Annotated in this window: 94 protein-coding genes, 2 pseudogenes and 1 riboswitch (2 of these 97 cut by a window edge); of the genes and pseudogenes, 26 read left to right on the top strand and 70 right to left on the bottom strand. The window is 35.8% G+C overall.

Annotated elements, in window-relative coordinates; genetic code table 11:
* From CGC52_RS06135 to CGC52_RS06125, 3 genes are all read left to right on the top strand, one after another.
* Window positions 1-381, top strand: partial view of a TIGR02117 family protein gene (locus tag CGC52_RS06135; RefSeq protein ID WP_095893760.1) — the 3' portion only. Its footprint begins 300 nt before the window's first position; the window shows 381 of its 681 coding nt (coding positions 301-681); the start codon falls outside the window, past its left edge; it ends in the stop codon at window positions 379-381.
* Window positions 382-490: 109 nt separating this feature from the next.
* Complete coding sequence (locus CGC52_RS06130) at window positions 491-3085, top strand: DNA gyrase/topoisomerase IV subunit A (protein ID WP_095893759.1); 2595 nt, start codon at window positions 491-493, stop codon at window positions 3083-3085.
* Window positions 3086-3319: 234 nt separating this feature from the next.
* Complete coding sequence (locus CGC52_RS06125) at window positions 3320-4750, top strand: arylsulfatase (protein ID WP_042347374.1); 1431 nt, start codon at window positions 3320-3322, stop codon at window positions 4748-4750.
* 24 nt (window positions 4751-4774) lie between these two features.
* Here CGC52_RS06125 and CGC52_RS06120 read toward each other — a convergent pair whose 3' ends face one another.
* Together CGC52_RS06120 and CGC52_RS06115 are read right to left on the bottom strand one after the other, a co-directional pair.
* Window positions 4775-5569 (bottom strand): hypothetical protein, encoded by a 795-nt coding sequence (locus CGC52_RS06120; protein WP_095893758.1) that lies wholly within the window; start codon window positions 5567-5569, stop codon window positions 4775-4777.
* A gap of 24 nt (window positions 5570-5593) precedes the next feature.
* On the bottom strand, window positions 5594-6088 hold the full coding sequence (locus CGC52_RS06115; protein ID WP_042005451.1) for an RNA polymerase sigma factor: 495 nt from the start codon (window positions 6086-6088) through the stop codon (window positions 5594-5596).
* Window positions 6089-6267: 179 nt separating this feature from the next.
* Window positions 6268-6360: riboswitch (TPP riboswitch) on the top strand.
* A 97-nt stretch (window positions 6361-6457) separates the two neighbouring features.
* On the opposite strand from CGC52_RS06115, the gene CGC52_RS06110 reads away from it, so the two are divergent.
* Both CGC52_RS06110 and CGC52_RS06105 read left to right on the top strand, forming a co-directional pair.
* Complete coding sequence (locus tag CGC52_RS06110) at window positions 6458-8629, top strand: TonB-dependent receptor (RefSeq protein WP_095893757.1); 2172 nt, start codon at window positions 6458-6460, stop codon at window positions 8627-8629.
* Between the two features lie 161 nt (window positions 8630-8790).
* Window positions 8791-10104, top strand: a complete 1314-nt coding sequence (locus tag CGC52_RS06105; protein ID WP_095893756.1) for a serine hydrolase — start codon at window positions 8791-8793, stop codon at window positions 10102-10104.
* A gap of 68 nt (window positions 10105-10172) precedes the next feature.
* On the opposite strand, the gene CGC52_RS06100 is transcribed toward CGC52_RS06105, so the two are convergent.
* Window positions 10173-10604 (bottom strand): hypothetical protein, encoded by a 432-nt coding sequence (locus CGC52_RS06100; RefSeq protein WP_042005449.1) that lies wholly within the window; start codon window positions 10602-10604, stop codon window positions 10173-10175.
* Window positions 10605-10887: 283 nt separating this feature from the next.
* Between CGC52_RS06100 and CGC52_RS11345 the strand changes: the two genes are divergently transcribed.
* Together CGC52_RS11345 and CGC52_RS06090 are read left to right on the top strand one after the other, a co-directional pair.
* Window positions 10888-12228 carry a restriction endonuclease subunit S gene (locus CGC52_RS11345; protein ID WP_369800755.1) on the top strand — a complete coding sequence of 447 codons (1341 nt, stop codon included), beginning with the start codon at window positions 10888-10890 and terminating at the stop codon, window positions 12226-12228.
* A 72-nt stretch (window positions 12229-12300) separates the two neighbouring features.
* Complete coding sequence (locus CGC52_RS06090) at window positions 12301-13104, top strand: tyrosine-type recombinase/integrase (RefSeq protein ID WP_095893754.1); 804 nt, start codon at window positions 12301-12303, stop codon at window positions 13102-13104.
* A gap of 49 nt (window positions 13105-13153) precedes the next feature.
* On the opposite strand, the gene CGC52_RS11415 is transcribed toward CGC52_RS06090, so the two are convergent.
* Window positions 13154-13369: a restriction endonuclease subunit S gene (locus tag CGC52_RS11415; protein WP_369800754.1), complete on the bottom strand. Its 216-nt coding sequence runs from the start codon at window positions 13367-13369 to the stop codon at window positions 13154-13156.
* 54 nt (window positions 13370-13423) lie between these two features.
* Here CGC52_RS11415 and CGC52_RS06080 point away from each other — a divergent pair, with 54 nt between their 5' ends.
* Window positions 13424-14674, top strand: a complete 1251-nt coding sequence (locus CGC52_RS06080; protein ID WP_095893404.1) for an IS4 family transposase — start codon at window positions 13424-13426, stop codon at window positions 14672-14674.
* Here the strand turns inward: CGC52_RS06080 and CGC52_RS06075 are convergent.
* From CGC52_RS06075 to CGC52_RS06040, 8 genes are all read right to left on the bottom strand, one after another.
* On the bottom strand, window positions 14566-16062 hold the full coding sequence (locus CGC52_RS06075; RefSeq protein WP_095893752.1) for a restriction endonuclease subunit S: 1497 nt from the start codon (window positions 16060-16062) through the stop codon (window positions 14566-14568). The genes CGC52_RS06080 and CGC52_RS06075 overlap by 109 nt on opposite strands.
* Window positions 16063-16125: 63 nt before the next feature.
* Window positions 16126-17541 carry a type I restriction-modification system subunit M gene (locus tag CGC52_RS06070; RefSeq protein WP_095893751.1) on the bottom strand — a complete coding sequence of 472 codons (1416 nt, stop codon included), beginning with the start codon at window positions 17539-17541 and terminating at the stop codon, window positions 16126-16128.
* Window positions 17542-17641: 100 nt separating this feature from the next.
* Entirely contained in the window at window positions 17642-18085 is a 444-nt protein-coding gene (locus tag CGC52_RS06065; RefSeq protein WP_095893750.1) for a hypothetical protein, read from the bottom strand.
* Window positions 18085-18873, bottom strand: coding sequence for a hypothetical protein (locus CGC52_RS06060; RefSeq protein ID WP_095893749.1), 789 nt, complete (start codon window positions 18871-18873; stop codon window positions 18085-18087). The genes CGC52_RS06065 and CGC52_RS06060 overlap by 1 nt, the downstream gene beginning before the upstream one ends.
* 90 nt (window positions 18874-18963) lie before the next feature.
* Entirely contained in the window at window positions 18964-19320 is a 357-nt protein-coding gene (locus CGC52_RS06055; protein ID WP_095893748.1) for a four helix bundle protein, read from the bottom strand.
* Window positions 19321-19354: 34 nt separating this feature from the next.
* Window positions 19355-22612: a type I restriction-modification system endonuclease gene (hsdR, locus tag CGC52_RS06050; protein ID WP_095893747.1), complete on the bottom strand. Its 3258-nt coding sequence runs from the start codon at window positions 22610-22612 to the stop codon at window positions 19355-19357.
* Window positions 22613-22972: 360 nt separating this feature from the next.
* Window positions 22973-24148 (bottom strand): hypothetical protein, encoded by a 1176-nt coding sequence (locus CGC52_RS06045; RefSeq protein ID WP_095893746.1) that lies wholly within the window; start codon window positions 24146-24148, stop codon window positions 22973-22975.
* Between the two features lie 107 nt (window positions 24149-24255).
* Window positions 24256-26940, bottom strand: coding sequence for a TonB-dependent receptor (locus CGC52_RS06040; protein ID WP_095893745.1), 2685 nt, complete (start codon window positions 26938-26940; stop codon window positions 24256-24258).
* Between the two features lie 380 nt (window positions 26941-27320).
* On the opposite strand from CGC52_RS06040, the gene CGC52_RS06035 reads away from it, so the two are divergent.
* Both CGC52_RS06035 and CGC52_RS06030 read left to right on the top strand, forming a co-directional pair.
* A complete protein-coding gene (locus CGC52_RS06035) occupies window positions 27321-27692 on the top strand; it encodes a hypothetical protein (RefSeq protein ID WP_095893744.1) in 372 nt (123 codons plus the stop codon).
* A 156-nt stretch (window positions 27693-27848) separates the two neighbouring features.
* A complete protein-coding gene (locus CGC52_RS06030; protein WP_095893743.1) occupies window positions 27849-28535 on the top strand; it encodes a transporter in 687 nt (228 codons plus the stop codon).
* 102 nt (window positions 28536-28637) lie between these two features.
* Here the strand turns inward: CGC52_RS06030 and CGC52_RS06025 are convergent, their stop codons facing one another.
* Window positions 28638-30122 (bottom strand): cellulose synthase family protein, encoded by a 1485-nt coding sequence (locus CGC52_RS06025; protein WP_095893742.1) that lies wholly within the window; start codon window positions 30120-30122, stop codon window positions 28638-28640.
* A gap of 188 nt (window positions 30123-30310) precedes the next feature.
* Here CGC52_RS06025 and CGC52_RS06020 point away from each other — a divergent pair, with 188 nt between their 5' ends.
* The 5 genes from CGC52_RS06020 to CGC52_RS06000 all read left to right on the top strand — a co-directional run bounded on the left by CGC52_RS06020 (window position 30311) and on the right by CGC52_RS06000 (window position 35054).
* Window positions 30311-30784 carry a lipocalin family protein gene (locus tag CGC52_RS06020; protein ID WP_042005743.1) on the top strand — a complete coding sequence of 158 codons (474 nt, stop codon included), beginning with the start codon at window positions 30311-30313 and terminating at the stop codon, window positions 30782-30784.
* Window positions 30785-30813: 29 nt separating this feature from the next.
* Complete coding sequence (locus tag CGC52_RS06015; RefSeq protein WP_042005741.1) at window positions 30814-31494, top strand: OmpA family protein; 681 nt, start codon at window positions 30814-30816, stop codon at window positions 31492-31494.
* 180 nt (window positions 31495-31674) lie between these two features.
* The gene (folK, locus tag CGC52_RS06010) at window positions 31675-32808 is read left to right on the top strand and encodes a 2-amino-4-hydroxy-6-hydroxymethyldihydropteridine diphosphokinase (protein ID WP_095893741.1); all 1134 of its coding nucleotides are present in this window, start codon (window positions 31675-31677) and stop codon (window positions 32806-32808) included.
* 128 nt (window positions 32809-32936) lie between these two features.
* Entirely contained in the window at window positions 32937-33632 is a 696-nt protein-coding gene (locus CGC52_RS06005) for a uroporphyrinogen-III synthase (RefSeq protein WP_095893740.1), read from the top strand.
* A gap of 441 nt (window positions 33633-34073) precedes the next feature.
* Window positions 34074-35054 (top strand): UDP-glucuronic acid decarboxylase family protein, encoded by a 981-nt coding sequence (locus tag CGC52_RS06000; RefSeq protein WP_095893739.1) that lies wholly within the window; start codon window positions 34074-34076, stop codon window positions 35052-35054.
* A 68-nt stretch (window positions 35055-35122) separates the two neighbouring features.
* Here CGC52_RS06000 and CGC52_RS05995 read toward each other — a convergent pair whose 3' ends face one another.
* The 40 genes and pseudogenes from CGC52_RS05995 to CGC52_RS05805 all read right to left on the bottom strand — a co-directional run bounded on the left by CGC52_RS05995 (window position 35123) and on the right by CGC52_RS05805 (window position 75298).
* Window positions 35123-37012, bottom strand: coding sequence for a site-specific DNA-methyltransferase (locus tag CGC52_RS05995; RefSeq protein ID WP_095893738.1), 1890 nt, complete (start codon window positions 37010-37012; stop codon window positions 35123-35125).
* Window positions 37009-37833, bottom strand: coding sequence for a Bro-N domain-containing protein (locus CGC52_RS05990; RefSeq protein WP_042347462.1), 825 nt, complete (start codon window positions 37831-37833; stop codon window positions 37009-37011). The genes CGC52_RS05995 and CGC52_RS05990 overlap by 4 nt, the downstream gene beginning before the upstream one ends.
* A gap of 28 nt (window positions 37834-37861) precedes the next feature.
* Window positions 37862-38860, bottom strand: a complete 999-nt coding sequence (locus CGC52_RS05985) for a virulence RhuM family protein (RefSeq protein WP_095893737.1) — start codon at window positions 38858-38860, stop codon at window positions 37862-37864.
* Window positions 38861-38902: 42 nt separating this feature from the next.
* Window positions 38903-41857: a DEAD/DEAH box helicase family protein gene (locus CGC52_RS05980; RefSeq protein WP_095894477.1), complete on the bottom strand. Its 2955-nt coding sequence runs from the start codon at window positions 41855-41857 to the stop codon at window positions 38903-38905.
* A 288-nt stretch (window positions 41858-42145) separates the two neighbouring features.
* On the bottom strand, window positions 42146-42847 hold the full coding sequence (locus CGC52_RS05975) for a DUF6261 family protein (protein WP_095893736.1): 702 nt from the start codon (window positions 42845-42847) through the stop codon (window positions 42146-42148).
* A gap of 257 nt (window positions 42848-43104) precedes the next feature.
* Window positions 43105-43596, bottom strand: a pseudogene (locus tag CGC52_RS05970) (restriction endonuclease subunit S); the annotation flags it as partial.
* Window positions 43597-43618: 22 nt separating this feature from the next.
* Window positions 43619-44779, bottom strand: a complete 1161-nt coding sequence (locus tag CGC52_RS05965) for a restriction endonuclease subunit S (RefSeq protein WP_198540553.1) — start codon at window positions 44777-44779, stop codon at window positions 43619-43621.
* A complete protein-coding gene (locus CGC52_RS05960) occupies window positions 44763-46694 on the bottom strand; it encodes a class I SAM-dependent DNA methyltransferase (RefSeq protein ID WP_095893733.1) in 1932 nt (643 codons plus the stop codon). Before CGC52_RS05960 ends, CGC52_RS05965 begins: the two co-directional genes overlap by 17 nt.
* Before the next feature lie 73 nt (window positions 46695-46767).
* Window positions 46768-49626, bottom strand: coding sequence for a leucine--tRNA ligase (gene leuS, locus CGC52_RS05955; RefSeq protein WP_095893732.1), 2859 nt, complete (start codon window positions 49624-49626; stop codon window positions 46768-46770).
* Window positions 49627-49737: 111 nt separating this feature from the next.
* Complete coding sequence (locus CGC52_RS11220; protein WP_157909110.1) at window positions 49738-49881, bottom strand: hypothetical protein; 144 nt, start codon at window positions 49879-49881, stop codon at window positions 49738-49740.
* 70 nt (window positions 49882-49951) lie between these two features.
* Window positions 49952-50731 carry a hypothetical protein gene (locus tag CGC52_RS05950; RefSeq protein ID WP_232751797.1) on the bottom strand — a complete coding sequence of 260 codons (780 nt, stop codon included), beginning with the start codon at window positions 50729-50731 and terminating at the stop codon, window positions 49952-49954.
* A 155-nt stretch (window positions 50732-50886) separates the two neighbouring features.
* Entirely contained in the window at window positions 50887-51711 is an 825-nt protein-coding gene (locus tag CGC52_RS05945) for an RHS repeat protein (RefSeq protein ID WP_095893730.1), read from the bottom strand.
* Between the two features lie 26 nt (window positions 51712-51737).
* Window positions 51738-52964, bottom strand: coding sequence for a hypothetical protein (locus tag CGC52_RS05940; protein ID WP_095893729.1), 1227 nt, complete (start codon window positions 52962-52964; stop codon window positions 51738-51740).
* A gap of 12 nt (window positions 52965-52976) precedes the next feature.
* On the bottom strand, window positions 52977-53408 hold the full coding sequence (locus CGC52_RS05935) for a hypothetical protein (RefSeq protein WP_095893728.1): 432 nt from the start codon (window positions 53406-53408) through the stop codon (window positions 52977-52979).
* A 116-nt stretch (window positions 53409-53524) separates the two neighbouring features.
* Window positions 53525-54766 (bottom strand): FtsW/RodA/SpoVE family cell cycle protein, encoded by a 1242-nt coding sequence (locus CGC52_RS05930; RefSeq protein WP_095893727.1) that lies wholly within the window; start codon window positions 54764-54766, stop codon window positions 53525-53527.
* A 10-nt stretch (window positions 54767-54776) separates the two neighbouring features.
* Entirely contained in the window at window positions 54777-56111 is a 1335-nt protein-coding gene (gene murD / locus CGC52_RS05925; RefSeq protein WP_095893726.1) for a UDP-N-acetylmuramoyl-L-alanine--D-glutamate ligase, read from the bottom strand.
* A 54-nt stretch (window positions 56112-56165) separates the two neighbouring features.
* Window positions 56166-56711: a hypothetical protein gene (locus CGC52_RS05920; protein ID WP_188111507.1), complete on the bottom strand. Its 546-nt coding sequence runs from the start codon at window positions 56709-56711 to the stop codon at window positions 56166-56168.
* A gap of 32 nt (window positions 56712-56743) precedes the next feature.
* Complete coding sequence (locus tag CGC52_RS05915) at window positions 56744-57757, bottom strand: Fic family protein (RefSeq protein WP_095893725.1); 1014 nt, start codon at window positions 57755-57757, stop codon at window positions 56744-56746.
* Between the two features lie 54 nt (window positions 57758-57811).
* Complete coding sequence (gene mraY / locus CGC52_RS05910) at window positions 57812-59026, bottom strand: phospho-N-acetylmuramoyl-pentapeptide-transferase (protein ID WP_095893724.1); 1215 nt, start codon at window positions 59024-59026, stop codon at window positions 57812-57814.
* 107 nt (window positions 59027-59133) lie between these two features.
* Window positions 59134-59682, bottom strand: coding sequence for a transposase (locus tag CGC52_RS05905; RefSeq protein WP_095893723.1), 549 nt, complete (start codon window positions 59680-59682; stop codon window positions 59134-59136).
* Window positions 59683-59727: 45 nt separating this feature from the next.
* A complete protein-coding gene (locus tag CGC52_RS05900) occupies window positions 59728-60273 on the bottom strand; it encodes a GNAT family N-acetyltransferase (RefSeq protein ID WP_095893722.1) in 546 nt (181 codons plus the stop codon).
* 21 nt (window positions 60274-60294) lie between these two features.
* Window positions 60295-61020 (bottom strand): CPBP family intramembrane glutamic endopeptidase, encoded by a 726-nt coding sequence (locus tag CGC52_RS05895; RefSeq protein WP_095893721.1) that lies wholly within the window; start codon window positions 61018-61020, stop codon window positions 60295-60297.
* 121 nt (window positions 61021-61141) lie between these two features.
* The gene (locus CGC52_RS05890; protein ID WP_095893720.1) at window positions 61142-62593 is read right to left on the bottom strand and encodes a UDP-N-acetylmuramoyl-L-alanyl-D-glutamate--2,6-diaminopimelate ligase; all 1452 of its coding nucleotides are present in this window, start codon (window positions 62591-62593) and stop codon (window positions 61142-61144) included.
* A 20-nt stretch (window positions 62594-62613) separates the two neighbouring features.
* Complete coding sequence (locus tag CGC52_RS05885; RefSeq protein ID WP_095893719.1) at window positions 62614-63105, bottom strand: putative immunity protein; 492 nt, start codon at window positions 63103-63105, stop codon at window positions 62614-62616.
* Between the two features lie 56 nt (window positions 63106-63161).
* Window positions 63162-63707 (bottom strand): DUF1697 domain-containing protein, encoded by a 546-nt coding sequence (locus CGC52_RS05880; RefSeq protein WP_095893718.1) that lies wholly within the window; start codon window positions 63705-63707, stop codon window positions 63162-63164.
* A gap of 96 nt (window positions 63708-63803) precedes the next feature.
* Window positions 63804-64619, bottom strand: a complete 816-nt coding sequence (locus tag CGC52_RS05875; protein WP_095894475.1) for a DNA alkylation repair protein — start codon at window positions 64617-64619, stop codon at window positions 63804-63806.
* Between the two features lie 107 nt (window positions 64620-64726).
* On the bottom strand, window positions 64727-65173 hold the full coding sequence (locus CGC52_RS05870) for a GyrI-like domain-containing protein (RefSeq protein ID WP_095893717.1): 447 nt from the start codon (window positions 65171-65173) through the stop codon (window positions 64727-64729).
* 18 nt (window positions 65174-65191) lie between these two features.
* Window positions 65192-65758: a hypothetical protein gene (locus tag CGC52_RS05865; RefSeq protein ID WP_095893716.1), complete on the bottom strand. Its 567-nt coding sequence runs from the start codon at window positions 65756-65758 to the stop codon at window positions 65192-65194.
* An 18-nt stretch (window positions 65759-65776) separates the two neighbouring features.
* Window positions 65777-66130 (bottom strand): VOC family protein, encoded by a 354-nt coding sequence (locus tag CGC52_RS05860; RefSeq protein ID WP_002664576.1) that lies wholly within the window; start codon window positions 66128-66130, stop codon window positions 65777-65779.
* A 197-nt stretch (window positions 66131-66327) separates the two neighbouring features.
* Window positions 66328-66714 carry an HU family DNA-binding protein gene (locus CGC52_RS05855; RefSeq protein ID WP_002664579.1) on the bottom strand — a complete coding sequence of 129 codons (387 nt, stop codon included), beginning with the start codon at window positions 66712-66714 and terminating at the stop codon, window positions 66328-66330.
* A gap of 128 nt (window positions 66715-66842) precedes the next feature.
* Window positions 66843-67367, bottom strand: coding sequence for an alpha/beta hydrolase (locus CGC52_RS05850; protein ID WP_095893715.1), 525 nt, complete (start codon window positions 67365-67367; stop codon window positions 66843-66845).
* Window positions 67364-67528, bottom strand: coding sequence for a YdeI/OmpD-associated family protein (locus CGC52_RS11410; RefSeq protein WP_369800753.1), 165 nt, complete (start codon window positions 67526-67528; stop codon window positions 67364-67366). The genes CGC52_RS05850 and CGC52_RS11410 overlap by 4 nt, the downstream gene beginning before the upstream one ends.
* Before the next feature lie 67 nt (window positions 67529-67595).
* The gene (locus tag CGC52_RS11340) at window positions 67596-68243 is read right to left on the bottom strand and encodes a transposase (protein WP_095894474.1); all 648 of its coding nucleotides are present in this window, start codon (window positions 68241-68243) and stop codon (window positions 67596-67598) included.
* A 117-nt stretch (window positions 68244-68360) separates the two neighbouring features.
* A complete protein-coding gene (locus CGC52_RS05835; protein WP_095893713.1) occupies window positions 68361-69281 on the bottom strand; it encodes a hypothetical protein in 921 nt (306 codons plus the stop codon).
* Between the two features lies 1 nt (window position 69282).
* A complete protein-coding gene (locus CGC52_RS05830) occupies window positions 69283-69597 on the bottom strand; it encodes a DUF4298 domain-containing protein (protein WP_095893712.1) in 315 nt (104 codons plus the stop codon).
* Between the two features lie 265 nt (window positions 69598-69862).
* Complete coding sequence (locus CGC52_RS05825) at window positions 69863-71401, bottom strand: sulfatase-like hydrolase/transferase (protein ID WP_095893711.1); 1539 nt, start codon at window positions 71399-71401, stop codon at window positions 69863-69865.
* 17 nt (window positions 71402-71418) lie between these two features.
* Entirely contained in the window at window positions 71419-73437 is a 2019-nt protein-coding gene (locus CGC52_RS05820) for a penicillin-binding protein (RefSeq protein ID WP_232751796.1), read from the bottom strand.
* Between the two features lie 168 nt (window positions 73438-73605).
* Window positions 73606-73935: an FtsL-like putative cell division protein gene (locus CGC52_RS05815; RefSeq protein ID WP_042010365.1), complete on the bottom strand. Its 330-nt coding sequence runs from the start codon at window positions 73933-73935 to the stop codon at window positions 73606-73608.
* 6 nt (window positions 73936-73941) lie between these two features.
* A complete protein-coding gene (gene rsmH / locus CGC52_RS05810) occupies window positions 73942-74850 on the bottom strand; it encodes a 16S rRNA (cytosine(1402)-N(4))-methyltransferase RsmH (protein ID WP_042010363.1) in 909 nt (302 codons plus the stop codon).
* Window positions 74837-75298 carry a division/cell wall cluster transcriptional repressor MraZ gene (locus tag CGC52_RS05805; RefSeq protein WP_042010407.1) on the bottom strand — a complete coding sequence of 154 codons (462 nt, stop codon included), beginning with the start codon at window positions 75296-75298 and terminating at the stop codon, window positions 74837-74839. The genes rsmH and CGC52_RS05805 overlap by 14 nt, the downstream gene beginning before the upstream one ends.
* 2281 nt (window positions 75299-77579) lie before the next feature.
* Here CGC52_RS05805 and CGC52_RS05800 point away from each other — a divergent pair.
* On the top strand, window positions 77580-78419 hold the full coding sequence (locus tag CGC52_RS05800; protein WP_042346525.1) for a class I SAM-dependent methyltransferase: 840 nt from the start codon (window positions 77580-77582) through the stop codon (window positions 78417-78419).
* A gap of 674 nt (window positions 78420-79093) precedes the next feature.
* Here the strand turns inward: CGC52_RS05800 and CGC52_RS05795 are convergent.
* The 5 genes from CGC52_RS05795 to CGC52_RS05770 form a co-directional block, all read right to left on the bottom strand.
* On the bottom strand, window positions 79094-79780 hold the full coding sequence (locus CGC52_RS05795; protein ID WP_042005761.1) for a LysE family translocator: 687 nt from the start codon (window positions 79778-79780) through the stop codon (window positions 79094-79096).
* Window positions 79781-80266: 486 nt separating this feature from the next.
* Window positions 80267-81778, bottom strand: a complete 1512-nt coding sequence (locus CGC52_RS05785) for a PH domain-containing protein (protein ID WP_095893709.1) — start codon at window positions 81776-81778, stop codon at window positions 80267-80269.
* Window positions 81759-82271 carry a PH domain-containing protein gene (locus CGC52_RS05780; RefSeq protein WP_095893708.1) on the bottom strand — a complete coding sequence of 171 codons (513 nt, stop codon included), beginning with the start codon at window positions 82269-82271 and terminating at the stop codon, window positions 81759-81761. The genes CGC52_RS05785 and CGC52_RS05780 overlap by 20 nt, the downstream gene beginning before the upstream one ends.
* 87 nt (window positions 82272-82358) lie before the next feature.
* Window positions 82359-84548 carry a ribonuclease R gene (gene rnr / locus CGC52_RS05775; RefSeq protein ID WP_095893707.1) on the bottom strand — a complete coding sequence of 730 codons (2190 nt, stop codon included), beginning with the start codon at window positions 84546-84548 and terminating at the stop codon, window positions 82359-82361.
* 637 nt (window positions 84549-85185) lie between these two features.
* Window positions 85186-85809: a hypothetical protein gene (locus CGC52_RS05770; protein WP_232751795.1), complete on the bottom strand. Its 624-nt coding sequence runs from the start codon at window positions 85807-85809 to the stop codon at window positions 85186-85188.
* 620 nt (window positions 85810-86429) lie between these two features.
* Between CGC52_RS05770 and CGC52_RS11400 the strand changes: the two genes are divergently transcribed.
* Window positions 86430-88130: a leucine-rich repeat protein gene (locus tag CGC52_RS11400; protein ID WP_095893706.1), complete on the top strand. Its 1701-nt coding sequence runs from the start codon at window positions 86430-86432 to the stop codon at window positions 88128-88130.
* Between the two features lie 63 nt (window positions 88131-88193).
* On the opposite strand, the gene CGC52_RS05760 is transcribed toward CGC52_RS11400, so the two are convergent.
* Together CGC52_RS05760 and CGC52_RS05755 are read right to left on the bottom strand one after the other, a co-directional pair.
* Window positions 88194-90494 carry a glycoside hydrolase family 65 protein gene (locus CGC52_RS05760; protein WP_095893705.1) on the bottom strand — a complete coding sequence of 767 codons (2301 nt, stop codon included), beginning with the start codon at window positions 90492-90494 and terminating at the stop codon, window positions 88194-88196.
* A 110-nt stretch (window positions 90495-90604) separates the two neighbouring features.
* Window positions 90605-91087: a GNAT family N-acetyltransferase gene (locus CGC52_RS05755; protein WP_172913907.1), complete on the bottom strand. Its 483-nt coding sequence runs from the start codon at window positions 91085-91087 to the stop codon at window positions 90605-90607.
* A gap of 181 nt (window positions 91088-91268) precedes the next feature.
* On the opposite strand from CGC52_RS05755, the gene CGC52_RS05750 reads away from it, so the two are divergent.
* On the top strand, window positions 91269-92519 hold the full coding sequence (locus CGC52_RS05750) for an IS4 family transposase (protein ID WP_095893404.1): 1251 nt from the start codon (window positions 91269-91271) through the stop codon (window positions 92517-92519).
* A gap of 281 nt (window positions 92520-92800) precedes the next feature.
* Here the strand turns inward: CGC52_RS05750 and pgmB are convergent, their stop codons facing one another.
* The 6 genes and pseudogenes from pgmB to CGC52_RS05720 form a co-directional block, all read right to left on the bottom strand.
* Complete coding sequence (pgmB, locus tag CGC52_RS05745; protein WP_095893704.1) at window positions 92801-93427, bottom strand: beta-phosphoglucomutase; 627 nt, start codon at window positions 93425-93427, stop codon at window positions 92801-92803.
* Between the two features lie 148 nt (window positions 93428-93575).
* Window positions 93576-95069 carry an MFS transporter gene (locus tag CGC52_RS05740; RefSeq protein WP_041913695.1) on the bottom strand — a complete coding sequence of 498 codons (1494 nt, stop codon included), beginning with the start codon at window positions 95067-95069 and terminating at the stop codon, window positions 93576-93578.
* 699 nt (window positions 95070-95768) lie between these two features.
* On the bottom strand, window positions 95769-96683 hold the full coding sequence (locus tag CGC52_RS05735) for a hypothetical protein (RefSeq protein WP_095893703.1): 915 nt from the start codon (window positions 96681-96683) through the stop codon (window positions 95769-95771).
* A 5-nt stretch (window positions 96684-96688) separates the two neighbouring features.
* Entirely contained in the window at window positions 96689-97531 is an 843-nt protein-coding gene (locus CGC52_RS05730; protein WP_095893702.1) for a hypothetical protein, read from the bottom strand.
* 21 nt (window positions 97532-97552) lie between these two features.
* Complete coding sequence (locus CGC52_RS05725; RefSeq protein WP_095893701.1) at window positions 97553-98956, bottom strand: TlpA disulfide reductase family protein; 1404 nt, start codon at window positions 98954-98956, stop codon at window positions 97553-97555.
* A gap of 49 nt (window positions 98957-99005) precedes the next feature.
* Window positions 99006-99832: pseudogene (locus CGC52_RS05720) on the bottom strand (IS1595 family transposase).
* 395 nt (window positions 99833-100227) lie between these two features.
* Between CGC52_RS05720 and CGC52_RS05715 the strand changes: the two are divergent.
* The 3 genes from CGC52_RS05715 to CGC52_RS05705 are packed head-to-tail and all read left to right on the top strand — an operon-like array spanning window position 100228 to window position 105774.
* Complete coding sequence (locus CGC52_RS05715; RefSeq protein WP_095893700.1) at window positions 100228-103140, top strand: TonB-dependent receptor; 2913 nt, start codon at window positions 100228-100230, stop codon at window positions 103138-103140.
* A 30-nt stretch (window positions 103141-103170) separates the two neighbouring features.
* Window positions 103171-104751 (top strand): RagB/SusD family nutrient uptake outer membrane protein, encoded by a 1581-nt coding sequence (locus tag CGC52_RS05710; RefSeq protein WP_095893699.1) that lies wholly within the window; start codon window positions 103171-103173, stop codon window positions 104749-104751.
* 18 nt (window positions 104752-104769) lie between these two features.
* Window positions 104770-105774 (top strand): SusE domain-containing protein, encoded by a 1005-nt coding sequence (locus CGC52_RS05705; RefSeq protein ID WP_095894471.1) that lies wholly within the window; start codon window positions 104770-104772, stop codon window positions 105772-105774.
* Window positions 105775-105874: 100 nt separating this feature from the next.
* On the opposite strand, the gene CGC52_RS05700 is transcribed toward CGC52_RS05705, so the two are convergent.
* Entirely contained in the window at window positions 105875-106120 is a 246-nt protein-coding gene (locus CGC52_RS05700) for a hypothetical protein (RefSeq protein ID WP_095893698.1), read from the bottom strand.
* Between the two features lie 131 nt (window positions 106121-106251).
* Here CGC52_RS05700 and CGC52_RS05695 point away from each other — a divergent pair, with 131 nt between their 5' ends.
* The 4 genes from CGC52_RS05695 (at window position 106252) to CGC52_RS05680 (ending at window position 111438) form a co-directional block, all read left to right on the top strand.
* A complete protein-coding gene (locus CGC52_RS05695; protein WP_232745154.1) occupies window positions 106252-106929 on the top strand; it encodes a DUF6261 family protein in 678 nt (225 codons plus the stop codon).
* A gap of 202 nt (window positions 106930-107131) precedes the next feature.
* Entirely contained in the window at window positions 107132-108544 is a 1413-nt protein-coding gene (locus tag CGC52_RS05690; protein ID WP_095893696.1) for an alpha-amylase, read from the top strand.
* Between the two features lie 205 nt (window positions 108545-108749).
* A complete protein-coding gene (locus CGC52_RS05685; protein WP_013998321.1) occupies window positions 108750-109112 on the top strand; it encodes a four helix bundle protein in 363 nt (120 codons plus the stop codon).
* A gap of 217 nt (window positions 109113-109329) precedes the next feature.
* A complete protein-coding gene (locus CGC52_RS05680; protein ID WP_095893695.1) occupies window positions 109330-111438 on the top strand; it encodes a glycoside hydrolase family 97 protein in 2109 nt (702 codons plus the stop codon).
* Window positions 111439-111747: 309 nt separating this feature from the next.
* Here CGC52_RS05680 and recA read toward each other — a convergent pair whose 3' ends face one another.
* The 3 genes from recA to dut form a co-directional block, all read right to left on the bottom strand.
* The gene (recA, locus tag CGC52_RS05675; protein WP_042009445.1) at window positions 111748-112890 is read right to left on the bottom strand and encodes a recombinase RecA; all 1143 of its coding nucleotides are present in this window, start codon (window positions 112888-112890) and stop codon (window positions 111748-111750) included.
* A 184-nt stretch (window positions 112891-113074) separates the two neighbouring features.
* The gene (locus CGC52_RS05670) at window positions 113075-113851 is read right to left on the bottom strand and encodes a DUF4292 domain-containing protein (RefSeq protein WP_095893694.1); all 777 of its coding nucleotides are present in this window, start codon (window positions 113849-113851) and stop codon (window positions 113075-113077) included.
* Between the two features lie 6 nt (window positions 113852-113857).
* Entirely contained in the window at window positions 113858-114292 is a 435-nt protein-coding gene (gene dut, locus CGC52_RS05665) for a dUTP diphosphatase (RefSeq protein WP_042344032.1), read from the bottom strand.
* Between the two features lie 243 nt (window positions 114293-114535).
* On the opposite strand from dut, the gene CGC52_RS05660 reads away from it, so the two are divergent.
* A protein-coding gene (locus tag CGC52_RS05660; RefSeq protein ID WP_095893693.1) for a SusC/RagA family TonB-linked outer membrane protein crosses the window boundary here: on the top strand, window positions 114536-115343 show its start. The gene runs 2318 nt beyond the window's last position; only the first 808 of its 3126 coding nucleotides appear in the window; its start codon is at window positions 114536-114538; the stop codon falls past the right edge of the window.

The raw sequence follows: 115343 nt of genomic DNA, 5'->3' as shown, positions 1-115343 counted from the left end.
ACCCCCACTTGGGCAGACCTAAAAATTTCTACTGCTCTAAAAGCTGCTTTCTGGCTGAGTGAGTCTGCTATGCATTGTACTTTTTACGACAAAATTATAGAAAACGAAGATTGTAAAAAAATAATGCTCACCGAACAACAATATCAGGATTTGGTGAACTTTATCCAAAATCAGTTCGACCAAGACGAAAAAGGCAATTTTATTTTTATTAAAACTGATGCGGTCTATGGAGAAAATGATGCCTTTTACGATGCTAAGGGAAAGTATAACCTCACTCGAACTTGTAATACTTGGGTAAATGATGGACTAAAAGTAGCGGGACAAAAAGCAGCCCTATGGACTCCAACGGATACAGGTATTTTTAGGCATTATAAAGAATAAAAAAAGCCTCACAAAAGAAACTACAAAAATCACTCGTTGAGACTTTCGACTGAAAAATATTTTCTATATTTGCGGACATTGAATTTCTATTCATAACTCTATTTATCGTATGGAAGAGAACACACCACAAGAGCAACCCTCAGGCGAGAGTATCATTAAAGTTACAGGAATGTACCAAAACTGGTTTTTGGACTATGCATCGTACGTTATTCTGGAACGTGCCGTCCCTGTTATTGAAGATGGATTCAAACCTGTTCAACGACGTATTATGCACTCTCTCAAAGAATTGGAAGACGGAAGATACAACAAAGTTGCTAACGTTGTGGGACATACGATGCAGTATCATCCGCATGGAGACGCGAGTATTTCCGATGCCATTGTACAAATTGGACAAAAAGATTTACTCATCGATATGCAAGGAAACTGGGGAAACATTCTTACGGGTGACCGTGCAGCAGCCTCCCGTTATATTGAGGCTCGACTCTCGAAATTCGCTTTAGATGTGGTGTTTAGCCCTAAGGTAACACAGTGGCAAATGAGCTATGACGGACGCAAGAAAGAACCCGTACACCTACCCGTAAAATTTCCGCTACTCTTGGCTCAAGGCACAGAAGGGATTGCAGTGGGATTATCAACCAAAATATTACCTCATAACTTTGTGGAATTGCTCGACGCATCAATCGCTCATCTGAAAGGAAAACCTTTTGAGTTATACCCTGATTTTCCTACGGCAGGAGTAATGGATGCAAGCAACTACAACGATGGACAACGTGGCGGACGCATTCGTGTACGAGCTAAAATATCGCAAGTGGATAAAAGTACGCTCCGCATTACCGAAATCCCGTTTTCAACTACCACCGATTCACTTATCGAATCCATACTGAAAGCCAATGAAAAAGGAAAAATAAAAATCAAAAAAGTAGAAGATAATACCGCTGAAAATGTAGATATTATAATACATTTACCTTCAGGAATATCGCCCGATAAAACCATTGATGCTCTCTATGCTTTTACGGCTTGTGAAACTTCAATTGCTCCACTGGCATGTATCATTGAGAACAATACGCCTCTTTTTCTGACCGTATCGGAAATACTAAGGCGATCTACAGATAACACGGTACAGCTGCTCAAAAGTGAATTGGAATACGACTTGGCCGAATTAGAAGAAAAACAACACTTCTCTACTTTGGAAAAGATATTTATTCGCGAAGAAATGTATATTGACTTTAAATTGTACTCGGAAAGAGAAACTCTTTACCAATACTTACGCGATCGCTTTGAGCCTTTCAAAGAACAACTTATCAAAGAAATTACGGACGAACATCTGCAGCGCTTAACGCAAATCCCGATGATTCGTATCACCAAGTTCGACACTTTCAAGGCAGATGAAAATTTGCTCAAAATTGAAGCCGATATCGAAGAGATAAAAAATCACTTAGCAAACCTAATTGATTATGCCATAAATCATTTCAAACGCTTGAAAGAGACCTACGGAAAAGGCAAAGAACGCAAAACTGAAATACGTCCGTTTGACAATATCGAGGCTACAAAAGTGGTAGTGAGGAACATCAAATTATATGTCAATAAAGGAGAAGGTTTTGTGGGTACATCACTCAAAAAAGATGAATATATCGGCGATTGTAGTGATATTGACGATGTGATCGTCTTCACCGAGAGTGGAATGATGAAAGTGGTAAAAGTCAGCGAGAAAACGTATATCGAGAAAAACATCATCCATGCAGCTGTTTTTAAAAAAGATGACAAACGTACCATCTACAACGTTATCTATAAGGACGGACATACCGGTTTTTCTTACATCAAACGCTTTAACGTCACGGGAATTATCCGCGACAAAGAATACGAACTGATACCGAAACATAAAGACTCAAAAATACTGTATTTCACCCCTAATCCAAATGGAGAAGCCGAAGTAGTAACCATTAATTTACGCCAAGTAGGAAGCATTCGTAAATTAAAATGGGACGTGGATTTTGCCGATACCATTATAAAAGGACGCGGAGTCAAAGGTAATTTAGTGTCAAAATTTGCTATTAAGCGCATTGAACTTAAAGAAAAAGGCGTTTCGACTCTCAAACCTCGAAAAATTTGGTTTGACGATATCGTAAAACGCTTAAATACAGACGAAAGAGGAAATCTACTCGGTGCATTCAAAGGCGACGATCGATTGTTATTGATCACGAAAGACGGTAGTGTAAAAACTGTAATTCCAGACTTAAATTTACACTTCGAGAACAATATCTTAATCATGGAAAAGTGGATTCCTCAAAAGCCTATTTCTGTGATTTATTATGACGGCGAGAAAGAACGTTATTACGTAAAACGTTTTGTCATTGAGAACGAAAACAAAGAAGAACTTGTGATTACAGAACATCCAAAGTCACAGCTATTGTTCGTTTCATCGGATTGGAGACCAATGGCAGAAGTAGTTTTTGCCAAAGAAAAAGGAAAACCCGAGAAGGAGAATCTAATAGTAAATCTGGAAGAATTCATATCTATAAAAGGCATAAAAGCCCTTGGTAATCAGCTTTCTACTGAAAAAGTAAAAGAAATAATAACCATAGAATCGCTCCCTCCACACCAGGAGAACGAAATGGAAGAAAACTTGGAAGAGGAACTTGGCGATGACGAAATCACTGACTCATCCGATGAATCGGATGGGCTACAAACCGAATTGGAATTCTAATAAACTTAATTGATATGCTGACTTTTCCTCTTGAAATGTTCTTCATAAAGTCGTACCTTCGTGGTTTGAACTTAACTTAAGAGTTATGACATCCGTAAGGATATATAGATATCGAATATCGGTTAGAAATGCCAAGAACACAACTTCTCGAAACATGTAGTTGATAATTTTGTGATTTCTAAATTGTCTTCTGAGTTAAAAATCCGTATGAATGAAATTTTAATAATCAATTTTATGAAACAAATTTTTAGTTTTTTACTGCTTCTGTGTGCTATTCCAGCAGTGGCACAAATGGAGAAGAAACCAAACATTATCTTCATTTTGGCAGATGATTTGGGCTATGGCGACACCGAGCCTTACGGACAGCAAATCATCAAAACGCCACATCTGAACAAATTGGCGGAGGAAGGTATGAAGTTCACGCAATTCTATGCTGGTGCATCTGTGTGCGCTCCCTCCAGAGCATCAATTATTACTGGCGAAACTACAGGGGTAACACATATTCGTGGAAACAAAGAAGTTTCAGAACCCATTGATGGTCAAGCTCCTATTCCCGAAAACTCACGCTCCATAGGCAAAATACTAAAATCAGCGGGTTACAACACGGCTATTTTCGGAAAATGGGGATTAGGTACGGTAGCCTCAACAGGAAACCCACTCTTACATGGTTTTGATACTTTTTTCGGATATAATTCCCAGCTTCGAGCCCATCGCCGATTCCCTCCTTTTTTGTGGCAGGACAACGAACGTTATTACCTTACTGAAAATGGAAATTACGAACATCAAATCGTTTATTCTGAAGATGTTATACATGAAAAGGCACTAGACTACTTAGAAAAACAATCCTCTGAGAAACCTTTCTTTGCAATGCTTGCCTACACCTTGCCACATGCCGAACTCGTAGTGCCACAGGACAGCATCTTAGAGTCTTACTCACATCTTCCTGAAAAGCCATACAAAGGAATTGATTACAACGGTGAGAAAACAATTATTGGAGGATATATGAGCCAACCTAAAGCTCATGCTACACATGCCGCTATGGTCTCTCGCTTGGATAAGTATCTGGGAGATGTTCGTAAACTACTGAAACGTAAAAACTTAGATGATAACACAATAATCATTTTTGCCAGTGACAATGGAGCTCATTTTGAAGGTGGTGCCGACCCTGATTTTTTCAAATCATCAGGTATTTTGCGAGGTTTAAAACGTGATCTATATGAAGGTGGCATACGCACTCCATTTATTGTTTATTGGAAAGGGAAAGTTAAACAACAGACTACGAGCAACTTTGTGGGAGCTTTTTGGGATTTGATGCCTACCTTTGCGGATATTGCAGGGGTTCCATATACTAAAACTGGAAGTGAAGTTTCGATTTTGCCAACCTTATTAGGAAAGGATAAAAAACAAAAGCAACATAAATATCTCTACTGGGAATTTCACGAACTTGGTGGGCGACAAGCTGTTCGTTATGGAAAATGGAAAGGCGTCCGTTTGAATGTGAATAAAGACAAAAATGGTTCTATTGAACTGTACGATCTTGAAAAAGACCCTTCAGAGAAAAATAACATTGCTAAGAATCATCCAAGGATAGTAAAAAAAATAGCTAAAATGATGGAACAAGCTCACCAACGCTCAGCATTGTTCCCATTTGCTTGGGAAAAATAATTATATGAGAGATGCTTGGTGGGACTATCCTTCCCACCAGGCTACTGCAAAACCAATAATAAAACCTACGCAAAAGCTCGCGATAAATAAGGCTAACAAGATTAGCGATACCCAAAGGATACCATTAATTATTTTCCCCGCCTTACCAAATTTTTTTTCGAAATACCCCCTGCTCAATGTGTACCAAATATAACTTATTTCGGAATTCAATGAGTCTCTACCGAATTGAAATTCATCATTTTCATCGCTCATTGAGGTTACTAAATCTGAAATTTCAACAATGTATTTTCCGTACATTTCCTTGAGCCACATTTTTCCAATAATATACAATGCTATAACAAAAACAACCATACAACAAGCTACCAACATCAGATGAGGGATATTACCATTTAAAAATGTAGGACTCATTGCCCAATAAAAACAGAAAGCTATCGGGATAGAGGAAATGTAGTACGATTTGTACAATTCCGTGTTTAAAACCAATTCATATCTGAGGTTCAATAAATTGTGATACGTACTGAAGCTCTGAGTGTTGATTCTTTTGTAAAGCGAATAAAACTTACGGAAATAGTAGGCTGTAATTAATATTAAAATAAGATACAATCCGCCAAAAACGAACAATTGTTCTGAGGTTTCACAGAAGAAGAGTAATCCTGCAACTACGACTAATGTGAATACGGAAAACCAAAATTCTTTTTCCATATTAGCTCGGATTTTCTCCAAAGGTGTACGCAATTGTTGTTGTTTTTCAATAGAAATTTCAGGAGTTTGACTTACTTTTTCTTCGCTCCAAAGGTTTTTAATGTTTTCAATATTCATTTTTAAAAGGTGTTAGATATTTAATTAAGATTTATTGACCAATTCGGTAAGTTTAGCCTTAGCTCGGTTGAGTTTCACACGGACATTTCCTTCAGAAATCCCCAGTTGCATTGCTATTTCTCTGCCAGAATAATCTTCTAAGTAATAGAAAATAAGAGCTTTATCAATTGGATTTAGTTTTTGTATAGCTTCATACAATTGTTTTATTTGTTGTTCTTTTTCAGAGGAATCTTCCTCAACAATTTTGATTTGTTCCCAATTTTCGTGATTGGAAATAAATCCTCGTTTTTTTTCTGATTTCAAAAATACGATGGCAGTATTCAAAGCCACGCGATACATCCACGTGGAAAAAGAACTCTTTTCTTGGAAAGTTGGGTAGGATTTCCAGAGCTGATACGTAATTTCTTGGAACAGATCTTTTTGGTCGTCAGGGTCATTCATATACATCTTGGCAATTTTGAAAAGTACACTCTTGTGCTTCTGCACCCGTTCCAAAAATTCTTTTTCTAATGCCTTCATCTTTTTTTGATTTCTGTTTGGTTAGTATTTGGTAAATCAAATTTGTTACAAATAAAATGTTTTTTTTAATTGGAAGAAAGCAATTAGAATTAACTACTATACGCCAATCACTGATACTGTTGACCAAACGCTAATCACAACCTCTGTTGTATATATTAACTTTTTTTTATACTTTTGCGACCGTCTCAAAGGGGTGCTGCGTTTGCGGCTGAGATTATACCCATAGAACTTGGGCTGGTAATGCAGTCTAAGGAAACGAAGTCAATAATAAGTGGCTTGTTTTTGCTTTTTGGGTAGCAGAAACAAGCTTTTTTTATTCATTCCATAAAATAATTACCTCTTTTATTTTGTAAAAATTTCATTTTACTGATGAAAAAATTATTTTTTATGGGAGCGATGAGCCTTATTACTTCGGCTTATGCTCAAACAATTGAGTCTGAAAAAGATTCTATCAATCAGGATGTAATCCAATTGGATGAGGTTTTAGTTTCTGCTGTCCGGGCTGACAGAAAAACGCCTATTGCATTTTCTTCTATCAACAAAAAAGAGTTAGCTAAACGCAATTTAGGACAAGACATTCCTATTTTACTTAATTTTATGCCTTCGGTAGTAACTACCAGTGATGCAGGTAATGGCGTAGGGTACACTGGAATACGAGTTAGAGGAAGTGACGCTACACGTGTGAACGTAACTATCAACGGCATACCCTACAACGACTCGGAGTCACACGGCACGTTTTGGGTGAATATGCCAGATTTTGCATCCAGCGTAGAAAACATTCAATTACAACGTGGAGTTGGCACGTCCACCAACGGTTCAGGAGCGTTTGGAGCAAGTTTGAACATGCTTACAGACGCATCTTCTTATGAATCAAATGCTTTACTATCAACTTCTTACGGAAGCTACAACACTCAAAAGCACACAGCGAAATTCTCTACAGGGTTGATGAATAACACCTTTGAACTTTCAGGACGTTTGTCAAAATTATATTCTGATGGATATATTGATCGTGCTTCCTCAAAATTAAATTCTTACTTCTTACAAGGAGCCTTTGTTGATAAAGGAACTCTTATCAAAGGATTGGTATTTGGTGGAAACGAAAAAACCTATCAGGCGTGGAATGGCGTTGATGAAGAGGAAATGAAAAAATACGGTCGCCGTTACAATCCTTCAGGGAAACATAAGGACAACAACGGAAACACTGTTTTCTATGACAACGAAACCGACAACTACAAACAAGATCACGCTCAGCTGCATTGGAATCAACGTTGGAGTAATATGTGGAACACTAATTTTGCGTTGCACTACACCAAAGGTTTCGGATATTATGAAAACTATAAAAAAGACCAAAAACTATCCAAACATGGCATCAAGCCAATTGAGTCAGGAGGCGTAACATCTTCAAAATCAGATTTAATTCGCAGAAAATATTTGGATAACGATTTTTACGGAGCAGTGTTTTCATTGAACTACAAAAATAAAAATTTAGATTTTACCTTCGGAAGTAGTGCCAATCGTTACGTAGGCGATCACTTTGGAGAGATTCTATGGGTTAGAAAACCTGCAAAATATAATTTCAAGCAGGAATACTACCGCGATGATGCTATTAAAACAGAGGCAAACAATTTTTTAAAAGCGACTTACTCTATTGGTAAATGGATTTTCTTTGGAGATTTGCAACTTAGAAATGTAAATTACAAAGCTAACAGTGAGGATACAGGTTTGGTAAATGACTCGTTTGATTTTTTCAATCCGAAGGCAGGCGTAACATATTCATTAAACACTCAAAATCAACTATACATTTCGTATGCGAAAGCTCAACGCGAACCGAATCGTGACGACTACGAAAACGGCAATCCACGCCCAGAAAAACTAAACGATTTTGAAGGAGGATGGCGATTCAAATCTGAAAATATAGCATTGAATATCAATGGATACTACATGCAATATCAAGACCAATTGGTACTAACAGGAGCTTTGAACGATGTAGGAGCTCCAGTGCGTGAAAATAGTGGAAAAAGCTATCGATTGGGCGTAGAAATTGACGCGGTTGTAAAACTCGGAAAATGGCAAATTCAACCGTCAGTAACGCTTAGCCAAAACAAAAATATTGATTTTTACACCAACTTTGACGGAAAGTTAGTGAATTTGGGAAATACGAATATTTCATATTCGCCAAACATAGTGGCTGGAAATGGATTAACATTCAACCCTTTGGAAGGACTACAATTAAGCTTATTCAGCAAATACGTTGGAGAACAATTTATGAGTAACACGGATGCTGACAAATCAAAATTAAATTCTTATTTGATCAATGACCTCAGCATAAATTACCAAATTCCAATGAAAAAATGGGCAAAATCTGTAACCTTTAGCTTATTGGTTAATAATATCCTCAATGAGGAATATATTTCTAATGGATATTATTACACTTACGATGATGATTGGACTACGGTTGGAGTTATCAAAACCATTGAAGGTACAGGTTTTTATCCACAAGCCGAAAGAAATTTCTTGGCTGGAGTAACGGTTTCATTCTAAATATATTTGTATTTTTATAATAATTTTCGGCTTTGTTTCAAAAATGAAACAGAGCCGAATTTTTAGTGAAACATTAGTTGTAAATAAATTACATTCATAATCATCCAATTTTTGTAACAAATTTCATATTTAAATACTAACGGAATAAAATTCAAAAGGAAATGAAAACACCATTAAAGATTTTTCTGCTATTTGTTTGCCAAATCACAGTAGCACAGCAATTCAACAAACAAAAGTTGGATACTTACCTAACAACTTTGGAGCAACATAACAAGGCAATGGGAAGTTTTGCTATTTCTAAAAATAGTAAAATTATTTACGAAAGATCCATAGGTCTTGCTAATGTCAACACACAACAGAAAGCAACGAACGATACGCGTTATCGAGTTGGATCTATCACTAAAACATTCACTTCCGTATTAGTTCTTAAAGCTATTGAAAATAAGAAATTAGCTATAGAGCAACGTTTGTCTGACTTCTTTCCGAACATACCTAACGCAAATATCATAACCATCCGACAATTACTTTCACATCAAAGCGGTATTTTCAATTTCACATCGGCTGAAGATTATTTCAATTGGCATACCACACAACAGACAAAAGAGCATATGTTAGAAAGAATTGCTTTGTTTGAACCTGCTTTTACACCAGGCAGTAGAACGGAATATAGCAACTCTAACTACGTATTGCTGAGTTATATTTTAGAAGAGATCTACAAAAAACCATTGGCATTAATCATTGAGTCTGAAATTGTAAAACCATTGAAGTTGAAAAACACATACTTGGGCGGCGAAGCTAAAACTAATGACGGTGAAGCTACGTCGTATCAATTCGTAAAAGAATGGGTTAAAGAACCTGAAACACACCTATCATTTGTTTCAGGAGCAGGAGCTTTGATTTCTACTCCCACTGATTTGATAACATTTGCCGAATCTCTATTTGACGGAAAATTACTCTCAAAAGAAAGCCTGAAACAGATGCAAACTATAGAAAGAGGCTTTGGATTAGGATTATTTACCTATCCGTTTTATGAGCATACAGGATATGGACATTCGGGAGGTATCGATAAATTCGTGTCTGTTATGATATATTTTCCCGAAACGAAGATAGCTTATGCGAGAGTTTTAAACGGAATAACTATGACTGCTAATGACATTGATATAGCGGCACTTAGTGCTGTTTTCGGCAAAGATTTTAAAATTCCCGATTTCACAAAAAAAATATCAGATAAAAACATAGAAGTAGGCTATGAAGGAGTTTATACCTCTGCCGAGACACCTCTGAAAATAACCATATTCAAGAAAGACGGACAGTTAATGGCTCAAGCTACAGGACAATTAGCTTTTCCGTTAACTGAAAAAACAAAAGATATATTTACTTTTCAACCTGCCAATATCGAAATAGAATTCGTCCCCAACGAATATCAATTTATAATAAAACAAAGAGGCACGACAACCGTTTTCCATAAGGAATAAAGAAAAACTATCTGAAAAATCACTCTTTTTCAGATAGTTTTTTCTTAATCTTTCGTGAATTATTTATGCTAAGCTAACCACTTACTCCAAGGAATTCTTGACAAAAAGCAGACAAGCCCTAACGCATAGAAAAGAGCTATTTTACCAAAAGCTCGATTGCTTGTTTTCTGTTTTTTGTGTAATGACCACCCAATGGTAATGAACACAACTCCAATGATAACCATCATCGGGTGCTCCAATAATAGTTGGCGTATGTACGAATTTTTCATAACACCACCAGCTTTCCAATTTTCGATTAAAGGAGTTACTACGTACAGAATTAATCCTAAAAGCAACTGGAGATGTGAAAAAATCAACGCAAAAAGCCCTATTCTCAAATCTTTAGAGCCATACTCACGTTTAACAAAAAAACCTATTGCTGCATTGATAGTTGCTATCAAAACTGTTGCTAAAACAACATACGCAAAAAGGGAATGAACCTGAAGGAACGTTGAATACATATTGATGAATATTTAGTTTGAGCAAAGATAGGAATTAATTGTGAATTGATGTTTTTTTCAAGTAAGAATTAAATCAAAAAAGTAAACATAAAAATATAATTTACTCATAATAAGACATTTACTTTATCTTTTAAAAAATATTGAAAATTAATATGTAACGTAATATGGCAGATACAAACAAAGTTAGTTTACTAAATCGTGACCTAACTACTTTTAAAACTCTAAATAAAAGACTATGATTGAAAACTTTAAATTTTCATAATACATCAGAATCTCTTAGGATATATCCCCTTATCGGAAGTACACCGAACACTTCGCTGATGGCACTACCAAAGACATTACCGAAGAAATCCCTTTTGAAATCCCCGAAAATTGGGCGTGGTGCAATCTTGAACAAATTTGTGAATTTATAACGGACGGAACCCATCAAACCCAAAAATATTCAGAATCTGGATACATATTTCTTTCTTCAAAAAATGTTACGACAGGAAAAATCAATTGGAAGGATGTAAAATATGTGGGAGAAGAATTACATAACATTTTATATAAAAGAATAGCTCCTAAATTGGATGATATTCTTTTGGCTAAAAACGGGACAACAGGAATAGCAGCGATAGTAGATAGAGATATTATTTTTGATATATATGTAAGTTTAGCGATTTTGAGACCTTTTAATAAATACATAAATTCTAAATATTTACTGCATATTATAAATAGTAGCACTACTAAAAGTCAATTTGATAAAGGGTTAAAAGGAATAGGTGTGCCAAATTTACATTTGGAGAAAATTAGAAAAGTCCTCATCTCCCTCCCGCCTCTTTCCGAACAAAAAAGAATCGTTGCCAAAGTAGAAGAATTGTTAGCCTTGGTAGAGGATTTGGAAACCAACAAAACCGACCTAAAAAGCACCATTCAAAAAGCCAAAGCCAAAGTATTGGATATGGCAATTCGTGGAGAGCTTGTACCGCAAAATCCTGACGATGAACCCGCTTCCGTGCTTTTAGAACGCATCAAAAATGAACAACAATCTGCAAAATCTAAAAAAAGAAACACGGCACATAATACACACTATGAGGAGGAAGCTCCTTTTGAAATCCCTGAAAATTGGACGTGGTGTAGGTTGGGGGAGATTGGGGAAGTTATAAGTGGAGGGACTCCTCAAACATCGAATGAAAATTATTGGAATGGTGATGTTTCTTGGATAACTCCCGCTGATTTAAGTAATTACAAAGAAAAATACATTAGTCGTGGAAAAAGAAATATTTCGATGGAAGGTTTAGAAAATTCTTCAGCAAAAATAATTCGTAGAGGAAGTGTTTTGTTTTCGAGTAGGGCTCCAATAGGTTATGTTGCTATTTCTGAAAAGGAAGTTTCAACAAATCAAGGATTTAAATCTATTTCTCCATATATTGAGAATTCAGAACATTATATTTATTATTTTTTATTAGCAGAAAAAGAGAATATTTCTCTGAAAGCATCAGGGACAACTTTTAAAGAGTTATCAGGGACAGAATTTGGAAAAATTCTCTTTCCCCTCCCACCATTAGCAGAACAACGGCGAATTGTGGAAAAAATCGAGCATATATTTTCGGTTTTAGATGAATTGGAAGAAATTTTAAGTTAATTGTAAATGATTATGTATAATTGATAATCAAGAATTGTTTATGTTTTCTATTCATTTTAAAATAATAGAAATATGCAAAAACAATTTGAAGCCTTTTTGGCAAAGCAGGAGCTATCTCCTAATACGATGAGCTCGTATGTTTGGACAGTTGAGTATTTCCAAAGGAATTATCAAACGCTGAATAAGGAAAATTTACAAGCGTACAAAGGGTATCTCATAGAGCATTTCAAACCTCAAACGGTCAATCTTCGTCTGCAAGCCATCAACAAATTTTTAGAGTTTAAGAAGAAAGACCGCCTGAAAATGAAATTTGTAAAGGTTCAGCAGAAGAATTTTTTGGAAAATGTTATCAGCAATGCTGATTATCTTTTCCTGAAAGAACAACTGAAAAAAGACGGCTACCAAGATTGGTATTTTGTGGTGTGGTTCTTAGGAGCTACGGGGGCAAGGGTGAGCGAACTCACACAAATCAAAGCGGAGCATATTGCACTAGGATATTTGGATTTATACACCAAAGGAGGCAAAATCAGAAGGCTTTATATTCCAAAAAAACTCAGAAACGAGGCTCAAAAATGGCTCAAAGAAAAAGACATCTCTTCGGGATACATCTTCCTAAATAAGTTCGGAAACAAAATTACTACCCGAGGTATTGCAGGGCAACTGAAATATTTTGCCGAAAAATATGAGCTGAACCCTAAAGTGATTTATCCGCATTCGTTTCGGCATCGTTTTGCTAAGAATTTCTTGGACAAGTTCAACGATATTGCCTTTCTTGCCGACCTTATGGGGCACGAAAGCATAGAAACTACCCGAATTTATCTCCGCAGAACTTCCACAGAACAGCAACAAATTGTAGATAAAATCGTAACTTGGTAGAAATCAATGGTTAATTATTGATGATGAATTGATAATTAACCATTCATCATTAAGTTAGATTTTCCTCAATATTATCTAATTCCGTGAAAATTTCCTCTATTTTCTGAACAATTCTTTTCTGCTCGGGTAGCGGCGGGAGAGGAACGATTTCATTTTTTATCACATCCATTGATATAGAGGAAAATGTAGAACCTGTAGCTTTTTGAATAAACTTTCGTTTTAGTGTTTTAGTCCAATAATCACAACTATCCGAAACTTTTAAAATAAAAGTTGCCTGAGAATGTCGTATATTTGAAAAATTCCCATTTTTTTTTCAATTATGGCACTCTTCAGGCGAAGCAAAAATACAAATAAACCCGTAATCAGACAAATTTTAGATCTCATTCCTGCGCATATTTTAAGAGCGGAAATCGCTAAACATCAGTCCGATAAGGGAAAGTCTACCTATAAAACTCGCGACCAATTGGTGGCACTAACTTTCGGACAGCTGAATAAATGCTATACGCTATCCGACATAAGTTGCGGATTATCAGTTAGTAGCACTTTCCTAAGCGATCTCCAACTCAAACAAAGTCCCGCAAAATCAACAATGAGTGATGGAAACAAAGTAAGACATTATGGAGTATTTAAAGATTTGTATTCTAGTCTTTTAAAGTATTACAAACACTCTTTAAAAGCCAAACATCAAAGTCATATCATCGATGAAATCCAAAACCACAAAATAAAAATCATTGACAGTACTACCATTAGCCTGTGTTTAAGCCTTTTCAACTGGGCAAAATATCGGACAGCTAAAGGCGGACTCAAAATTCACACCGTTTGGGACGATCAACTTGGATTGCCTGAAATGGTCAATATCACCGAAGCTAAAACACACGATAGCAAAGGATTACAACAAAATATCTATCCGAAAAACACCATCATTGTTGAGGATAGAGGCTATTTTGATTTTAGTTTGATGCTGGGCAGAATCCATTGCCAAAATACTTTTGTTACGCGAATTAAGTCCAACACGCTCTACCAAAGTCTCGAAGAACGAGACCTGCCTGATGAAAAAGACCACGACATCCTCAAAGATGAAATCATCGTTTTGACCTCAAAAAAGGCGGTAGAAAGTGGTATTGATCAAGAGAAATTGCGTTTGGTAAAGGTTTATAAGCAAGATGGCAACAAAACCATAGAAATCATCACCAATAATATGGATTGGACGGCGAGAACCATTGCGGATTTGTACAAAAAACGATGGGATATTGAGTTGTTTTTCAAGGCGATGAAGCAAAATTTACAGATAAAAACTTTTCTTGGAACGAGTGAAAATGCGGTGAAATCACAGATTTATGTATCTTTGATTTGCTATCTTCTGTTGGAGTTGATAAAGCGATTTTATAGCGATAAAAAGACGGCATTTAGTAATTTTTGCGAGAAAATAAGGGTGTGCCTTATGCATTATTTAACCTTGAATTATGTATGCAATGAGCTGAAACCGATTGTAAAAAAAGCAAAAAAACCACCTGAAAACACACTCTTTGACAGAGATAATTCCGCACAACAAACAAGTCTGCCCTTATAAATAAAGGGTTGACAAGGAATTTTATGAGTTTTCAAAAAACTTTCGGACGGCTGTGTCCAATAATATATAAATTTTTCACTCATTCTCTGTAATGGAACTATACAGCATAGACCTCTACCTATACATAACCTTCTATTAGTAATATTTACTTCGCCTACCGGAGCTCTCACACAAATTAAAACACTATTTGCAGGTGCAACTTTTGTTATTTCATTTGTATAAAAGTTTGAAGGTTTAATATACTTGGAAGTAAAAAATATTTTTCCTTGATGAAACTCTAAATTTCCTTTTCCTGAAATATTTTCACTTTTAGGTGATTGTCCCATAATAACTTCCCCAATTTCTCCCAACCTACACCACGTCCAATTTTCAGGGATTTCGAACGGTAATTCATCATTAACCATTAACAATTTATCATTGTCATAGTGTGTATTATGTGCCGTGTTTCTTTTTTTAGATTTTGCAGATTGTTGTTGTTTTTTGATGCGTTCTAAAAGCACCGAAGCAGGTTCATCGTTAGGGTTTTGTGGCACGAGTTGCCCACGAATTGCCATATCCAACACCTTGGATTTGGCTTGTTGAATGGTGCTTTTTAGGTCGGTTTTGTTGGTTTCCAACTCCTCTATCAAGGCTAACAATTCTTCTACTTTGGCAACGATTCTTTTTTGTTCAGAAAGAGGTGGGAGAGGGAGGAATAGTTCTCTAACTGCTCTCAGAGACAAATTTTTAATTGTTGATCCAGTAGCATATTTTTCTGAGTATTTTAGAAAATAATTACTATCAATAATATTTTTAATAAATTTTAAGTGTATTTTTTGTAAAAGATTGACATAACAAGCACTTTTTCCTAAAATTATAGGTTCTCCTTTGTAAAAAGCATTATTACACAATGTACCATTTATTGAAATAAGAATAGTACTTTCTGAAAGAGGTTTCTTATGTTTTTCAAATTCGTCAAAAGATACTTTTTTTGTAGTGTCCTTAATAACAATTCTTCCATCATTTAAGTTGTTTCCATTTACAAAAAAATATTCCCCTGCATCATCATATATTGGGGTTCCGTGCAAACCATCACCTATAATACTTGAAACCTCCCCCAACCTACACCACGCCCAATTCTCAGGAATGCTGAAAGGGATTTCTTCGGTAATGTCTTTGGTGGTGCCATCAGCGAAGTGTTCGGTGTACTTCCGATAAGGGGATTTTTCACAAGTGATATATGACGATTTTTTATCTTTTTTTATTTTTTTCTGTTCGATGAGTTGTTGTTTTTCTGCACGGATTTTTTCCAATAATACTGATGCTGGTTCGTCTTTGTCGTCTTGCAGGACAAGTTGCCCACGAATAGCAAGGTCGAGTATTTTTTGTTTGAGCTGTTGGGTATTCACTTTTTTAATTGTTAATTATTAATTGTAAATGGTTAATTGTTAATGGTCATTAATCATTTATAATTAACCATTGATAATTGATTTGAGTTTTTCCACGGCAGACATAATATTGGTGGCTTTCTCTTGGATGTTTTCAAGTAGTTCATCAAGGGGAATGTCTTCGGTTTCTTCGCCTTGTTTAAGCCACGCGATATCTAAACTAGTTTTATCGCGTGCTATAATTTCTTCTATGGTGTATTTTCGCCATCGTCCTTGCGGATTTTCAGCCGAATAGGTTTCTTTTCGCTTGCTGAAATCGTCTTCGCAATAGCATTCGATAAACTCCTGAAAATGTTCGTACTTCAAAGGATTGGTTTTCCCAAAATTCGGCATATTGCTTCGCAGGTCGTAAATCCAAACTTCTTTGGTATTGTTTTTTTCGGTTTTACCTTTGGTAAAAAATAGCACATTGGTTTTCACGCCTTGGGCATAGAAAATCCCTGTAGGCAGACGCAAAATGGTGTGCAAATTGCACTTGTCCATTAGGTCTTTACGGATTTTTTCGCCGTCGTTGTCTACAAACAAAACATTATCGGGCAATACGACACCTGCACGACCATTCACATTCAAACTTCGGTAGATATGTTGCAAGAAGTTGAGCTGTTTATTAGAAGTCGGAAAGGTTAAATCGTCGCGAGTAGCTCTTTCGCCACCTTTCTTTGTACCAAAGGGCGGATTGGTCAGTACCACATCAAAACCTGTCATTTTTTTACCTTCGGACGAGAGCGTATCGCCCAATTTTATATCGCCTTTGATGTCGTGGAGGATCGCATTCATCAGTGCCAAACGGTGCGTTTCGTGTACGAGTTCACCCCCTGTAAAGGCTTCATTGATTTGAAAATTTTGCTCTTCTTCAGAAAGGTCAAAAAGATTATCAGTCTGATTTTTAATATGTCGGTCGGCGGCAATCATAAATCCGAAAGTTCCGCAGGCAGGGTCGTTGCAGCGTTCGCCCGCTTTTGGGTTAATTAGCTCAGTAATGACATCAATCAGCACACGCGGGGTGAAATATTGCCCCGCTCCCGATTTCTTTTCGTTGGCGTTTTTCTCCAAAAGTCCTTCGTATAAGTTACCCAAGCCCTCTTCCTTAGCGGAATACCAATCCAATTCATCAATGGTTTTGATAATTTTTTCAAGGTTTTTAGGCTCTTCAATATTCGATTTTGCACCGCCATAAATTTCGCGTATGCGTCCCGTGCATTCCTCGCCCAAATGCTCCAAGAGTTCTTTGTAAAACTTTTTCAGGTTGATACCGTCTTGTTTTACGAGTTTGTCCCAACGATACTGCTCAGGAATTTCCTTTTCGGTATCGGTTTCCTTTGCCATTTTTAGGAACAGAATATAAGTCAGTTCCGTTACATATTGATGATAGGTGATACCATCATCTCTTAATACATTACATAAAGCCCACAGCTTTGATACGATTTCTTGGTTGTTCACGGGGTAATTGTTAATTATTAATGGTTAATTGTAAATTGTTAGTTGTATTCATCTCCGAAATTGAGTTTTAGTATATTTTTCTCTGCTTTTTTCCTTGTATTTATTCATTTGTTGGATATGTGAATATCTTTAATAAATCATCAAACAATACTTTAAAACAAAAAAGTGAACCTAATAAAATAGGTAAAACAACTAAATTTTTTCCAAATTCTAATCTAAAACTTCTGATATTCATTTCATAATAAAATTCTGGTATGATAAAAATTATTATGACAGAAATAACTTCAAAATATATAGAAGCCTTATACAAGTACATTATCCTATGCAACTCTGTTTCATAATTTTTAATTTTTCTATCGTAAAGTAATTTTTTTAATTTGGAATTAAAAACTAACGAAAAAGATGTTATTTTGAAACCTATCATAATTGATAAAAAAGTAATAATATCTGAATAACCATCAAATGAAAATGGAATAACAAAATATCCTAATAATATAGATGTTATTATTATAATTATCAATTTTTGTTTGTCTTTTCCTTTCATTATATACTTTTTAATAGGTTATTCAATACATCTTCTGAATCAAACTTTCCATTTGATTTTCTCTTGCAATTAATTTCAGTTAACTTCACAAAATTATGTTGATTATATACAAAGTTAAAATTATTTTCGTCTGTACCTTTAATAACTAATGACGAAGAATTTGTTCCTCGTTTGTTTAGTAATTTTTTTAAAAAATTGATATTGAGAAAGTTGTTGGAATAATGAGCAGTTATTTTAAATTTTTCAGGAGCATCAGTTCCTGTCAAATCTTTTAAAGCTTTTCTTTGCTCATTATCATTGAATAAATTATTCACATCTGTAAAACTTATTTCTGATACAGATTTTAGAGTTTTGATAAATTCATCTTGAGTTTTTAAATGTTTTTTCACAATAAATTTTTTATCAAGTTTTTGTGATAAAATTTCATTTATAAACTTCATTTTTTTTATATTCGAAATGTAAAGAACATTATTTTTATAATGATATAATATAAATAACTGACTTGTAAGCTCTACTTCATCATCTTCTCTTTTGTTTGGTAGTTTATTACCTGTAATTATGTTAGTAAGATTCTCATCTTTTGGCATAGGATTACCATAATCTATATTAATCCATATATAATCAGAATGCTTTGAAACGATTATTTCGTAGAATATTTCATTGTGCAAAATATGAAAATAATCTTCTAATTTATCGAAGGTGTTTTCATTGATTGTTTTAAATCTTTCAATTCCATTATTAGCTTCCTCTATCAGTTGCAAGAAATAAAATGATAGTTTATCAGACATAATTTTTGTATTTTATATATTTTCAATATTTTTTCTCTACAATCCTGTAAAACTATTAATCATTAATCATTTATAATTAACAATTTACAATTATAAATGTTTTTTCTTCGTGGTTTTTAATATTTTTGTGATTATTTTTATGATTTCAACAGCATCGTTATTTATGCTTTCATATTCAGTTTTATTGATATATTCAGTTGCAAATAACAATTCTAACCAATATAACACTTCGTTAATTTCCTTCTGAGCAATGGAAAGTTTATGAACAAAATCATTGGTAGATTCAGAATGCTCTGCCTCTCGTACCATTGCTCCTACACTCGTGCCACTTCTTAATAATTGTTTAGACAAAACAAATTCCTTCTTGCTATCTTGTAAATATTGATAAAGTTTTACAATACGAATAGCAAAAGCAAAACTTTTATCTTTGATAATATTCTCTTTCATTTATAATTAACCATTTACAATTTATAATTTACAATTAAACAACAAAAAGATACTCCTTCAGCTCATCTACAATTTCATCTAACTGATTTTTAAAGGCTTTGTTGATTTTTTCGTAGCCACCTTCGTTTTTGAATGCTCCCGTGTTAAAACTTTCGTGGTCGATAAATTGTTCTTTGATGAGGTATTTTTCGATGCGGTCGAGCCATTTTTCTTCAATTTTTGTGAATTGACGATGGATTTTGAGCTTCTTAAACGCATTTTCCAAGCGAACGGCATAATCTACCAAAGCATTACCCAACGCCAAAGTACGAACGATGCCGATAATATCCGTGGTGATGTCCACATTTTTGGCTTTGTTCCAAGCGTGGTTGATTTCCCTAATGGAATAGCCCGCCTGCTCCATTTCCAATCGGAGGCTTCTCAGTTCGTTGCGTGTCAGCTCCTTTGGTCGGGTGCAGAGGATGTTGAGAGCGGCTATTTGGTTTTGATTTTCTGTGATAAAAGCTCTGAAGGCTTCGATGTAATCCTCGGGGCGTTGTTCCGTTCCACCGTAGCCTTGGTAGCGTTCGGCAACTTGGTCGGTTTTATCGCTGATGATTTTGTAATGATTTGATTTTGATTTGGAATGAAATAAGAATTCAATCGCTTTTTTATGGTTTTGGATAAAGATTTTTACCTCATTAATGGGTTGTTCTTTCAGTTCTCGGATAAACTCCTGCGGTGTTATTTTCTGTAAATTAAGGAAATAATCTTCGTCTTGTTTTGTGATGTTTTTAGCTCGTCTTTGCAATCTTCCGATGAGCTGATTTACATATTTTTTCACCGAAGAAGCCTCGTCGCCGTGGTCAATTCCATTGATAATATCCTCAAAAGAAGCGGACGGATTGGCAACTACGGGCGTCATTTTCGTAAAATCTACAATGCTTTCAAAAACGCCCACAGGATCGTAAATTTCAAAGTTTTCTTTATTGATTTTTGGACAAAGACGCGTGGCTCTACCCAACATTTGTTCAAACAAAATCCTTGATTTCACACGGCGTAAAAACACCAACGAGGTGATTTCAGGTACATCAATTCCTGTGGTGAGCAAATCCACCGTAACGGCAATATTCGGATATTTTTCGTTTTTAAATTGCTTGATGGCTTCTGAAACGCGTTTCTTATCGCCTATACTTCCCGTGATTTTCTTTACCGCATCATTATCAATGCCTTGCTCAGCGTAAATTTCTTTCAGAATTTTTACGATGAGGTCGGCGTGTTGGTCATCTACGGCAAAAATCAGCGTTTTTCCTTGTCCTTCGGGGTCGAGGTCTTGGGCGATTTCATTGAGTACCACTCGGTTAAAATCCTCAACAATGATTTTTTTATTAAATTGTTCGATGTCAAAATCAAGTTCGTCTTCAATTTCTGAAAAGTCGGTAATTTCATTTTTTTCAGGGTCAAAAATTTGAATGGTATCTCCTTTTTGGTAATGAATGCCTTCTTTTCGCAACTGCGTAACGATTTGGTGTGGAAGATTATAATCCACTAAAAATCCGTCCAAAACCGCCTCACGATACGAGTATTCAAACACGGGTTTTCCGAAAATTTCGGTGGTATGGAGGGCAGGAGTGGCGGTAACGGCGATTTTCACGGCATCGAAATAATCAATCACGCTTCGGTATTTGCTGACAAAATCGTCCTGATTGCGGAACTCCATTTCATCGTCAGCCATCTCTTTATCAAGGGTATAGCCTCGGTGGGCTTCATCAATGATAATCAAATCATAATCGGAAACCGACGGGATATATTCGCCTTCGTTGTATAAAATCCGTTTGACCATCGCCTGTACCGTACTCAAATGAATTTTGGTTTCTCGCTCAATGTTTTTGTCTTCCAATCCTTTGATATTGTAAATGTTATCCAAAGTTTGCAAATCCTCCAATCGCACTTCTTTGAATACATCGTGTGCTTGTTCGCCAAGCGAGGTTCTATCCACCAAAAACAAAATACGTTTGAAGCGTTGGGTTTTCAAAAAACGATACATCATCGCCAAAATGGTACGCGTTTTCCCTGTGCCTGTCGCCATTGAAAGCAAAATTGATGATTTGCCTTTAAGTAATTCTCTTTCAGTGGTTTCTATGGCTTTTATTTGGTACTCACGCAAGTTGAGTCCGTCTTTGTCTCTCAATAATTCGTAAGGCGTTTCGGCGAGTTTTTGGTTCGCTTTTTCGATGTCTTTTTCCAAATCTTCCAATAAGCCTTGCGGACTTTTCCAACTTTGTAATGCCTTAGGAATGTTATCATTTCGGCGTGTGTCCAAAAACCAAATGCCCGATTTGGTCTCCAACTGCTTTAAATATTTTCTGCCATTGGTAGCAAAGACAAAAGGCACTTGATAAGCTCCCCATTGAGAAATAATGTATTCAGAATGTTCTGATTTGATGTGTGTTGCGTAATCCTTACACTGATTGGCGATGATGGCGGAAATGTCTTTGTGTTCGGGTTTGGCTTCTACAATTCCGACTAATTTCAAACCTGCAAATAGGGCGTAATCGGCATTACCTTTATCGGTGGGAAATTCGGCAATGGCTATATTTTTTCCTTTTTCGGGGCGAGTGCCTTGCGAATATTTTAGGAGGATAGAATCGGCTTGCCAACCCGCTTCTTGCAGTTGAGCGTCAATGATTTTTCGCGTTTCCTCTTCAGAAAGATTGAGCTGACTCGCGTATTTTTGCGATTGTTTCACGCGTTCTTTTTGTGCCGATAAAAATTCTTTGGATTGGCTTTCCTCTAAATATTCTTTCTGTTTTTGAAGTTCAAATAACTGATTTTGAAGGGACTCTATCTGTTTTTCTTGGGCTTCTTTTTCCGCTTTCAAATCCTCTACGGAGATGCTATGTTTTTCAGACAATACAAATTCCGAATGCCCCTTGGTACCCTCGCCATAAGCCAAAGCAAACCAACGAGCCAATTGGTAAGCGATTCTGAGCAAAGTCGCGGCGGCTTCTTGCGAGGCGTACACCGAATGCACGGCATCATTTCCCTTGAGTCGCAGTTGATGAAAAAGGTCGGCAATGATAGGCTCTATAATGCCTTCTCTTTTGAGCGTATTGATTTTAGTAGCCTGATTATGCTCTGTGGGAATCGGAATATGTTCGATTTGAAAAATTTCATTGACCATCACCTCGCTAAATTGCCGAAGTTTGAACATACAAGTGTTGGGGTCGGAATAGAGATTTTTTTCAGATAAATAGGCGATATTGTATAGTAAATTATGGTCTTCTCGTAGAAATATAAAGTTAGAGGTCATAGTTTTATTTTTGAGCGGTTAATTCAGAAGAACTTCCCATAATGTAAATTTATCGGAAATAAAGCCACAAAAGTACAAATTATTTGAATAAAATCCTTTTGAGAAATATAATTTTTTGTCGATATGAAAGCTACTTTTCTAACTATAAAAATCTTTCTGAAATACACCCCAAAACAAATAAGTTTAACAAAAACAATCGGGTTATTAATTGCTTTCTATATTTCAAATTTTAAGAGATACGTTTTATAGTAACTCAAAAGCAAACAGTATAACTAACTATCAATTAGAATTATAAAAAGAACAACAATCCGTGTGGGATTGTTGTTCACGCTTATGAAGGAAAATTAACTTGAAGCAACCTTAAAAGTTATATCTTGTCCAACCAAAAATAGATGTTGAACAACCTTTGTTTGAGTCTTTAATTGTGATTTGAGAATTGATGTTATCTGCATCCATATTAGATTCCTTTCCTGAAATAGCTGTTGTTAAAGAGTTTGTCAATGAAACCATAGCAACACCGCCCCCTTTTCCGTCTTTCAAATCAACAAGGTCGATTACCTGCCCTGTTCCTTTAACAAGCACGTTATCAATCGTAGCTTTTGCTCCACGACGTACTTTGATGACATCTTGCATTACTTTAGCTACATCTGTACTTTTAGCGATTTTGAGGTCGATAGTCATGTTTTTAATTGTAAAATCAGACTGATGTGTATGCGTTGGGTTTGCTCCATCCAAATTTCCATCGGCCTCTACGCCACGAGGATCCGACTCTGAACTCGAAAAATCCCCTTGCCACAAACCGTAACAATTCTCTAAAGTTCCATTCCAACCTTGAGTCATGTCAAACATGTCATCATCCGTATTGACACAAAGTAAGTTTTTAACACTCACCGAACCTCCGAAAAATTCTATTCCGTCATCGGCACATTCATAGACATATACATTTTCAACAGTTGTCCCTGAACCTACTCCGTTAAGTGTCAATCCATTATGTTCTACATCAGCGTTTGAACGAGCTCCCGTATATTCCAAAATCAGATACTGAATCGTTCCTGAATTGTCATTATCCATCGTTCCACCGTAAGGAATACTGCTATCAATTTCAGTGCTTCCCTGAGGAACACCTGCAGTCCAATCGCCAGAAAGCCTTGCTTTTCCATTGATTATCAACCCTCCCCAATACCCCGCTTTGGCAGTTCCTTGCGGAGCATTCGCGGTCATTTTCACAGGGTTTTCGGCGGTTCCTTGTATGTTCAATTTTCCACCCTGCAATACTAAGATATATTTATCAAACCCCTTATTTGCTTTGATGACCGTTCCAGCAGGAATATTAAGCACCGCTCCATCTTTAACAATCAGTGATCCATCCAAAATATAAGTTTTGGAAGCATCTAACGTGCGGTTTTGGGTTACTTCGCCTTTTAAATACGTGTTTTCAAGGGGTGTTTCCTCCTCTTTATCACTCTTGTTACACGAAATTAGTGTTAAACCTGTTAAGGCAATTAAAGTTCCAATTTTGAAAGTTTTTGTTTTCATTGTTATGTTTATTAATTATACTATTTTTATGATGTTTAAAATGTTTTTATTTGGCATAAATACCTCGTTTATTATCTGAACAAATTTGGTTCCCCATCAGTATATGGTTAAAATTTGTACGATAACCCAAGATTAAAGTCAACACCGCGTTGGTATGTATTTAGGATGATGTTTCCATCATTATTGGTGGCTTTTCTACTTAGTTCTCTTTTTGAATTGAATATGTTCTTGGTTTTTAATTTCAATGAAAGTCGTTCTGTAAGGTCTAAAGAAGCAACAAAATCCATTGTAGGTACTCCCTTTTCGATAATATCTTTGTACTGTAAGGTTCCAATGGTATAGATTCTATCACTAAAATAATTGAATACCATTGAAGCAGTAAAGTTCTTATTATTCTTCTGCAAACTGTATGTCAGATCAGCATTTGTAATAAAAGGAGCTGCTCCTTCCAATTGAGTTTTACGAGCTTGTGTATTAGCAACATTTATGTTTAACTCGGTGAAAATCAATGAAGCATTCCATCCAAAAGACCATTTTTGGTTAGAGAGTTCGCTTTCAGTTTGAAACAAATTCTTCCTTAGTTCAAGTTCTATTCCTGCGAAAGTAGCGTAGTCACTAATATTTCTATAAGTCAAATAGCCTCCTGAGCCTCCTTCTTCAACCCGAGCAATGGGACTAACAACATATTTATAAAACCCTGATAACGAGAACAATTCATTTCCATTGATATAATAATCCCATTTCAAATCCACATTGTAATTGTCCGAAGGTTTTAAGTCTTTATTTCCTTGACTTTTAAAACTAACATCGATATACACATAGGGGGAGATTTCTTTCGACTGTGGCATCGTGTATGTTTTGCTAACCCCAAAACGTAGTGCATGTTTTGAGTGTATGTCATATTTCAAGTTCAGCGCAGGAAGAATATATAATTTAGTTATTTCAGTATCCCCTTTAGTACCTCCGCGGTTTACGTTATAACTCACTTTCATATCCACATTCTCTCCTTTCAATCCTGCATTTAGGACAAATTTTGGATCAATCTGATAGGTAAACTCGCTATAAAACGAATGGATAAATTTACTTACATCATATCGGTCAAAGTTTCTATCCAATTGGAATAAACCTGCATTTAAGTTCGCTTGATTATATAATTGATCTAATTTATAAGAATTAATATTTAATAATTGTTGTGATGACAAATCGTACTCAATCGCTTCGAAATCAGTTGTTAAGAATCGTCCATTATATCCAATTTTCCAATTAGAAACCTTTTCTTGTGAGTTAAATCTATAAGTATATTCTAACTTTGTATTCAAATCATTTTCTTTCAATTCAATGAAATACCGTTGTTGTCGCCCTGTGCTACCTGTAAGTTTGTAATGGTTTGAATCAGAAATTTTTGAAAAATTATTTATCCGTCTGTCGGGCTCCAATCCTTTTAGAGAATTATACGCAATTCCGAGATTGATAACCGATTTTTCATTCAGTTTCCAGTCAGATAATAATTGATTTGTTATCAACATATTATCATTATTTTGTTGTCGGACTAAATAACCCAAATAGGTATCATCGTACGCATCTTGGTATCGCTCTGAATTTTTGCCTTCATAAATCCCAACATACTGATTATTAGCATGAACCAACATAAGATTATATCTTAACTGAAGATTATCTATCGTATAATTAGCATTTAAAAGCCCTAATTGATTGATTTTCTTTGAATACTTTTTACCTTTTTGATCAAGGAAAATAGTTCCTTCGGTGGTTGTATTTCGTATGATTTCTTCCGTAAAGGAATAGTCACTGCTGTGTGAAAACACTCCATAAATTGACAGCGGATGGTGTCCAAGCATCATTTTTTTTCCACCTGAAAATCCAATACCTGTATTTATCAGGAATTTAGATTGCGAAGGATCTAAACTATTTGCAAATTCATATACATTCAAGTTTGTAGAAGGTTTTTTTCTGTTAGAAAATCCTAATGAATTGATTCCTTGTTGTTCAAGAAAAGTATCTGACCTCATAACCTGAGTGTTCATCCCAAGGGAAAGATCCATTTTCAATTCGCTGTCATTTACCAATTCTTTTGACGTTATGTTTATGGTAGCCCCTCCTACGTCTGATAAGGTTCCCACTCCAAAAACTTTGTCTATACCAATACTTTGGATAATATCCGTAGTAAAGAAATCCAATGAAATATTCTTATATTCAGGATCTTCCGAAGGAATTGGGAATCCATTTAAAGTGGTCGCGTTGTATCTATCTCCTAAGCCTCTGACAAATACGCTTTTTACTCCTTCTTGCTTTGAAATTCCGGATATTTTTGTAACCGCACCTTCCGCATCACTGACTCCCTTTCTGGAAAGTTCTTGAGCTCCAATAGCTTGTTTCATCAAAACAGCATTTTTCTGCTCAACCAAAAGTACGCTTTCCGCCTCTCTATTAACATTCCATTGTACTACGACCTCTTCCAAACCAACTCCTGCAGAGTTTAAACCGACTTCGATTTGTAGTCTCTTTCCTGTCTCTACCTTCACCGGAATTTCTTTTTCTTCATACCCCATAAAACTTACCAATAGCGTATAATCCCCGGCCTCTAAATTCAAATCAAACTTTCCGTGAAGGTCAGTAGTTGTTCCTCTACTTGTACCCTTAACAATCACACTGGCAAATGACAATGGCTCTCCGTCCATTTCTTGATCGGTCACTACTCCTGCCACTCCTGTTTTGGTTTGAGCACTGAGCATAGTAACCAAAAACATGGAAAAAACGCATAAAATTTTGTTCATACTATTATCATTTTTTTCTGTGGCAAAACTACAGTGTAAATGTAAAATGAACGTAATGAGTATATTATAAAAACATCACGAAATTATTACTGACAAGTAATCAAAAGTTTAAGGAAATGTTAAGGAAAAACGTAATTGTTGTCCTTGTTTAAAATGAAGTAGTTTTATCGTTTATTCTATGCGCAAATGATAACAAAAATTAATTTTCACTTTGTTTCTATCTTGTTTTTTGTTTTCTTTGCCAAAAGTAAGGAATGTTTATGAGGTAAAAACTTAAAAACTGATTCAAAAAAATCAGTTACGATTAAGTTTACAATTGAACTGAGAACTTGATAATACTTTATCAACGCATTTTTATTACAAAAAAGATTATTAAAAATATGAAATTCTTTTTATTAGCAATCTGTTGTGCCATTTTAGGCTGTAGCAGTAAAGAACAAGATTTACGAATATACGTATCAGGAAAAGTGTCGAACGAATCTGGAGAAGGAATATCAAATGTCAAGATTCAAATTTTACGTGGGAAGATAGGACATTACGCTGCGACGAGATATTCGAACTATGAGACGATTCATACCAATCATAAAGGAGAGTTTAACTATACAATCCAAAATGACACCTATGTGTACAAAATCTGTTGTGAATTACCTTCGGGTTATGAATCTGTCACACCTTCATGTAAGGAAATTGATCACAGCATCGTCAACGGAGGTACTATCTTCAACGTAATCAGTTTCAAATTGGTAAAATAATAAGTTTCTGCATAAAGGGTAATAGCATTTAATCAGCACAATAGAATATTTTCACCCCAAAAATTCTGGAATTTTGTTTACTTGATTTTTAAATACTAGCTTTGCCCCCGTTACTACTTTCACTCCACGCCTCAAAATAATAAATTCCATATAAGAATGAAACAATTATTTTTTATTATACTAATTATCAGTAGTATACCTATTTTAGCACAAGATTTGGACGAAATCAATACCGATCGACCAGACCAGAGTGAAGGGGTCTATACACTATCTCCCAAGAAATTACAGTTTGAGAACGGATTTACGTTCGCAGAGAATTCTTTTGCAGATAATTTGATGCTACGCTATGGTTTATGGCAAGGAACAGAAGTACGTTTTTCCACGGATATTTCAAAAATAAAGAGTGAAAAGTGGCAAGTTGGCAATCTTTTTGTAAGCGTAAAACAACATCTATTATCTGAAAATGAATGGATTCCATCAATCACCTTGGTTGGATATGGAGGATATGATTTCAGAGACAAAACCTTTAAACCCGATGTATGTTTAGCCTTTGAAAACACCTTATCAGAACAATTTTTACTGGCATACAATATCGGGACAGCAGAAAAGTTTCAGAACCTAACCACCACATTCCAAGTAGGATATGCTCCTTTGAAAGAAGTATATCTTTTTGTAGAATATTTTGCTGTTTTCAATACAGAAACACTCCCTTCACACAACATTGACACAGGAGTTTTATATATGTTGAACCCTAAATTTCAGATAGATGTTGCTTTTGGACGTGCTTTGTTCAGTTCTTCAGCGGACTTTTTTGTAACCACGGGGTTTTCGTACCTCTTTTGATTGAGGCAACCCTAAAAACTCTGTGTGAAAGAAAACTAAAGACAGATCCTATAAGTCAGAAATCACAAAGTGATTCCGTTCGCAATCCTTAGGTAGGATGTATTATGCTTTTGAAGTCAACGACTTGAAAAAAACAAACCCGAATCCTAATGTTAGCATACAATGGAAAGGGAACATCCCGAAATCATTCAATCGAACGGCACTGTACAATCCGAAAATGAAATATATCATCAGCATGAATTCAAAAATCATGTTTGGAGACAGTTTTGTATTGATATATTTGTTGTTTTTCCAACTATCGGAAAGTGAACTGATATTAAACTTAGGAGTTCTCACAAACTCACTTTTTTTACCAGTATGCCCTTCCAAAACAGCAATAGTATTGTGGAATGAAAATCCTAATGCTACTGAGAAAAATGTAAAAAATAGTGTGACATAACTCAGGAAATCGTCGAAGGTTTTGCCTTGCAGATTTTTATAGGTTACCCAATAGCAAATAAAAAGGATAATGGTACTTAGAATAAAGAAACTGGTTATTTGAAATAGCCAATCCAAATGCCCATAGGTATTTTTGATGTAAAGTACGGGAATACTGAGTATCGAAACGATGAATACCCACAGAAACATTGAGCTATTAAGCAAATGCATCACTCCATGGAATTTGGTTTTCCAACCAATATTTTTTGAAGACAGCACTCGCATCATCGATTTTCTGAAATTTTCAGCTCCTCCTTTGTTCCAACGGAACTGTTGCGAACGAGCTGCTGAAATAACCACAGGCAACTCAGCAGGAGTTTCAACATCTTCTAAATATTTGAATTTCCAATTTTTAAGTTGTGCGCGATAGCTGAGGTCTAAGTCTTCGGTTAGGGTGTCGCCTTCCCAATTTCCCGCATCATAAATACATTCCTTCCTCCAAATACCCGCCGTTCCGTTGAAGTTTATGAAATGTCCTTTTGAGCTTCGACCTACTTGTTCCAATGTAAAATGAACATCTAAGGCCAAGGCTTGAATCCTAGTTAGGATGGAGTAGTTTCGGTTTAGATGCCCCCAACGAGTTTGAACTACGCCTATTTCAGGATCCTTGAAGTAAATGATTGTTTTTTTTAGCCAATCGGGCTGTGGCATAAAATCCGCATCAAAAATAGCAATGAAATCTCCTTTCGCTATAGCCGTTCCTTCCTTCAAAGCTCCTGCTTTAAAGCCTTGGCGATTGGCTCGGCGAATATGCTGAATATCTAACCCTGTTTTTTGAAGGTCTTCCACAATAACAGCTGTTTCAATCACAGACTCATCCGTAGAATCATCCAAAACCTGTATTTCCAATTTATTTTTTGGGTACTCCAATTGGGCGATATTTTCCAACAACCGTTTTACTACATATTTTTCATTGTACAAAGGTAACTGAATCGTTACATACGGTATTTCCTTAGGATCGAGCAGATTGAATTTGGGTGACTCATCATTTTGTTTTCTGTGTTTCAGATAATTGAATAATAGATTAAGCATTGAGAGGCTATACAAAAAAATCAGTATTAATGCCACTGCGTAAATCGCAACAAGGGTGTAATTGATAATCAACTCCATAGGGTACTCAAATGTTAGTAAGAAATATTTTGCAAAGATATGTATTTTGTCTTACGCTGAGATTTTTTCTGTATTTTTTTGGAAGAAAATGAGAAATTAATTCTCTAATCAGTTAATTTTTCGTTAATTATTCTACGAACTAAAAAACAATGCTTATCTTTGCCTCACTAATATAACACGAAAAAAAGATGAAGAAATTTACATTTCTATTGTTTGCCATGCTTTTGGTTGCTTGTGGAGGGAACAAACCCAAGGAATCAAGAGTCGCAAACAAAACAATTAAAGGGGAGTGGATATTGGAATCCGTAACCTACAACCAAACAGGAAAATATGACATCACTTTGTTGAACGACACTTCCAAAGAATGTTTCGAGGGAAGTAAATGGAAATTCGTTCCGAACAACAATCGTGGAACATATTCGATTGAGAATGGAGATTGTTCAACGGGACAACGTAACTTCGTTTTCACAGTACAAGAAATTGATAAGTCATCAGGCTATTACGATTTTTTACTGAAACCAACCAATGAAAAATATCAGTCGGAAACGAATCAGGGGATTCGTATGCACTTGGCATATCTTTCTGACGATAAAATGACTTGGGAACAGACCTTACGCGTTGATGGTAAGCCTTTTGTTATTTCGATGAACTTTGTAAAATAGCTAAAAAACTTAAATAGACTTTTAAACAGATGAAAAAAATAGGAATCGTGTTGCTTTCTGCAACTATGTTAATGGGGTGTGATGCCTACAATAACTCGAACAAAACACAACGTGCAGCAGTAGTAGGAGCAGCCGGAGGAGCTTTATTGGGAGCTATCTTAGGAAATAATGTCAAAGGAGGTAGCAGTGAAATCGGAGCCGTTATCGGAACGGTGGTTGGTGGTGCAGCAGGAGCTGTTATCGGAAACCAGATGGATAAACAAGCTAAAAAGATTGAAGAAGAAATTCCTGGAGCTGAAGTAAAACGTGTTGATGATGGAATCATCGTAACGTTTGATGAAAACAGTGGTGTTTATTTCGATACTAACAAATCGGATGTGAATGTGGCTTCACAAGAAACATTGAACAAGTTAGTCGATGTACTTAAAGAGTATGTTGAGACTAATGTAATTATTATCGGACACACAGATAGCTCAGGAAGTGATACTTATAACATGAAATTATCCGAAAGAAGAGCAAAATCTGTGACAGATTACTTCATTAAACAAGGTTTAAAATCAGATCGTTTCACTACAAAATGGTTTGGAGAAGAACAACCGACACACGACAACTCTACTGCTGAAGGTCGTGCTAAAAACAGACGTGTGAATGTGGTAATTGTTCCAAACGAAAAAATGAAGGAACAAGCTCAAAAAGAAGCAGGACAATAATTCTAAATATTTTTAAACGTAAAATTAAAGAGGGAAACTGTTCGAAAATTTTCGAACAGTTTCTTTTTTACAACCTTACATACAATCAAGAGAAGAGATTTACAAGTACAGTTCCAACCGAATAAAAAACATCCTCGTTTAAATTTATGTTACGGTCAAATTTCGTAACTTTGCCCTCGTATGATGCACGAGGTTTACATATCATTAGGAAGTAATATTGGCGACAGGAAAAGATTTCTGCAAGATGCTGTAAACGCTATAAATGAAAAAATAGGAAGCGTAAGGAATATTTCATCAATTTATGAAACGCCTTCATGGGGTTTTGAAGGTGAAGCGTTTTTCAATGTATGCTTATTGTTAAAAACTTGGTTGACACCTACCGAGGTTTTGACAGAACTTTTGAATATTGAGAGGCAGCTCGGAAGAGTTCGGTCGAGCTTAAAAAAGGGGTATCAATCGCGATGCATCGATCTGGATATATTACTTTTCGATGACATCACATTGAATACGAACGAATTGACTATTCCACACCCACAGCTTCCAAATCGTAAATTTGTTTTGTTTCCGTTAGCAGAAATTGCTTCAGAAAAAAAACATCCTGTAATTCAGAAGAGCATCGCAACGCTAAAAGATGAGACATCCGACACTTCGGATATCCAAAAAATAACTAAAAAACTTATCTCTCCAAGATTCAATTCGCCTTTTGCGAACTACAATTATATTGCCATTGAAGGAAACATTGGAGCAGGAAAGACAACCTTAGCAACCAAAATTGCAGAAGATTTCAACGCAAAACTCATTTTAGAACGCTTTTCCGACAATCCGTTTTTACCAAAGTTTTATGAAAACCCAAAACGTTATGGGTTCACTCTTGAAATGTCCTTTCTTACGGAAAGGTATCAGGCCGTTTCTGAAAAATTGATGCAGTTGGATCTATTCAAGCAATTTGTGGTATCTGACTACGATATTTTTAAATCTTTAATTTTCTCAAAAGTCACCCTAACCGAAGATGAATTTATTCTATACAGAAAATTGTTTTACATACTGCATAATCAAATTATAAAACCCGATTTATACGTATATTTATACCAAAATACAGACAGATTGATTGAAAATATCGCAAAAAGAGGACGATCTTATGAGAAAAACATATCTGCGGACTATCTAAAACGTATTCAGGAAGAGTATTTATCGTTTATTCAACAAAGTAATATGGAAAATACACTTATTATTGACATTACGTGCTTGGATTTTGTCAAAAATAAGGAAGATTACGATTATATAATTCAAAAAATAAGCAATTTTTCAAAATAGAAACGTAAAACCTCAGCTTTTAGCAACTCCTTCTGACGATAAAATATTGAATTGGAGGTAAAATTACATTACTATTTTGAACGGTGTAATTTTCGTTTCAAGTCACAACATAAAACTCTGATTATTATATGCTTACACCTGTTTTATCAACAAAAAAATTAAATCTTGACCAACAAAATAGATTATTAAACAAGGGGTATCAGTTGGTAGAATGGGATTTTATTACTACTGAATATATTGATATTCAATTGGACAGAATAGGAAATCTTTTGCTTTTTACGAGTCAAAACGCTGTGAAGAGTATACTCAGAAACAGAAATATTGACTCTCTGAAGCAAATTACAACAATCTGTGTAGGTGAAAAAACAGCTGATTTATTGACAAGAAATGGTTGGAAAGTACTTTGTTATAGAGAATATGCAACGGAATTAGGAGACTATATACTGCAAAATCACACTGAAGATAACATCACATTTTTCTGTGGAAATCTGCGTAGAGATGTACTACCTAATATATTAAAAAACAACAATATAACACATAAAGAATACGAAGTATATCGCACAAATTTTTGTTCTCGTAAAATTGAGATTCCTATCAAAGCTATTCTATTCTTTAGTCCCTCAGGTGTGATAAGTTATATGCAGAAAAACCTCATTTCGGATCAAATTTGCTTTTGTATTGGGACAACCACAGCTAATGAGGCATCGAAATACACAAAAAACGTAGTTATTGCCAAGAAGCCTACGATTGATTGTGTTATAGATGCGTGTACTGGATATTTTGAGAAGGATTATAGAGAAGTTAATGATGGCAAAGCCATTTAACGACTTTTAAAAAAAATCTCCTGTTTGAAATCTTTCGTTTATTTTTTCATATTCAAACATCTAAATTTCTGTAATCATCTCTTTAGACTTTTGCAGAAAGAATTTCTTACAAGGAGATTTTAAATTAACTTTAATTTTTCGTTGCAAAGATAGTGTTATTTTTTATCAATCCACATATTATAGCGAATTTTATAGTAAAATTAACATTTTTTACAATTGAATGAATAAAATATTCTCATAAAAACGTCTCAAATTACCTTTTTTTGATTATTTTTTAGAATATTTCATTGAAGAAATATAATTTGAGAATATGACTTACAAGTTTTTCATATTGAGAATTTTGATTCGCCATTCCTTCTTTGGTTTGCTGAAAGTTTATATGTGTAGTGAATTTAAAATAATTTGTTTTCCGTATCTTTGCCTTCGTGAAAAAATAAAGCAATGAAAAAAGTACTTATCACGGGCGGAGCAGGTTTTTTAGGTTCGCATCTATGCGAACGTTTCCTTACAGAGGGTTTTTATGTCATCGCTATGGATAATTTAATCACCGGAGACATCAAAAACATAGAGCATCTGTTACCTGACCCTAACTTCGAATTTCAACATTACGACGTAACCAAATTTGTACACGTTCCAGGAAATTTAGATTATATCCTACATTTTGCCTCTCCTGCAAGTCCAATTGATTATCTCAAAATACCTATACACACGCTCAAAGTAGGTTCTATCGGCACATACAATTTATTGGAATTGGCCAAAAATAAAAAAGCTCGTATCCTAATAGCTTCGACCTCTGAAGTTTATGGAGACCCCTTGGTGCATCCGCAATCGGAGGAATACTACGGAAATGTAAGCACTATTGGGCCTCGTGGAGTATATGACGAAGCCAAACGTTTCATGGAATCCATCACTATGGCATACCATCGTTCTTACGGATTGGAAACACGTATCGCGCGGATTTTCAACACGTATGGGGAACGTATGCGACTCAATGATGGACGCGTAATACCTGCTTTTATCGGACAAGTGCTTCGAGGTGAAGACCTTACCATTTTTGGCAATGGAGAGCAAACACGTTCTTTCTGTTACGTAAGTGACCAAATTGAAGGTATTTTTCGATTACTGATGAGCGACTATATTTATCCTATAAACATCGGTAATCCAGAAGAAATTTCTATCAATCAATTCGCACAAGAAATTTTAGAAATTACTCAAACTCAACAGAAAATCACTTATCTACCTCTACCAGAAAATGATCCTCTACAACGACAACCCGATATTAGCAAAGCACGGGAAATTCTGGGCTGGGAACCTCGTATAAGCCGAAAAGAAGGGATGCTACGAACGTATAACTACTTCAAATCATTACCTAAAGAAGAACTTCTTAAAAAGGAACATCGAAATTTTGAAAATTATTTATAACCTCCACTAATCATAAAAAATTCAACTCTTCTGGCGTTGGTAAAAAAGAGACGTGTCTCATCTCTACACTAAAATACAATTTGTATTTCTTCTTTGTAGTATTGTATCGTAGCGTTGAGACTTGTCGTCCACCCATCTACAAAGATTTTACCGTTATTTTTGGAAATATCTTTAATGACGTTAGCAAAATAATCTTCACTAATGCGTTGACTGTTGGTAATATAATAATGATTATCAATTTTATAGATACAATTCTCTAAAACCTCTTGTGGTGTATGGCTTGGCTCGTCTAAACCTACTTTGAAAATCATTGTATAGATACGCGAAAGGGCATCGTTGTGTAGGGTGGGCAACACGATTTGTCCGTTTTTGTCTTGGGTGAGTTTTGGGGCGTTGGTATGGTCAAAGACTTTAAAGCCGTAGTCCTCGCCCAATTCCTCTCCCCCCACCCTCTCCGAAAGAGAGGGAGCTTTTCCTTTATTAGAAGTCCCTCCTTCGGAGGGATTTAGGGAGGATACTCTCCTCAAACGCTCGATGGTGATGCTGGATATTACAGGCGGTAGGTCGTTGTCTATACAAAACTGATAGGCAGGCTTACCCTCGGCGATAGGCTCGTCTATCTGACAAAGGATAAACTTGCGGTTACCCCCATCTTCGGCATTAAGTGCCATTACGGCGTGTCCCGTGGTGCCCGAACCTGCGAAAAAATCAAGGATGATATCATTGTCTTGGGTACAAGAACTTATAATATCGTATACAAATTTAACTCCCTTTGGATAAGAAAAATACTCTACCAATTCCATTTCTTTTAATTCTTTGGTGGCTACTTGGTTCATATACTTGTTATCTGTAAAGTTCAAACTATCCAATGTACTATCCAAAGTTTTAAGGTCCTTTAAATATCTTTTATAGATAAATCCTCTTTCATCGGGTTTATGTTCTTTTTTAAAACAGATACGTCCTTCATCTATGTGTTTTTGAATCGTGTTTTTAGAAAACCTCCAAAACATTCCTTTTGGTGGATAATCTTCCTTACCTGTATAAGGGTTAATTACTGGGAAATAACCATTTTGAAAGCTCCCAGACTTGGCTGATGGGTCAGTAACAGCCCACCTGCCATTAGGGTCATTGTCTGGATTGGTATATTTTGTAGTATCTTTAAGACCTCCCTTCAGACGGTCTATTTTTTCGATATTTTTAGCATAACATAGTAAAAATTCGTGTTGATAATTTACGCCAGTTTTTGCGTCATTTGTTGTGGACTTTGTTTTACGAATAAAATCCGCCACAAAATTTTCTTCCCCAAAGATTTCATCGCAAAGGATTTTGAGGTTGGCTTGTTCGTTGTCGTCAATAGAGATAAAGATTACGCCGTCTTTTGCGAGTAGGTCTCGTGCCAACAAAAGGCGTGGGTACATAAAGGCAAGCCATCCGTTGTGGCTTTTTTTGGTTTTAAAGGAAAATTCCATTCGGTCAAAATCCTCATCAGAAAGGCTTTCGGCAATGCCCAATACTTCGGCTTCGTGGCGGTCAAACTTATCGGGATAAACAAACTCATCACTGCTGGTATTGTAGGGTGGGTCTATGTAGATGCACTTTATCTTTCCGCTGTAATGGGGTTTTAGGAGTTTGAGGCTGTCGAGATTATCGCCTTTGAGTACCATATTTTGGGTGGTATCGGTGTTTTTACTCAATTTTCGGTTAAGCAAAAGTTCCTTTTGGGTTTCTTGTGCGTATTTGGCACGAGCCACGCCACGCCCTACAAAGTTCAGCCCATAGCCGTTTACTTTTTCGTCAATGGGCAATCCCAAAACGGCTTTGAGTTCGGCAAGGTTGAGTTTGCCATCTTTCAGTACAGATGGATAGTGTTCTTTGATGAATTGTACTAATTTATTTTCCGTGTTTTCGGTGTTTAATACGGAAAATCCAGCGTTTATGAATGTTTGTTTATCGTTCATTTTTTTTCTTTTTTCGGTGGTAGAAAATTTTCACCTGTTATTACGCTTTTTCCTGTTTTTTGTTCTAGTTCTTTTCGTGCATTTTTGGCAATTGCTCCACCTTTTTTACTGGCTTGGGCGTTTTGGTTTACTCCCTTTGCGTTTTCACTTTCAGCAATTTGCCTCGTAGAAAGTTCAGCCAAAGCGGTAAAAAGTAGCTCTGCCTCACTCATATGGTCTCGTAAGTTTTGACTTTTAAGTCCTTTGAGTTCTTTGTGTTTTTTCACACTTAGCCCTGTCCATTCTTGGTGTATAATGTTAGTCAAATACGCAAAATCTTTCTTTTCTTCTATGCCTGATTCCTTCCAATAATCGGTGAGCTTGTTGCGGGTTTCTTGCCCTGTCATTCGCTGTTGAATCCACTTTTCGGAACGCCCCATTTTTTGCCAATTTTCTCTGGCTCGGTCTATGCTTTGGCTGGGGTCTTGAATTTCTTGAAGGCGTTCGTACCCCACTTTTGCCAACCATTGTTTAAAGGGTTCTGCTTTGGGGCTGGGTATAGACTGAATAAGGCGGAAAATTTGCTCTACATTGCCTACATCGGTCTTACGCATCTTGCCATCTTCAGCTTCCAATTTCAACTGGTTACAATTTGTAACCGTTTCGTTTCCTTCTTTTATAAGTCTATTTTTTAGCACTTTCCAATAATTCCTCGCCCCTTGATAATGTGGCTGGTCAGTAAGTATTCCTACAATATCAATGATTGAGAAATACCATACTTCCTCTTGTTCGTTGTAATGGCTACGGACTTTTTTGGTTTCAAATAGTTTTATTTCTTGCATTGTTTTAATGTTTTAAAAGGTTACTCAATTATTTCTTCCTGCTTTCTTTTTTGGCTTGTTTTTCCAATTGATGGAGGGTTTCTAGATAGCTTTCCTCTACGCTAGAAAGCGTTTTGGCGTTGTACTTTCGGTATTCGGTGAGGGCTTTTTCTTTGGCTTTATCGGTGGAGATTTTTCCTGCATCGGTCAGGATTTTTCGCCCTGTAGAGGAGAGGATATTGTCTAGCTCTCGTACATAATCTGCCATTTTCATTTCTCGCTCTTCGATGGCGTTGAGCTCTGCCAAATCAAAATACGCCGCTACCAAATTGTTGAGTACTTTGAGTTCTTGCTCTTTGAGGTAATTTTTGGCAATCATTGCTTCGGCTTGTGTGGGTTGTGAGCCTTTGAAATTCATTAGCCCAGCAAAGGGTTTGTTGCTATCCACGCGATAATAAATCACTTCGCTTGCGGTGTTGCCGTGTGCGGCGTAGTGGAGTTTGTTCTGCACGATTTTGAAAAAATCTTGACTCACTTTGCTCTTGGGGTCGTAGTCGGTAGCGGTGGCGTACAAGTCCAGTACTTGCCGATACATTACTTTTTCGGACGAACGAATATCGCGGATTCTGTCTAAAAGTTCTTTCCAATGATTGCCACCGCCGAGGTTTTTCAGGCGTTCGTCATTGAGGGTAAAGCCTTTTACGATGTATTCTTTGAGACGCTCTGTAGCCCAAATACGGAATTTAGTAGCAATGTGCGATTTGATACGATAGCCTAAGGAGATAATCATATCGAGGTTGTAATGCACTACATTGTAGGTTTTGCCATCGGTGGCAGTTGTTCGGAATTTCCGAACAACTGAATTTTCCTGCAATTCTCCTTCCTCAAATATATGACTAATATGCTCACTTACATTCGATTTACTTGTTTGGTAAAGCTCTACTAATTGCTGTTGAGTAAGCCAAATATTTTCGTCTTCCAAACGCACTTTCAGCTGGTTGTCTTCTGTGGTTTGGTAGATGATGATTTGTTTATTTTGGTTTTCCATTTTCTTTTTACTATTTTTCAGACTTTGACAAAGTGCTAAAACTTACCCTTTTACTAACGCCGATAATTGCTGTCCTTTTATTCGTTCTTTAAAGGAGATTTTTATATTTTGTTTTTTGTAATATTCATTGAGTTTCTCAAAATATTTTTTAGCAAAATCGATTTTAGCTTTTTCCTTTTTAGAAATATCGCCAGAGGTTTCATAGCCTTTTGCTTCTACCACCAAAAACACTTTATTGCCTTGTTCGCCTTTAATGGCGTAGCAAAAATCAGGGTTGTACTCGCCCAAAGGAGTTTTGATTTTGAGTTTTGGCAACTTCCCAAAAATGGCTATTTCCGAAATATTGGGGTCTCTTTCTATCACTTCCAATTCAAACTCGCTATCGTACTCGATGACTTCCTCAAAAATCCATTTTTCTTTGAGGGCAAAATCTGTATCAATATCCTTTTGGAATTTGCCTACACTCCCTTCTTTGAGATAGGTTTTGTCATTTTCCGTTTGAAATACATTGGCAAGGGCTTTCCCGCTGATGCCGTCGTATCGGATATGGGCTTTTATAGTATTGATGAGATTGTCTTCTATGATTTTTACGATTTCCTTTTGCACTTGTGCAGGATTATTGGCAATGGTTTGGGTTTTAAACACCTCGTTCAACGCATTAAAAATCTGTACTACAAAGGCAAGTGGCGTTTTGGTTTTATTGGCTATCCATTGTACCATTCTCAAAATATCCACTTGATTTTTACGCTGTTGCACTCCCACTATTTCGGTAGTAATGGCATCTTTTCGGTCTATTTTATCTACATTGAGAATTTCTCTTTTGGTTTGTAACAAGACTTGATGGATTTGCAAATTTTCTATATCGGTCTTGATATTTTCAATGAGTTGCTGTTGTCTTTTTTCGTCCAATGTATCCAATACATAAAAGGCATTTTGGCTGATGGTATTCCAAAGGGTTTTGAACTCCTGCAAATGGTTTTGCTTGATGAATATTTTTTTCTTATCTCCTGATTTATTGTTGCCATTATCTATAAAAGTATTCAGCTCCTTAGGTGAGACAAACACATGTAACAGGGCTTTTTCTTGCTCGGCAGGAAGATTTTGCTCTTTGAGTAGCGTAACAAAATTATCGGCTTTTTCGAAGATGCGTTCTCCATCAATAATCGCTTTACGCACAATCAATTTTTCGCCTCGCAAAACATCATTGATCAAAAAATCAATAGTATCATCATCAAAAGTGGTTTTTTCTTTTAAAATATGAATGATTTCTTTTTCGGTAAAATTTTCAGAAACAAGAAACGAATTACTTAAAATTTCTTTTTGAATATCTTCTACAAATCCTTGTTCTTTGCTCGATACGACAACATCTAAATTGTTGATTTTCCAAAATTCCTCTTGATTGTTATTGAGATTTTTAAAAGTTTTTCGTTGCAGATTTTGGTCCACACAGATACGCAACCCACGTCCTATCTGTTGCAGTTTAGAGATTTCGCTTCCTTGGTTAGAGAGTTTGCAAATGGTAAATACATTGGGATTGTCCCACCCCTCTTGTAACGCCCAAATGGAGAAAATAAAACGCGTAGGGCTCTCAAAGGACAAAAGTTTTTTCTTGTCTCGCAAGATTTCATCTACCCCTGCTTTTACTTTTTGGTCGGTATTTCCTTTGTCGCCCGAAAAATACCCTTTATGCACTTGCAAATTTCCGTCCGTATCAAAGCTGTTTTTCAGATAGTGATAGTAGGCTGAATTGGCATCAAGGGTAGCGATAACCTCGTCATATTTCTTTTTAAATTCTTCTTCAAAAATGATTTTAATTTTCGGATTATCGCCACGAAACAAGCGGGTATCACTTTCGATAAAAAACAAGGACAGGGCTTTGATACCCTGCTCAAAAAGCATCTGTTCTTTTTGAAAATGAATCTCGATAGTTTTTGAAATCATCGCACGGAGCGACTCATCTGTAAGGGAATAATCTACTTTTTCAATAGTATCATTTTCCAATACGATATTGTCTTTGTTGATTTTCTTGATAGTTACCTCATTAAATGTTCCGCCCACGCCTACTTCTCTTCGCACAATGGTTCCATTGCTAAGTGTGTCAATCAAAGCGATGTTTTTGGAACCTTTTTTCTCAATACTCACAAGTGTATCTATACGCTCTACAATATCTTGGGTATAGACCACGATTTTCTTTACCAAATTTTGGCGAAAAGACGAAATACTATCCAACATATACGCCACATTGGAGAGCTGTACGCTGTCTTTTTTTCGTGGAAAAGTCGCCCCAAAACGCAAGTAATAATTATTAAACCCTTCGAAATACTTTTTAAATGCATCGCCGTCAAATCGGTGGGGTTCGTCCATTATCACAATCGGATTGAGCTGTTTGAGACACTCCAAATAGGTTTTGGGCGTTTGGATTGGATTTTGGTAAGTGAATAAATTATTGATTTCGCGTTCCAAAGGTCTGTTCAAAATATTATCCTTGCTCGAAAAGGAGCTTGGCGTCATTATCAACACCGACAAATGTTGTGAATGAATAAAATTATTGACCGCCGAAATGTTTCCGCCCTCGTAAGTAAACACTTCTATTTCTTTTTCCTTTTCATTGGCATACAACCCTTTGAAATAGGCTTTGGTATCTTCCAAATTGGTTTTCGTTCCCTCGCGAATGGGCACCGTGGGAATGAGAATAATGAATTTTTGGTAACCAAAATTTCGATTCAGTTCAAAAATCGTTTTGATGAAAGTAAAGGTTTTTCCTGTACCTGTTTCCATCAGTATATCGATGTTTTTGGCATTTTGTACAGAAAAAGAGTATTGATTTTTGTTTTTGTGTTCGGTAAGTGTTTTTTCAAAAAGTTTTTGCTTTTGTTCCTGCTCTTGTAGATTGTCAAAAGGCTTTTGTTGGGACAAATTTTCAAAAATCTGCACAATATTACGGATACAATCTTCCTGATAAGATTGCGTTTCGTATTGAAATTGTTTTAGTTTCATTTCACTATCATATTTTTTATACTTTGTCAAGGTTTCGAACTTTGACAAAGTGCTTATCTTTTCAACCTCGACAAATTTACAACGGAAAAGCTGTACTTGCAAAATTATGATGTAAAGAAGAAAATTATGAGCGGAAAAAGTTAAACACGTTAAATATTATTTTGGGTACTATTTATAGTTAAACCACATAGATACATAGATTTTACTCTATATTTCTATGTGGTTTACAATTTTTCTACCTCTATCAAAACAAAAAAAAGGGTCAAATGAACATTTGATTATATACAATTATTTTTTCTTGCCTCGGGCTTTGACCACCTCGTTCATATCGTCGATGATTTTGGATGTTTCACTCACAAAAGCGGTGTATTTTGCTTCATCAACGAGCATCATTGCTACCAAATACGGAATCAACTTTTTGTTTATCAATCCCAAAAGCGGTTTGCGGAGGCTACTAGCACTAACTTTTGAAAGGTTTTCGGTAAATGCTTCCTCGTATTGCAGACGTAATCTGGCAAATTCCTCCTGCGTGGTGCGGATTTGTGCAATCGCCTCGCTCACTCCCGAAAGTGCTGTCACAGATGCCTGAACTTCACTTGCCGACAAGTCTTTGAGCAACGAATCAATCAGGTTCGACTCGCTGGAATAGTTCTCTTCAGTGATTTTTACGCCGTATTTCTTGAAAATGGTGGCAATTTTCTGCCCGTGAGCTTTGGTATTTTCCACCGGAAACACCTCATAGGCTTTGAGCATTTTGTCCAACACACGAATGGCTTGGTCACGCTCGGCATCAGCATCTTCGAGTTTCGATACAGCTTTGTCTTTTTTTATGGCTTCGGTAATGGCATCGCCTTGGGTTTGTATTTCCGAAAGAAGGTTTTTCAAAAACGCATCGTCCTGCAAAGTAGCAGTACCTTTGTAAAGAACCGCCAATCGGTTGGCAACATCGCCCACTTCGGTAATTCTGGAGTTGAAATGTAAATTTTTCATAATTGGTAAAATTAAGTGATTGTATTTTTTATGGTGTATGTTTGCATAAACACTTGCTTTGTTCCCTTTCCAAACATTTATGCATTCATAATGGATTGTTTTCTTCTGTTTTTAGTTAATTATGCGTTCATAATTGGTCGCCCATATTTCCGTTGGAGTTTTTATGTGTTCATAATTCTATACTTTTACTTACGCTTTATGATTTATGAAATCATAACAGCCACAAATATAGGGAAATAGTTTTAATAAAATTACTTTTAATAATACTTTAATACCTCTACTATTTTTTCTAATTCTTTTTGTTTGATAAAATCTTCCATTCCTTGCCAATCAATATCATTGTTTTTAGTCGGGAGGAGGATTTTGGTTCTGTTTAACCTCCCTAATGTAGCCCCATTACCTCCCCAAGAAAATTTTTGCATTTGAATTTTCAATAGAGGAATTACAAACATCGCTGTATATTTATTCAAGTTTTCATTCCTTAAAACCTGAATATTTTGTCCTGTGTAAAAACTATTTTTCTGATAAAATACAGTTTGAGTATCAAGTCCTATTGTAATAACATTCCCCTCATCTCTCTGATATTTTTCTTTTTGTTTATCACCTACAAATAGGTTTATACCATTATCTACCTCACTTCTTGTTATATATGGTATATCTCCTTCTTGGAGATTTAGTTTATTTTTATCAATACCACTTTTGGTTGCTTTAATTTCAAATAAGCCTTCTTTTCCTCCTATAAAAAACTCTTTCCAACCTTCAAGATGTACTTTACGATTTACCCCCCCCCCACTGACATTTTGTCATATCTTGATAATATTCCAAAATGGTTTTCACTTTATCTTGTTCTATTTTTCGCATAAAATCTTCCATAAATTGCCAATCGGGGTTTTCATCTTGGTCGATGGGGAGAAGAATCTTTTCTCTTTTTATCCTCACATCATTTATTTCTCTATTGAATGAATATTTTTCTTCTAATCGTTTGATTACCCCTGAAAGAAAAAGATACACATACTTATTGGGTTTATCCAATTCCAAAGCGGTAATATGGTCGCTACCAACAAAAGTATAATGATGATAAAATACCGACCCTACACTACCACTATTAGCCAAAGAAAGACAATTTTCAAACATTCTGATATTTTCAGAATTGGCAATAAAATTATCCACACCATTATTGGTTGCTGTTGAAGAAACATAAGGCATATTCCCCTCTATCTGATTGCTTTTCGTAAGGCGTTTTCCTCTTTGTATTTTAGTAAAAATATCCGAAAAGGAAAACTCCTTCCACGCTCTGTCTTTTAGCCCTCCTGTGGTAAGTATTTCAAGAGCTTTGTTACTATAATGTTCCATTAGCTCTCGTATTTTGGGTTGTTCTTGTTGTTTGATGTAGGCTTCCATAAACTGCCAATCGGGAGTATAAGCCTCCGTACCCCCCCCCACTGACATTTTGACAGGAAGTAGGATTTTTGACCTTCTCATTCGTTTAGGTCTCCATTTCTTTCCATACTCAAAACTTTCACCTGTTTTCATAAGCATAGGAATAAGGAACATTGCCAATTCCTTACTCATTTTATAACCTTTCAAATAAATAGGTGTAATATCGTGGCTACAAGTAAAATCACTTTGTTGGTAAAAAGCATTTCCAACAGAACCATTATTCGTGATAGCAATACAACCACCTTCAAAAATTCTTTTATCAAAATCCTTATCCGATACATTGCCTACTTTATCGTATTCTTTTATTCTATTCAAAGTATAAAATTCTGTAATTCCGTTAGAATATTGTGTTGCCCCCAAAAATGGAATATCTCCATTTTTTTCCAAAGGCGGTTTTTTATTATAATATCCATCTTTGATAGAAAAAATATCTATCATATTGAATGTTTGCCACTCTCTATCGGTAAGTTTTAGATTAGTCATTCTCTTCATTTTTAGGATTGAACAAATAGCCTCTTCCGTGCGTAATCATATTGACTTCAAAGGTGAGATAATCGGCAATTACTTTTTCAAAATCGGCTTCGCTAGGTATTTCATCATTGAAATAATAGAATGAGTGTAACCATTCATCATCGGCTTCAATGGTAGTTTTTACGCAGAATTTGGTTTCGGCATCTAATCTGTCAAACCAAACATCAAGTAGGTGTTGTTTTTTATCCTTGGCGTGAGAAGTTGCCACCAATCCTATATGCTTTTGCACTTCGTAGCCGTCATTCTCAAAGTTGATAAATTTTACTTGTTTGTTTTTAGGGTGTGGTACTCCTGTGGTGAAAACAGCAATACAAGGGTTAGTTCCTACTCCGTAGAAAGTATTTTTATTAAGAGTGATAACCCCCTCCAAAGTATGTTTTTTGAGAATGTTGTTTTTAATAGATTGCTCTTCTTTGGTTTTACCTGTCATTGACGATTGAGGAACGATAACAATAGCTTTTCCGTCTTCCACTAAACAATCCAATAAATGTTCGGTAAAGGCTATTTCATACAAGTTCGGATTTTGCTTTGAACCTTGTGAATACGGAGGATTCATCATTCCAATATTACAACCTTTGAGTTGAAATTGTGCAGGGTTTATTTTCAAAAAATCATCTTGTTCCAAGTTGCTCTTTCCATCGCCTCGTAAAATCATATTGGTAGTGGCTATGGTAAACATATAAGGTTGAAGTTCCAAGCCGTGTAACTGATTTTTACGAATATTTCTTTTTTGGGTTTCATCATCTGTTTTTTGCACCATATCGTGCATTGCTGCAATGAGAAAACCTGCTGTGCCACAACAAGGGTCAAATACTTTATCAGTAGGATTTAAATCTCCCAAGTCGCAAAATAATTCGGTAATATGTTTAGGAGTTAGTACAATCCCCAATGTTTGCCCATCGCCTCCCGAATACGACATAAACTCTCCATAAAAACGCCCTAAATAATCCTCTGCTGAATGAATTCTTTTTATGTTTTTGTAAATTCTTTGATGTAAAAACTCCGTATAATGTTTCAGTGGTGTTTTTCCCAAAGTGTCGTTTTTCTTACTAATGACTTCAATGTCTTTTACCACTAAAAACTGACTCAATAGTTTATCTTTCTTTACTTGTGGAGAAACAGCTGCTCTGTCTAAACTTGCTTTAATATAATTATAGATTTTATCGCCATCTTTTACATTATCATTTTGATCGCCATTGAGTGTGTCAAGCGTAATATTTTGCTTTTCCATCTCTTCAAGAGCAAGTAAAATTCCTGATACAATCAAAGGCTTGTCCTTATCTTGGATACTTCCGTAATTGCGTAAATCTTCGTGAAGTTCCTTGGCATCTTTTAAAATCTCTTCGGTGGTTTTCTCCTCCGAAGTTTTTTCTTTGAGAATGTTTTTTATGTAATACTCCTCTATATTTTTTTCTGAAAAAGAAATAAAGGTTTCTACATCTTCCAACTCTTTATATTCTCCTCTTTCATTAATAAATAAAGGTGTTATTCTATGGCGTTTTTCATTCCCTGAAACTCCAAAAGCTATAATTTTTTTGTAATCGGTATGTTTTGACAAATGCAAACCATAATGTAATGCTCCATTTACAGCATAATTTGTTGTGCTTTCTACGCTTTGACAAATCAAATCTTTTTCATCTCTTTTGATATGATTAGAAACATCCGCTTTGTCTTCTATTACGATTAGAAAATCCTTAACAACTCCTACGAATTCAGGTTTTCCGATTTTGCCATTTTTCTTTTTTGAAGCAGTTTTTAAAGCTTTGTCTATTTCCAAAATATCACTTCCTTGTGAGGACAAACTCTGCCTAAGTTCTGCTTCTTTGAGTAAATCTGCCACCCAAAAGTCAGTATTTTTCTCTATCTTTTTTGCCACAACTTATTACTTTTATAAAAAGGGTGAAAATATTCCACCCTTGTTTCATTTATCAGAATAAGGATACGTCTTACTACACCACCACATTCACGATTTTCCCTTTTACCACGATGATTTTTTTCGGAGGGTTTCCGCCGAGTTGGGTTTGGGTGCGGTCATCTGCCAAGATGATTTTTTCTACTTCGTCGGTTGGTAAATCCAATGGTAATTCGATTTTGAAACGCACTTTTCCGTTGAACGACACCGGATATTCTTTTGTGCTTTCTACCAAATATTTTTCCTCAAAAACAGGGAACGGCACTCGGCTAATGCTTTCATTATGACCTAAAACTTCCCAAAGTTCTTCGGCAATGTGCGGTGCATACGGCGAAATCAGTACTGCCATTGGTTCTAAAATCGCTCGTTTGTTGCATTTGATTTTTTGCAATTCGTTTACCGCAATCATAAATGCCGACACCGAAGTATTGAACGAGAAATTCTCAATGTCGTACTCCACTTTTTTGATGAGCGTATGCAAGATTTTGTATTCTTCTTTAGTCGGTTCTTCATCAGAAATAGCAACCGTATCGCCGTCAAAATAAAGGTTGTAAAACTTTTTCAAAAAGCCCGAAACACCTGTAATCCCTGCTGTATTCCAAGGTTTTGCCTGTTCCAACGGACCTAAAAACATCTCATACAAACGCAATGTATCCGCTCCGTATTGCTCACAAATATCATCAGGATTTACTACATTGTATTTGGATTTCGACATTTTTTCTACCTCGTGACCAACGATGTATTTTCCGTTTTCGTCCAAAATAAATTCCGCATCCACAAAATCAGGTCGCCATTGTTTAAATCCTTCAATATCCAATTCCGATGAAGTATTTACAAGTGAAACATCGGCGTGAATGGCTTGTACTTTTTTGTCGCCAATTTGATTTTTTGAAACGAAAGTATTTGTACCCTCGATGCGATACACAAAGGCACTCGTTCCTAAAATCATTCCTTGATTTATCATTTTTTGAAAAGGCTCTTCGGCTTGTATAAATCCTCTGTCTTTAAGGAATTTATTCCAAAATCTCGAATATAATAAATGCCCTGTGGCGTGTTCGCTTCCACCGATGTATAAATCTACATTTTGCCAATAATTTACGCTGTCTTGCGAAACAAATTCGTTTTCGTTGTGTGCGTCCATATAGCGAAGCCAATACCAAGACGACCCCGCCCAACCCGGCATTGTGGAAAGTTCCAAAGGGAAAATCGTTTGATTGTCAATCAAATCAGTACTTACGATTTTCTCTTCCGCTTCATTCCAAGCATATTCTTTTGCGTTTCCTAATGGTGGGTCGCCGTCTTCGGTGGGGAGGTATTTTTCCACTTCGGGAAGTTCCAACGGTAAGGCTGAAAGCGGCAACGTGTAAGGTACGTCGTTTTTGTAATAAACAGGCACAGGTTCGCCCCAATACCGCTGACGCGAGAAAATAGCATCTCTTTGTCGGTAGTTAATTTTAGCTTTCCCTACTCCCGATTTTTCCAATTCTTCAAGGATTTTTTCGGTGGCTTCTTCGTAATCCATTCCGTTGAGAAAATCCGAATTTTGCAATTTGAAACCACCCTTTTCCGTATAAGCTCCTTGTGAAATATCTTTATCAAAAATATTGATGATTTCAGGCATTCCTTCCGCACCTGCAAAATGTTTTGCAAAAGCATAATCACGTTCATCTCCGGCAGGAACCGCCATTACCGCCCCCGTTCCGTAACCTGCTAACACATAGTCGCCTATCCAAATTGGCAAGTAATAACCTGTTGCTGGGCAGACCGCATAAGCTCCCGTGAATACGCCCGAAATGGTTTTCGTATCCGCCATTCTATCTCTTTCCGAACGCTTGGAAGTCGCTTCGATATAATCCAAAACAGCTTGTTTTTGTGTTTCGGTTGTAATGCTTAAAACCAATTCGTGTTCGGGAGCAAGAGTTAAATACGTTACGCCAAAAATGGTGTCGGGTCTTGTTGTAAATACAGTAATATGTTCAACGTTTGAAGTTTCAGGTTCAAGGTCTTGGGACTTTGAACTTAGAACTTTAAACTTAACGATTGCCCCTTTCGATTTCCCTATCCAATTGCGTTGGCTTTCTTTGATGGATTCGCTCCAATCCACCGTATCCAATCCTTGTAACAATCGCTCGGAATAAGCGGTAATACGCATACTCCATTGCATCATTTTCTTTTGGAAAACAGGATGTCCGCCACGCTCCGAAACACCGTTTACCACCTCATCGTTTGCCAAAACCGTTCCCAAAGCTGGACACCAATTCACCGTAGTTTCGGCACGAAACGCCAAACGATAATTCAATAAGATGTTTTGTTTTTCTTCTTCGTTATAATTTTTCCACTGTTCGTCAGTAAAATGAAGTTCTTCGGTCTGAGCAGCATTTAAGTTTTCGGTTCCGAATTGCTCAAAATGCCAAATTAAAGTATCAATGCTTTCGGCTTTGTCGGTTGTGTTGTTGTACCACGAGTGAAAAAGTTGAATAAAAATCCATTGTGTCCATTTGTAATAATCAGGATTGGAAGTCCTTACTTCTCTGCTCCAATCGAAAGAAAACCCGATTTTGTCGAGCTGTTCGCGGTAACGAGCTATGTTTTCACGAGTGGTTTTTTCAGGATGTTGCCCGGTTTGTATGGCGTATTGCTCGGCAGGAAGCCCGAAACTGTCGTACCCTTGCGGATGCAACACATTGAAGCCTTTGTGGCGTTTGTATCGTGCGAAAATATCCGAAGCGATGTACCCCAGCGGATGCCCCACGTGCAAGCCCGCTCCCGACGGATACGGAAACATATCTAATACATAAAATTTCGGCTTTTCCGAATTGTTTTCTGTTTTAAAAGTTTGGTTTTCTGCCCAATATTTTTGCCATTTGGCTTCGATGTCTTTGTGGTTGTAGTTCATTTCTCTCCGCAACCCTCTCCAAAAGAAAGGGAATTTTTATTAAATGGTTAACAATCTGATTAAAATGCAAAAGTAATATTTTTATGTTTAACAAACGTATCTCCAGAAAATTTATCTGTCATCGCTAAGTATGTCGTTAAAAGAAATCCAATCGCCACGAGTAAAACGCCTTAAAATACTATCTTGCTTGTATTGATTTTTGAGTATGCACCATATCGTATGGGGAGTATGCGTTGTCTTTAAAAATACTGTCATTCATACCAATTTCCCGCAACTACATTGTCCATTTGTTTATAACTGATTCCGATAAGCCCCAACAATACCATTATTTGTCGTCCTCCGTTTTTTGCCGTACTTGGCAACGGAAATAAAGCTCTCCCGCCTTAGCAACTTTTAGCATATCTTGGCTGTTTTCCGCATCAATTTCTTCTGCTTGTTGATAAAATTCATTCGTTTTGAAGGTAAGATGCCCCAACAATTCCTCTCCGAGAGTAAAAGTGGGCTTTTGTGCCAAGATAAGTTTTTGCTGTTGCATTTCAAGAGTGATATTGTCCGTCAGTGTATCGGAAAGAGTTTGTTTATAAGTGTTTCGCTCGTGCGTATCTTCCCAATAAAGGGTTTGGAAATCGTTCTTACTCAGATTGATATTAAACTGAAAACCTCCGAAAACCCAAATTCCCATTCGTATTTTGATGGTATCGTTGTCCAACACACAAGTACAATCGGTAGTGAAAGGCTCCTCTTCCGTGCTTAAAAACGGATATTCCTTGCCCTTTGCTAAAGTTTTAACAAAATATCGGCTGCGGTTGTCTTTGTATCGCAGAGCAGTGATTTTATGTTTTTCAATCATTTTTTGAACAAACTCTTGGGGTGCTTCCGCTATAAAGGCTTTGCCGTCAAGCATCATTTGGAGTTCTTCCTTTTGGTGCTTATTTTTCAAAGAATCCAAACGGATTTCGTTTTTGGTCAGCGTTTCAAATCGTTCCAATTGGGGAATTTTTCCGATGTGGTACGTAGTTGGCGTTTGTCCGTTACTACAAGAATACATCGCCAAAGCGATAAATAATTTCAGTAAATGCTGAATTTTTAGTTTTTTGTTCATCATTTTTCTATGTTAAAAAGTTGATATTATTTTAATGCTTCCGCCCAATTACCTCAACCGATACGTATCTATTGATTAACGGGAGCGCACCTATTTACTAACAGGTACGCTCCCGTTTAACAATGTAACCGCTTCCGTTGAAGGTTTCCAAAAAGGCGTTATTCATAATAGGTAATGACTCTTTCGGTGATGCCCGTTCGTTTATCGTTAATGTATTCATATCGAAGCATCCAATTACCTTGATTATCATACTCATACGAAAATGTTTTGGTATATGCTCCGTCTATTTCCTGTATCAAATCGCCATTGGGGTTGTATTGCATCGTTTTTGTTTTTACAACCGCATCGTTTTCAAGTATCGTTTCCTTTAAAACCCTTCCGAGTGAATCGTTAGTATAGAGAATATCCAAAATTCCGAGCGGACTTACTTCCTGAATTTTAGAAAGATAGCCATTTTCATCATATTCCAAATTATGCTCTCCTACTGATATTTTTTTTCGGGAAAGCGTTTGTTTTATGACGTTTCCCTTCTCATTAAGGATAATTTTACTTTCGGTAACGGTATTTTCTGTCTTTAAAACAGCTCCCATAAGTAGTCCGTTTTCATAAAAATACTGAATATTTGCCCAACGACTGCTCACCGCAATCGGCTGATGGGTTGGGTTATACTTCCAAACAACGGGAATAGAATCGTGTGGGGGATAGTGTTCAGTGAGGTTTCCGTGTGGGTTGTAGGTAAACAATTCAAAAAATCGTTTTTCCTGCTTCATAAATTCTTTTCCCTGCGGAGAAAGCGAACCTTCGTTGTAAAAATAAGTTTCGATTGATTTTATTTTTCCTTTGAGGTTTTCGGATTGTAGGTCGTTTTGCCAATCTAATTTTGAGAGTATCAGTCCGTTTTTCTGTTCGGAGAGCGGTCTGTATTGCTGTGCCAAGAGCATTCCGCTTACGAAAATTAGTGCGAGTGTGATTATTTTCTTCATTGCATTCGATTGTTTTTACCTGTGATTTATTTTACTTTTTTCAAAACAAATTCCCCTTTCGGACTGATTTCATAGGTAAAAGTTATCACATTTTCGTAAAATTCTTTTCTTACAACAATCGAATTTTTGTTTAAAACAGACTCTGTAAATACGGCACTTTCGGCAATTTCATCATAAGCAATCAAAAGATAATCAATAATTTGATTGTTTTTATCCAAATTAAAAAGTATCGTTGAAAATTGATGTTCTCCCTGCTGAAAAGCCACCACTACGGAAGTAAAATCGTCCGAGAAAGGTACGCTATAAACGCGTTTAAAATTTTCCGCATCAGGAAACAATCCTGAAAGCAATAATCGGGCTTGATTAGCACTTAATGCGGGTAACAAATCGTAATTATCGGCGTTGGTTTGTTCTTTTTTAGGAAAAGAAACGGTCGGAAAATCAGACCACGTTACATCAGAAATGGTAGGTTTTAGAATGATTTTGTAATGGATAAATTCCATTGTTCCCTGCTCGTCATAATTGGGATGTGCAAGATACAAGGTAGTGTCATCTGCCCAAAAAGCACTGAGATTACAAAGCATTTTTGTCGTAATTTTTTCAAAAATATGGTCTAAGTTGATGGTTTTTTGCCACTGACCATTTTTGTACTGCTGAATGAAATAAAACACGCATTCTTGCCCTCCGTAGAAACCATTTAACCGAGCTTTATTATTCGGCGAAGCCACCACAAATTCAGGGTTACCGACTTCTTCGGTTTGTTTGCCATTGGAGAGATTAAAACTTACATCAGAGCTATGCCCTCCCTCGAAAAGTACGATGTCTTCAGTAGGAAAATAAGCGACAAAACCAATTTCGTTCAACAAATCATAAATGGTGTCGAGCTTGGTTCCGTTACGAAAACGAATTTCCTGCGGAAAGTGTGTCCAATCCCTATCTTTTCTAAATGTTACAATGTCTTTCAAATGTTTTTCTGCCTGAGCAAAGTTTGTAATTTTAGGAATCGGGTCGCTTTTTATTGCTTTGGATTGAGCGGTATGAAATTCCTTTTCGCTTATTTGATGAATTTCAAGGGGTAAATCTTCATTAAAAAATGATTGGATATACGTTACCTCTGTTATTGAATCATTGTTAGATGCCTCACTTTCATATATTTCATTATTTGAAACGCTCTCTTTGCTTTCTTGTTTTTTCTTTGAAGAAAAATCGCAAGAACAAAGTAATAACAGTAATAGAAATAATATATTTCTCATAGATTCAGGTGTTTAACAGTCGTGTGATTCGTAATGGAGTCGCTCGTAATGGTCTTCCATACGCTCGTAACTTTTTTGGGATTGTGGTAGTGCTTTGAGTTTCACCGGGAGTTGTTTTTTGCCGTCAGGGGCTATCCAAAGTCCTTCCAAGGTGTCGCCTTTGCGATGGAGCAGCAAAACGCCTGTATTTCCAAATTCTACGAAAGTAAATCGTTCTTCGTTAAAATCCATAAAAGACTCCAACAAAATGCGTTCGTTGGATTTTTCGTATTTGTAATAGGCTTGGGCATAGGTGGTCGGACATCCCGTTTCCTTAATGGCAAGGTAAAATCCCACTTTCAAGTCCCCTCCGATAGTGCCTTCGTAATAGGTTTGCGAAATGATGGTTTGTGAAAATCCTTGTAAGGAGAGTAAAAATGTTACGATAGTTATTAATTGTTTCATTATCAATTGGTTTTGTTTGTTATTTAATCTTGTAATTTTTTAATAAAACATTACTCTATCCATAGAGGTTTGGAAGACAAATGGAGAAAAAAATTTTTATTTGTATCCTAAAAAAACTACTTTTCAGCATTTCCTTTATGAATTCCTTTGATGATGCCCTCAGCTAATTCTTCTTCTACATCTTCAATGTTTTTATCTTTTTCAAGATTGTCTTCCTTATTGCGTTTTGATGTACTCACGGAAAGAATTAACCCTAAGGCAAGACAAGTCATCCAAATTGAAGTACCCCCGCTACTGATAAGAGGAAGATTTTGCCCCGTAACAGGGAATATTTCAACGGCAACACCCATATTAATAAACGCCTGAAAAATAATGGGTAATCCCATCCCCAAAACTAACAACTGACCAAAAACCGTCCGTGCGTTCATGGAAATCACCATAATTCGGAATAGTAGTAACATATAGAGCAACAACACTATCAAAGCTCCGAAAGAGCCATATTCTTCCGTAATGATTGCATAAATAAAATCGGATGAACTCTGTGGTAAAAAGTTTTTCATGGTACTCTTTCCTGCTCCTTCGCCTAAAAAACCTCCTTTAGCAATTGCCATTTTGGCTCGTTCAATTTGAAATCTTCCACTACTATTTTCATTGCTATCGGTAAATGAGTCAATACGACTGATCCACGTGGAGGCTCGGCTCGGAAGCAGTTCTGGAAAAGCTTTTGCTGTTATATAGAACATAACAACACCTACGGCACAAATTGATAGAAAATTTAAAATATTTCGCATAGGAAGTTTCCCGATGAAAGTAAGTATAATCACAGAAAAAGCAACCAACAGCGAAGTGGAAAGATTTGATGGAACAATGAGTATTATAGTAACACCAACAGGCATCCATAAGGGCCAAAAACTATCTGAAAATGTAGGTTTTTTCTCGAAATTTTCTGCTAAATATGAAGCCACATAAATCATAATCATAACAAAAGCAAAGGTTGAAGGCTGAAACGATACTCCCACGAATGGAACCTCAATCCAACGACTCGCATTAGCTCCCGCAATGACTGTTCCTTTCACAGCCGCAAAAACCAAAAATATGGCTGCCAAGACAATTCCTATTTTAGAAATAGGTCGTGAAAATCGATAAGGAACCTTGTGTACCAAATAGATGATCACGAATCCAACTCCCATCAAAAATCCGTGTTTTATGAAATGTCCAAAGGTTGTTCCTTTGCCCACAACATAAACCAAATTAGTACTGGCACTATAGACCGCCAAGAAAGATAGTAATGTGAATACCAATATGATAGCCCATACAACCTTATCTCCTTTAATGTTTTGTGCTATCCACTTTTGCATTTGAATTTATTTATAGTTTTTCTACTTCTTTTCTAAACGTATTTCCGCGGTCTTGATAGTTCTCAAATAGGTCAAAACTTGCACAAGCGGGAGCTAATAACACTGTATCTCCTACAGTGGCAAATCTACGAGCGTATTTTACGGCTTCCTCCATACTTTTTGTTTCCACTATGTTGGGAATAATGTTGCCAAAAGATTGTAAAATGGCATTATTGTCAATTCCTAAGCATACAATGGCCTTTACTTTCTCGTGAACGTAAGGCAATAAAGGAGAATAATCATTCCCTTTGTCCACTCCGCCAACAATCCATACTACGGGCGTTTTCATTGTGTCCAAAGCAAAGAAAACGGAGTTTACATTGGTTGCTTTTGAATCGTTTATATAGGTGATTCCTTCCACTGTTTTAACAAATTCCAGACGATGTGGTTCACCAATAAAACCTTTTAGGCTTTCGCGAATTTTTTCTTTACGAACTTTTAAAAGATGTGAGGCAACGGAACTTGCCATTGAGTTTTTCACGTTGTGTTTTCCTTTAATTGCAATTTCTTCTGTATTCATCTCTACTATATGATTATTAATCGTAATTATTATTGTATTTTTGTGATTATAAGAACCCTGTTTAATTTCTTTTTCCAATGAAAAAGGCAATTTTTTTGCTTTAATGGGATTTTTTTCAAGCCATTGCTCTATCACTGGATCATCAGCATCGTAAATGAAATAATCATCTTCGGTCTGATTTTCAGTAATTCTGAATTTCGATGCGATGTAATTCTCCATTTTATAGTCATACCTGTCCAGATGGTCGGGGGTGATGTTCAGTAAAATGGCAATGTGCGGCTTAAAACTCGTAATTCCGTCCAGTTGAAAACTGCTGATTTCCAATACATAATATTCTTTATCATCTTCTGCTACCATTTGAGCAAAACTCTTCCCGATGTTCCCTGCCACGCCCACATTAAGTCCACTTTCTTTCAGAATGTGATACGTTAGGCTGGTTGTGGTGGTCTTTCCGTTGCTACCCGTGATGGCAATAATCTTCCCTTTGGTGTAGCGATAAGCAAATTCAATTTCGGAAATGATTTCGATATGTTTTTCCTTTGCTTTTTTGATGATTTCTGCCGTATCAGGAATTCCTGGACTCTTTATGATACAATCTGCTGAGAGGATTTCACTTTCGGTATGCTTATTTTCCTCCCATCGAATGGTATGTTGATTGAGTACCTCAGCATATTTGTTTGCTACCTTGCCTTTGTCGGACAGAAACACATCCCAATGCTTCTTTTTACCAAGAATTGCAGCTCCAACACCGCTTTCGCCCCCTCCTAAAATTACTAATTTTTTCATTTTTTATATTTTGAACTATAAATCGATGTCATTTTTCATACATTGATTGTTAAGTTAGTTATCAAAGTCTTCGTCTTCTTCCATATCTTCCTGAAAACGATTATTAAACTCACTATTTCCCCTTATATTTTGCTGAGAATAGTTGTTTAAAACATTTTCATAGTTAATTAAAAGAGAATCTATCTTCTTTTTGGTTTCAATTGAGGTATTTCCTTCCTTCAATTTCATAAGTTCTTGCTGAGCATTTTTAGTAAATTGCGTGATTGCGAGTATTTCCAATGCTCCTAACTCTCCTGTGGTGATGTTTTCTTGCAGAAGAGAAATTCTTTCGGCAATATTTTGATATTCAACTACTTTTAAAGCTACATTTTCAATACTTTCCAGATGTTTAACATTCAGTAACTCGTTGGTGATGGCTTCCAAATTGACATTTTTTAAAACTTCGTCTTTAATTTGGTTTGTACTTTTAGAAATTTCTGTCTCAATGCGTTCAGAGCTTTCCGATATTTCGTTACTGATGTTATTTACCAATTGATTGACGTTCTCACACGAGGCAAAAATGTTTGCACAAAGTATGATAAATAGTATTTTTTGTTTCATTTTTTCTTTTATGTTAAAATAATTAATCGTTTTTACTTTAATTTCCAAATACCTGTTTTGTCACTCCCCACGCGATAGATAACTCCTTTTTCTTTAAATGCTTGGATACGTCTTTTCGCTGTACTAATACTTATTTTTAAAATTTCACTTATTTGCTTGATAGTAATATTTGGCTGCTTTTGAATGAGCAACAATAGAGGGTCATTTACAGGTTCATTTTGTGTGTTTACAGGTTCAAAGTGAACGTGCATTTCTCGATTTCTAAGCATATGATTTTCTCCTAAAAGTAAATTCGATAGAAATCGGATTAAAAAAACATCGGTTTTATGTATTCCTTGTGACAAGTCTTCATAATTAGCTCTAACAAGAGCATTACGAAAAAACCACGAATGACGAGCGAACATATCATTATTTATTTGTTTAAATCCTAATTTTCGAAGGTATTTTATAAGAAAAACAGCCGTAGTCCGCGTATTTCCTTCTCCAAAAATGTGTATTTGCCACAGATAAGAAATGAAATGTGCGATATGCTCAACAATCTGTTGCTTGTTTAACCCTTTGTAGCTAAATATTTTTTCCTGAGCAAAGTCATAATCCAACGTTTGTTTTAAATTTTCGGCACTTGCATAAATCACGGTTTCTCCATTTAACACCCATTCGGCTTTGGTAATGTTGTAGGTACGGATTTTTCCCGCGTGTGGATAAATCCCTTCAAACAATCGACGGTGAATACTCATATATTCTATGGGCGAGAATGAAAAAGTATTTTCGCCTAATATTTCGGCAATGCGAACAGAAACTTTATCAGCCTCTTCTGTGCGATTTTCTTCATTTTTAGAGTTTTGCTGCTGATAGTAGTTGTTTATTTGTTGCTTCGCTTCTTCGATAGATATATTTCCTTCAATATTCTGCTTTGCTGTTTTTATCAGATAGTCCGATGGTTTTATGCCATCAACCTCTTGTAAACCAATAGCAGTATTCCAAGCGTTTGCTTTTTCGCGCTTATTGGGTTCTCCTTGTTGCAGATACTCCTCGAAAATATCCATTTTGCTCTGAATTTTATTATTGATTGTCTGTTTGATTTTCTTTCTGAACTTCGATTACCTAATTTTTAAGGTTACGAAGGACATTATTGCCAGAATGATGCCCACAATTAGGAATCGCATCACAATTTTACTTTCGTGATAGCCTTTTTTCTGATAATGATGATGCAAAGGTGACATCAGGAAGATGCGTTTGCCCTCGCCATACTTCTTTTTTGTGTATTTGAAGTAAGAAACTTGCATCATTACCGATAGATTTTCAATCAGGAAGATACCACACAGCAACGGAATGAGCAATTCTTTACGAACTGAAATGGCAATCACAGCAATTACCCCCCCAATGGTCAGGCTGCCTGTATCGCCCATAAAAACCTGAGCAGGATAGGTATTATACCACAAAAATCCGATAAGAGCCCCAGCAAATGCAGCGATGAAGATGGTCATTTCTCCTACGTTGGGGATATACATTATGTTGAGGTACTGCGAAAAAATGATGTTTCCCGATACCCAAGCAAAAATCCCGAGTGTTAGTACAATGATTGCCGAACTTCCTGCTGCCAGTCCGTCAATTCCGTCGGTGAGGTTAGCTCCGTTGGAGACTGCCGTCACAATTAAAATAACTATCGGAATAAAAACCACCCAAACCCAGTCTTTACTTCCTTCACCTGCCCACGAAATCAGGTCGGCATAGTCAAATTCGTTGTTTTTCATAAACGGAATAGTGGTTTTGGTAGATTTTATTTCTTCTTGCTGAATTTGAACTTCGGTTACTGTACTTGCTTTTGTGCTTTCGTTCTTTACGGTTACATTAGGGTTGAAATAAAGCATCGCTCCGACAAAAAGTCCGAGACCTATTTGCCCCAAAACTTTGAATTTGCCTTTAAGCCCGTCTTTATTCTTTCTAAAAACCTTGATATAATCGTCCGCAAACCCAATGATTCCCATCCAAATCATTGAAACTACAAGTAAAATGATGTACACATTTGCCAGATCAGCAAACAGAAGTACCGGTACGAGCGTTGCCAAGATGATAATCACGCCTCCCATTGTAGGTGTTCCTGCTTTTTCGTTTTGTCCTTGCAGACCTAAATCACGAATGGTTTCTCCCACCTGAAGTGCGTACAGCCTACGGATAATTTTCTTTCCAAAGATGGTCGCAATTAAAAGTGAGAGAATCGCTGCAATCCCCGCACGGAACGAAAGGTATTGAAACAATCCTGCTCCCGCCAAATTGTATTCTTTTTCTAAGTAATCAAATAGATAATATAACATTTTTAAATTGTTTTTGTTGTTGTAGGGGCGTAATACTTACGCCCTTATTGTCATTTTTATCAAAATTATTTGTTTGGGCGTATGTAATACGCCTCTACATTGTTTTATTAATAAAAACAATCCTCTTCCCATTTTGCGGGATTGTTTTCGATATATTCGTGAATTTTAAAATACGATTCCTCATTTCGGATAATGTGTTCGTAATAATTCCGTTGCCAAACAGAAAATCCTATTTTTTTCGACACCGCCGATTTGTAACCGCGAACAATTGCACCTAATGTTTGCGATGGTGACCGTAGGGGCGTATTGCATACGCCTTTTTCATTATCATTGGGTGTATGCAATGTTATATCATTGGGCGTATGCAATACACCCCTACATTGGTGGGTGATTTCTATAATGGCGTGAAAATGATTTGGCATCACCACAAATGAATGTAATACCACATTTTTGCGAATTGTTTCCGTATTTATCCATTCATTATAGGCAATTTTTCCTATTTCATTCAATTGCATTTTACCATCTACAATTTCACCAAAATAATGTTCTCTGTTTTGACAACAAATCGTAATGAAATATAACCCTTCACGACTGTAATCATATCCTTTCAGACGAATCGAACGCCTCTTGTGTATGTCGGAGTTGTATTTTTTCATTTTTGATTTGTTTTTTTTCGTAGTAAGGGCGTAAGCATTACGCCCTTACGGTATTAAAAATTCCTCTTTCAGTTTGCTGTAAATTTCCAAATCTCGGAATACATTTTCCGAAACGCGTTCGCCTTGCCGTTCGACGCCTTCAAAGGTAAATCCCAATCGCTTTGGAATGTTTTTGCTTGGTAAATTACCAACAGCACAACGGATTTGTACGCGGTTCATTCCCATTTCGGTAAAGGCAAATTCGCATATTCGCTTAGTGGCTTGGGTTGTGATGCCTTGTTTTTGGTATGTTTCTGAAATCCAATAACCGATTTCAGTTTTCTGATTGAGTTTGTCTGTTTTGATAAAACTGATAAGCCCGACGAATTCGCCTTCTTTTCGAATGCAAAAGATGTATTCTTTGGTCTGTTCCATCGTTTCCAAAGCTGATTTTATAAAATTTTCTTCATCAGCAAGATTTTTTATAAAAGAAACGAACGGAAGCCACTCGCCCAAATATTTTCTCTGTGTGTCTATTGTACTGAAAATGGTCTCAGCATCAGATAATTGTACCAATTCGAGATATAATTTTTCGTTTATGATTAGTTTCATATTTTGTTTCTAATGAATGGATTATTTAATCATTGTAGCTAATGTCCCGAAAAAATTACTGAAATTATGGGACAAAATCGCTAACAATATACTTCGACTTTTTAGGGTTATCCACCCCCAAAGGTATCCTGCAAAAGTGGTTTGTATAAAATAAATAGATTCAAAATCAATCGCATAGTTTTTATCAAGAGTCAAACTATGCATAAATCCGAATAGAATCGCCGTTAGTAAAACGCTTGGATTTCCTACAAAAGTTGTTTTTTCTTTCAATGAAGAAGCCAAAAGTCCGAGTAGAATTCCGCGAAACATTATCTCTTCATCAACGCCCGGCAAGGATATTTGAAAAGCCAATGTTTCCATATTAAATTCGGATTTACCCAATAAAAACCAAACCACAGTTGATAATAATACCAATCCCACCGCTACAATGAGAGTTGGTTTTAAGTTTTCTCTATTTTGTTTTAAAGTGAAAAAATCATTTTCGTGAAAATATCTTCTAAAAATGAAATAACAGCTTATTCCACAAATGATTCCCAATGCTTTTCCTTCCCAATTCCAACGGCTTTCTATTACATCGAACACTGCATTGATGCTCGGAAGCACGAGAAATAACTGATATGCCACATAGCAACCTACAAAAATCAATAATCGTATGAAACTGATTTTGCTTTTTTCTTTAAGAAATAAAATTGCAAAAGGAAGCAACAGAGCGACCTGCAAAAAAGATTCGGCTAAAATTTTTATCATTTTTTATTTGTTATTGTTATCGTAGGGGTAAAGTCCGTGAAAACGGAGTATGTGAGCTTACGCCCTTTTCGTTTTGTTTGGGCGTATGCAATGTTCATCATTGGGCGTATGCAATACGCCCCTACACGTTCAATATTTTTTTCACTTCTTCCATATCATCAAAATGAGTGCGTTCGCCTTTGATTTCTTGATAGATTTCGTGTCCTTTCCCTGCAATGAGGATAATATCTCCTGATTGGGCAAACTGACAAGCGGTTTTTATTGCCTGACGGCGGTCGGTTATGGTAACAAACTTTTTGTAATGCTCTGCTGATACACCTGCTTCCATTTCGTCCAAAATCGTTTGTGGGTCTTCGTCTCGCGGATTGTCCGAGGTAAAAATCACTCGGGTACTTTCCTTCGTGGAAATATCCGCCATTACGGGGCGTTTACTCTTGTCGCGATTGCCTCCACAGCCTACTACTGTGATGAGTTGTTCGTTTTTGGTGCGTATGTTGTTGATGGTGTCCAACACATTTTGCAAAGCGTCGGGCGTGTGGGCATAATCCACAATCGCCGTGATTTTGTCTTTCGAAACAAAATACTGAAAGCGTCCGCCTACCGACTGCAAAGTACTCAAAGCCGTGAGGTTTTCCATTTTTTCAACTCCGAGCAAATCGGCAACGGCATAGACTGCCAACAAATTATAAGCATTGAACTGCCCGATGAGGTTTGTCCAAACTTCTTGTCCGTCTATTTTCAGTACCAAGCCCGAAAACTGATTTTCCAAAATCTGCAAACGATAATCCGCCATTGTTTTCAAAGCGTACGATTTCTTTTGAGCTTTGGTGTTTTGGAGCATCACACTGCCATTTTTATCGTCGATATTGGTAAGGGCAAAAGCTGTTTTTGGCAATTGGTCGAAAAACTTCTTTTTGGCATCACGATAGTTGGCAAAGGTTTGGTGATAATCCAAATGGTCGTGTGTGAGATTCGTAAACACGCCCCCTGCAAATTGTAAGCCTTCGATGCGTCGTTGCTCCACGCCGTGCGAACTCACTTCCATAAAGCAATATTCACAACCTGCATCAACCATCATTTTTAAGTACTTATTTAGTGTAAGGATGTCGGGCGTGGTGTTTTTGGTGTCGTACTTCTGCTCATCTACATAGATGGCAATGGTGGAAATAAGTCCCACTTTGTAGCCCGCTTTTCTAAATAACTGATACAGCAAACTGGTCGTTGTTGTTTTCCCATTAGTACCCGTAACACCTACCAATTTGAGTTTTTCCGACGGATTTCCATAAAAATTACTCGCCATCGTTGCCAAAGCCGAAGTAGTATCTTTTACCTTTATGTAAACAATTTCCGAAATAGTTTCTTGCGGAATCTCCTCACAAACGATGACTTTTGCTCCCTTTTCGATGGCTTTACTAATGAATTGATGCCCGTCTGATGCCGTACCTTTTATAGCAACGAATACATCACCTTGTTTAATTAACCGCGAGTCTTGCACCAAATCACCTACTTCGATATTGATTTCCCCCGAAAGGGAGATGATTTCTATGTTTTGTAATATATCTTTCAGGTTCATAGTTTTTGTGTAATAAAAATCTAACTTTTGAAAGCCTTGTCGTTGCTGAAACAAGATGCTTTCAATAAAGAAATGTATTTTTCTCTTTCTACTTTAACTGCTTCCATATCGTTAGGAAACATTTTGTTAATAAGGGTTATCGCGAAATCTGTAGCCCATAATCCGTGAAATTTAGTGTGCGGACTTGCAGCAATTTGAGCCATCGTTCGGTAAAATTTTACTTTTGCTACATCACTTTCTTCTTTTGCTAATTTGCTGATTTGAAAACTTATGTTTCTTGCTTTATGATAGTTGGTTTTTCCATCAAGCCACTCCTTCATCGCCTCAAAAGCCAACGACATTTCATCGCAAGGCTCAAACTTTGTAAAATTTATGAGATGTTGTGCTAATGACAAACAGAATAACACTATTTCCTGACGATTTTTGGTATCGAAAATAGTGATGAATTCATCGCGTAATGCAGGAATGTCTTCTATTTTTCCGACTGGTTTCTGATATTTATAAAAATCCATTTTTTCATTTTTGTTATCACCGAAACGGATATACCCGTTCGCTACAATATGACAAATTAATTTTCCATTTCCTCCGCCATTGCCACCAACTTACTCAATGTATTCAAATTGCGTGTGGTAGCGGTAATTTTCAGTTTCTTTTCTAAAAAATTGTTACTGAGTTTACTACGGCTGGCATCTTTGGGTAAATACATATACAATGCTTTTTCGCTAAAATCAAATTTTTCCTCGCCAAAATCCTGCTTTTTGAGTTCCTTTGCCAATGACAGCGATAATTCATCATTAAAAAGCGTAAAGAAAACGCGTTTGCTGTCGTGATTTTCGGTAAATGGATTTTCGCTTAAAACTTGTGCAATTTCATCAGCGGTTTTTACAATCACAGGAAGTTCTGCTTCAATGTTTTCCTTAATGAATTCGTATACCTTCCTGCTCACCCCCGCAGGGGAAAGCTCCGTTTGTAAGACCACATTTCCACTCTGAATATAAGTTTTTACATTCACAAAACCGCCTTTTTCCAAAATTTCTTTCAGAAAAGCCATACTCGGAATTTTGTTTTTCCCTGTGGGCATTACGCCACGCAAAAGGACGATGTAGGTGTTCATAGTTTTGATTTTACGATTTACTATTTCATTGTAAGGGCAAAATATTTTTTGCCCTTACATTGTTGGGCATACGCAATACACCCTTACAATATTTTGCTACTTTAAAATGGTTCGTAAGGCTTTTTTGATAATGTACTCTGTTGATTTTGTAGGGCTTTCTTTTTCCCAACGCTTACATAATTCCTGCACAAAATCGGGGCGAGATTTACTCGCATCATTGAGCCAATTGCCTACGCTATCTTGCACATATTTAGCCGAATCCGATTTTAATTTCTCCAAAATAGGCAATGCCAATTCAGGTGAATTTTTCAAGGTCTCGATATGCGAACACCACACCCCACGCGGACGCAAGGCTTCCGAAGAAAAACGACGGATATTTTCATCTTTATTTTCTGCCCAAACCGATAGAAAATCAATTGAAAATGCCAAATTTTGGCTCAATTCAGGTCTGAGTGCCATCCAAACCACTTCACGCACCCCAAAATGCTTGTCTGCCACCAACGGCTGTAACAAGCCGAGCTTTTTTTCAAGCGAAAAATCGGTGTTCAGAGCCATAAAATAAGTGGCATAACAACGCACCGAATCAGACAAATGTGTGGCTAATTTTTCAAAAACGGCTAAATAATCTGTTGATTTTGCGGATTTTTCGTACAGAAACGCTCCAATCAACTTGATGGTATTCATCGTTGATGGCTTTTTTTGATTTTTTATGAGCTCTTGAATTTCAGAAATATACGCATTTGAAATCCCTATTTTGGGGAACACCGTAGCCACCAAAGTCATATGGTTGACAGAAAGCCACTCGGTCAAATTAACGCTTGCTATCCTACCCTCGTTCAATAATTCCAATACTTCTTGTGGAATGTTTTCAAGTTTTGTTGCTCCTTTACGGTTTTGTATTTCGGGTGTCATACTCTTCCCTTTTAAAAAATTAAACGATATATATCCCATTAGGAGAAGACTCTTTTTACTATAAAGCGTCTAATGAGTGCGATGTGGGGGAGGTATTTTTTGGTTGTTTATTTTACGCTGATAAAAATCTCCACTTCGGACTCACTGCCGTTTTGGGATTTTTCGCCATACACCTCAAAATCGTACTGGTAGGCACGATTCAGCACTTCATCTTGTTCCCAAATGGTTTTCCAAGTCTGCATAACGGCATTGGGCATTTCTCCTTTGGCAATGAATTTCTGAAATTTTGTAGCAGGAAATTCTCGCCCAATCATTCCGTCTGGAATTTCATCTAATGAGCTGACTTTCTTTCCGATAATCGCGGTATAAGCTCCTTGATAATCACTTTCGTAATCGGTGTAAATGGCGATAATTTCCCCCGAAATGGTATTCGGGATTTTTGAAATGGTGTCGCTCATAAATTGCCCCCAAAGTTTGCCCAAATCTGTTGCGGCTTGTCCGTTGGCATTGGTCGTGCGTACCGCTATCCCGATGATTTTAAATCCGTTTGTCATAATATTTGTTTTTAAGTTTTATATTTTCTTTCTTCTCACTAAAACCATAATTCCCAATCCGAAAAACGCCAACAGATACAGCACTACAAAGAGATTTTTTAGTAAACTGAAAAAAGGCAATACCGATAAAATGGTATCCGAAAGCGACGAAAAGCGGTAAAGCGATATGCCGATGCCGATATTTTCCAAGTAGTCAAACACTGCCGCTACAACGGGTAAAAAGACCACCCATCTTCCCCTTTTAAAGTTCAATTTATCAATAAAATGCTTTAATATCTGTCTGTAAGTAAAGGCATAAAGTAGCGGGTATATCATATCAATGGGTAATTGCCTGTACAGATAGTAATGTCTGCCCTCGCTTCCCAAATATTCTAAAAGACGCACCACATATTCGCCATCGTAAAAGGGAAGGACATCAATAATATCCAATCCGTTGGCAAGGCGGTTCAGTATAGGGATGGTGATAAAAACCATCAGTAAGTACACCGACATTGTGATGATAAAATACAGCCAAAGTTTCGTTGGGGTAAAAAATGTTTTACCCTTACATTGGGAGGTAAAATATTTTTTGTCCTTATTTATCATTTATTTATTTTTAAAAATTCAATTATTAGAACGATAATCCGTAAAGCCCATTACATTGCCCGAAGGGTCTAAAAACTCCACCGCCCAACCTGTTTTTATGGGGAAAGGTGGCGTTAAAAATTCCACGCCTTTAGTTTTTAAATCTTCGTACACTTCCGTTACATTATCTACTTCCAGCCAAATGGTAGGTTTCACATTCGGAAATTTTTTCTTGTCTTTTAAGATAATAGCAGCCTCTTCATTGCCCACTTTAAAGGCAATCATTCCCATTTGGGAGAAATCAAATTTGATTTCCAAACCCAAAACATCAGCAAAAAAATGTTTGCTTTTTTCGAAATCTTCGGCGGGAAGAAAAAAATTGTCGTAATTCATACCTTATTCCTTTTAAAATATTGAACGTTTTTAAATATTCTTTGCTAATGACACTTAGCAAAGAATAATTTACCCATACGGAAAAAACCACCGCAGGTTTTGGGCAAAAGCACGGCAGGTTTGAAATAAAACCAAGTGTGGTTTTAGGTGAAACCACGCTTGGTTTTTAGAAATACTGCTGCTGGTTTTTATGAAAACTATTTTTTCTTCTCGAAACCTGCTGCTTTCATTGCTTCTACAATGCGGGTACCTGGGCGATAATTCACACTAACGGATTTTATCTGGTTAGCCGTAAACTCCTTTTCGGTAGCTACTCCATTACTGCTGAGCGTAGGGTATAGACTGCCGAGTTTTTCCAAACGAATGATTTTGCTATCGGCTAATCCTTGTTGAATTACATTTTCCAAAGCGATAATCACCCCGCGAATGTCCGCCTCACTAAGAGCGGAAAACTTTTCGATTTGTTTTACCAAATCATCTACCGATAGCTCTCCTTCGGTTACTACATTGGCATAAAACTTTTTGGTTCCGCCTCCGGCAACGCCCGGTTGCCCTTTCTCGATAACTTTGTACTTGATGCTCATAATTGAAAATTTTTAGAAATGATACATTCATTAAGGAATACCTTGTATGTCCTATGGCTAACAAAGATAATATTTTTAAACATTATACGGCATTGATTTTCATTTTTATATCTTTGAATTATCAGGGCTTATAGCATCTTATTTTCGATGTACTCGCAGATTTGCTGTGCGATATGTTCTTTTTGGTAAAAGTTGTGATACGCCTCATCAAACAGGTATGGCGATGTTTTCATTGTATCATACCACGCAATACTGGGCAGATGATGGTCTTTTTTACCATAAAATAGGTGAAGCTGAGCTTTTGGAGGTATTGTTTCATACCGCAATCGAGTGGAAGATACGGCTACCAAATGTTGGGCTTTTAATCCGCTGTGTAAGGCTCTCCAAGCAATATAGCCACCTATGCTAAAACCTAGTATGGCGAAGGTTTCTTTTTCTTTGTGGGTTAAGTTTTGTACAGATTGTAGAACGCCACCGTCCATAAATTGCTGATGCAGTGCCACCTCGGTATATTGACTTACATCTATCTGCCCTAACTGACAAGCGTCATAAAAGATAACCTCAAAATGTTTGGATAAGGTTTCGGTGTAATATTGCCACCATTGTGATTGTTTTACACCCCATAAATCCGAAATAACGATGAGTTTTTTCATTGGTTTTCCTTTTTGTTTAGTAACATACTTATCATTTTCTCCAAACGCCTTTCTTTGGTTTCTTGCTTTTTGGCTTCATTTATCCATTGGATATACTCGTTTTTGTGAGACGGACTCAGTTTTTGAAACACGGCATATGCCTCGGGGGTTTCTTTTAATATGTTGGGGCGAAATATTTTTTGCCCTTACATTGTTTATTATAGGCAAATGTTGATTTGCTCTACGGGGTTATTTGTGAAAACAATCTTCTGTCCATTTTGCAGGATTATTTTCGATGTATTCGTGAATTCTGAAATACGATGCCTCATTTCGGATAATATGTTCGTAATAATTGCGTTGCCAAATTTGATGGATATTTGTATTGGAACGCACCCATTTGGTTACACCAATTTTAAAACCACGCACGATGGAACCAATGGTGTTTGATGTCCCCCGTAGGGGCGAAATATCTTTCGCCCTATTATCATCGGGCAAATGTTGATTTGTTGGGGCGAAATATTTTTCGCCCTTATTATAGGGCAAATGTTGATTTGCCGTTTCATTATGGGGCAAATGTTGATTTGCCGTTTCATTATAGGGCAAATGTTGATTTGCCCCTACGGGGGTTACAATTTCTATTATGCCGTGAATGTGATTGGGCATCACCACAAATGTATGCAACAAAACATTTTTAAAATGATTGGGAATGTCTCTCCAACATTTTTGGGCAATTTCTCCTATTTCGTTTAATTGCATTTCCTCATTGATGATTTCCCCAAAATAATGTGCTCTGTTTTGGCAACAAATCGTGATGAAATACAACCCTTCACGGCTGTAATCATATCCTTTCAGACGAATAGAACGCCTTTTGTGTTTATCGGGATTGTATTTTTTCATAATCAATCTATTATTGGGGCGAAACATTTTTCGCCTTTATTATAGGCAAATATTGATTTGCCCCTACAATATTACGAAACATATATTGGAAAATCCTTAATAATTGATAATCAACCATTAACAATTATAATAAAACCCTGTTACTTCAATACGCATACCGAAGAATTTTTCCAATTGGGGCAGATAATTATCCAAATCATATTCTTTGGCACCGAAAATTAGCATTGGGTATTTTTGTTTTTTGTAATACACTCGCAGGGTATCGGCACCACTGCCTTTGGCAGGAAGCATACGCTCGATGTACACTTTTTTAATATTCGATAGCGGAAAAATATTGCAAAATTCACCCACACTTACCCCGAGTTGTTTATTTACTTCATCTCGCCACAATACGGCTTGGTCGCCAAACCTTTCCGTTAGTAAAGGTGGACGGCGTTTTACGATTTCGTTTTCTTGATAGTCGGTCTCTATCCCGATATATTCTTTGGGAAATAACACCCAATCGGTAAGTTGTATATTCTCCTCATTTTCAATTGGAGTGATTAATTCGGGATATTTACGGGCATTGATAATATTAAAAAACACATATTGATGCTGAGGTTCTCCGTAATAAACGCTAAGAAATGTCATTTCGTCTTTTTGAAAAAATGAATAGAGGTCTTCACGAGTTTTATAGTGTTTATCAAGGGGTAAATGTTTTTCTAGTTGCTGATGCACTTGCCAAAAATCAAATTCCTCTACCTGTGTGTCTCCATTGGCATAGTATTCTCGTACGGCTATATCCCTACGCTGGGTGTTGTGAATGCGAAATTCAAATTTGGAAAATAGCAAATTGCCCACCCGCACCGGATATTTAAAATAGTAATACTCATACACCTCATAATCCAAATCAAAAGGGCTGTCCCATTCCACCAAAGGCGATGCGATAACTTCCTCGTAGGTAGCGTTCCACGAAATAAATTGTTTTTCAGGTGATTGCACTTCAAATCCGAGATGATAATCCGTGTGATTTTCCGATAGTAATGTGATTTGTTTCATATTACCCTTCTCTCGAGATGATTTTAGTTACCAATTTCAAGAAATCCACCGCCAAGAAATATTGGTCGCCCAAAGCATTGTATGCGAGGTCTTCCGAGAGTACTCCGTGGGGCATTCCTTCGGGAATTTCACCACGATTGGAAGCGTCATAATCTTTTTGCCATTGGTCGCTTCCGTAATAGGCGTTGAGTTTTTGAACTTCGGGAAGCAATTCTTGCCATTGTTTTAGAAATTCTTCCGCTTTCGGAGTGAAATCTTCTATTTTATTGAGAATTTCCTCCATTTCTTGAATGTTTTGTAATTGTTTTTCGGTCATAGTTCACTATTTTTTATTTTTTACATTTAATATGCAAGATTGTTTTTTGCCTGTATCTTTTAGAAGTAGTTTTTTATGATTTGGAAATGACTTTTTAGCTCTGAAATTGATTAACTGCGGTTAGATAATCGCTAACCGCAGTTTGATAATCAATTTCTTTGTGTATAAACTTAATTTGCGTTCGTTTCCCAACGAACTTTTTACAATGAAAATCCTCTACAATATTTTAAAAAATCCCATTATGTCAAAGAACGTTAGGGTTGCTTTACTTACCCTTATGCTGATTCTTTATAGAATCTAATTTTCTTGCTAAATCAATCACCAATTGTGGCTGTTGCTCAGCAAGATTAACCTTTTCGCTTGGGTCGTTTTTAAGGTCGTACAATTGGGGTTTGTCCGAAAAACCTGTTTCTATCCCCGTTTGCCAAGCCACTTTCATTTTACTTTTTGAAGGTTCTATATATTTGTAATCACCCTCAACTATCGACAACGTATTTTGTATAGCTTCTTGTACAATTTCTGAGCGTCCTTTTTTATCTTTTCCTATCCAAGAATCCCATTGGTTTTTAGCATCAAAGGCTTGGTTAGAATCAATTCGAACGTTTAACATTGCTCCAACTGATGCAATAAAATCAGTCTGACTAACAAGAGCTTGTGAGGTTTGCTTTTTTATATTTCCTTTCCATGAAACAATCATTGGGATTCGAGTTCCTGCTTCGTAAACACTGTATTTTGCACCTCTAAGAACCCCGAAAGGATTATGTTCTCCTGACTTTTCAATGGCTTGATCTGCATAACCATCATCAAGTACAGCTCCATTATCACTCGAAAATATAATTATAGTATTTTCAGCAATTTGTAAGCTATCCAAGGTTTTTGAAATAGAACCAACCATATCATCTAACTCTAAAATAGCATCGCCTCGCAATCCTTGTGATGTTTTCCCTTGAAAACGTGGATGAGGCATTCTCGGCACATGTATGTTGTTTGTTGCTAAGTATAAAAAGAACGGTTTTTGTTTATTTTTGATGATGAATTTTTTTGATTCACGTACAAAATCATCAGCAATATTTTCATCTTTCCAAACGGCACTCATTCCTCCTGATTGATATCCAATTCTGCTTATTCCGTTGACAATTGTCATATCATGCCCGTGTGAATATTTGAGTTTTAACAATTCAGGATTTTCTTTTCCTGTGGGTAAATTGCCTATTTTTTTCTGATAACTTACAGCCAACGTATCTGTTGGATCGAGGTTTAGAACTTTTCCATTACTTACATACACACAAGGAACTCTGTCGGAAGTGGCAGGCATAATAAAACTCTCATCAAAACCAATATCCTCAGGAATGTTACTTATTTGAGTGTTCCAATCAATTCCATTTTCATCACCTAATCCTAAATGCCATTTACCGATAACGGCAGTAGTATATCCTGCTTTTTTGAATACACTCGCCACAGTTTGTCTTCCGCTTGGGATAAGTGCTTTTTCATTTCCGTTAATAACTCCACGTCCTTTTTCTCTCCAAGCATATTCTCCGGTGAGCAATGTATAACGAGACGGAGTACAAGTTGATGCGGCAGCGTAAGCATTACAGTGTAAAATTCCGTGGTCTGCCAAACGATCAATGTGAGGTGTAGCAATTTTTCCTCCATAGCTACTTAAATCACCATAGCCCAAATCATCAGCGTAAATTAAAATTACGTTGGGAAAAACAGTCTTTCCTTTTTTTTCAGTTGACTTACACGATAAAACGAATGTCAGTAAACAAAAAAAAGATACTTTTAACCAATGCTTTTTCATATTGATAAACTATTAAATTAGGTTCCTAATGTCAAAATCACATTTTCGTTTTTTCTTATTTTTTGTCCGCTTGGCAGAGACTGCCCTCTGACTTTTCCTTCTCCTACCAACTTGACACGAACTCCCATATTTTCAAGAAGAGCAATAGCATCCATTGCATTCATTCCGAATAGATTAGGCATAACTGTTTTGTATTTTTGAGCCTTTGTGTAGTACAAATCATATTCCTTTTCCGTTTGAAGCGATGAATTTTGAACGTCTTCTATAGTATTTATTAACAATGAGTTAGTATGTATTTTTTGTGCAATACTTTTGAATACAGGCCCAGACACATCAGCTCCGTAGTATCCAACACTTTTGTCTGGCTCATGAATAACTACGATACACGAATACTTCGGTTTATCAACAGGAAAAAATCCTGCAAAAGATGAAATATAATTAAATCCCCTACCCTTTTGGTTACTTCCATAATCTTTTCGGGCGGTTCCCGTTTTTCCTGCCATCGAAAAATTTGGAGAATAGAGTTTATGCCCCGTACCGTAGGATTTTTCAACCACATCAGCAAGTAATCCTTTGGTTTTTCGAGCAGTTTCTTTAGAACAAATACGCCTATCGATAATTTCCACATTAAATTTTTCAATGGTTTTATTCCATTCTTTAACTTCCTTAATCAGACGTGGACGTACCATAACACCTTCGTTAGCAATAGCATTATAAAAAGTTAAACTTTGTAAAGGTGTAAGTTTTAGTCCATAACCAAAGGACATCCATTCGAGTGATATCCCACTCCAATTCTTATCCTTAGGCTTAGGAATGTAAGGTATTCCTTCACCCAAAATAGGCAATCCCAAAGGTTTGTCTAAATTCATTTCACTTAATTTATCGGTGAAATTTTTTGGATTTTTAGCAAATAGATGATGTACCATTTCAGTCATCCCTACGTTTGATGATATGGCAAAGGCCTTTGCTATATTGATTTTTCCTCTGAAACTTCTTTGTGAATCTTCTACGGTTTCTTTATAGTACTCTGCTTTACCTTGTTTAATATCAACTACATAAGTTGTATCTATACCACTTTCTTCCATGGAAGCAACTACTGCCATGAGCTTAAAAATGGAACCTGGTTCGTGTGTTTCTCCTACGGCATAATTATATCGCTCGGAATAAGTATTGTTTTTTGGATTTAGTTCTAAATTTGAAATAGCCTTGATTTCACCTGTGCTGACTTCCATCACTACGACACAACCGTGATGGGCTTTGTATTTCTGAAGTTGTGAAAGTAACGCATGGTGTGCAATATCTTGAATATTAACATTTATGGTCGAAACTACGTCATATCCATCCTTAGGCTCAATGATATTAAACCCACTGGCAAGTTTCCATTGTCCTTTTGCTATCTTTTGTTCCATGCGTTTGCCCTTCGTACCTACGAGGTAATTGGAATAAGCTCCCTCCAACCCTATTCGATTGACGTATCCATCTTCCCCAACACGTGAATATCCTATACTTCGATGAGCAATTCCTCCTAAGGGATACTCGCGTTTGATGATTGGTTCAACAATAATTCCGCCTTTGTTAGCACCCAAATTAAAAAGTGGAAATTTTTTAATTCGAACATATTCTCCATAGCCTAAATTCTTTCCAATCAATAGATAACGATTTTTTAGATTACGTTCCTTACGGAGTAAATTTTGATAGTAAGAACTTGGTTTTTTAAACATTTTTCCCAACGAATCACTCAAAGCTCGGATATGTTTATTAAAATCCTCATTTTTGATGGAAGCCACAGCATCCCATCGGATATCGTAGCGAGTTACTGACGTTGCGAGTAAACTTCCGTCATCAGAGTAGAGATTTCCTTGGTTAGGTTCAATATCTGCTTCTCGCAAATAGCGTTTTTCAGAGTCTTCTCGATAGTCTTTTCCGTTAATTTGAATGTTTATGAGTTTAACCGATATGACAACAGCTAATATCAATAGCATAAAAGCCACCATATAGGCACGTCCTCGAATTTTGTTTTCTTTTTGAGTTTTCATTTTTATTAGGATATAGGATTCTTAATGTTCTAATCTATTCTTGGATCACATATCTAGCCATGCAAACTTCGTATGGAAACAAAATATCAATAATTGCTTCAAACTTCGTTTATATTTTCCTTAAAGATTCATCAATTAGCAATCGAAATACCGAATGATCTGTAAAAATCAATTACTTACAATCACTTTTATCTTGTGAGGAGGGCGTTCAGGTTGTTTAAGTCCTTTGCTTCGTAATTTGTCCAACAATGCTGATTCTAACTTGACTTTTTGCAATTTCGACCGAACATAAACAAATTCGCTCTTCAATTCATTAACCTCTCTATTAAGTTGTGCAATTTCGTGTACCTTACGATCGGCATTGTGAGCACTCGTAATCATTATCACACTCAGTACAAACAAAAAAGCAATGATTGTCCAATTTTTAATAGCATTTTTTCCCTCTACTAAAAATTTTCCACGAATAAAATTTTTTATTTCATTAGTTGCCTTTCCCATTAGTTATCAGATTCGTTCGGCAATTCGTAACTTGGCACTTCTTGCACGATTATTTTCTTTGATTTCTTCATCGGTTGGGGTTATCATTCCTCCTATTTTTTTAAATGGTACGAAAGTATTCCCATAAAAATCTTTCTCGGCAGCTCCATCAAATTTGCCATCACGAATGAATCTCTTAACCAATCTATCTTCTAATGAATGGTAACTTATGAAGCTAATACGCCCACCAACTGAAACAATATCAGGTAATTGTAACAAAAAATCTTCTAAAACTTGCATTTCTTCATTTACCTCAATGCGTATGGCTTGATAAATCTGTGCTAAAGTTTTATTTTCCTTGAATTTCTGTAAAAATGGCTTTAAAATCTCTTGCAATTCACTTCCTGTTCTGATAGGTGTATTGACTCGTGCCGCAACAATAGCTTTGGCAATAGCCTTAGCATTTTTCAATTCGCCATAATTGTAAAACAACCTATACAGCTGATTTTCATCATATTCATTTACGATATTTTGAGCTGAAACACCTCCATTTTGATTCATACGCATATCCAAAACACCATCAAAACGAGTAGAAAATCCACGTTCCGGAACATCAAACTGATGTGATGACACACCAAAGTCGCCCAAAATACCATCTACTTTTTTAACTCCGTAGAATTTTAAAAATCGGGCAATATATCTGAAATTTTGGTTTATGAGCGTAAATCGTTCATCATCAATACTATTTTTAATAGCATCCTCATCTTGGTCAAAAGCATAGAGTCGTCCTTTTTTTCCTAAACGATTGAGAATTTCACGCGAATGACCACCTCCTCCAAAGGTAACATCAACATAGATTCCTTCCTCTTTAATATTGAGTGCATCAATGCTTTCGGTTAGTAAGACGGGTTTGTGATATGAATTAGTTGTTGTCATTTCTAAGTCCTCCCATAACTTTCTCAGCCAATTGTGAAAAATCCTCTGTCGTTGTATCGATTGCTCTTTCGTAGGCATTTTTGTCCCAAATTTCAACTCGACTTCCAAGGGCTGAAAAGACAATTTCTTTGTTGATCTGAGCAAAATCAAGCAAATCTTTAGGAATTAATATTCTACCAACGGCGTCAGTTTCAACAAGTTTCACTCCCGACATAAATTTTCTGATGAAATCATCATTTTCTTTCACATATCGGTTCAAACTTCTGATTTTTAGCATTTCATTATTCCACTCCTCAGTAGTATAAAAGTCAATACAACGCTGAAAATCGGAGCGTTTCAGTACAAAACCAACTTCCAAATCTCCCAATTGTTTTTTGAGAGGAGCTGGTAATACTACTCGTCCTTTAGCGTCAATCTTACATTCATATGTCCCTATAAGAATTTTCAACGAAATATTTTTAAAATTATTTTTCGACAAAAATAGAAATTTTTTCCCACATTCCACCACTTTTTCCCACTTTGTTGATAAGTTTTTGAGAAATAGATTTTTATATACAGAAAAATAAGATTATCTGACAAAACTCAAAACAATATTTTAACGATTAAACCTGTATAAATTTCTTCTACTAAGCAGTATTTATTGCAGAATAATTTATGAACTGGATGTGATTCTAAAGTTTTGAAAATTAATAGCGGAGTTGTTGTAGGCTGAATACACGAAAAAAATTATAGCTGTTATTAAAACACATAGAAACGTAAAATAAACTTCACATTTCTATGTAATTTAAAACTTAATTTACGGAAAATTTATGTTTCTTAGTTAACTTTCAAGGCTTAAGAATAACTCAAGTAAACGAATTAAAAATTGATAAATTTCATACATCAACCTAATAAAATTCAGCAGATTAAACATATCATAAAATTATTATTTGAATGATATAGGAAAGTAGCAATTTACTGAAAAATCAAACAATAGACTTCCATTTTTTTAAGAAAACAGCAGTAAAGAATCTTATTTTTCATAAATATAATTTAACCGAAAATAATGTAATTTAAATTAATTAAATAATCTTGTAAAATTCCTGTATGAACGAAAATATATAGCTATTTTCGTAAAAAAGAGTTTAACATACAAAAGAAAAATATTAACGAAATACCAATTTCCCTCCAAAAAGTATTCAAGAGTTAGATTTTTCGTATCAACTACAACCTAAAGATACTGCTATTTTTCAATAAACATAAAAAGTATAAAAAAAACTACTTTTAATTTCTGAGAAATCTATAAATACATTTAAAATTCAACAGAGAAAAAAAACCGTAATGGGTAAAATTTATGTATTCAAAATAGTTTAAAAACGGAAAAATAAAAAACATTAATCTTATCATGGATAACAACGAAGAATAAATAATCAACAATATAATTTAAACTTGAAATTTTAATCTCTATGTATAAAACATTTATCTACTACAAGTAAGAAGTAGTATTTTCTAGTGAATACTATGCTAAGAATATTCCACTACAAGTAGTGATGATAGTATTCGAACAAATTTCCGTGGATTTATTAGTCGATATTTTTTGTAAAAATACATTTAACAAGAAAAGAAAATTAGTAAAGATTATTTCCTTTAAAAAATTGCCGAAACATTGAGAAGTTTTCAGAAAAATGTAATTATTTAAATAAATTTCATTACAGTAACTTTAGAAAATAAATTATACAATAACTAAAAATAAACTCCCATAGTTCAGCTTAAAATAGTAATCACTATTTACATAAACCGATAGATTAATTGTAATTTAAAAATATCGTTATATTTTATATAAGCATAGGACTATTATTAATCTTTAAAAAATTTATGATTTATAAATTTTATATATAATGCACTCTTAAAAAATATTACTTTAAATCGCAAATAATACAAATACACTTTTATTTAGAATTTCGAAAATATTTTGTTTCAATATTTCGATTTAAAACCATCTAGTACAAAATCTAAACATGAAATAATCATATTTATCATCTTCTTGAATTATCAAATCTTATTTCAAAAAATAGTTCCACGTGGAACATTTTTTTAAAAAAAATACAATACTGTACCTGATTTTTATAAAGAATACAAAAACAAACCGTTTTAAAAGCTGATTCTGTATACAATTTCTTAATAAAGTAACAATAATCAATTACAATACGAATAAATTATTAAATAAAATACATCTTATATTTTTTTAAAAAAAACTGAATTTTATAACATATATACATTTATCATTTTATAAAATATTCTGATTTATATAAATAGTAATTAATAAAATTGTTCCACGTGGAACATTTTACAATAAAATACATCTACTATACTACTTTAAATTTTAGAAATGAAGTATTGCAATTTTATCAATCTCCGTAGAAATAAAGAAATAACAATATCTACATAAACATATATAAAAGCTACACACCAATATAACGAATCACTATTTTTTAGTATACAGTATTTTAGTACTTCTCAAGAAGTTTAATTAATATAATTAGTTTATTATAGAAAAATAAAAAGAATAATAACAATGTTCCACGTGGAACATATTATGATGAATTATAGTAAAACTAAAAAATATACATAAAAATACCATAACTATTTGATTATTAATAATATACAATAAAATATAAAGATTTTTTAGAAAAAATATATTTTCTAAATCAATAAATAGTACCTTTGTGAGTTAATAGGTTTAATTTAAAATGAATATTCTAAAAGTCAAAGATTACAGTGTTTCAGAAGAAGAATTTCAGTTAATTTACAATCCGGAATTGCAACTTTTTAAAACCTCCCCTACTCCTGAAAATCTTGCTAAGTACTACGAAAGTCAAGAGTATATTTCACATACGGATAGTAAAAAAACGTGGTTTGACAAGTTATATCAGTATGTAAAAATAATAAACTTGCGGAGTAAAATTAATGTGATTTCAGATTATAAAAACGAAAATATACGCTTATTAGATATAGGTGCAGGAACAGCAGATTTTATTTTAGCTTGTAAAAAGATTAAAAAATGGAATGTTGATGGCATCGAACCTAATGAAAAAGCTCGAAAATTAGCAATGCAAAAGGGAATAAATTTATTTGAAAACTACGATTCATTTGAAGAAAATTCATTTGATGTAGTTACTCTTTGGCATGTGTTAGAACATATTCCTGATTTGGAAAAGCAAATCAACCTTATAAACTTACTACTAAAAGAAAATGGAATTTTAATAATAGCTGTACCTAATTTCAATTCATGGGATGCAAAACACTATAAGAATTTCTGGGCAGCATATGACGTACCTCGCCATTTGTGGCATTTCTCAAAAACAAGCATTCAAAAAATTTTCACTGCAAAAGGCTTCGAATTGCTGAAAATAAAACCAATGCTTTTCGATTCCTTTTACGTATCAATACTTTCAGAAAAATACAAAACAGGAAAGAAAAATTTTATCAAAGGTTTTTTGAATGGATTATATTCAAATTATTACGGAATGACCAAAAATGAGTATTCTTCACACATTTATATACTCAAAAAATGCAAAAAATCATTTTAAAGCTATTTTATAGCATTTCAGTATACAAAAGGTATATTCATATCACTTTTAAAAGAAAATGAATTTTTGATAGGTTTCTGAAAGTCGATTTTTATAGAAAAAATCTATAATTTTAGAATTTATTATAATTAAAATCTATAGTATAAAAATTTTAATCATTTTTCGTTCATATCAAAAAAAGACGATTTTTAAAAATAAGAAAGGCTCAGAAAATTCCGAGCCTTTTTAAAGAACGCAATAATTAGGATTTTCAATTTCTATCATCTCTCATTATTTTCCAGATCATCGGTTCTTCTATCTAACAATAGCTTATAGCAAAAAAGAAATTCAAAACTTTATGAAATAAAAAAAGCGAGGACTTTCTTAACTCTTATTTATTTTTAGGAAGCCTCTGGTAAGCCAATAACATATAAATAAGAGAAAAAAGCCCACGCCATATAGCGTGAGCGTTTTTGCTACTTATCCTAATGTATTGTTGAATTTACCAGATTCTCCTAAAATAGAATAGTAAGCTAACGCTTTTATGTACCGTAATTGAGGTGCATAGATAGCATTTTTTTTGAAAATACACAAATTATTTTCAAGTATATTTCAAATAAGAAAAAATGCTACCAAAAATTTAGTGTTTTGACAGCATTTTTTGTTTTATAACATCAGTAATGTGGTTTAAAAAATCACTGATTTTCAGTAAATATTTCGTTTAATTTTTCTTTGCTCTCTGGAAAAATACCTTGTGCCAACAAAAAAACTCCAAAGACTAATAAAATGATACTTATCGTTCTTTTAATTTTATAGATGTGAAAAGCAGTAAGTTTATTTTTTAATTGTTTTGCTATCAATATTTTAAGAATATCTATTATAAAATAAATTACTACAATAGAAGTAAAAAACACTAAAATTCTATTAGTATCCATATCCAATTGAGGAGCAAATACGATGATAATTCCAAGCCAAAAACCGAGTACACCAATATTTATGAAATTCAACAAAAATCCTTTCATGAAAAGAGCTAAATAATTCACTCTCTTGATGGACAAGTTATTATCCGTACTCTCTATTTTATTTTTTTGATGAAAATCTTTTTTGAGTTTTATATAAGAAATTAATCCATAGGAAATCATAATGAGCCCACCGATAATAAACAAAAGTGGGTCATCTTTCACTCGCTGAAGCAAACCACTGGTAGTAAAATAAGCAACCAAAATAAAAACTATATCAGCCAAAATGACGCCTCCATCAAAAGCTACAGCAGCTCTAAATCCCTTAGTTATAGCCGTTTCCAACAAAACAAAGAAAACAGGGCCAATGGTAAAAGCTAATATCACACCCAAAGGCAAAGCAAGTAATACATCTGAAAACATTTAATTTTTTGAGAATTATTTTTGATTAGCTCCTTGAAAATCAAGGAAAAACATTTTAACATACAAAACGACTAACAAAAATAAAGAAAAAAGAAGAAAAAGCAAAAAAATAAGGGAAAAACTTTGTAGCTTCTCCCCTATTCCATTTCCAATTATTCAACTTTATTCAGACTTCGTTTGTATTTATACAAAACGTAAAGAAAAATTAAATTTCCTACCAAATATCCCATCAAAACATAGATATTCCCAACCAATTGGTGTGGAAAAATGAACCAAATCAAGAAAGTAACCAAACAGAATATTAAAAAAAACAATCCAAATTTCTTTCTTATCAACTGATTTTTTGTCTCCATAGTAAAAAAATTCAACTGAATATCTCTAAAATAATAACACATCCACAAAGTTACAACAAAAAATGGCAATAACAAAATGTTTATACTATTTTCCAAGAAAAAATGTAACTATAAAATCCTGATTTATATACTTTTAAATGACAAACTCAATTTTATATACAGATTCATTCACCAAATTTTTAAGTAATTTTTCATCGTAAAAGTTCAATCGTAAACTCTCGGAAAATGTAGATAACTTGATAGAAGCCAGACTTCTACGTTTTTGAAAATAAGATTGCTTTATTTTTACTTGCTGAATTTTATCTACTTGTAAATAGGTAGTTGTCAAATCCCAAATACCACTTTTGAGTATAATAAAATCATCTTTCAAAAAAAGTTTTTCATTTCTGTATGAAATATAAATGAGCAACAAAACAACAAAAAATAAAAATATTGGAATATACGTAAAATTCAATAAATCAATGAAATACATAGTTAAAATAATCGTCAAAAGAGCAAAAAACAAATACATTGCCCGAATAATAACTTTCCGAAAACTTGGGCGATAAAATTCTTTTACTTCTTGAAAATCCTTATCGTATATAAATCGAAATAATTTTCTCATTTCCAAAGCATTGATACCAGGAATTACTAAACCTTGCCGCTTTTTCTCTTCGTTTTTGGAAGAATCAATTTGTGAAATTCGCATTTCAAACAAATTCATCAGCTTTTGAAAATAATTTTGCTGAAAATGAATCATTTGTACTTTCTTAGGAGGAACCGCAACAATATGCGAATTTATAAGCCCATATGAAGCTAACAAACGGTCGTTTTTAATTTCTATTTTATAATTATAATATGTTAATAATGTGCGAATTAAATTGAATGAAATCACAAAAACTATCAGAATAAATAAGAAAATAATCCAAAAAAGTATGGTTGAATTAGCATTTGAAAATCCCGACAATTGGTCAATAAAATCAGAACGTTTTTCGTAAAATGTATCGGTTATGAAATCAATTATCTGATACGAAAAAGCAAACATCAACGAAAGTGTATAAAAATAATTTTGCGTAATCCCGATTTTAAACAAAGTTAAAATACTTATTTTCAGAGGAGTAAATTCTTCTTTGGGCTTTGTGTTTTCTGTCAAAGAAATTTCTTCCCGAATTTCAGAAATGGTTTCTTTTTCTGTTAAAATATCTTTGATAACCAATGCTTTATGATAATCTATTCCATCGATAGAAATTTCCACTTTGTTGCTTCCTGCCGTGTCTATATCTAATTTGTATAATCCTACTATTTTATGTATAAACTTCTGATTTAGATGTACTTCGTGAATTTTGTCAAACTTTACCACCGTTTCCGATTTACTTAACCAACCTTCACGAATAATCAGTTCATTATCAATAATTTGATATGAAAAATATTTATACTTTAGGTACTGAAAAATAAATATTAAAATACTGATTACTAAAAATATAACCGAAAAAATTAAGAAAACTTCAAGTTTACCATCAGAATTATTCGTTTTTTTGAAAAGAAATATGGCGAAAACTCCCCAAAAGATTTTGAAATTACTCCAAAAAGCTTTTACCAAAGCCAACCAAAAAGCCTTTTTTGAAAGTTGATTTGGTTTTGAAAAATCATAATTCATCTGATTCATTTTCAATAGCTTCTATACGATTCAACAAAAAACTTTTCCAACGTTCGGCTTCCTGCAAAGACAACCCAAGAATAGAAACACCATCGTGAGAAGAAGCCGTGTACAAACACAAAGTAGCCAATCCCAAGCGTTTAGCATACCAACCCTGTTTGATGGTAATATGTTGCAAACGAACATAAGGAACAATATGCGTTGCTTGATAGATTATTCCTGTTTTGTAAATAGCATCTTGCTGACGAAAAGCATATTTTTTATACTTGTAACTTATTGAAATATAAATTATTAAAAATAAAAAAATTAGAAAAACAGCAGCAAAAATGTAGTATTTTTCTACCGTATCGAAAATGAAAAATATTCCCAATAAAAATGCTAATCCAATCACTCCAAAAATAAAAGCATTCATCCGAGCTATTTTTTTATAGTCGGAATGCAGATTGGTCAGTGTTATTTGCTCATAATCAGGAATTTGGTTGATAGTTACTAAATCGTTCATAAGTAAATTTTTTCAGAAAGTAAAGACAAAGGTAAAAAAAATTGCGAGATTATCGTAAAATCTCGCAATTTTTATTAATCAACTTTTCTAATTTGTTCCCACCAACTCAAAATCCAATTGTTTTTTGAGTAAATCAGTATTTTTTACGCGTACAACTACTTCATCTCCAAGTTGATACATATTTTTGGTAACCTCCCCTACCAAAGCGTATTGCTTCTCATCGAAAATATAATAATCGTCCTTAATATCACGAGTTCTGACCAAACCTTCACATTTGTTTTCTACAATTTCCACATAAATTCCCCATTCGGTAACGCCCGAAATAACACCCGCAAAATGCTGATTTTTATGATTTTCCATATATTTCACCTGCATATACTTAATCGAATCACGCTCGGCAGACGAAGCCAAATTTTCCATCTGAGACGAATGTTTGCACTTCGTTTCGTAAACTTCCTGTTTTTCAGAGGGTTGATTGTCCAAATACTTCTGTAACAATCGGTGTACCATCACATCGGGATAGCGACGAATGGGCGAGGTAAAATGCGTATAAAAATCAAATGCCAGTCCGTAATGACCAATATTTTCCGTTGAATATGAGGCTTTTGCCATCGAACGAATGGCAAGTGTATCCACCAAATTCTGTTCTTTTTTACCTTTTACTTCCTCCAAAAGAGAATTCAGCGAGTGGGTAATGCTTTTCTTATCCTTCATATTGATGCCATAACCGAAACGAGAAATCACGCCATTGAGCTGCATCAATTTTTCGTCATCAGGCTCATCGTGAACACGATACACAAAAGTTTTCTTTTGCTTGGCGATGAATTCGGCTACTTTTCGGTTTGCCAAAAGCATAAATTCCTCAATGAGTTTATTGGCATCTTTGCTTTCTTTAAAATATACGTGCGTTGGATTATCGTTTTCATCTAAATGGAATTTCACTTCGATTTTATCAAATGAAATAGCCCCTAATCGCATTCGTTTGGTACGCAGTTTTTTAGCTAAATCATTGAAGATTAAAATGGTATCTTTTAAAGCAGTAGGCAATGGGCGATAGGCATTAGGCTCTTCATTAGTATTTTTTATTGCCTCTTCTCTATTTCCTTCTGTTTCAATAACTTCCTGTGCTTCTTCGTAAGTAAATCGATGGTCTGATTTGATAACGGTTCGTCCTATCCACGTATTGAGGATTTCCGCCTTTTTGTTCATCTCAAAAACCGCTGAAAATGTGTACTTTTCTTCATTCGGACGTAACGAACACGCAAAATTAGAAAGCACTTCGGGAAGCATCGGCACTACCCTATCCACCAAATACACGGAAGTGGCTCGATTGTAGGCTTCTTCATCTAAAATAGTTCCTTCTTGCACATAATGCGACACGTCGGCAATGTGTACCCCAATTTCGTAATTTCCGTTTTCCAAAATTTGGAACGAAAGTGCATCGTCGAAATCTTTGGCATCTTTCGGGTCTATGGTGAAAGTCAGCACGTTACGCATATCACGGCGTTTGGCAATTTCCTCAGCGGTGATTGAGGTATCCAATTGTTTTGCAAAGGCTTCCACTTCGTGCGGAAACTCGTAAGGCAAACCATATTCTGCCAAAATGGAATGCATTTCGGTAGATTGTTCACCGGGTTTTCCAAGAATTTTCTCAATCACTCCGAAAGGTGAATTGGATTTTCCTTCCCATTTTTCGATACGAACGATGACTTTATCGCCGTTTTCAGCTCCGTTAATATCATTTTTCGACACGAAAATATCGGTGTACATTCGATGATCGGTTGGCAAGACGAAAGCAAAATTTTTCTGCATTTGCACCACACCCACAAAACGCATTTTTTTACGCTCAATAATTTTTGTAACCTCGCCTTCCAATTTATTTCCTTTTCGGAATCGAGGAAAAATATAAACTTCCACCAAATCTCCGTGAAGGGCTTTGTTGAGCATATTAGAAGGAACAAACACATCCGTTTCTAACTCATCTACAACAACATAGGCATTTCCACGAGAGGTAATATCCACTATTCCTGTATAATAATTCTGACTTGGAATAGCTTTGTATTTTCCACGTTCAACTTCAAGGATTTTCTTTTTTTCTTTGAGTTGTATTAATCTTTTTATGAGTAGATTACGTCCGGAAGCATCAGTAATGTTCAATTTTGCTGCAATTTGTTTGTAGTTAAAACTCTCATTCTGATTGGTTTCCAATACAGAAAAGATGCCTTTTGTAAGGTCGTGTTTTTTAGCTTTAGCTGTTTTCTTTTTTTGTTTAGACATAAATAATCAATAATTTTGCTCTTTATAAAATTACGTTCTGTGTTTTAAACAGAATTGATTCCAAAGATAAAAATAAAAATAGAAACTACAATTTTGAAGTTATCTTTAACATATTCTGAATTTTATTTTTTTGATGTTTTCAACAATTCAATTTAAAGAATAAAAAATATTTTTTAAAATAAAAAAATGGGTTATTATTATTATCCTGTTGAAATACTGAAAAAATAAAATATCTAAGATTTGCTTTTTCGAGTATTAGTAGTTTATAAATAGTTATTAACAACTTTTATTTATTTAATTATATTTAAAATCAGATATTTATATATTATTGTTAATAACTCATTTTTGAAATGAACAACCTTTTTTTGATAAGTTTTAGACTCAAGAATTGTTGATAACTACAGAAAAAGTATGCATATTTTTTCTACAAATAAATTTGTTTTTTTTGGTGGTATAGCTGTATATACAACTTGTACAAAAAAGCAAATTTTATAATTGATTTTTGTTCTAAAAGTTATTCACATTTAAGAATTTTTTAGCTCTTTCATTATCAATGTTTTTTGAAAAATGACTAACAATTCTATCAAAATCTGTTGAAAGGCTCATTTTTACAGATTTCTTTTCCAATTACTATTTATTAATCAATATGATGCACATTATTTAGTAGAAGAAATAACATCATTTGTGAAGTAAACCCGATAAGCCAACCTATCAATGAACTCAAAAGTGTTTGTGCGGTCAAGTACATACGTGAAGAGGCTACAAAACCACTGATAATTACCCATAAAATGATTAGGTATGTTAAATCCATTTGGTAAAAAATACTTAGAAATACCGTAAAACCTGTAATTCCGCCGATTAGGGTAGTGAAAATACTAATTATAAATTTAAAAAAATGTAATAAAACTACTAAAAAACAGCTTATAGAGAGTTGCATCATATAAAAATACAACATTGGAAAAGAATCTAATGTGGTGATTTTTAGAGCTATGACTAATAAAATACTTATGTATCCGTAGAGCATCCATTTTCTGTTTTCATTTTCAATTTTGAAAGGAGATTTTATCCAATTAAACATATAAATGATTGCATATACTAATGTGGGAGCTACCAAAGAAACGGAAACCAACATTGTCCACATGGATTTAATTTCATCAGCAGGTTGATAGATGGAAGTAGTAAGGAAAAAAATAATACTTCCATATGCTGGAAACCATATCGGGTGGAACAAAAAAGAAACCACCGTTGCAAAATATTTCATTGATTGTAAATTTTTGGTGTAAAATTAGAAAATTTTATTTTGTTTACGAAACTTCGTTAAACATATCTTTGGCTTCGTTCAAAATTTTTACGGGATGAGTTGTTTTAGTGAGTGATGGTTAGTAATTAGGGAATATGTGGTCAGTGGTTGGTGATATATGTTTTTGTATTTGAAATAAGTTAAGAAATGGATAAACGTTAATTATTAGTTAAATTTCAGTATTAAAAACCATCTAAAATTAATTCTTTTTAGCAAAAAATGACCGTTCATGCACGATTTTGAACCGTTCATGCATTTTGTTAACAAAAGTTAATATATTTCTCTTTTTAGTGAATTTTTATTATTGAAATAGAATTAGCTATATTTGTGACACTAAAATATAGTTAAAACCGATTTTTATATCATGATAGTATGAACAATTTTTCAGCCTATTAGGTTTATGGCTTTTGGCAAAGTGCTTTGAAAATAATCTTAGGACTTATAAAATTTAAGCAAAATAAAAAGTCAAAATGAGTTCTATTGTTAAAGCGGATGTTTATACTATGACAGCCTGAGAAATTGTTAAATTTCTCAGTTTTATAACAGAAATACAATTAATAACTAATAATTAACCATTAACAATGAGAAAACTAATTAAGTTTTTTATGGCACTATTGGTGATAGGAGCCATAAGTTGCGTGAAAGATGGTATCGACGGAAAAGATGGTCGTGATGGCATCGATGGAAAAGACGGCAAGGATGGTCGCGATGGGAAAGATGGTCGTGATGGAAACATGATTATTTCTGGAAACGGAAGTCCTGCTGAAGATTTAGGAAATCTGGGTGATTTTTATTTTGACCGAAGCACCAGCAATTTGTACGGTGCAAAAACCGAGCATGGCTGGGGACTACCTTTGAATTTAAAAGGCGAAACAGGAGCAAAAGGTGACAAGGGAGACCCCGGTGCGAAAGGCGACAAAGGAGACGTTGGAGAAAAGGGTGATAAAGGAGACCCCGGTGTAAAAGGCGACAAAGGGGAACAAGGAGCTGATGGAGCAAAAGGAGAACCAGGAGCTAAGGGAGAACCAGGTCCAGCGGGAGGCCCTAAAGGAGATAAGGGTGATAAAGGCGATACAGGTGCTACCGGAGCTACGGGTGCCCCAGGAGCAAAAGGAGATAGGGGTGATAAAGGCGATACAGGTCCTACAGGAGCTACGGGTGCCCCAGGTGCGAAAGGCGACAAAGGTGCTGACGGAGCTAATATTTTATCGGGAACAGTAGCACCAACTGCCGCTGTGGGGAACGAAGGCGATTGGTATATTGACCTGACCACCTCACGCCTTTATGGCCCTAAAACAAACACTGGTTGGAGTGTTGATTATGTTGTATTAGGAGGTGTAGGTGCTTCTGGATTACCCGATTTCCGATTGGTAAACGTTTATGGGAAGCTACAACTGAAAATGTGGTACAATACAACGACCCGCTTTATTGATATGCCAGCCCACCCTGAATTAAAAGATGTGCAAGTAATTGACAATTATGCTTTTGAGAATTGTACAGCACTTTATAGCATTAAATTGGCAAACAGTATAAAATACATAGGTGACAAAGCTTTTTTTGCAGCTTCTCGTTTGCGATATATAAATTTAGAAGATACAAATATTCAATATATTGGTAGTGATGCTTTTGAAAATTGTAAATCGTTAGAAAGCATTACAATACCAAGTACATTGATATCTATTAATGGTGGAGCCTTTAGAAATTGTATATCTCTAACCGAAGTAACATTACCAGATGGTTTAGAAGGTATATACTATAGAGCTTTTGCAGATTGTCGTTCGTTGACTAATATCAACTTACCTTCTACGTTGAAGGTAATAGGTGGTGAAGCTTTCCAAAATTGTACATCTCTAACCGAAGTAACATTACCAGATGGTTTAGAAAGTATATATGACAGAACTTTTGAATATTGTAGATCATTAACTTCTATAACTATTCCTGGTAGTGTAGGAACTATTGAATCTTATGCTTTTAATGGTGCTGGATTGACATCCGTTACTATTGAAAATGGTGTTCAAGGAATAGATTATAATGCGTTCCGTCTTACTAAACTAACTTCGGTAACCCTTCCTCCTTCTATAGAAGGATTGGGAAGTAGAGTGTTTGATTATTGTCTTGATCTTACAACCATCACAGTACAAGCAACCACTCCACCAATACTTCAAGAAGGTACTTTAGGAAATGGATTGAATAATTTAACAAAAATTCGTGTGCCTGCTGCCAGCGTAGCGGCTTACCAAGCAGCATGGTCTAACTACGCTCATTTAATTGAAGGGTACTAATATACGCCTGCTTTAAAAACAAAAAAGCTATCCAACGAAAAAATTGGATAGCTTTTTTAATTATTAGTTGCTAATTGTTAATTCATCATTAACAACCACTTCTTTTCCGTTGATGTTCAGTTGTAAAGATGTTCCTTCGAGCGAAAGTTTTGTTTCTTTTGGTGACACTGAAACTTTAAGGATTTGTCCTCGAAAATTCACTTTAAACGAATAACTTTTCCATTGCGATGGAATTTGCGGATTCAGGTGTAACATTCCGTTTCGCATACGCAAACCACCAAAGCCTTCCACGATGCTCATCCACGTTCCTGCCATTGAGGTAATGTGCAATCCTTCGTGAACTTCTTTGTTGTAATCGTCCAAATCGAGGCGAGAAGTACGCAAATAGAACGTGTAAGCGTGTTCCATTCTTCCCAAAGAAGCCGCCAAAATGCTATGTACGCACGGAGAAAGTGACGATTCGTGTACCGTAAAAGGTTCGTAAAAATCGTAATGACGAGCCAATTCTTCCTTCGTGAAATGGTCTTCAAAGAAATAGAATCCTTGCAATGTATCGGCTTGTTTGATGTAAGGCGAACGCAAAATCCTGTCCCACGACCAATGCTGATTGATAGGACGTTCTTTTTTATCCAACTCTGCCACTGTGATTAGTTCTTTATCCAAAAAGCCATCTTGTTGCAGATAAATATTCAATTCTTCCGAATACGGATAATACATATTTTCGGCAACCGCTAACCATTGCTCTATTTCGTTTTCGGAAAGATTGGTTTTCTTCCAAACTCGCTCAAAATCATCACTATAAGAAGTTTTCACTTTATCCAAACATTCCTTAGCATATTTGATACACCACTGAGCGATATAGTTCGTATAGAAATTGTTATTGATATTATTTTCGTATTCGTTAGGACCTGTTACTCCAAGAATTACGTATTTATTCTTATCCTTTGAAAAGGTCGCTCTTTGGTGCCAGAAACGTGCAATTCCGATAAGTACTTCCAAACCCATTTCAGGAACGTACGCAAAGTCATTCGTATAACGCACATAATTGTAAATCGCAAACGCAATAGCTCCGTTGCGGTGGATTTCCTCAAAGGTGATTTCCCACTCGTTGTGACATTCTTCGCCATTCATCGTTACCATTGGGTAGAGAGCTGCTCCGTTTTTGAAACCTAATTTTTCAGCATTTTCAATGGCTTTCCCCAATTGGTCATATCTATATTTCAACAAATTACGAGCCACTTCGGCGTTTTTGGTCGCCATATAGAACGGCAAACAATAGGCTTCGGTATCCCAATAGGTGCTTCCGCCATATTTTTCACCTGTAAATCCTTTCGGACCAATATTCAAACGAGCATCTTTACCCGAATACGTTTGATTCAATTGGAAAATATTAAAACGAATTGCTTGTTGTGCTTTGACATCGCCTTCGATAGTGATATCCGCCATTTGCCAAACCTCAGCCCAATCTTCTTTCTGTTTTTTCAATAATTCGTTGAAGCCTAAAGCAGTAATTTTCAGCAATAATTGTTCCGTTTCTTCAATCAATTTTTCTTTCGGATGATTGAATGAAGTTACATATCCTGCGTACTTTTCAAATTGAGCGGTTTGATTTTTCTCTGCCGAAGTTTCATATACGAAACCGATGTAGTTCTCTTTTTGATTTACCTTTTGAATGTTAGAAATTATGCCATTTACTTCCAACCGATTTTCCATAAAGGTACAAACACGAAAGGCTGTCTTCTTGGTTTCCGCTACGACAAAACCTTTGTTTCCTACTTGCTTGACATCGAGTGTATTCCAGAATTTTTCTTCCCAGTTTGTATCGTGATTTTCAATAGAGCTATCCAAATACGACTCAAACGTAATAGTAGCTTTTTCGCCAAGAGGAGTAACCTCATAACGAATTACGCCCACTTCATCGTATTGCAATGAAAGAAAACGAGTTACGTTCACCTGAATTTCCATTCCGCTTGGGAGTGTCGCCACAAACGAACGCGTGTAAACACCCTCTTTCATATTTAGCACTCGTTTGAAATTTCTGACCGATTTGCACGTATTCAAATCCAATTCCTCTCCGTTGATTTTCACGCGGATACCTATCCAACTTGGAGCGTTTAACACTTTGGCAAAATACTCCGGATAGCCGTTTTTCCACCAACCTACTTTGGTTTTATCGGGATAATAGACCCCTCCGATATAACTTCCTTGAAAGGTTTTTCCTGAGTAATGTTCCTCGAAATTAGCACGTTGCCCCATCGCTCCGTTACCCAAACTGAACAAACTCTCGGACTGCATTACGCGGTCTTTTTCAAATCCTTCTTCTATGATGCACCAATTATCCGGCACGATATAATCTTGATTCATTCTATGTATGATTTTATTTTTTTAATATTGTAAAAAAGATGACTATAATTTATTATTTTCCACTACTTCTATCAATTATGGAATGATAATTTTTTGAGAAATAAATCTGTTTATCCCAAATCAAATACCATAATGTATTCCTCCTCGTTTTCTTTAACAATACGAAAACCCATTTTTAAGTACATTTCGCAGGCATAATTAGCCTTTTGTACCGAAAGAGAGGCTTTCTTGTAAGCTTCGTTTGCGAGTTTATCCAACAAATATCTAAACAATTTTGTTCCAATTCCTTGACTTCGATATTCCGAATAAAGCGAAATAGAAAGTGAGGGAGTTTGGTCGTCGATATGTCCGTAATCGTTGATAATTCTTGCCCACGCCGCACCAATTATCCGCTCCGAAACTGTCGCTACTACGGCTACGTCACCTTTTTGTGAGCCAAAATCAGCAAAATAGATGCGTAGTTCGGGGTGAAAGACAATGTCACGCGGTGGCGGTGTAACACCTTCGGGTAAAAATATGGCTTCGTACAAAAAATCCTGCAATAACGAATACTCGCTCGGAAACATTTCCCTTATATTTATTACTTCTTCCATAAAAATAAGTATTTTGTTATTTTCCATTTAGAAATAATCATCACGAACGTACATTCACAAAATTTCTAAACAAAACTCATTAAGCACAATGTTATTTTTTATCACAACTATCCGAAACTTTTAAAATAAAAGTTGCCTGAGAATGTCGTATATTTGAAAAATTCCCATTTTTTTTTCAATTATGGCACTCTTCAGGCGAAGCAAAAATACAAATAAACCCGTAATCAGACAAATTTTAGATCTCATTCCTGCGCATATTTTAAGAGCGGAAATCGCTAAACATCAGTCCGATAAGGGAAAGTCTACCTATAAAACTCGCGACCAATTGGTGGCACTAACTTTCGGACAGCTGAATAAATGCTATACGCTATCCGACATAAGTTGCGGATTATCAGTTAGTAGCACTTTCCTAAGCGATCTCCAACTCAAACAAAGTCCCGCAAAATCAACAATGAGTGATGGAAACAAAGTAAGACATTATGGAGTATTTAAAGATTTGTATTCTAGTCTTTTAAAGTATTACAAACACTCTTTAAAAGCCAAACATCAAAGTCATATCATCGATGAAATCCAAAACCACAAAATAAAAATCATTGACAGTACTACCATTAGCCTGTGTTTAAGCCTTTTCAACTGGGCAAAATATCGGACAGCTAAAGGCGGACTCAAAATTCACACCGTTTGGGACGATCAACTTGGATTGCCTGAAATGGTCAATATCACCGAAGCTAAAACACACGATAGCAAAGGATTACAACAAAATATCTATCCGAAAAACACCATCATTGTTGAGGATAGAGGCTATTTTGATTTTAGTTTGATGCTGGGCAGAATCCATTGCCAAAATACTTTTGTTACGCGAATTAAGTCCAACACGCTCTACCAAAGTCTCGAAGAACGAGACCTGCCTGATGAAAAAGACCACGACATCCTCAAAGATGAAATCATCGTTTTGACCTCAAAAAAGGCGGTAGAAAGTGGTATTGATCAAGAGAAATTGCGTTTGGTAAAGGTTTATAAGCAAGATGGCAACAAAACCATAGAAATCATCACCAATAATATGGATTGGACGGCGAGAACCATTGCGGATTTGTACAAAAAACGATGGGATATTGAGTTGTTTTTCAAGGCGATGAAGCAAAATTTACAGATAAAAACTTTTCTTGGAACGAGTGAAAATGCGGTGAAATCACAGATTTATGTATCTTTGATTTGCTATCTTCTGTTGGAGTTGATAAAGCGATTTTATAGCGATAAAAAGACGGCATTTAGTAATTTTTGCGAGAAAATAAGGGTGTGCCTTATGCATTATTTAACCTTGAATTATGTATGCAATGAGCTGAAACCGATTGTAAAAAAAGCAAAAAAACCACCTGAAAACACACTCTTTGACAGAGATAATTCCGCACAACAAACAAGTCTGCCCTTATAAATAAAGGGTTGACAAGGAATTTTATGAGTTTTCAAAAAACTTTCGGACGGCTGTGATTTTTTATCAGTTATGAAGTCATAATTTGCTAAACGATTTTACTTTCTATCTGTTATGAACTCATAATTTGCCAAACGATGTTACTTTCTATCTGTTATGAACTCATAATTTGCTAAAGGACGTTACTTTCTGTCAATTATGAACTCATAATTTGCCAAACGACGTTACTTTCTATTGATTATGAAATGATTATTTAGCACAAGGAAAAGAAACTTATCATTTCCTTATTGATTTAAAATCGCATCAAAACCAGAGAAAACCTCATCGGCTTGATGTAGCACGTCTGCACTTCCAATTCCGATAGCTTTCATTCCTGCCGTTTTGGCCGCTTGAACTCCTGCTTCCGAATCTTCAAAAACCACGCAATCTTCATTTTGCACACCTAATTTTTGAGCTGCAATCACAAAAACTTCGGGGTCGGGTTTGGCTTTGCTAACGTCATTTCCATCAACAATGGCATCAAAATACGAAATGATTCCGAGCTTTTGTAAAATCGGACGGGCATTTTTACTTGCCGAACCCAAAGCAATCCTTATATTTTTTTGCTTTGTCTGTTCCAAAAATGTTTTTACACCAGGTAAGATATCGTTTTCGTTCATTTGAGCTACATAGCTTAAATAATCTTCATTTTTACGTGTTGCTAACTCGTTAAATTTTTCTTCGGAAACAGAAACACCTGCCCAATTCAATATTTTTTGAAGCGAATCAACACGGCTTACGCCCTTAAGCTGTTCGTTGAGTTCGTGTGTAAGTTCAAACCCAAATTCTTGTCCAATTTTCTTCCACGCTATGAAGTGAAATTTTGCTGTATCGACGATAACACCATCTAAATCAAATATGTATGCTTTCATTTTAAGTATAAATTTAAATGTTTTAAAAAACAAGTACCAAGCTGCAAGGATAAAGGATAAAGTAAAAAGGATAAAGTTGCAAGTGCTATCTGCTAATTGCTAATCACTATTTGCTAACCACCAATCCCTATCACCTATTTTCCGTTGCCTACTTTATAGAATCTTTCACTCCAAGAGTCAAAAATCCTGATAAAATCATCGCTACACCTCCTACAACCAACGCATATACAGGTTCGTTATTAAACAAATTGTGTACAAGAACTCCCAAAATTGTTGCGGCAACTATCTGTGGAAGTACAATAAAGAAGTTAAATACGCCCATATAATACCCCATTTTATCCGAAGGCAATGCCCCAGAAAGAATTGCGTACGGCATTGAAAGAATACTCGCCCAAGCAATTCCTACACCAACCATCGAAACGATAAGCATATTTGGGTCACTTATAAAATACACCGAAATAAGCCCTAATCCTCCCAATAACAAACAGATAAAGTGAGTAACCTTACGGCTAGTAGCTTTTGCCAAAACAGGAAGCAAGAATGCCACCAATGCTGCTACCCCATTGTACACAGCGAAAAGCAACGTAACCCAATCTGCCCCTTCGTTGTACAAAGGTGATGAAGTATCCGTAGTTCCGTAGATACGTCCCGTTACCGTTGCCGTAGTGTAAATCCACATTGCAAAAAGCGAAAACCACGAAAAGAACTGAACCAAAGCCAATTGCTTCATCGTTTTGGGCATATAAAGCATATCGGTAGTAATAGAAATAAAGCCATTCTCTTTCACTTTTCTTTTATGGAGATAAGAGGTAAACAAGAACGAAAATCCTAACATTGCCAGTCCGATAGCCAAAATGTACAACTCTTTTTCCATTTTGAAAAAATAAAGAAAAACTGTTGAAATAACCCCCACAACAGCAAAAATTGCTCCGTAAAAGTTTAGTTTTTTTGCTTTTTCTTCGGAAGAAACTTCGTTTTTGTAGGTATTGACATCTTTCTTTTCAAAGGCTTCCAACTCGGCAGGAGAATATTCTTTGGAAGAGAAAACCGTCCATAGTACAGCTACCAGAAAAACGATAGCTCCTGCATAGAATGACCATTTTACCGAATCGGGAATGACCCCTTCGGGAGCTGTATTGCTGATTCCCAGATAATTCGTATAAATATAAGGCAAGGCTGAACCTACCACCGCTCCCACTCCGATGAAGAAACTTTGCATTGCAAATCCAGTAGTACGTTGTTCATCAGGCAAATTATCCCCTACAAAGGCTCGGAAAGGCTCCATTGAAATATTGATGGAGGCGTCCATAATCCAGAGTGTTCCAGCGGCAATCCACAGTGAAGGCGAATTCGGCATAATACACAATGCGATAGAAGAGAGAATCGCACCGATTAAAAAATACGGACGACGGCGACCCAATCGCGTCCACGTTCGGTCGCTCATATATCCAATAATAGGCTGAATAATTAGCCCAGTAACAGGAGCAGCAATCCACAAAATTGGGATATCTTCAACTTTGGCTCCTAACGTTTCAAAAATACGAGATGTATTGGCATTCTGTAAGGCAAACCCAAATTGGATACCCAAAAAACCAAAACTCATATTCCATATTTCCCAAAAACTTAATCTTCGTTTTTCCATTGTGAAAAAAATGTTTACTTATGAAGTTAATTACGGAGATAATTGCAAATTACGAATTTAAAATTACGATTTACGAATATTTCCCGTAATTTGTAATTAATCTCTTACAGAGTCAATTACGAATTTGAAATTACGACTTACGAACATTTCTGGTAATTTGTAATTAACCTCTTACAGAGTCAATTACGAATTTAAAATTACGATTTACGAATATTTCCCGTAATTTGTAATTAACCTCTTACAGAGTCAATTACGAATTTGAAATTACGACTTACGAACATTTCTGGTAATTTGTAATTAACCTCTTACAGAGTCAATTACGAATTTAAAATTACGATTTACGAACATTCCCCGTAATTCGTAATTAATCATCGTAATTTGTAATTAACCTCTTACAGAGTCAATTACGAATTTGAAATTACGATTTACAAACATCTCTCGTAATTCGTAATTAACTCTCGTAATTTGTAATTAAACTCTAATATAGTTTTTTTGAGAAGTATGAATTGTTGAGGCAAATGTAATGTTTTTTTATGGATACACAAAAATAAACCACATTTTTTCTTTCAAAAGTTGTATTTCACTAATGTGCCTATTTTTTTCGTTTAAAAAGAATGATTATTCGGTGTAATTTTTCAGAAAGTATAGCACTACATCTTGTTTATAAAAAGGGAATTTTGGCATTTGATTTTACACGGTTTAATCTTGATATTCTATTTCTATTCCAAAGTTAAAGCATTGTTCACGGATTTTACTATATGGCATCTCTTCCCAAAATTGTAAATCTCTTCTATGAGTTAATTTATATTCTCTAAACAAGGAAGATTTTATTATAGATACTGTTTCAAAACGAGGAGGAGTCATCCTTTTATTTATATAAAATTCAGGCACATAAACTGAAACCATCACACAAATTCCTTCTTTTGGAAATTCAAGAATCACGGACTTATCTACTTCAATTTCAACACGTTCACCAACTCGTTTACCTACCACCCAATCTTCTGTTCGGATTTTTTCATTTGGTAGATTAGCTATTGTATCATAACTCATTAAATTAACACGAAATGGAATATATAGCGTATCTCCTTCTATTTGTTTATCACGAGATTCTAAAATAATTTTTTTTATAAAGGCTTTTTTATTAGGTTTTTCATTTGGTATATATACAGCTTTCGATTCATACACCGTTGGAAGAAATGAATATTCAATGCGATTTGAACCATGTGTGTAAATCAATTGTATATCAGCTTTTTCCATAATTGTATTCAAAAGTGATTTTTCTGGCAACAATGTTTTTCTCTTTCGCTTTTTAGGGCTTGAAACTTCCACTTCACTCAATACAAAGGTATTTTCTTCTAATACGATTTGTTTATTTTCTGGGAGTTCAATCCTTTTTAAGGTTTTTGTTTGAAAAGAAATATGCTGAATTTCTAATTTTTCAAACGGTTTTTGTGGTATATTAAACTTCCCTTTTTCATCTGAATAGGCAAAAAATACATCATCTAAGAATAAATGAGCATAAGAAACAGCAATCCCTTGTTTGTCCAAAAGCGTGTATTCTTGTGAAAAACTGATGTTTACGAAAATTAAAAACAAAAGATAGATTTTTTTCATACGGTTTATTTTTCGGTTTCTATATCCATACAGAAAATGTAAGGTTGTTTTTCCCAACGTACCTTGCTATGGATATTCCTGCTTAGGAATGATTTTTTTCCACCTTTGGAAGGTTCCATTTTTAATGTTGGTACAGGCTCTATTACCGAACCGCTACGGGTGTAATACAAATTTTTGTCATAATATGATTTGTCCAAGGTTTCCAAAACCACATAAATTCCCTCTTTTGGCATTGTGATGTTTTCGTTGCTAATGTCAATAATTGTCCATTTTTTGTTATCTTTCCTACGAATGACCTCACTTTGGAAAATGACTTTATAGGGCAAACTCGTTAGCGTATCCACCGAATGTAAATTGGCTTTAAAAGGTTGATATTTTAATCCTTTAACTCCATTAAAATCAGCTAATCTGTATTTTAATTTTGTGATTTTCTTTCTTTTATTTTTAAAGGTCGCAGGAATGAACGTTACCGCATAGCTATTCATGTTGAGGTTTGTGCTAAACCCAAATGGTAGCCATTCTTTTTTTTCATTGTGAGTTACTGTAACATCGTCCAGTTTGTAAACTTTTCTTTCCAAAAAATATTTCTTTTCTGACACATTTTCGGTTTGAAAATCAATATACCCTAAATGGGTGAAAATCAACTTGGTTTTGGATAAACTACTTGGAATCTGCAAGTTAAAATATCCATTTTCATCGGTTTTGGTGGTGGCGATGTTTTTTCCATCGACTTGAAGCAATACATAAGTATCGGCTATTGGTTGCCCATTTTTCTTGTCCAACACTTGAGTTTGAGCGTTAATATTTGGAAAAATAGCGATTAGAAAAATTGTTAATATATATTTCATTGTTAAACTTCTTATTTTTACTTATTCCAACAATTCCTCCAACTCTTTTTGAATTTCTTGTGAATCAGGTTGTGGAGCGTTTTTGTGTACTAACTTTCCTTGTTTGTCGAAAAGCAAATAACGTGGTATGGAACGCAGATTCAACTCTTTATAAAAATTTGCTTTTGGATAATTCACTGCAAACAGATTATTTCCGTCTATTGCCAATTGTTCTTGGGCTACTGCTTTTTGCCATTTGTCAAAATCTGTGTCAATGGAAATATAAACAAAAACCACTTTATCACCATATTTGTGATGCAATTTTTTAGAAAAAGGCATTTGTTTTCGACAGGGGATACACCAACTCGCCCAAAAATCCACGTACACTACTTTCCCTTGATTGGCTTCTAAAAGTTTAGATAGAGTGGTTGTTTGTTTTTGATAATCAATGAAATGTATGTTATTTTTATCTGTAATTAACTCATCAAAATCAAGTAAAAAACTCTTTTTTAATTCTGTGATTAGCAACGAATCTTTTGTGACCTTATTGAATTTATCCAATCGAAGTTTAATGTCAGTAAATGAGGTTTTATGTTGCATATTTTTTAAAGACTCATAAAGCAAAAACTCTTTTACGTTTTCTCCGTAGAAATTAGAATCGTAAACCGCATCAAACATAGACAAAGGTTCATAGAACACCTCATAATCACTTGATGTGAGTTTAATGGTAAATTTCTTTGCTGTAAAAGATTTTACATAAGATTGGTAAGCTCTAATTCCTATAATTGAATCGTGTTTTAGATGACTTTCATCATTGATGTCAATATTTTTTGTTTTATGTGAATAGAAATAAGACAATTTTCTTGCATCATAAATAAAAGAGGTTACCAGATTTTGAGCAAATAAAGAATCTAATTTTCGTTCGTTTTCTACTAAGCGTAAACTATCCTTTAAGTGATTTGCTTTTCTTTGTTGTTTATCATTTGAAAACATTACTTGTATGTCAATAGAATCTTTAACATAAATCGGTTCTATATCACCTTGTAAGGCATTTTTGCTTTGATAATATTCCTTGATGTTACGTAAATCTGAAAAATCAACAACAAGTGTATCTCCTGCTTTTAAGTAATAGGTATTACTTATAAAAGGTGAATGTGTTACCTTAGCAATCATTACTTTACTTTCGTTAGTTATTGATATTGTATCTGAATTACCTTTAAAATTTGTATATTTTTGCCTGATAAATGAATTAGGATTAATCACTTCAACAGGAGCATCCAAAGTCAATGTGTAATGGTATTTACTAAAATAATATTTTTCTGTTGGATGAAATTTTTTTAGAATTAAAACTGAACTATTTGTTTTAATTTGTTCCGCAATGGAATTGTTTTGATCACTACAAGAAATTAATATTATTAACGAAATAAATACAATAAATTTTTTCATAAATATAAATTTTAGGAAAAAGCTATTTATATTTTTTTGAGTTCCATACTTAACTACATATCAAATTTCTATGATAGACAGGCTCGGTGTCAATCATTCGTTTGATGAGGTTGTTGAATATATTATTTTTGGATTCAGAACGATTAATTTGGTATGAAAATTCAGTCAAATATCTACTCATATTGAAATCTGAAACTCGACAATAAATCGTTCTCAACCAACTTTTTACTTGGTGTATTATGGTATGTAAAATAGGGAAATTCTTCCCTTTATTACTCGGTATTTGTTTGATATTGAAATCTTTAATAGGTCTGTAACCTTTCCAATCATCAGTGGTTACTTGGGCTGATTTGTCAATATATTTATTAAAAATAGTTCGCAATAATTTAGCAGAATAATCTTCTATTTTGTTGGTATATAATCGTTTAACCTTTCTGTCATCGGTCAGTTCGATCCCACAAACTATCTTCTTTTTCTTTGAGTCGTAGCTTTGTCCTTGTTTGCCTTCTTCTTTTCCTCCACTTGAACTTTACCTTTCATTTTATGTAATTCATTGGATTTCATCGCTTCACGAACTTTGTGCATAAACAATTGAGCCGTATCTTCGGTAATTGCGTAACGAACAGACATTTGTAAGACAGTGGTTGCACGCATTTGACTTCGTCGAATCTTCGATTTCAAAACAAATAAAAAAGCATTACGAAGTCCGAATTTTACTTTGTGAAAAAGTGTTCCTGCCGTAGGGCTTTCTGTATCAGAACAAATGTTACAAGTTCTTGAAAAATCCTTACGAATTTAGCTTTTTGTATGCCCACATCTGCGACATACGAAGCCTTTTTCTCACTTGCAATGAGCTAAATATTTTTCACAATCCAAGTCAGTTTTGAAGCGTTAAGGGAATTCTAAAAGATTTTGACCTTTAAAAATTTCCATAACTAACTGATTTTATCAGTTACAAAAATATGAAAATATAGAGGAACTCAAAAAGTTTTTTTCAAAAAACCTTAAATTTGATTGTCTAACAAACATTTCAAATTAAAAAGCGAAATCCTTGTTGAGTTTATTTTGAGAAAATAAAAACAAAATATTTCCATAAAAAACATCTGATTTTACTGACTTTTGTCAGTAAATTTCGAAAAGTTATCCACACTCCATCGTTTTCGTTTCGGTTTATTTCGTCAAGAAATTTTTCGTAACAAAAAAAGTTGTAGTTTTACAGCCGAGAAGTAAAAATTGTTATATAAAATCGTTTAACTATTAAAGAAATATTTATGAAATCGTTAAAACTACGTATTTTGCTTTTGTTTCTTTTCGTTTCTGTAGGGATGTATGCTCAACAAATCGTAAAAGGAACTGTCAAAGACGCAACCACAGGCGATCCGCTGTTGGGAGTTACGGTAGTCGTTAAAGGGACTTCACGTGGAACAGCTACCGACTTTGACGGAAATTATGAATTGAAAGCCGATCGTGGCGAAGTATTGGTCTTCTCCTCCATAGGTTTTAGAAGTCGAGAAATTACCGTGAACGGAACTGTTTTAAACGTAACGCTCCAAGAAGATGCTCAACAACTCGATGACGTTGTAGTTATTGGTTACGGTGTTGCTAAGAAAAAAGATGTTACCGGTTCGGTAAATTTGGTAAATGAGAAAGATTTTAACAAAGCACCGGCGGTAAATGCCGATCAATTGTTGCAGGGTAAAGTAGCAGGAGTACAGATGACCTCAGCAGGGGGTGCTGTAGGTGAGGGGCAAACCATCCGTGTACGTGGTAATGGTTCGTTATCCTTATCTTCAAATCCGCTTATTGTAATTGATGGCGTACCTATGAATGACGGAGGCGTTGGAGGGTCACGTAGTATTTTTAATTTGGTAAACCCTGAAGATATCGAAAGTATGACGGTACTTAAAGACGCTTCATCAACAGCTATTTTCGGATCACGTGCTGCCAATGGGGTAATTATGATTACCACCAAAAAAGGAAGAGCAGGGCAGGACATGAAAATCAGTTTCAATACGAGCTTATCTTTACAAAACGTAAGTGATTATGTAGATGTGATGAGCGCTTCTCAGTACAGAGACCTCATTACAAGCACCGGAAAAGCCAATCTGATAGCTCGTTTAGGAACGGCTGATACCCATTGGCAAAAACAAATCTATCAGACAGCACCAATGAGTAACAGCACATTGAGTGTTTCGGCAGGTGGGGTAGTGCCTTACCGTGTTTCTGTTGGGCATTCGTATGCCGATGGTGTACTTCGTACCGATAACTTCCAACGTACTACTGCCAAAGTAACATTGACACCAAGTTTGTTGGACAATCACCTAAAATTAGAGCTGAATGCTAACGGAACATTTATGAAAAACCGCTTTGCTGAAAAGGGTGCTATTGGTGCAGCCGTAGGCTATGACCCAACCAAACCGGTTTATGACCCAACTTCACGTTATGCAGGTTATAGTGCGTGGTCAGACTCGGTAACAGGGCTTCTCGGAGGTTTAGCCCCGCTTAACCCAATGGCGATGTTATTCCTTACTGATGACAACTCCAAAGTGTATAACTTCATCGGAAATTTAAAAGCCGATTACAAATTACCTTTCTTTCCTGAGGTAATCGCTACGGTGAATGTAGGGTTAGACCACAGTAATGGTAAAGGAGATAGAATTATCGACCCTCGTTATCCCAATTCGTCAAGCAACTTTGCAGGAAATCACAAAGTGTATGAGAGTAAAGCCACTAACAAATTGTTCGATGCTTACGTAAATTATAACAAAGACATCAACGACCATAGTTTTGGGTTGATGGCAGGGCATTCATATCAATCATTTGAATTTGATGACGATGAAATGTTGTATGAAACCTTTGTAAATCCGGGGGATAATAAAGAAACACCAAAAATTGATAAAAGCAAAAACGTGTTGATGTCTTTCTTTGGTCGTGCCAATTACAGCTACAAAGATAAATATTTGCTCACAGCAACACTTCGTGCTGATGCCTCATCTAAATTAGCAAAAGAGCATCGTTGGGGATATTTCCCATCGGTAGCATTGGCGTGGAACATCGCTAATGAGAATTTCCTAAAAGAAAATGAAGCGGTTAATGAGTTGAAATTACGTTTAGGATATGGTGAAGTGGGTAACGTTAACGGATTAGGAGATTATATTTTCTTAACCAACTATACACGTAGTACAAACGGAGCATCGTATCAGTTTGGAAATAAATTCTACCAAACCTACCGACCAAGTGTAGTAAACACCGACTTGCGTTGGGAAATCGGTAATACGATCAATGCAGGTATTGATTTTGGTTTTTGGCAAAATCGCTTAACAGGAACTATTGATGTATATCGTAAACTGACCAAAGATTTGATTGCACCAAGCACTGTGGATGCCTTCACCAATTTCAGTAACGAAGTAAATGCTAATATTGGTAATATGGAAAACCGAGGAATTGAATTGGGCATTGGTTACACTCCTTTCCGTACCGATGATTTCCGTTGGACAATCAATTACAATGTTGCCTACAACGAAAATACATTGAAGAAACTTCCGAAAGTAGAAGACGTTGGAGGTGTCTCAGGAGGAACTGATAATGAAGTTCAACGCCACCAAGAGGGGCAAACTCCATTTGCATTCTTCGTATTCCAACAAGTGTACGATGCTAATGGTAAGCCTATTGAAAACGTATTCGTTGATAGAAACAGCGATGGAGTTATCAATAACGACGACCGCTACTTGTACAAATCACCATTTGCTCCTGTAACAATGGGATTAACGATGGATTTCAACTACAAAAATTGGGATTTGAACATTATTACACGTGCCAATATCGGTAACTATGTGTACAACAACACGCAATCTTCTTTAAGTCAGTTTGAAACAGCTGTTGATGGACAGTACTTGCGTAACTTAATATCAAATTATAACGACACCAAGTTCACAAAACTTAGCGGATTGGGTGTAATAAGTGATTATTTTGTAGAGAATGCCTCCTTCTTTAAGTTGGATAACATTACTTTAGGGTACACATTCCCAACTACAAAATACAATATTCGCCTGTACGGAACAATGCAAAATGTATTGACGCTTACTAAGTACAAAGGCTTAGACCCTGAGGTATTTGGAGGAATTGATAATAATTTCTATCCTCGTCCGAAAACCTATTTGGTAGGTTTGAGCGTGAATTTTTAGTCAAAATACAACGAATAAAATTTTTGAAAAATGAAAAGATATACCACATATAAGATATTCGGATTAGCTTTAGCCTTGTCGCTAACGGGCTGTATGAAAGACCTTGATCAGTCGCCTATTGACCCCGATAGCTTTACACAAGTGCAAGTGTTTGCCAATCCAACAGAAGCCAAAAGTGCTTTGGCTAAGGTCTATGCTTCCTATGCCTTAACCGGACAACAAGGACCTAATGGGCAGGGTGACGTAGCAGGAATTGATGAAGGATACTCACAATTTACGCGTCTTTACTTCGCTGCTCAAGAGCTTACCACAGAAACCGCCGTAGTAGGGTGGGCTGACCAAACCATTAAGGATTTTCATCACCTAAGTTGGTCAAGCTCGGATGTGTTTATCACAGGATTGTACAACCGTTTGGGGCAACAAATCTCTTTTGCTAACTCATTCATTTCCAATGCAGAAGCCTTAGGAACAGATGCCGAGATAAAAACATTCATCGCTGAGGCTCGTTTTTTGCGTGCGTATTCTTACTATTGCTTGATGGACCTATTCGGCAATGTGCCGTTAGCAACCAAAGTGCAAGCAACTTTACCCACGCAAAGCAACCGTAAGGAAATATTCCAATTTGTAGAAAGTGAGTTGAAAGCCATTGAAAGTGAGTTAAAATCAGCAAAATCCAATGAGTACGGACGTGTGGATGCTGCCGCTGCACAAGCGCTACTGAGCCGTTTGTATCTGAATGCAAAAACGTGGGTAGGCACCGAGCGTTATGCTGATTGTGTGGCGTATGCCGAAAAAGTAATCAACTCAGGATATGCCTTGCATAATGATTACAGACAATTGTTTATGGCAGATAATGATACCAACGGAGCTCAAAACGAATTTATTTTTGTGTTGAACTACGATGGCATCCAAGCCAATACGTGGGGAGGTGTTACTAACTTGTTGCTTGGGTCTATCGGAGGCTCAATGAAACCGGAGAATTACGGAGTTGTCGAGGGTTGGTACGGATACAGAACAACCAAAGAATTTGTATCTAAATTCGAGACCAAAACTACCAATGCTAACGGAGAGCCAACAGCGTGGAACGACCAACGAGCAATGTTTTATACCGATGGACAGTCCTACGAAATCAACAATATTAGTGAATTCACCGAAGGCTATGCACTGCCTAAGTTTACCAATCGTACTTCAAAAGGAGGCAAAGGAAAAGACCCGTCAGGGAAACACCCTGATACAGATTTGCCTATCATTCGTTTGGCAGAGATTTATTTGAACTATGCTGAGGCTGTAGTACGTAGCGGAGGTGGAAGCAAAGCAACTGCGGTAGGTTATGTAAATCAACTACGCACACGTGCAGGAGCAACCCCTATTACCGAAGCAGAACTTACCGCCGATTTTATCTTAGATGAACGTGCTCGTGAGTTGTATTGGGAAGGATTGCGTCGTACTGATTTGATTCGCTACGGAAAATTCACCACAGCCGACTATCTATGGACATTCAAAGGAGGAGCCATCACAGGGGTAGGTACAAGTGAGCACAGAAATATCTTCCCCATACCGGCAAGTGTACTATTGGCAAATCCGAACTTAAAACAAAACACGGGATATTAATTGTAAAAATAAATGGGTATGAAAAATATATTCAAAGCAGGGACATTATTCGGGCTGCTATTTGTCGCCACATCGTGTGAGAAAGATGAAGAGAAAGCGGTGCTTAATGCCGAAGCTAAAATAGAAATGAGTTTGTCTGCCAATACGTTGGCTTTGGACAAAGAGAAAGGAAGTGAAACAGCACTTAGCGTTTCGTGGGAAACGCAACAGCTGAACCTAAATTTAGGGCATTCGTACAGCATTTTGTTGGAAAGCAACGGAAAAAGCAAAGAGGTATCCGTAACCAAATCGCCATATAGTTTTTCTCACGTTGAACTTAACAAAATTTTACTTGCTAACTTAGAGCTTGCCGCAGGAACAGAGGCAGAAGTAAAAGTAACGCTTAAAGATGCCATTAGTAATACGTATAGTATTCCTACCCAAGCAAAAACGATTAAAATAACACCTTATGCTGACCTTATCGAGCCCACTGAATGGGGTATTGTAGGACACGCAACACCTAATGGGTGGGATGGTCCCGATCTTCCATTTTGGAAAAACCCGACCAATAGCAATGAAAGGATAGCTTATGTGGCTTTGAAAGACGGCGAAATCAAATTCCGTAAAAACAATGCTTGGGCAGAAAATTATGGTGATGACGGGAAAAATGGAAGTCTTGAAAACGGAGGGGCTAACATTCCTGTTACTGCAGGGATATACAAAATCGTTTGGAACATTAACGAAAACACCTACACCATTGAGAAATATACGTGGGGAATTATTGGACACGGAGCCAAAGGATGGGGAGATAACGATGATATTCCATTAGAATATGACGGAACTACCAATACTTGGAAGAAAACAGTTACCCTTGTCAATGGTGAAATAAAATTTCGCTTGAATAATGCTTGGGATACTAACTACGGAGATGATAAAGCTGATGGCGTATTAGAAGCCGGAGGGGCTAACATTCCCGTTACCGCAGGAACATATACCATTACGGTTGATTTCTCAGTAACACCGCCTACATATTCCATCAAATAGGTTTTATAATGACAAACTTCGACTCTTAGGCTAAGCAATTTTGTTAATACGCAGGGCAGAGAGTCGAAGTTTTTTTATACGATGAGGAAGAGGTAATATGTTAAAAATCAGGTAAATGTTTGCTTTGTGTTTTAAAAATATGTAACTTCGGGGTCTGTATGTAATGTTTATGTCTTTCTAAATCCTGAGATTTTATCTTTTTGTAAGGATACAAATCTATAAAATCAGACAGATTTGCATTTTTGTAAGGGTACAAAAGCACAAAATCGGTGGGTTTTACTCTGTTGTAAGCCAACAAGGGTATAAAATCGGGCAGATTTCCACTTTTGTAAGGGTGCAAAAACATAAAATCGGTGGGTTTTGTACTATTGTAATAAATAAAAAGAGAAAAATTACTTTAAAAAGAACAGAAGTAGAAGACAAATTATATAAACTTACCTATAAACATCAAGTAAAAACATAAAAAAATATAAAAATATGATTTCGAAGCATAATTTATCAAGAGTTCGCCTGATGGAATTTGCCCAAGTGATGGCGAATGTAAAAAACTTTTTAGAGAAAGAAGACCTTGCTAATTTGGAACTTACGGCTATTAAAACGGATTTTGACCGAGATTTTAATGCCTTTGAAGCCTCGTTAAAGCCCGTACGAAAGAGCGAGTACACGCAACGAATCACCGAATTGGACAATCAGCGCGATATACTACTGATGGGCTACATTGGGCATTGTAAGTTATTTGTAAATTTTCCGGTGAAAGAGAAAGCTGAAGCTGCTAAAAAATTGGTGCTAATCAACGAAAAATATGGTAAATCACCACAGAAGCAATCCTTCCGTGAAGAAACGGCTATCATTCGTAATCTGCTCGATGATTTAGCCGCTACTCAAGTAAAAGCTATGGTAACGCTCATCGGAGCCGAGCAATGGATTGAGCAACTTGCACAAGTTAATGAAGCCTTTGCTTCACTTCACACCGACCGCACCCAAGAGCAAGGAGCCGTTGAGGTGGGCAAAACTCAAACCACTCGCGCCCAAATGCAAACAACATTTACCAAACTTATTACTCTAATCAATGGTTTGACCATCGTAAAAGGAATACAAGCATATCAAAATTTGGTAAATTCTATCAACGAAGAGATAAAAAAAGTAACTCAATAGTCAAGGGAAAAGTTTCAAGTTTCAAGAATCAAGGATAAAGTTAAAAGGATAAAGGATAAAGTTTCAAGTTCCAAGTTTCAAGAAACAAGGAAAAAGTAACAAGGGGCAAGAACCGTAATTCGTAATTTGTAACTCGTAATTCGTAATTTGTAACTCGTAATTCGTAATTTGTAACTCGTAATTCGTAATTGATTTCATACTTATGAAAAAAAATATTTTAACAATAGTTTTCGTTAGTCTGCTACTGTTTCAATGCGGTAAAAAGGATAATAACGATGCTCCCACACCGCCACAGGAGGTTACTCCGCTGAATCTCTCGGCAATGGATAACGGCAATCGGGTAATGATGCAGACTTTTTATTGGGATGTAGAACCTCGTGGCGATTGGTGGAATTTGACAGCTACCAAACTCACCGATTGGAAAGCTAATGGTGTAAACCGAATTTGGTTGCCACCTGCCACCAAGGGGCAATCAGGAGGGTATTCAATGGGGTATGACCCGTCGGATTACTTTGATTTTGGCGAATATAACCAACACGGCACCGTAGAGACCCGTTTTGGCTCGCGTGCCGAATTGGAAAATCTAATAAAAAAAGCCCACGACAACGGCTTAGAAGTTATTGCCGATGTTGTTTTAGGGCATAATTCCGGTGGTGGATTGGAATACAACGTTACACGAGGCAAAGAAACCTATACTATGTTCAACGAGCAACACGGCAATGCTTCGGGAAAATTCAACCGCAGTCATTTGGACTTCCATCCGAATGATTACCATTGTTGTGATGAAGCTGCTGATTTCTTTTCAGAACAAGACCTCTGCCATCATAAGGAATATGTACAGAATTGGCTTTGGAAATCGGATGAGTCTGTAGCCAAATATTACAAAAACACAATGAAATTTGACGGATGGCGTTTCGATTATGTCAAAAGTTTTGGCGCTTGGGTAGTAAAAGATTGGATGGCTTCGGTAGGAGGTTTTGCCGTAGGAGAATATTGGGACGGCGACGCTCAAAAGCTCAAAAATTGGGTAGATGAAAGCGGAGGGGTCCCGGCTTTTGACTTTGCATGTTTCTATAAATTGGAACAGGCTTTGGACAAAAATGATATGCGACACTTAATGGGCAACCAAATGCTTCGAACCATCTATCCGGATAAGGCGGTTACTTTCGTTGCTAATCACGATACCGAGAAAGACAAAAATCTTGATAATATAATCAGTAAAGAACGAAAACTTTTGGCGTATGCCTATATGCTGACCCATAGCGGCTATCCAACTATTTTTATTTCGGATTACGAAAATGATGAGTTCAAAGCTAAAATACAGAATCTGTTACTCATTCACCGTAGTTTAGCCGTAGGCGAGGAGAAATTCTATTTGGCTTCCGATACCGAATTTATTGATTTTCGTTTAGGCGATGAAAACAGCCCCGGATTGATGCTTTTCCTCAACAGTGGAAATGCCCCTGCTACGCGTACCATTCCTACACATTGGAAAAACAAAACTTTGATAGATTATACCCAACAGAGTGCCACACGTCCTGTCACCGATGCTAACGGAAAGGTAACCATCACGGTGGGAGCAAATAGCTATGGGGTTTGGTCAACATCAAATTAATTACAAATTTTAAATTACGAATTACGAAAGTTAGAGCCGTAATTCGTAATTGGTTCTCGTAATTCGTAATTGGTTCTCGTAATTCGTAATTGGTTCCGTAATTCGTAATTGGTTCCGTAATTCGTAATTAATTCTCGTAATTCGTAATTGACTCTCGTAATTCGTAATTGGTTCTCGTAATTCGTAATTAATTTTAAGTGTTAAGATGAGGAAAGACAATATCATTCAAGAGAAAACATTTGCTTTTGCAGTTCGGATTGTGAATGTATATCGTTATATAGTTTCAGAGTATAACGAACGGGTTTTGTCGAAGCAGTTGCTGAGGTGTGGCACATCAATTGGGGCAAATGTTGAAGAAGCTATTGGAGCACAATCGGATAAAGATTTTTTATCAAAAATAAGCATTGCTTATAAAGAAACTCGAGAAACGATATATTGGCTACGATTATTAGAAGCAACCGATTTTCTCACAGAAGAACAAAGTATCAGTTTACTAAACGACGCCAAAGAAATAGCTAAAATCATTGGAAAAATACAAATAACAATCAAAAATAAACTAAAAACATAATAATGAATTGCGAATTTTAAATTACGATTTTTAAATTACGATTTTTAAATTACGATTTTTAAATTACAAATTACGGAAATTAGAGCCGTAATTCGTAATTGAATCTCGTAATTCGTAATTGACTCTCGTAATTCGTAATTGGTTCTCGTAATTCGTAATTGGTTCTCGTAATTCGTAATTAAATCTCGTAATTCGTAATTAAATAAAAAAAGTTGTAATGAAAAAAATATCTATTATCCTTTGTTGCCTTTTGGGGTGGCAATCTCAAGCACAAAACACACAAATTTCGCCTGATGGTAATGTAAAAGTTACCTTTGAGCTAAATCCGTCAGGAAAACCTTTTTATAAGATTTGGTACAAGAATCAGGAAGTAATCAAGCAAAGTTATATGGGCTTGGAGCTTAAAAATACTACTGATTTAATTGCTGATTTTAAGGTTATTAAGGAAGAAAAATCTACTTTTGATGAAACATGGCAACCTGTTTGGGGCGAAGAAAGCCATATCCGTAATCATTACAATGAGTTGTTGGTGTCGCTTCATCAAAAGACTTCAGATCGTTTTATGAATATTCGTTTTCGAGTGTATAATGATGGTGTAGGTTTCCGTTATGAGTTTCCTGAGCAGAAGCATCTGACCTATTTTACGGTGGTAGAGGAATGGACGGAGTTTGCAATGACGGGCGACCACACAGCGTGGTGGATAGTAGGCGATTACGATACCCAAGAGTACGACTATACCGAGTCAAAACTCTCTCAGATACGCCTATTAAATCAAGGAGCCATCAATCATAACGCCTCACAAACACCGTTTTCACGCACAGGAGTGCAAACTTCTCTAATGATGAAAACTGATAGCGGACTTTATATCAATCTACACGAAGCAGCTTTGGTAGATTACTCGTGTATGCACTTGAACCTCAATGATTCTAATTTCGTGTTCCAATCGCATTTGACTCCCGATGCTACGGGCGATAAAGCGCATCTACAAGCTCCTTGCCACACCCCTTGGCGTACCATTATGGTTAGTGATGATGCTCGTAATATTTTGGCTTCACGACTGATTTTGAATCTAAATGACCCTTGTGCGTACGAAGACACTTCGTGGATAAAACCTGTGAAATACATCGGTGTTTGGTGGGAAATGATTTCAGGAAAATCTTCGTGGGCATACACCGATGAGTTACCTTCTATTCAACTTGATAAAGTAGATTATACAAAATTAAAGACTAACGGAAAACACGCCGCAAATAACCAAAACGTACGTAAGTACATCGACTTTGCAGCACAACACGGCTTCGACCAAGTGTTAGTAGAAGGTTGGAATGTAGGTTGGGAAGATTGGTTTGGACATAAAAAGGATTACGTGTTTGATTTTGTAACTCCTTATCCTGATTTTGACCTCAAAGCCTTGAACGAATATGCCCATTCCAAAGGAGTAAAACTGATGATGCATCACGAAACCTCTTCTTCTGTAAGAAATTACGAACGACATATGCATAAAGCGTATCAGCTTATGAATGACTACGGTTATAATGCTGTAAAGAGTGGCTATGTAGGTGATATTGTGCCAAGAGGCGAACATCATTATGGGCAATGGCTTGTAAATCATTATTTGTATGCCGTAACCGAGGCAGCTAAATACAAAATTATGGTTAATGCACACGAGGCAGTGCGTCCTACGGGGCTTTGTCGTACCTATCCGAACCTTATCGGAAATGAGTCGGCTCGTGGAACCGAATTTGAATCTTTCGGAGGAAATAAACCCTTCCATACCACCGTACTTCCGTTTACACGTTTGCAAGGCGGGCCAATGGATTACACTCCAGGAATTTTTGAAACCCAAATTTGGAACGTAAATCCTGACAACGGAAGCTATGCACGTAGTACCTTGGCAAAGCAATTGGCTCTATACCTCACAATGTATAGTCCGTTACAAATGGCAGCTGATTTGCCCGAAAACTACAATAAATATTTAGATGCGTTTCAATTTATTAAAGACGTTCCTGTAGATTGGCAAAAAAGTATCTATTTAGAGGCAGAACCTGGCAGATATATTACCGTGGCTCGTAAAGATAAGCATAGTAACGATTGGTATATCGGTTGCACAGCCAATGAAAACGGACATACATCGAAACTAAAACTCAATTTCTTAGATAAAAACAAGAAATATGAAGCCACCATCTATGCCGATGCCAAAAACGCACACTATAAAAACAATCCTAAAGCGTACACTATTACCAAAAGAAAAGTAGATGCCAACACCACTCTTACCCTCGTAGCTAAAGAAGGCGGTGGGTATGCTGTGAGTATCAAGGAAATCAAATAGACTTACTACCAAGTATGAATTACGAATTTCAAATTACGAATTAGAAAGACGTGATGACATAAAAAACAATCGGGGCAATATAATTCTGCTGAATGTAAAATCCATAGAATTGTAGGTTGTGTTATAAAAAGTATGATGGTAGTTTTGATTGTCAGGCTGAGCGTAGTCGAAGCCTCGTAATTACAGGGCTTCGACTACGCTCAGCCTGACAGAAATATCCACTTTATTAAAGGTATCATACTTTTCACAACACTTCCGAATTGTATTGTCCCGATTGTATATAAAAGAACGTAAGTTGTTTTAAATCAACTATTCTTCTTCTTCGTTTAATTCATCTTCATCAAAAGAGTCATCATCGGAGTTTTGAGTTTCTATATCTGCTTTTGATTTCCCCTTTTTTCCTTTTTTAGGAGTGGTATCATCATCGTTGTTTTTTAGGAACTCCTTGATTTTATTCTCCAGTTCTTCGGTAAGTTCAGGATTATCTTTCAATAGAGCCTTTACGGTATCCCGTCCTTGTCCAAGTTTTGTTCCCTGGTAACTGAACCACGACCCGCTTTTGGTGATGATATCGGCATCCACACCAATATCGATAATTTCCCCTATTTTCGAAATACCTTCGCCGAAAATGATGTCAAATTCTGCGGACTTAAATGGAGGAGCAACTTTGTTTTTAACTACCTTAACGCGGGTACGATTCCCGATAACCTCACCACTTGAATCCTTGATACTTCCCCCACCTGCTTTACGGATGTCCAAACGAACAGAAGCATAAAACTTCAATGCATTACCTCCTGTGGTGGTTTCTGGGTTCCCGAATGTGATTCCAATTTTGTCACGTAATTGATTGATAAATATTACAATACAATTTGCTTTATTAATACTTCCTGTAATTTTTCGCAATGCCTGTGACATCAATCGAGCGTGAACTCCCATCTTAGAGTCTCCCATATCGCCTTCGATCTCACTTTTCGGTGTTAAAGCAGCGACTGAATCCACTACAATCAGGTCTACCGCATTCGAACGAATTAACGCATCGGCTATTTCCAAAGCCTGTTCACCGTGGTCAGGCTGTGAAACAATCAGATTATTGATGTCTACTCCTAATTTCTGAGCGTAAATACGGTCAAAAGCGTGTTCTGCATCAATAAATGCAGCTGTTCCCCCAGCTTTCTGTACTTCTGCAATAGCGTGTAGGGTTAAGGTTGTTTTACCAGATGATTCGGGCCCGAAAATTTCAATGACCCTTCCTTTTGGATATCCTCCAACACCTAAAGCAACATCCAAACCTACAGATCCTGTAGAGAAAGTTTCAATTTCTTCAATTGGAGCATTTCCCAATTGCATTACAGCTCCTTTACCGAAGGTTTTATCTAATTTTTCGAGTGTCAGTTTCAAAGCATTTGCTTTTGCTTCTGCTGCACTCAATTCTTTTGTATCTTTCTTTGCCATATTTATATATTTTCTTACAAACTGCTAATATACGTTTTATTTTTATTACGCAAAAACATATTAAAAAAAATTACGAATTACGAATTACAAATTATGAAAGCTATAAGCGTAATTCGTAATTTGAAATTTAGAATTATTTCCTCAAGAGTATTCGTAATTCGTAATTTGAAATTGGTAATTTTACTTACAAGATTGATTTCGTTCCTGATGGAATTTTAAAAGGAAAATTTACTTTTTCATTCAAACGAATGCTTTTGAATGATAGTTCTATTTCGGTTTTTTGTAATTCTCCATCCACCATTCTTTGTACGTTGATTTTAATAGTATCTGGAAACAACACACTGTCCACTTCCTGATAGGTATAAGTAACTTCGGATTTTTCTTTTGGATTCTCAGTATTTGTAATTTCAAGGAAACCAATGCGATATGTTTTCGGAGTGATTCCGTAAATGGTTTTTAGGGTGTTTATGTTTTCGGACTGTAAAATATAGTTTTGAGAATCAATAAGTATTATTTTAGTGTTTGAAGTATCTTGATCATAGATATATTGTCCCAATAGCAATCGTTGTAAGTTTTCAAAATTCACTTCAAAACCTAACAAATCGCTGATATGTGAAAAATCGCCATCAAAGTGAGTATTTTCTAAGCGGTTGTAGTAACTTGCTTTTTCGGGAGTGACAAAAACTTTAGCAACTCCCAAAGGAGCTGAAAACCAAATAGCTTTATCTTTTTGCATACGAAAACTCAAAGCGGGGAGCGATGACATATTTCCTTCACTACCGTGAGCCAAAGAAATACTGCCGTTCACCGTAACGAATTTAGGAAAGGCATTACTATGATGTTGAATCAGGGTTCCGACCTTCATTTTTCGGTCAACTTCACCTGCTGAAACGGTACTTTTCTTTGATTTACAAGCAAAAGTCAATAGACCTAATGCTACTAAAAAAACTATTTTTCTCATTCGTATTTATTTTTTACCAGTACTTCCGAAGCCTCCTGTACCACGAATTGTTTCCGAAAGTTCTTGAACCTCAGTAAGTGTTGCTTTTTCATATTTAGCAAAAACCATTTGTGCAATGCGTTCGCCGTTTTCAATTACGAAAGGCTCATTGGAAAGATTTACCAAGATAACTCCAATTTCTCCTCGATAATCTGAATCAATGGTTCCTGGAGCGTTCAAAACCGTGATACCGTGTTTGGCGGCAAGTCCGCTTCGCGGGCGGATTTGTGCTTCGTATCCTTTTGGCAATTCTAAAAACAATCCTGTTTTCACAATCACTCGTTCCAGTGGAAGTATTGTGATAGGAGTGGTTACAAAAGCGTGAATGTCCATTCCTGCAGCTTCTTCCGTCTGATAATTTGGCAATGGATTGTTTGATATGTTTTTTATGTTTACATTCATGTGGTTTAATGTTTTAAACTAAAGGCAAAGGTACAGTTTTATTTTGATTACTCATACAAAGAATCGTTACTAAAAACACATACTATGTTAAAAAAATGCATATTTTTTCATGTCATAACTAATTGATATTCTTTTCTTTCTTAGGATGTATTTTTTAAAAAGATAAAAAAAAGAAAATAGCTTTGTATCAAAACGAAAAAAATTGTACCTTTACGCCTCGAATTATAATTAATCAAACAGCTTATGAAATTAAAATTTTTAACATTGTTCGCGTTTGTGTTCAGTTGGTGTTTAACACTTTCTGCACAAATGGTGTCAGTAAAAGGAACCGTTACTGACGAGGGTAAAGTGCCACTACCAGGCGTAAGTGTTTTGATCAAAAACACTACTCGTGGAGTAGCTACCGATTTTGATGGTAAGTACGAAATCAAAGCAAATCGAGGAGATGTGCTTGTATTCAGTTACTTAGGCTTCGTAACACAAGAAAAAATTATAGGGGGGGGTAATTCTCTGACAATCAATGTTTTACTTGTTGAAGAAGCAGAGCAGCTTGGAGAAGTTGTAGTTACAGCGTTGGGAATAAAAAGAGAGAAAAAATCTCTGGGATACGCTTTACAGGAAGTGAAAGGAGACGCCTTAGTAGAAGCAAAAGAAACGAACTTAGCTAATGCTTTTTCTGGTAAAGTAGCAGGTTTACAGATTGTTAGAGGAAGTAACGGACCTGCTGCATCTTCTAAAATAGTACTTCGTGGTAACAACTCTTTGACAGGTGATAACCAGCCGTTGATTGTTGTTGACGGTGTGCCGATGGATAACTTTACAGGGGCTTCAAACAACGACTTTTGGAATCCAACCAATGACATGGGAAATGGTTTGGGTGATTTGAATCCAAACGACATTGAAAGTATGTCAGTTTTGAAAGGACCTGCCGCTGCTGCTTTGTATGGTTCACGAGCAGGTAACGGGGTAATCTTGATTACTACCAAATCAGGGAAAGCCCGTGAAGGGTTAGGAATTACCTATTCTTCTTCAATCGGTTTTGAAAATGTAT

Source organism: Capnocytophaga sp. H2931 (assembly GCF_002302535.1).
GTDB classification, from domain to species: domain Bacteria; phylum Bacteroidota; class Bacteroidia; order Flavobacteriales; family Flavobacteriaceae; genus Capnocytophaga; species Capnocytophaga canis.
Note: the sequence above shows the minus strand (reverse complement) of the source record. Positions and strands in the feature narration are given on the sequence as shown.

Bases quoted from the DNA above. Each gene is read 5' to 3' on its own strand.
- CGC52_RS06130 (WP_095893759.1), top strand. From the start codon at position 491: ATGGAAGAGAACACACCACAAGAGCAACCCTCAGGCGAGAGTATCATT.
- CGC52_RS06125 (WP_042347374.1), top strand. From the start codon at position 3,320: ATGAAACAAATTTTTAGTTTTTTACTGCTTCTGTGTGCTATTCCAGCA.
- CGC52_RS06120 (WP_095893758.1), bottom strand. From the start codon at position 5,569: ATGAATATTGAAAACATTAAAAACCTTTGGAGCGAAGAAAAAGTAAGT.
- CGC52_RS06115 (WP_042005451.1), bottom strand. From the start codon at position 6,088: ATGAAGGCATTAGAAAAAGAATTTTTGGAACGGGTGCAGAAGCACAAG.
- CGC52_RS06110 (WP_095893757.1), top strand. From the start codon at position 6,458: ATGAAAAAATTATTTTTTATGGGAGCGATGAGCCTTATTACTTCGGCT.
- CGC52_RS06105 (WP_095893756.1), top strand. From the start codon at position 8,791: ATGAAAACACCATTAAAGATTTTTCTGCTATTTGTTTGCCAAATCACA.
- CGC52_RS06100 (WP_042005449.1), bottom strand. From the start codon at position 10,604: ATGTATTCAACGTTCCTTCAGGTTCATTCCCTTTTTGCGTATGTTGTT.
- CGC52_RS06090 (WP_095893754.1), top strand. From the start codon at position 12,301: ATGCAAAAACAATTTGAAGCCTTTTTGGCAAAGCAGGAGCTATCTCCT.
- CGC52_RS06080 (WP_095893404.1), top strand. From the start codon at position 13,424: ATGGCACTCTTCAGGCGAAGCAAAAATACAAATAAACCCGTAATCAGA.
- CGC52_RS06065 (WP_095893750.1), bottom strand. From the start codon at position 18,085: ATGAAAGGAAAAGACAAACAAAAATTGATAATTATAATAATAACATCT.
- CGC52_RS06060 (WP_095893749.1), bottom strand. From the start codon at position 18,873: ATGTCTGATAAACTATCATTTTATTTCTTGCAACTGATAGAGGAAGCT.
- CGC52_RS06055 (WP_095893748.1), bottom strand. From the start codon at position 19,320: ATGAAAGAGAATATTATCAAAGATAAAAGTTTTGCTTTTGCTATTCGT.
- hsdR (WP_095893747.1), bottom strand. From the start codon at position 22,612: ATGACCTCTAACTTTATATTTCTACGAGAAGACCATAATTTACTATAC.
- CGC52_RS06045 (WP_095893746.1), bottom strand. From the start codon at position 24,148: ATGAAAACAAAAACTTTCAAAATTGGAACTTTAATTGCCTTAACAGGT.
- CGC52_RS06040 (WP_095893745.1), bottom strand. From the start codon at position 26,940: ATGAACAAAATTTTATGCGTTTTTTCCATGTTTTTGGTTACTATGCTC.
- CGC52_RS06035 (WP_095893744.1), top strand. From the start codon at position 27,321: ATGAAATTCTTTTTATTAGCAATCTGTTGTGCCATTTTAGGCTGTAGC.
- CGC52_RS06030 (WP_095893743.1), top strand. From the start codon at position 27,849: ATGAAACAATTATTTTTTATTATACTAATTATCAGTAGTATACCTATT.
- CGC52_RS06025 (WP_095893742.1), bottom strand. From the start codon at position 30,122: ATGGAGTTGATTATCAATTACACCCTTGTTGCGATTTACGCAGTGGCA.
- CGC52_RS06020 (WP_042005743.1), top strand. From the start codon at position 30,311: ATGAAGAAATTTACATTTCTATTGTTTGCCATGCTTTTGGTTGCTTGT.
- CGC52_RS06015 (WP_042005741.1), top strand. From the start codon at position 30,814: ATGAAAAAAATAGGAATCGTGTTGCTTTCTGCAACTATGTTAATGGGG.
- folK (WP_095893741.1), top strand. From the start codon at position 31,675: ATGATGCACGAGGTTTACATATCATTAGGAAGTAATATTGGCGACAGG.
- CGC52_RS06005 (WP_095893740.1), top strand. From the start codon at position 32,937: ATGCTTACACCTGTTTTATCAACAAAAAAATTAAATCTTGACCAACAA.
- CGC52_RS06000 (WP_095893739.1), top strand. From the start codon at position 34,074: ATGAAAAAAGTACTTATCACGGGCGGAGCAGGTTTTTTAGGTTCGCAT.
- CGC52_RS05995 (WP_095893738.1), bottom strand. From the start codon at position 37,012: ATGAACGATAAACAAACATTCATAAACGCTGGATTTTCCGTATTAAAC.
- CGC52_RS05990 (WP_042347462.1), bottom strand. From the start codon at position 37,833: ATGCAAGAAATAAAACTATTTGAAACCAAAAAAGTCCGTAGCCATTAC.
- CGC52_RS05985 (WP_095893737.1), bottom strand. From the start codon at position 38,860: ATGGAAAACCAAAATAAACAAATCATCATCTACCAAACCACAGAAGAC.
- CGC52_RS05980 (WP_095894477.1), bottom strand. From the start codon at position 41,857: ATGAAACTAAAACAATTTCAATACGAAACGCAATCTTATCAGGAAGAT.
- CGC52_RS05975 (WP_095893736.1), bottom strand. From the start codon at position 42,847: ATGAAAAATTTACATTTCAACTCCAGAATTACCGAAGTGGGCGATGTT.
- CGC52_RS05965 (WP_198540553.1), bottom strand. From the start codon at position 44,779: ATGAAGAGAATGACTAATCTAAAACTTACCGATAGAGAGTGGCAAACA.
- leuS (WP_095893732.1), bottom strand. From the start codon at position 49,626: ATGAACTACAACCACAAAGACATCGAAGCCAAATGGCAAAAATATTGG.
- CGC52_RS11220 (WP_157909110.1), bottom strand. From the start codon at position 49,881: ATGACAGTATTTTTAAAGACAACGCATACTCCCCATACGATATGGTGC.
- CGC52_RS05950 (WP_232751797.1), bottom strand. From the start codon at position 50,731: ATGATGAACAAAAAACTAAAAATTCAGCATTTACTGAAATTATTTATC.
- CGC52_RS05945 (WP_095893730.1), bottom strand. From the start codon at position 51,711: ATGAAGAAAATAATCACACTCGCACTAATTTTCGTAAGCGGAATGCTC.
- CGC52_RS05940 (WP_095893729.1), bottom strand. From the start codon at position 52,964: ATGAGAAATATATTATTTCTATTACTGTTATTACTTTGTTCTTGCGAT.
- CGC52_RS05935 (WP_095893728.1), bottom strand. From the start codon at position 53,408: ATGAAACAATTAATAACTATCGTAACATTTTTACTCTCCTTACAAGGA.
- CGC52_RS05930 (WP_095893727.1), bottom strand. From the start codon at position 54,766: ATGCAAAAGTGGATAGCACAAAACATTAAAGGAGATAAGGTTGTATGG.
- murD (WP_095893726.1), bottom strand. From the start codon at position 56,111: ATGAAAAAATTAGTAATTTTAGGAGGGGGCGAAAGCGGTGTTGGAGCT.
- CGC52_RS05920 (WP_188111507.1), bottom strand. From the start codon at position 56,711: ATGAAACAAAAAATACTATTTATCATACTTTGTGCAAACATTTTTGCC.
- CGC52_RS05915 (WP_095893725.1), bottom strand. From the start codon at position 57,757: ATGGATATTTTCGAGGAGTATCTGCAACAAGGAGAACCCAATAAGCGC.
- mraY (WP_095893724.1), bottom strand. From the start codon at position 59,026: ATGTTATATTATCTATTTGATTACTTAGAAAAAGAATACAATTTGGCG.
- CGC52_RS05905 (WP_095893723.1), bottom strand. From the start codon at position 59,682: ATGAAAAAATACAACTCCGACATACACAAGAGGCGTTCGATTCGTCTG.
- CGC52_RS05900 (WP_095893722.1), bottom strand. From the start codon at position 60,273: ATGAAACTAATCATAAACGAAAAATTATATCTCGAATTGGTACAATTA.
- CGC52_RS05895 (WP_095893721.1), bottom strand. From the start codon at position 61,020: ATGATAAAAATTTTAGCCGAATCTTTTTTGCAGGTCGCTCTGTTGCTT.
- CGC52_RS05890 (WP_095893720.1), bottom strand. From the start codon at position 62,593: ATGAACCTGAAAGATATATTACAAAACATAGAAATCATCTCCCTTTCG.
- CGC52_RS05885 (WP_095893719.1), bottom strand. From the start codon at position 63,105: ATGGATTTTTATAAATATCAGAAACCAGTCGGAAAAATAGAAGACATT.
- CGC52_RS05880 (WP_095893718.1), bottom strand. From the start codon at position 63,707: ATGAACACCTACATCGTCCTTTTGCGTGGCGTAATGCCCACAGGGAAA.
- CGC52_RS05875 (WP_095894475.1), bottom strand. From the start codon at position 64,619: ATGACACCCGAAATACAAAACCGTAAAGGAGCAACAAAACTTGAAAAC.
- CGC52_RS05870 (WP_095893717.1), bottom strand. From the start codon at position 65,173: ATGACAAACGGATTTAAAATCATCGGGATAGCGGTACGCACGACCAAT.
- CGC52_RS05865 (WP_095893716.1), bottom strand. From the start codon at position 65,758: ATGATAAATAAGGACAAAAAATATTTTACCTCCCAATGTAAGGGTAAA.
- CGC52_RS05860 (WP_002664576.1), bottom strand. From the start codon at position 66,130: ATGAATTACGACAATTTTTTTCTTCCCGCCGAAGATTTCGAAAAAAGC.
- CGC52_RS05855 (WP_002664579.1), bottom strand. From the start codon at position 66,714: ATGAGCATCAAGTACAAAGTTATCGAGAAAGGGCAACCGGGCGTTGCC.
- CGC52_RS05850 (WP_095893715.1), bottom strand. From the start codon at position 67,367: ATGAAAAAACTCATCGTTATTTCGGATTTATGGGGTGTAAAACAATCA.
- CGC52_RS11340 (WP_095894474.1), bottom strand. From the start codon at position 68,243: ATGAAAAAATACAATCCCGATAAACACAAAAGGCGTTCTATTCGTCTG.
- CGC52_RS05835 (WP_095893713.1), bottom strand. From the start codon at position 69,281: ATGAAACAAATCACATTACTATCGGAAAATCACACGGATTATCATCTC.
- CGC52_RS05830 (WP_095893712.1), bottom strand. From the start codon at position 69,597: ATGACCGAAAAACAATTACAAAACATTCAAGAAATGGAGGAAATTCTC.
- CGC52_RS05825 (WP_095893711.1), bottom strand. From the start codon at position 71,401: ATGAAAAAGCATTGGTTAAAAGTATCTTTTTTTTGTTTACTGACATTC.
- CGC52_RS05820 (WP_232751796.1), bottom strand. From the start codon at position 73,437: ATGAAAACTCAAAAAGAAAACAAAATTCGAGGACGTGCCTATATGGTG.
- CGC52_RS05815 (WP_042010365.1), bottom strand. From the start codon at position 73,935: ATGGGAAAGGCAACTAATGAAATAAAAAATTTTATTCGTGGAAAATTT.
- rsmH (WP_042010363.1), bottom strand. From the start codon at position 74,850: ATGACAACAACTAATTCATATCACAAACCCGTCTTACTAACCGAAAGC.
- CGC52_RS05800 (WP_042346525.1), top strand. From the start codon at position 77,580: ATGAATATTCTAAAAGTCAAAGATTACAGTGTTTCAGAAGAAGAATTT.
- CGC52_RS05795 (WP_042005761.1), bottom strand. From the start codon at position 79,780: ATGTTTTCAGATGTATTACTTGCTTTGCCTTTGGGTGTGATATTAGCT.
- CGC52_RS05785 (WP_095893709.1), bottom strand. From the start codon at position 81,778: ATGAATCAGATGAATTATGATTTTTCAAAACCAAATCAACTTTCAAAA.
- CGC52_RS05780 (WP_095893708.1), bottom strand. From the start codon at position 82,271: ATGAACGATTTAGTAACTATCAACCAAATTCCTGATTATGAGCAAATA.
- rnr (WP_095893707.1), bottom strand. From the start codon at position 84,548: ATGTCTAAACAAAAAAAGAAAACAGCTAAAGCTAAAAAACACGACCTT.
- CGC52_RS05770 (WP_232751795.1), bottom strand. From the start codon at position 85,809: ATGAAATATTTTGCAACGGTGGTTTCTTTTTTGTTCCACCCGATATGG.
- CGC52_RS11400 (WP_095893706.1), top strand. From the start codon at position 86,430: ATGAGAAAACTAATTAAGTTTTTTATGGCACTATTGGTGATAGGAGCC.
- CGC52_RS05760 (WP_095893705.1), bottom strand. From the start codon at position 90,494: ATGAATCAAGATTATATCGTGCCGGATAATTGGTGCATCATAGAAGAA.
- CGC52_RS05755 (WP_172913907.1), bottom strand. From the start codon at position 91,087: ATGGAAGAAGTAATAAATATAAGGGAAATGTTTCCGAGCGAGTATTCG.
- CGC52_RS05750 (WP_095893404.1), top strand. From the start codon at position 91,269: ATGGCACTCTTCAGGCGAAGCAAAAATACAAATAAACCCGTAATCAGA.
- pgmB (WP_095893704.1), bottom strand. From the start codon at position 93,427: ATGAAAGCATACATATTTGATTTAGATGGTGTTATCGTCGATACAGCA.
- CGC52_RS05740 (WP_041913695.1), bottom strand. From the start codon at position 95,069: ATGGAAAAACGAAGATTAAGTTTTTGGGAAATATGGAATATGAGTTTT.
- CGC52_RS05735 (WP_095893703.1), bottom strand. From the start codon at position 96,683: ATGAAAAAAATCTATCTTTTGTTTTTAATTTTCGTAAACATCAGTTTT.
- CGC52_RS05730 (WP_095893702.1), bottom strand. From the start codon at position 97,531: ATGAAATATATATTAACAATTTTTCTAATCGCTATTTTTCCAAATATT.
- CGC52_RS05725 (WP_095893701.1), bottom strand. From the start codon at position 98,956: ATGAAAAAATTTATTGTATTTATTTCGTTAATAATATTAATTTCTTGT.
- CGC52_RS05715 (WP_095893700.1), top strand. From the start codon at position 100,228: ATGAAATCGTTAAAACTACGTATTTTGCTTTTGTTTCTTTTCGTTTCT.
- CGC52_RS05710 (WP_095893699.1), top strand. From the start codon at position 103,171: ATGAAAAGATATACCACATATAAGATATTCGGATTAGCTTTAGCCTTG.
- CGC52_RS05705 (WP_095894471.1), top strand. From the start codon at position 104,770: ATGAAAAATATATTCAAAGCAGGGACATTATTCGGGCTGCTATTTGTC.
- CGC52_RS05700 (WP_095893698.1), bottom strand. From the start codon at position 106,120: ATGTTTTTGCACCCTTACAAAAGTGGAAATCTGCCCGATTTTATACCC.
- CGC52_RS05695 (WP_232745154.1), top strand. From the start codon at position 106,252: ATGATTTCGAAGCATAATTTATCAAGAGTTCGCCTGATGGAATTTGCC.
- CGC52_RS05690 (WP_095893696.1), top strand. From the start codon at position 107,132: ATGAAAAAAAATATTTTAACAATAGTTTTCGTTAGTCTGCTACTGTTT.
- CGC52_RS05685 (WP_013998321.1), top strand. From the start codon at position 108,750: ATGAGGAAAGACAATATCATTCAAGAGAAAACATTTGCTTTTGCAGTT.
- CGC52_RS05680 (WP_095893695.1), top strand. From the start codon at position 109,330: ATGAAAAAAATATCTATTATCCTTTGTTGCCTTTTGGGGTGGCAATCT.
- recA (WP_042009445.1), bottom strand. From the start codon at position 112,890: ATGGCAAAGAAAGATACAAAAGAATTGAGTGCAGCAGAAGCAAAAGCA.
- CGC52_RS05670 (WP_095893694.1), bottom strand. From the start codon at position 113,851: ATGAGAAAAATAGTTTTTTTAGTAGCATTAGGTCTATTGACTTTTGCT.
- dut (WP_042344032.1), bottom strand. From the start codon at position 114,292: ATGAATGTAAACATAAAAAACATATCAAACAATCCATTGCCAAATTAT.